Raw genomic sequence first — 115343 nt, forward strand, 5'->3', positions numbered from 1 at the left:
AGCATCCACTGTGGACCCTTTCGCGTCAGGCGTCGGCCGTCAGGGCGAACTCCGCGCGACCGGAGCGCACTCCGTTGATCTGCAGCTCGACGGCGTGCTGACCGGGGTGGTAGCGGCGCGTCGTCAGCACCCGGAACGAGTGCGCCCGGCTGAACTCGTAGGTCTCGCCGGGTGCCACGGTGCGGGTGGTGAGCTTGAAGGTCTTGCCGGTGAGCGTTCCGTTGGCCTTGCGGTGGTGCACCACGTAGTCGATCACCAACCGGGCGGGCTCCTGGCCGAGGTTGCGCACCGAACCGGTGAACGACAACGTCTCCCCGACGGCCACGGTGTCGCCGGAGAGCAGCGGGCCGGTCACGTCGAGGTCCGCGGAGGTGAACCCCAGCAGTTCCAGCGCGCCGGGATGGCCCTGCTTGACGAGCGTGCGCAGGCCGTGGCGCACGACGCCGCCGGTGTTGGCGTCCGGCGCGGCCGTCCAGGCGGCCGCGGTCGCGACGACGAGGTCCGGGTCGCGGCGGCTGATGTCGTTGAGGTGGTTGGCGACCGACCGCCGCACGTACTCGCTCTCGTCCCGGTAGAGCGCGTTCAGGATCGGCAGCGTCGCCTCGGGCTCGGCGAGGATGCCGGGCACGCGGACGGCCCACGGCAGCAGCGGGCGTGTTCCCTCCGAGGCGAGCCGGCGCACGTCCGCCGACTCCGACCGGGTCCAGTGCCCGATCGCGGCCAGCGCCCGCCCGAGGTCTGCGGCGAGCAGGGTGCGCAGCGCGAACTCCGAGGTCAGCCGGGGTGTCAGCTCCGCCAGCAGGGCGAGGGCGTCGTCGAACGCGTCCACCCCGCCCTCCTCGACCGCCTTCACCGCGACGGCGCTGGTGACCGGCCAGATCAGCCACCCGGTGAAGGTCGGCGCCTCGGCCGCCGCGGCACGCACGGTGCGCGCGAACGAGGCGTAGTCGCCCGGCAGGTCGGCGAGCAGCGCGTCCCGGATGAGGTCGCTGCGTTCCCTGAGCGCCAGCGGTGCCAACGAGGTCTCGGCCTGGCGAACCCGGGACAGCCTCGCGCGCGGCGACACCACCCGCAGGGCGGTGACCAGTGCGCGAACCGCGGGAACACCGATCAGCTCATCGGCGAAGGGCATGTCAGCGTCCCTCGTGAGTCGTGCCGCAGTGCAGGGAAGCCAGGTAGGACAGCGCTTCGGCGCTGCGGCTGCCCGGTTCCGCGGTGCCGACGAGCAGTTGCTGACCGGGCGCGTCGTGCACGTCGAAGGTCTGGTAGGTCAGCTCGACCCGTCCCGCTTCGGGGTGGACGAACACCTTGAACGCACGCGTGAGACCGCTGACGGTCTGGTCGTTCCACAGCTCCCGGAACTCCGGCGAGGTGTCCAGCGACTCGTCGACGAGGTCGCTGATCTCCGCGTCGTCCGGAAACCGTCCGGCGTTGAGACGCAGCGCGTACACCGTGGCGCGCACGACGTCGGTCCAGTCGACGAAGACGTTCTTCGCCTCGGGGTGGGTGAACAGCACCCGCACCATGTTCCGCATGTTCCCGAACGGCGCCAGCAGCGCGGACGCGAGGGTGTTCGCCGCCATCACGTCGAACGAGGGACTCAACACGTAGGCCGCCGAGGCGGGGAACTGCTCGAGCAGGTTCAGCAGCGAGGGGTGGACCTGGTCACTCGCCCTGTCCGGCCCGAGCCGGGGGTTGAGCCCGGCGAGCCGGAAGAGGTGCTCCCTGCCGTCCGCGCCGAGCCGCAACGCCTGGCCGATCGCGCTCAGGACCTGAGCCGACGGGTTGCGTTCCCTGCCCTGCTCGAGGCGGGCGTAGTAGTCGACGCTCACGCCGGCGAGCACCGCGACCTCCTCGCGGCGCAGCCCCGAGACCCGCCGGCTGCCGCCCGACCGGGCCAGTCCCGCGTCGGCCGGGTCCACCCTGGACCGGTTCGCGCGGAGGTAGTCGCCGAGAGGGTTGGCCGCAGACATGTCCGGGATGCTACCCGGCACGCGCACGGTGACCCGGCTCCTCGCGCGGGCCTCCGCCGCCCGGGAGTCCGCTGTGGACGAACGGTCGCGGGTGTGACTCGGGATCATTTCCACTCCTCTGACCGCAGGCGCGTCGACGGGCTGACCACATGATCCTTGTGCCGTGGGCGAGCCGTCGGAACGGTGCCGCTTCCTGGGTGCCGCACACCCGGGAAGCGCCTGCCTTCTCCGCGCTACCCGCGGGTGAGCTGGAACCCGATGTTGCGGGCGAGCATCCGGGCGTCCTGCGCGTCGGCCCAGTAGGAGACGCTCCGCAGCAGCCCGGCCGCGCTCAGCGCGAACCCCTCGCGGGCCAGCACGAACACCAGCACGAGGAACGCGGCCCGCGCGTTGCCGTCGTCGAACGGGTGGAAGAAGCAGACGTCCAGGTAGGCCCGCGCCGCACGGGCGGCCACGTCGAGACCGTCCTCGTCGCTCTCGGCCAGACAGGCGTCGAACCGCGCACGGGTCGTGCCGTCGACGCCGTACCGCTCCTGGCCCTGCTTGGCGAAGGCCGGCGACGTCCGGAACTCCTGTGGCGCACCCAGCACGAGGTGTTGCCAGCCCCGCAACAACGCGAAGTCGAGCACCGCACCCCGTGCGACGTCCACACGCACCTGGCGGAGAGCTGCGCGCATGCGTTCGGCACGGTCGGGATCGACGGCGTCGACGTCTTCGACGGAGTCGAGAGCACCGTCGCGCGTCCACTTCCGCGGCGACGCCTCCGGCGGCCACACCACCTCGGCCCGTTCGACGAGCCACGTCGCGAGGTGATCCGGCACCTCGGTGTCGACCGCGTTCGAGATCCGATCGGCCACCTCGCTCACCACCCCTGCCGCCGGGGTGGTCCAGCTCTCGAACCGGCCGCCGATCGCCTGCCGCACCAGCTTCCGCGCGTCCGCCACCGGCACGTCCCACCGCTCCAGGAACCACGTCAGCGCCTGCTCGCAGTGCCCGTACCAACTGCTGCCCCCACCGGTCCGGTCCGCGACCCGCAGGATCACCGCCCGCACGCCCTCTTCCCGCCGGTCGAGCGGATACCGCTCGAACAGCGCGGCCAGCTCCTCGAGCCACGCCCGCCACTCGCGCACGCCGGCGACGACGCGGTCGAGCGTCTCGTCGGCGGTGGTGATGGAGTCCCGTGGACAGCACCAGCTCCCCACCGGGCCGCCGTCGAAGTCGCCTTCGTCGTGCGCCCAGCGCCACCCCAGCACCCACCGCCCGTACCGCTCGGCCAACGCCGAGGACATCGAGTCGGCCCACGACCGGCCTTCGTCACGACTCCACGCGATCACCGACCGGTCGGCCGCCGAACCGGCGGGCTTCACCGGCACGTGCCGGGCGGGTTCCAGCGACCGGATCACCTGCGCGGCCGTGTCGCCGTCGAACGGGTGCCGGGCGGGATCGACCTCGTGCCAGCGCAGCGGGTGAGGAGACAGATCGGTGACCACGCCGTGAGCCTGCCAGGAGACCGGCGGTGGCGCGCGGGCTTTCGTGAACTCGGCCGTTGCCCTTTTGTTCTTCGGCAGGCCGCCCTTTTGTGCTTACCCGTACAGCGTTTTCCAGGCGGCGGCACCGGTGTGAGCCGCCCGGAAGGTGGCCCGACCTACTGTGAGCCACGACACCGCCGATCTTGGTGAACCGTTCTGGGGACGGGCTCGTGTGTCCAATGCAAACAGAGCGAGTCCACCAAATGCTTGAGGGAGAACCACAATGGCTACTTACCACGTCGTCAGCGAGGACATCCAGGAGTCCGCGGGCTGGCTGAAGCAGAACATGCAGACGCTGCTCGACGGCATGACGCAGGCCAAGAGCAAGATCGACGCGCTCATCCAGGGTGGCTACAACACCCCGCAGGCGCAGGCGAAGTTCGGCCCGTACTTCGAGGAGTACAAGTCGAGCGTCGACCAGACGCTGCAGGGCATGGAGGGCATCAGCCAGTACCTGGAGCAGGTCGGCACCGCCTTCGAGGACACCGACCAGCAGACCGCCAACGCTCTTCAGCGTTGATCTGAACGCGCCGAAGCGTTGAGCTAGCAAGGTCGCTCAGGGCCACGTGGTGATCTTTCGCCGCGTGGCCCTTGTCGTTCACAATCGCCTCACCGACCGCCCGAGGAATTCGCCATGCGCTTTGTGCTGACCACAGTGGACACCGCGGCCACCGTCACCGACCACGTGCTCGACACCGAACCGGACAGCACGGTCGGCGAGTTGTCGCAGGTGCTCGCGCGCGGGGGCAGGCGGCCGGTGCTGTACGTCGCCGGCGCGCCGCTCGACCCGCAGCTCACGCTGCGGGATTCGCCGATGCGGCAGGGATCGGTGGTGGGGCTGGACAGGCCCGTCGCCGCCGTCTTCGCCGAACCCCGGGGGCTGGTCGAGATCCGGGCTGTCAGCGGGCCGGGTGCGGGAGCGGTGCACCGGCTCGACGTCGGTGAGCACCTGATCGGACCGGCGAGCAACTGCCGGGTGCGGATCAGCGGTGACCCGGCCGATCCGCCGGTGAGTGCGCGGCTGCGGGTGTTCCCCGACGGTCGTTGCGAGCTGGTTCCTGTTGGGGGTAAACGGATTCTGCTCGAACGTGAGGGGGTCACCGAGCCGACGCCGTGGCTGCCGAACGCGCAGCTCGCGATCGGTGCGGTGCTGCTCTCGCTGTCCCGGCCGGTGCCGCCGGACGCCGCCGTGCAGCCGTCGGAGGACGGCGCCGGGCTCGACTACAACCGGCCGCCGCGCCTGTTGCCGCCGCCGCGGGTGACGCAGTTCCAGTTGCCCGCCAAGCCGAAACCGCCTGAGCGGCGGGCGTTGCCGTTGATCGCCGCGGCCTCGCCGGTGGTCATGTCGGGCGCGATGTTCGCGTTCACCGGCAACCCGTTGACGTTGCTGTTCGCGCTGCTCTCGCCGTTGATCATCATCGGCAACCAGATCAGCAACAAGCGGCAGGGCCAGATCTCCTACCGCGAGCAGGTCGCGGCGTACGACGAGAAGAAGGCGCGGATCGACGCGGACGCGCAGGAAGCCCTTGTGCTGGAACGCACCGCGCGTCGTCACAGCTTTCCCGACCCCGCCGACGTGCTGCTGACCGCGACCGGTCCGCGTCGCCGGCTGTGGGAGCGGCGCCGGTCCGACCCCGACTACCTGGAGCTGCGCGCCGGGACGGCCGACCTGCCGTCCGAGGTGGTGCTGCGCGATCCCGAGCAGGACGAGCACAAGCGCGAGGTCCGCTGGGACGCGCTCGACGTGCCGGTGACGATTCCGTTGCGGGAGCACGGGGTTCTCGGTGTCGCCGGGGGACAGGTCGCCTACTCCGTGGCGCGCTGGCTGGTGGCGCAGTCCGCCGCCCTGCACAGCCCGGAGGACCTGCAGATCTACCTGTTGACCGGGCCGCAGGGGGAGCAGCAGTGGGCGTGGACGCGCTGGCTGCCGCACCTCGCGCCGCGCGTCGGCGAGGACACCATGGCCACCGTCGGCACCAACGCCACGACGGTCGCCCGTCGCATCGCCGAGCTCAGCCAGCTCATCTCACAACGGCAGGGCGCCAAGGGAGTGCCCAGGGACGTGCTCGTGGTGCTCGACGGCGCACGGCGTCTTCGTTCCCTGCCGGGCATTCCGCAGATCCTGCGCGACGGCCCGGCGGTCGGCGTGTACGCGATCTGCGTCGACAGCGAGGAAAGACTGCTGCCCGAGGAGTGCCAGGCCGTTGTCATCGAGCAGCCGGACGGCCGGATCCGGGTGGGCCGCACCAGGTCCGCTCCGGTACCGGACGTGCGACCGGATCTCGTGCCGTACGACTGGTGCCGCACGGTTTCACGCGCGTTGGCGCCGTTGCGGGACGTCGGCGGCAAGGAGGACGCGGGCGCGCTGCCCAACTCGAGCCGCCTGCTGGACGTGCTGAGCCTCGAACCGCCGACGGCGGACGGGGTCGCGGCGCGCTGGACCACCGGCGGCCGCACCACCACGGCGATCATGGGCGAGTCGCTCGACGGCGCGTTCGCGCTCGACCTCAAGCGGGACGGGCCGCACGCGCTCGTCGCCGGCACCACCGGCTCCGGCAAGTCCGAGTTGCTGCAGACGCTGGTCGCCTCGCTCGCCGTCGCGAACCGGCCGGACGCCATGACGTTCGTGCTGGTCGACTACAAGGGCGGCAGCGCGTTCAAGGACTGCGTCTCGCTGCCGCACACCGTCGGCATGGTGACCGACCTCGACACGCACCTGGTGAGCCGCGCGCTCACGTCGTTGTCCGCGGAACTCAAGCGGCGCGAGCACATCCTCGCCGACCACGGTGCCAAGGACATCGACGACTACGTGCTGCTGCTCGACCGCAACCCGGGGATGCCGGACATGCCCCGGCTGCTGATCGTGATCGACGAGTTCGCCTCGATGGTCCGCGACCTGCCCGACTTCGTGACGGGTCTGGTCAACATCGCGCAACGCGGCCGGTCGCTCGGCATCCACCTGGTGCTCGCCACGCAACGCCCCGGCGGGGTGGTCTCGCCCGAGATCCGCGCCAACACCAACCTGCGGATCGCGTTGCGCGTCACGGACTCCAGCGAGAGCCAGGACGTCTTGAACGGCCCGGACGCGGCGTCGATCTCGAAGTCGACGCCCGGTCGCGCGTACGTCCGATTGGGACAGTCGTCGCTGGTGCCGTTCCAGGCGGGCCGCGTCGGCGGGTTCCGGCCGGGTGCCCGCACGACCGGGCGGGTGCTGCCGTGGCTGTCCCCGGTCCGCTGGCCGGACCTCGCGCTGCCCGGCCCGTCCCGGCCGCGGGCCGAGGTCGCGGAGAACACCGAGGCCACCGACCTCTCCGTGCTGGTGGGGGCCGTGCGGCAGGCGGCCGATCAGCTCGGCCTACCGCCGCAGCCCAGTCCGTGGCTGCCCGCGCTGCCGTCGTCGATGACCGTCGACGACCTGCCCGCGGTGGCCGCGACCGGGTACCTGAAGCCGGTGGCGTACGGCATCGTCGATCTGCCCGCCGACCAGCGGCAGGAACCGCTGGTGCTGGACTTCGCCACGCTGGGCCACCTGCACGTCGCCGGGTCCGCCCGAAGTGGACGGTCGCAGGTGCTGCGCACGATGGCCGGAGCCCTGCTGCGCGAGCACTCACCGCAGGACGTGCACCTCTACGGCATCGACTGCGGCAACGGCGCGTTGCTCGCGCTGGTGAACTTCCCGCACGTCGGCGCGATCGTGCAGCGGGCGGAGGCCGAACGGCTGAGCCGGTTGCTGGCCAGGCTGTCCGCCGAGTCGGCACGCAGGCAGCAGCTGCTCGCGTCGACCGGGTCCGCGAACCTCGTGGAGTACCGCGCCGCCCAGACCGACGACCGCCCACCGCACATCGTGGTGATGGTCGACCGCTGGGAGGTCTTCGACAAGACCTACGCCGACTACGACGGCGGCACGCTGATGAACACCGTGCTGGCGTTGCTGCGCGACGGTGCGAGCGTCGGCATCCACCTGATCCTCGCCGGTGACCGCGCGCTGTTCTCCAGCCGCGTGTCCTCGACCACCGAGGACAAGCTGGTGCTGCGCCTCAACGAACGCGCGGACTACAGCGTGATCGGCCTCAACCACCGCAACCTGCCCGACGAGATCGAACCCGGCAGGGCGTTCCGCGCGGGCGACGGGTCCGAGGCGCAGATCGCGTTGCTCACCACCGACCCGGCGGGACAGGCGCAGGCGCGAGCGTTGCTGGCGATCGCCGAGGAGAGCACCCCGCGCTGGGCGGCCGTGCCCGTGGCCGCGCGGCCGTTCCGGGTGGACGTGCTGCCCGAGCAGCTCACCTACGCCCAGGCACGGGGCATCGCGCCGGCCGTCGAACCGTTGCGGCCGTTCGTCGGCGTGGGTGGCGACGAGCTCACCGGTCTCGTGCCGGACCTGACGGTGACACCGACGTTCGTGATCGGCGGACCGGCGCGGTCGGGTCGCAGCACGGTGCTGCTGACGATCGTCGCCGGGTTGCTGCGGGCCGGCACGCCCGTGGTGATCGCGGCACCACGCCGCTCGCCGTTGCGCGACCTCGCCGGGGTCGAAGGCGTGCTGGACATCGCGACCGACGGCGAGTTCAGCATGGGCCAGCTGGTGAGCGCGCTGGACAAGGCCGACGGGCCCGCCGCCGTGGTGATCGACGACGCGGAACTCCTGCTGAAGTGCGACGCGGGCAGCGAACTCGGCGTGATCGCGCGGACAGGTGCCGAGCAGGGCAGGGCGCTGGTCATGGCGGGCACGACCGAGGGTCTCGCCGGCGGGTTCGGCGGCTGGCACGTCGACGCGCGGCGCAACCGGCAGGGCATGCTGATCAGCCCCCAGCAGCTCGGGGACGGCGAACTGTTCGGTGCCAAGCTCTCCCGCGGTCAGCTCGGCGCGGGCAGGCCCGGTCGCGCGCTGGCGCACTTCGGCGACGGCAGGATCCACGTCGTCCAGGTGCCCGAGACCACGACGGAGGACGTGCTTGCCGCCGTCCGGTAGCGGTCACGAAAAAGTCCCGGTCAGTCCGAAGTGGACTGACCGGGACTTTTCCCGTGCTCGCTCACCGGAAGGAGACGGTCCCGGTGATCATGCCGAAGAGCTCGAACAGGTCGTCGGCCTCGGCGATGTTGGGGCTGGTGCCGGTGATCACCAGCACGTCGGTGCGGCCGGGGATGCGGATCAGCGTGTGCATGACGGCGCAGCGGATCGTGACGTCGTCCATCACGACGTCCTGGATGCCGTGCACGCGTGCCGCCGTGCCGACGCCCTCGATGCGGACGGTGCTCACACGCGTCCAGGTGTCCACACCGGACTTGTTCTCGGTCAGCGCGGTCAGCAGGTCGGCGTTGCCGGGCGGGGTGACCATCGCCGCCACAACGGTCGCCGTCAGCGGGCCGTCCTCGTAGATCTCGAACACCCCGGCGGCGTGCAGCACACCGTTGCGGCGGGCGTGCCGGACCGAGCGGCGAACCTCTTCGGTGAACTGCCCTGCTGTCTCTTCTTCGATGCCCGCTTCTACACAGGCGTCCCAGAGGCGGCGCGCGAGGGCGTTCTCCGCGGACTCGTCCGCGACGGACAGGTCGTACCAGTTGTCCGGAATGGTCAGCCGCAGCGAACCGGTCGTGGTGCTCATCACTGTCCTCCAGCGGAGTTGTTCAGGATTCCGGCGATCGTCGCGCCGATGTTGCCGGTGACCTGGCTGACGTCCGGTGGTGCGTCGAGTGCGGCGGTCGTCTGCTCGTCGGTGCTGCGGAACGCGTCCGCGACCGTGCGGCTGGCGTCGCGCAGTGCCACCAGGTCCCTGCCCAGCACGAAACGGCCGTCGCCCCAGGACTTCTCGAAGTCCCTGGCCGCGTCGGCCACCCCCTTGTCGCCCATCGCGTTGACCATGCCGCCCATCGACCTGACCAGGCTGTCGCCCATGAGCTGCTCTGTCCGCGTCAGCAGATCCGCAACTCTCGCCAGCTCGTCGACGGGCACCCGGATCTCGCTCATCGCGCTCCCCACTCGTCGGACTCTCTCTTGTGGACGCACGGATCGGCGGGCGATTCGGTTCAGGGAGAGCCGGACTGAACCGAACGGATCGCGGTCACGTGTCGCCTTCGTCGCAGAAAGTACTTTAGGGAGAACGAGATGACCCGGCCCGCCGATGCCGAATGGTCCGTACTGGACGAGAACCGCGATCCGATCCCCGGCGATCCGGACGCGCTGGTCGCGTTGCGCGACGCCTACCGCGAGCTCGGTTCGGTGACGCAGGAGGCCTTCCAGCTGCTGAACGGCGCCGGTGACATCGACGGCGGCATCGGCAAGGCGATGGACGCCTACCGCAGGCTGTACGGCGAGGTGCCCAAGCGCCTCAACGACATGGCGTTCGCCTACGGCCAGGCCGCCGACGCGTACGCGCGGTACATGCCCTCGCTGGAAGAGGCGCAGGCGATGTCGGTGACCGCGCTGGAGCAGGCGCGTGCGGCCCAGGCCGAGCAGGACGCGGCGGGCACCGAACTCGCCGCCGTGGTCAAGGGCAGCATCGAGGGCATCTTCCAGAAGCCCGACGAGAACGCGCCCCCGCCCACCGAGGAGCAGAAGGCGCAGCAGGCCGAGCAGAAGGCCCAGCAGGACGCCGACCGGCAGGCCGCGCAGAACAGGGCGGCCGACGCCCAGCAGAACCTCGACCGGGCGAAGTCCCTTCTGGGGCAGGCGATCGCGCTGCGCAACCAGGCCGCGTCCACGGCGTCGCAGGTGCTCTACCAGATGGGCGACATGGCGCCCCAGCGGTCGATCTGGGAGAAGATCGCCGACGCCTTCAAGGAGTTCTTCGACTTCCTGGTCGACGTCGTCGCCGAGATCCTCACGATCGTCCTCGACGTGCTGTCGGTCATCGCCGGGTTCATCTTCCCGCCGCTCGGCACGGCGATCGGCCTGCTGTCGTCCGGCATCGAGATCTTCGCCGCCGTCATGAAGAACGACATGGTGGCGCTGGGCATCGCGCTCGGTGGCCTGGCACTGAGCTTCGTGCCCGGCGGCAAGATCCTGAAGAACGTCATCAAGTACGGCGCCAAGATCGGCGGCACGGTCAAGGCCGGGGTCCAGGGCGCCGTCAAGGGATTCGGTGGCGCGACCCGCAACCTCGACATCGCGATCCCGCCGCCCAAGGCCATCAAGCAGGTCGACGGCGCACGCGGGCTGAACACCCCGCCGCGTCCCAACGCGCAGAGCAACCTGGACAAGGTGCTCGCGGCCGACCCGATCGACATCTCCAGCGGCCGCATGCTGTTGCCGCAGGAGGACTACGCCATCGAAGGCGTGCTTCCGCTGCGGTTCACGCGAATGCACCTGTCCACCTACCGGGCGGGCCGCTGGTTCGGCCCGAGCTGGGCGTCCACAGCGGACCAGCGACTCGAGGTCGACGAGCAGGGCATCACGTTCGTCGCCGAGGACGGCACCATGCTCGCCTACCCGCACCCCGGCGACGGCGAGGTGCTGCCGGAGGAAGGTCCGCGCTGGCCGCTCAGCAGGGGAGCAGCAGGCGGGTACGTGGTGCGGCAGAACGACCGGGACCTGCGCTTCCTGCCGGTCACCGACGACCGGGTGCTGCCGATCGAGTCGGTGTTCGACCACCTCGGCAACCGGATCGAGTTCACCTACGACGACGAGGGCGTGCTCACCGGCATCGCGCACACCAGCGGCACCTTCACCGAGGTGGGCACCGAGGACGGCCGGATCACCGCGCTGACCGCGGGCGGCGTCCAGGTCGCCGGATTCCGTTACGAGCAGGGGAACCTGGTCGAGGTCACCAACGCCTCGGGCAGCACGACGAAGTTCCGGTACGGCAGCGGGGACCGGATCGTGCGCTGGGACGACAGCAACGGCATGTGGTACGAGTACTTCTACGACGACCGCAACCGGTGCGTGCGCACGCGCGGCGCCGAGGGCATGGTCAGCTACCGCTTCGAGTACGGCATTCGCCGCACGACGGTCACCGACTCGTTGGGCCGCAGGACGGTCTTCGACCTCAACGAGGCCTTCCAGCTCGTGCGCGAGACCAACACGGCCGGTGCCGCCGTCGAGTCCACTTGGGACCGTTACGACCGGCTGCTGACGCGCACCGACCCGTTCGGCGACGTCACGCGCTACGAGTACGACGAAGAAGGCAACCTCGTGCGCGAGGTGGGACCCGACGGTGCGGAGACCCGGGGCGAGTACCTCGCTCCCGGCCTGCCGACCCGGTACGTGCTGCCGGACGGCGGCGAGTGGAGCTACGAGTACGACGAGGAAGGCCGGGTGATCGGCGAGGTCGACCCGACCGGCGCGCGCACGACGTACTCCTACGACGGCTATGTCACGACGACCGTCGACCCGTTGGGGCGCAGGACGAGTGTCGAGCACGACCTGGCCGGCCTGCCGGTGAGCGAGACCACCGCGCTCGGCGCGCGCACGCAGGTCGAGTACGACGGGTTCGGCCGGCCCAGCGCGGTGACCGAGGCCGCCGGCGAGACCACCCGGATCACCTGGCACGCCGGCGGAAAGCCCGCCGAGGTCGTGCGACCGGACGGCGGGCGGGACGAGTTCTCCTACGACGGTGAGGGGAATCTCGTCCAGGTCGTGTCCGACGGGGCCGTGTCGAAGGTGACCTACGGGCACTTCGACGTGCCGTTGAGCATCGAGACCCCGGGCGACGGGCGGATCGAGTTCCGCTACGACACCGAGTCGCGGCTGACCGGCGTCACCAACGCGCTGGGCCTGACCTGGCGGTACGACTACGACCCCGCCGGCGCGCTGGCCCGCGAGGTCGACTTCGACGGCAGGGAGCAGCGGTTCGTCTCCGACGCGCTGGGTCGCGTCACCGAGGTGCACAACGCGTCCGGGCAGAGCGCCCACGTCGAGTGGGACGCATACGGGCGGCCGGTGTCGCGGTTCACCGACGAGGGCATGACGACGTTCCAGCACGACCTGGCCGGGAGGCTCATCGGTGCGACGTGGCCCGGCGGTGAGCTCACGCGGACCTACGACGCGCTCGGGCGGACGCTCACCGAGACCGTGAACGGCCGCACGATCACCCACACCTACGACGTCGCGGGTCGCCGGACCGGGCGGATCACGCCGTCCGGCGCGGAGAGCACGTGGCAGTACGGCGAGGGAGACGAGCCGGTCGCGGTGGAGATCGCCGGCCGCACCGCCGAACTCGGCCACGACGCGCAGGGTCGCCAGACCCGGCACGCGGTCGGCGCGGTCGAGGTGGAGCAGGAGTGGTTCGCCGGGCGGCTGCGCGCGCAGCACGTCAACAGCGAGGCACGCGTCTTCACCTACCGCCAGGACGGATCGCTGATCAGGATCGCGGATGCCGCACGCGGTGAGCGAGAGTACGAAGTGGACGGTGCCGGGCGGGTCGTCGCCGTCAGCGGCGACATCGAGGAGCGCTACTCCTACGACGCGACCGGGATGCTGACCCGTTCTCCGCTGGGAGAGCACAGTTACGACGGCATGAACGTGCGGCAGGTCGGCGAGATCCGGTACGACCACGACGCGGACGGCCGGGTCGTGCGGCGCGCCGAGGGCAGCCGGGTCTGGCGGTTCCGCTGGGACGTGCTGGACCAGCTGGTCGCGGTGATCACGCCGGAAGGTGAGCACTGGCAGTACCTCTACGACCCGTTCGGGCGGCGGATCGCCAAGCAGCGGGTGTCGCCGGACGGCACCGAGGTGCTCGACCGCGTCGAGTTCACCTGGGACGCGAGCGATCTCGCCGAGCACCGTCGCGGCACCGACGTGACGGTGTGGGACGGCCACCACCAGATCGACCGGTCCGGTGACCAGACCTGGGAGCAGGCGCGATTGCGGGTCGTGGTGACGGACCCCGCGGGCACGCCGTCCCACCTGCTCGACGAGGACGGTTCGGTGTCGTGGCGCGCGGCGGGAAGCCTGTGGGGCCTCGGCGACGCCGGTGACACCCCGTTGCGGTTCCCCGGCCAGTACTACGACTCCGAGACCGGCCTGCACTACAACCGTTACCGCTACTACGACCCGGCGTCCGCCCGCTACGCGAGCAAGGACCCGCTGGGCCTCGGTGCCGCCGCGGACCCGCGTTCGTACGTGCTGAACCCGACCGGCTGGGTCGACCCGCTCGGCCTCGCGCCGTGCCCGGTGAAGGAGTTCAAGAAGATCCACGAGACACCGGCCGGCACCTCGCTGATCCTGCGCGGTCCCGACAGCAAGCGGTTGCGCTTCCTGGGCAACGGCAAGTTCGCCAACGCCGTGCGCGACAGGCTGCCGGCGTCCGGGGGCAAGAACCCCAACGTGATCGACGACGCGGGCAAGTTCGACTCGCTGGGCCAGGGAGCCAGCATCCCGCCCGCGGGCAAGGGCAAGATCACCTTCAACGAGGACCCGACCACCCTGAGCGAGTTCAACAACGGTTCGGACCTGTCGCGCCGGGCCATGGACGTGGCGGGCGCCAAGGGGCTCAACTTCAACAAGGGCTCGGAAGCACTGGAGCAGTTGGGCCGCAACGACCCGAAGACCAAGAAGTTCTTCGACGCGCAGGACGCCCGCGACCGGCACGTCGCGAACCAGTCGGCCGAACGCAACGCGAAGCTCGACACGTCGAAGCTGGACACCGCCAAGATCGACACCGTGCTGGGCTCCAAGACCGGGAACTTCAACCAGGTGGACGGGCTGCTGAAGGAGTTCGACGGGGTCGCGATCGGCGGCAAGCACGGGCCGGACAACCCGGCGTTCGACGTGCTGAAGAACAACATGAAGGGGCTCAAGGACAGCGGCGTCAACAAGGTGTTCATGGAGAGCCTGCGCAACGACGCCCACGGCAAGTTCGTGAAGGAGTTCATGGACACCGGCAAGTTCGACCCCAAGTTCGAGCGCTTTCTCGACATGCACGCCAACAACCGCGAGGTGAAGGCGGTGCTGGAGGCGGCCCGCAAGGAAGGCGTCGACGTGATCGGCATCGGTGGCAACCCGGCCCGCATGGGCCCCGTCGCCAACAACGACGGGCTCTTCCGGCGTCACGCGATGCTCAACTCGCTCGGCTCCGAGTCGGTGGAGTTCCACCAGCGGATGAATCCCGGCAAGTTCGTGATGGAGCTCGGTGCGAAGCACCTGGGCACGTCCAGCCGGACCGGCACCCCGGTCAACGTCGGCGGGGTCGACCTGCCGAACCGGTCGGCGGGCATCGGCGACATGGTCAACGTGCCGAGCGTCGTCACCGACGAGATCAAGGGCGGGCTCCGCCGCGTCGGGATCATGGACAACGTCTTCACCACCGCGCCGTAGTGCGCTGAATCACGCGGATCCGTTCCCCTGAACCACAAGGGGAACGGATCCGTGTCCACTTGGGAACCGCCACCAGGAGAACGAGGCAGTCAATTGTCCACTTCGAACCTGCTCCGCCGGGCACTCATGGTGCTCGCCTTCCTGCTCGCGGTCGCCCCGGCGTCCGCGTTGGCGCAGCCGGAGAAACCGCCGCTGTACTTCGAGGTCCCGAGCAGCGGGTCGACGACGTTGCTGGACGTGGCGCGCACGACGCTCGGCAGTGCCCAGCGCTGGCCCGAGATCGTCGAGCTCAACCCCGACCTGGTGCGGCCGGACGGCAAGCCGCCGGCCGCGAACGACAGGCTGCCCGCCGGGACGTCGATCCTGTTGCCCGGCGACGCGAGGACCGGTGACCCGAACGTCGGGACGAAGCAGAGCCCGAACCAGCCGAACCAGGCCGCCCAGCCGCCCGCACAGCAGAAGATCCTCGGCATGACGCCGGTCGTCGCGTACTCCGTCGGCGGTGGCGTGCTGGTGCTGCTGATCGGCGGTGGTGTGACGTTCTTCCTGCTGCGGCGCAAGGGACGCAAGCCGAAGAAGGCAGTGGTCGCGCCGGTCTCGGTGGACGACCCGAAGCCGCGCATGGTGCTCGACCGCGCGTTGCGGCACCTGGTCGTCAGCGGCAGCCCGATCCCGCAGGTCTACGGCGCCGTGGTGGGCCCGGACCGCATCTCGTTGCGGCTCACCCCGCCGCAGCCGCAGGCCACGCACCCGTGGCGGACGCGCGAGGAGGGCGCGGTCTGGGAGGCGCCGACCTGGCAGCTCGACCCGACCACGCCGAACGTGCCGCCGCCGTTCCCGCTGCTGGTGTCCGTCGGCACGATCGGCGGTGAGTGGACCGCCGTCAACCTGGGCCGCGCGCCCGGCCTCGTCGCGCTGACCGGCGAGCCCGGCGTCACCGGGCAGGCCGCCGCGGCGTTGCTGGAGCAGGTCGCGGCCGACCCCGGCGTCGGGATCACCGTGATCGGCCGCGTGCCCAAGGCCCGCCTCGCGCCCGGCCGCGTCCGGGTGGTGCAGTCCGCCGAGGAGTTGCTCGGAGGCAACCGGCGGAACGACAACCCGGACGTCACCGGCATGCTGGCGGGCAACTGGCAGGCCGCGCCGAGCCGGTTGAGCCGGCACCTCGTGCTGGTCAACGCCCCGTTGCCGCCCGCGGACGTCGACCGGCTCGGCACGCTGGCCGCCATGCCGGACCTGACGAGCGCGGTGCTGGTCGTCGGGGACGTGGCGACGGCCGCGTGGCGGTTCGGGATCGCGGACGACGGCGCGTTCGACATCGGCGTGCTCGGACTGGAGCTCGACTCGGCCAAGACCGACGCGTAACCGCAGGTGCCGGCCCGCGTGTAACGATCGTTTGGGGGCGTGGCGACAACAGGGCATGGTGGTCAGGCTCAACGTCGCCTCCACGTGTGTCGGCACCGCGGCGCTGGGTCCGGGGTTCCGGTCCGTCGTGTGGGTGCAGGGATGTCCGTTCCGGTGCAAGGGATGTGTCGCACCCGAGTGGATTCCCGACGTGCCCGCGCGACTCGTCGGCGTCGAGGAGCTGGCCGCCGAGCTGCTGGCGGACGAGCGGGTGGACGGCCTCACGTTCAGCGGTGGCGAGCCCATGGCCCAGGCCGAGGGGCTCGCCGCGCTCGCGAAGATCGCCCGGCGGGAGCGTGACCTGTCGATCGTCTGCTTCACCGGGTTCACGCTGAACCGGCTGCGGGACAGCGGGGTGCCGGGCACGGTGGAGCTGCTGTCCGAAGTGGACGTTCTGATCGACGGCCGGTACGTGCGCGAGCGCGACGACGGGCGGGGGTTGCGCGGCAGCGCGAACCAGATCGTGCACCACCTGACCGGACGGCTCAAGGACGTCGGGTACGACTTCGCGGGCCGGGAGCGGACCACCGAGATCAGGGTGGGGGAGCGCGAGGTTTCGCTCGTGGGTGTGCCCACCGCCGATTTGTTGACAAGACTCGCTCCGGTGCTGGGAGGACCTGCGCCAATACCAGGCCGCGTGTGATCGGGACATTCCGTGCTCGGGGCAGGAAAGCGAGCTGAGGCCTTGTGAGTGGCGGGCTGTCGTCTCTCGAGATCGGTCATCTCGCCCGCCTGTACCGAACGGTGCAGGCGGCACGGGACGTTCTGCTGGAATGCGGTATGCCACGCGAGTTGGTATTCGAGATCGTGCACCGCGGTGATGTGCAGGTCTTCTGGGAATGCGCGTCGGTGCTGCTGGAGAACGGGGTGCTGGTCGAAGGGCGGAAGCGGTTGTTCGAGACCGTGCGCCTGAGCTATCCGGGCAACCCGCTCTTCGCCGGGCAACCGGAGCAGCCCGCCGAGCCGTCGCGGTCGTACCGCTCCGGCAGGGACATGTACGTCGTCGAACGGGCGGAAGGGCCCATCTACTTCGGCGCGCCACCAGAACCGGAGACCACCCCGCCGGACAGGTCTCCCACCAGTGTTTTCTTCGTCGGCACCAGTCCGTTCGACATCGACCTCGGCGTGCTGCGGGCCGACCGCGAGTTCCGGGCGATCCAGGGCGAGGAACGGCCGGGCGCGCTGCGCGTGGTCAGCCGGACCGACACCGATCTGGCGGAACGCCCGGACGTCCTGCACCTCGCCGGCCCCGTCGTCGGCGGCCCCGAAGCGCTGGCCCGGCGGTTGCGCGCTTATCGCGACCACGGTGATTTCACCCTGTCGGGCCTTGTTCTCTCCGTGAGTCGCAGTGCGGAGTTCGCCGATCTGTTCGACGGACTCGTGAAAACCGTCGTCGCGTGGAATAGCGATATCGATGACGACACCGCGATCGCGTTCTCCGTCGCTATGTACCGGAACCTGGTGCAAAGCTCGGTTCGGTCACTCGACGCGGCCGCGAGAGTCGCCGTGGAATACCGGAACCTCTCCGAACAGGTGCGCGTCCGATCGATGTAACGAATCTCCGCTCTTCGCTGACAAGACGGGTGCTTGTTCCCGTGGTGAGCGTCCAGAGGTGGCTCGGTGAGCGGAAGAAAACGCATTTACGTCGACGAGGGCGAATGGAATCGTCTTCGCCAGGAGGCGGGCAAGCTCGCGGAGCTCAAGCGCGACGTGCCGAAGATGGTCGAGCGGATCCGCGAGCAGACCCAGGCCGACATCGAGGCGTCGATGCGGGAGGTCGACCAGCGGCACGCCCGGTTCGAACAGGCCGTGACGCAGCTGAGCGAGCACACCCGCGAGGTCGAGCGCGAGACGGCGCAGCGCCTGCGGGAGAACAACGACAGACTGCACCGCGAGATCACCGAGCAGGGCGCGCAGCTGCGGTCCGAGACGTCGGAGGCGTTGCGGCAGCAGCAGGAGACGCTGACCAGGGCGATCGACCGCGAACGCCAGGAGCGGGAGCGCAGGCAGGCCGAGATCGGGGCGAAGGTCGACGCGTTGCGCGCCGACCAGGACCGCGCGGAACGGATCGCCCGCGAGTACGCGGCGGACGCGCAGGTGTTGCGCGACCAGGTCGTGCAGTACCCGCACGAGCGCTACCTGCCGAACCGGGTCGCGCCGCTCGAGGCGAGGCTGTCCACGCTGGTGTCCAACGTGCACAGCGGACTCGGCGCGCACAGCCTGAGCGCGGCGCAGGAGCTCGTCCAGTCGTTCAGCGAACTGCGGCTCGACCTCGAACGCCTCGACCAGGAGTGGCGGGCGTGCCGGATGGCCGCCGAACGCGACCTCGTCCGGTTGCGCGAACTCCTGCGCCAGAACGAGAAGATCGACCTGCGCGGCCGGTTGCCGGAGAACTCGCCGAGCGAACTGCCCGACGTCGACCACTGGTCGCGCGGCGCGTTGACCCGCCTGGCCACCGAGGTCGACTCGCTGCTCGCCCAGGTCCGCGACGACGCGCAGCCGATGACCACCGAGGCGTTGCTCGCCGTCGTCGACACCGTGCCCGAGTACGAGCAGCGGCTGGAAACCGTGGTGACGCAGGCGGTCACGGCGATGCGGGCCGCCCAGCTGCGCACCAACCTGGCCGAGCTGATCGCCGACGCGCTCGATCACCACCACCACTACCAGGTCACCACCGCCGGGTTCGCGAGCGAGGACCAGCGCGAGGCGTTCCTCGCGAAGTCCGTGCACCACGTCAGCGGCAGCGAGATCGTGATCGAGGTCGAGCCGGGCGAACGAGTCGACGGCCCGCCCGTGGTGCGGTTGCACAACTTCGACGCCGACGGCGCGTCCGAGGCCGAACGGGCCGCGCGCACGCGGTCGATCCACCGCAACGTGCTGGACCACAGCGGGATCGACCTGCGCGCGACCGAGGAGCACGCGGAGCCCGACGACCGCAAGCGCGACATCGAACCGCTGATCACCAGACGAGCGCCCCTGTCCGCCCGCTTCCCCGTGGAACCGGGCGAGACCCGCGACCGCCGCTGACCGGGGCCCCAGATGACGACAGCTTCCCCTGCCGCCGCACCGGTCCGGCTCACCGGCGGACGAGGCCCGCGTCCCGGTGAGCCGCTGTGGATCCTGCACGGCCCCGGCGTCGACGACCGGTTCGCCGGAGCGGACCTGCACCTCCGCTCCGCCGAGGAGATGCTGTGGGAGCTGCTGCACGCGGCCGGGTACGAGCGGATCGTGTTCAGCGGCTACCGCGACGCCGTCTACTTCCGCGACGAGGACTCGCGGAACCTGACCCGTGCGCCCGGCACCGCAGACCCGGAACCCCGGCGCCGCAACGCCATGCGGCGCTTCAGCGGTCCGCTCGGCGACATGATGCTGCTCTCCGAACCTCCGCCGCAGCCGCGCCGCCCGTCCGCCGCGACCGACACCGAACGGCTGCGCATGCTCGACGGGATCATGGTCGACGCCGCGATCTCCAGCGCCGTCGTCGTGCCGAACGCCGAGACGTGGCTCGAGAACATCCAGCCGGACCTGCGCCGCCCGTTCGCCGAGATGCTCGGCCGCTGGAGCGCGGGCGCGGGTGGCGACAACGTGTGCGTGCTGCTGTTCAGCCAGCCCGACCTCGCCGAGATCGTGGACTTCGTGCGCGGCCAGCGTTATCTGCCGCAGCTCACGGACAAGCTGGCCGCCCTCGCGACCCGCCGGTCCGGCCAGGCGGTGGGGCACCTGGGTTTCCCGGAGGAGACCGAACTCGCCGCGCTCGTGCACGGCACCCGGTTGCGGCACGGCCTGCGGATCGCCGACTGGACCGCGCTGCCGCACCTGCTGCGGGTGATGGCGGCCCAGGAGATCCCGGTCAGGGTGTGGGAACGCCTGCTGCGGCGCCTCGCCGGCCGGGCCGAGCTGTCGGTCGAGGTGTTGCGGGAGCAGGGAATGGCGGAGGTCGCGGTCGCCGACGCCAGGGACGTCTGGCGCAGGCTGGACGAGATGGTCGGCATGACCGCGGTGAAGACGTTCCTGACCCGGCACCGGCACGTGCTGGAGGCCGGGCAGGCGTTGCGGGCGCGCGGTCTGGACGCCGACGCCGAACCCGCCGCGCTGCACCTCACGTTCACCGGCAACCCCGGCACCGGCAAGACCGTGGTGGCGCGCATGGTCGGCGAGCTGTACCGCGACCTGGGGTTGTTGCGGCGCGGGCACGTCGTCGAGGCGAAGGTCGAGGACCTCGTGTCCCCGCACGGTGACACGGCTCGGCTCACCTCCGCACGGGTGCAGGCCGCGCTCGACGGCGTGCTGTTCGTCGACGAGGCGTACCGGCTGAGCGAGGACCCGCTCGGCCTCGGCACGCAGGCGATCGACGTGCTGCTGACCGAGATGGAGAACCACCGCGACCGGCTCGTCGTGATCGTCGCCGGGTACGCCGACCGCATCGACGACTTCCTGGCCGCGAACCAGGGCCTGTCCGGCCGCTTCCCGCGCGGCAACCGCCTGGTGTTCCCCGACTACACGCCCGCCGAGTTGCACGAGATCCTGCTCGGCCAGCTGCGCCGGCAGGGCCTCGACTGCGCCGACGACCTCGTCACGGCGTTGCGCACGGTCACGGAAGCCATGTACCGCACCAGATCCGCCGACTTCGCCAACGCGCGGACCATGCGCGAGCTGGCCGCGGAGATCAGGACCGAGTGGGCGAGCCGCACCAGGCTGACCCGGGACGGCGAGATCACCCCGGCGACCGCGCAGGACGTGCCCGCGCACTACCGCGGCTACCTCGCCGAGCAGAAGCCGATCGACGAGGTGCTGGCCGAACTCGACCGGCTCACCGGGCTGCAGGCGGTCAAGGACACCGTGCGGGAACTCGCCGCCGTGCTGGAACTGCGCAGGCTCCAGGAGTCCGACGCGAGTCAGGTGGCCGCGCCGCACCTGTTGTTCCTCGGTTCGCCCGGCACCGGCAAGACGACGGTGGCGAAGCTGCTGGGCAAGGCCTTCGCCGCGCTCGGACTGCTCTACCGCGGTCACGTCGTCGTGACGACCAGGGCCGACCTCGTGGGCGAGTACGTCGGCCAGACCGCGCCGAAGACCAGGGCGAAGGTGCTGGAGGCACTCGACGGCGTGCTGCTGATCGACGAGGCGTACGAACTCGCGGGCGAGGGCAACGACTTCGGCTCCGAGGCGGTCGCCGAGCTGATCACGTTGATGGAGACCTACCGCGGCCGGCTCGTGGTGATCGCCGCCGGATACCCGGAGCGGATGGACGAGTTCGTCCGCGGCAACGCCGGTGTGCTGTCGCGGGCCGAACGCCTGCACTTCGCCGACTACACGTTGCCGGAACTGCGGTCGATCTTCGTCGGCATGGTCGAGGAGATGGGCTGGACCTGCGACCCGGCCGTGCCCGCGCGAGCCGTGCGCTGGCTCGAGCACAACCGCCAGGAGATGGCGCGCCAGGGCAGGGACTTCGGGAACGCGCGCACCGTGCGCAACCTCGTCGCGACGATGGAACGGCGGCTCGCCGTCCGCGTGCTCAAGCTGCCGCAGGCCGAACGTCGTGCCCAGGCACGTCACCTCGTCGGCCAGGACGTGCCCGAACCGGAGACGTCATGACCGCGGCCCTCACCTGCCCGGTGTGCGCGCACGTCGTGCCGCCCGGCCCGTCCTGCACCCGGTGCGACTGGGTGTTGTCCGGCGGTCCGTGGCTCGACGTCGACGCGCACGCCCGGCGCCTCGAGTTCCACGCCGAGCTGACCACCGCGCGGCGGAGCTTCGACGTGGCTGCGGCGGTGCGCGCTGCCGGGGACGACCAGGCGTTGCTCAAGCGCGTGCTGACCCACGTCCGGGGTGACGCGTCCGCCGAAGTGAAGATCAGGCCCGCCGAGCACCACACCGAACCGTTGGCCGTCGTCGGCGCCTTCGCGATGGATCTGGTGGCACGGCACGGAGAACTGGCGGTGGTCGACGTCCGGCTGGACGGCGTCGCGGTCGCCCGGATCGACGTCAGGGAACGGCACGTGCCCGTGCTGACCGGCCCCGTGCGGTTGCACGCGTGGCGTGACCTGATGCCCGCGCTGCCGCAGGACCACGACGAACTCGCGCTCGTGCTGGCGGGCGGGGTCGGCCGCCAGCAGCGCAGGGCACCGGTGGAACTCGCGGAGTTGGCGCTGGGCACCAGCGTTCTGGTGCTGCACCGCCTGCCGGACCTGCCGATCCCGGACGAGTTCGTCTCGCGGTTCGCCGACGTGCGGCTGGTGGCCCGCAGCGAACCGGTGCTGGACGCCGCCGTCGTCGCCTCCTGGGTGGCGCGGGCACCCCTGCGGCACGACGTGAGCCTCGTGCTGGTCGACGTGGACGCCCAGGGCGTGACCCGGCCGGTGACCAGAACCCTGTTCAGCGCCGGGACTTCCGCCGGTGACGTCCCGGTGGAGAAGCTGATCGTGGACGCTCCGGCCGGGGGCCGCGACCCGCTCGTGCTGGCCGTGGTGAGCGGCCCGGCCGGTACGCCGCCACGGCAGTGCGAGCCGATTTCGGTGCTGCGCTGCGAACTCGGGCCGGGACAACCGCACGAGCTGGAGTTCCGGCTGGACGGCCCCGGCGAGATCACGCTGGTGCGGCCGCGCGGCAAGGCCGACGAGGGCACGGCGCTGCGCTGGCCGGAGCTGCTCGACGACGTGCCGCCGCGCTACCGGAGCGACGTCAACGCGCTCGACTTCGCCATCGCCGTCGAACTGGGCGGCTCCGCGGACACCGTGGGCGCCCGGCGGAAGCTGGCCGTGGACGTGCTGGCGCACCTGGCCGCGCACCACCCGGAACCGGAGGCCGTGCGGGCTGCGGTCATCGGCTACGACGACCACCGGCTCACCCGTGCGGTGCTGAAGTCGACCCGCGGATTCGTCGCGCTGCAGGACGCCGAGGACTTCACGGCCGCGTTGCCGGCCAGCGAGCCGATCGAACCGAAGGGCGCTCCGGTGGAGGACGCGCTGGCCGTCGCCTGCTCTTTGCCGTGGCGGCCGCTGCCCGCCGCGCGCCGCCTGCTGGTGATCGGTGGCAGGCCGCCGCACCCGCCCGCGGACTCCCGCATCAGCCGGTGCCCGCACCGGCTCGACTGGGAGTCCCTGGTGGCGCGGCTCGATCGCGACCAGGTCGAGCACGTCGCGGTGTGGGACCGGCCCGCCTGGACCGAGCGTCCCAACGACGAGGCCAGGCTCGCGACGCGGGCGTGGCACGCGCTGGCCAGTCCACGACGACCGATGCTGCTGAGCGGTGTCGACGCGGCGTCCGTCGTCGAGGAGGCCGGCGCCGTCCGCGCCACCGCACCGCAGCCGCCCCTGCTCTTCCCTCTCGTGCCCAAGAACTGAGGAGACCCATGACCACGCCGCAGAACAACCGACCCGCGCCGCCCACGCAGCTGCGGCTCGGCTTGTGGGGGCCGCCGGGCAGTGGCAAGACCACCTACCTGGCCGCGTTGAAGCTCGCGACGATGCGCCGGGCCGAGGGCGTCGGCAACTGGATCATGAACGGCCTGGACGAGGAGTCGACGAAGTTCCTCGAGCAGTCGACCGACATGCTGACCCACCAACGCACGTTCCCGACCGCGACGACCACGGACAAGAGCATGTTGTTCCGCTTCACCGGCGAACGGGAGGTCGTGCGCCGCAACAGGTTCGGCCGCAAGATCGTCGAGATGGAGCCCATCTCCTTCGAACTGGACGTGCTCGACGTGCCCGGTGGCCGCTACGACAGCGATCGATCGCTCCGCCAGGTGCCGAGCCAGCAGATCCAGTTCGGTGGCGAGGACGACGTCGCGGGGGCACCGGGCAAGTACGCGGAACCGATGTCCTCGGTGGAGCAGGAGAACCAGCTGCTCGACCACCTGCAGATGTGCCACGGCATCGTCTACCTCTTCGACCCGGAACGCGACTCCACCGAGCACGACGCGTTCCGCTACTTCCACCCGGTGCTGGACAAGCTCACCGAGCGGGTGATGGGCCAGGTCCACTTCAACGGGACGCGGCTGCCGCAGCACGTGGCCGTCTGCGTGACGAAGTTCGACCAGCCGAACATCTACCGGCAGGCCCACCTCAAGGGCTACACCCTGATGGACCGCGAACCGCCGTACCTGCCCCGCGTCCCCAACGACAGCGCCGCCGAGTTCTTCGAGCTGTTGTGCGCTGATCCGCTGAGCAACACCGACCTGGTGGAGAAGGGGCTGCGGCAGTACTTCAGCACCCTCAACTACTTCATCACCTCGTCCATCGGGTTCTACGTGTCGGGCAACAGGTTCCGGGCGCAGGACTCGCTGAACGTCGAGCGGGTCAGCGCGGGTCCCGACGGCTTCCGGATCAAGGGCCGGGTCTACCCGATCAACGTGCTGGAGCCGTTGCTGTGGCTCTACCAGAGCATCCTCCCGGCCCGGCCGTGAGCGGCGTCGAGGCGGGATGGGCGCTGGTCGGCAAGCGCCCTGGCAGCTACGAGGAGTACGCCGTGCTCGCCGCGAGCCGCGAGCCGTTCACGCACGGCAGCCTCCGGCAGATCGTGATCGACCGGGAGCCGGCGAGCCAGCCCGCGGTGCAGGAGGCCGGTCCGGGAGCGATGCCGCGGGCCTGGTTCACCTCCATCGCGGTCGAGGGCGGCCGATACGTCTGCCTGACGATCAGCGAGTGGTCCGACGCCCTGGACGCGATCAACCGGCCGATCGTGGTCTCCCGGTTCTACTGCGTGCGCACGGACGACCTGATCGCGGCGCGACTGTCCTATTCGGACTTCTACCGCGCCGCGCTGGACACCCCGCTGACGGAGGAGCTGCCGGACGGCCCGGTGTGGTTGAACCTGCGACCCGCGCGGCCGGAGCTGCGCCTGCCCGACGGGCACGGCATCGCGGCGGCGGCCGGTCTGCTGGAGCAGCGGGTGGGGTTGCTCGGCGGGCCGGTGGCGCTCGGCGAGCGGATCGCGTTGCTGGACGACGTGATGGCGTTCCTGCCGGCCGGGGCGAGGGCCTGGAACTCGGCGGGCGGCTGGACGGACACCGCGACGCGCCACCCGTTGCGGCTCGCGTGCACCGCCCAGGTGCCGGAGAACGCGCTGGCGGTCAACCTCCGCGGCCCCGCTCCGGTGGTGGGCAACGCCTACGCGGAGCAGCTCCGGGAACTGGTCGGGCGGCACGGCGCGGACGAGGTGCGCGCGCACCTCGCCAAGCTGGGGGACGCCCGCACCCGCGACGTGGCGGAGGCGCTCAGCGCGTTGCAGGACATGGATCGCGAACACGTGCTGCTCACCGCCGCGTACAACGGGACCCTCAAGGCGCCCATGGTGCGCGACCTCGGGGCGGCCAGGTTTCGCGGCATGCAGGAAGACCAGCGCCAGACGGTGCTGGCGAGCTACCTGGAGGTCGCGTCTGCGCAGGATCTGGCGCTGGATCGTGAACTGCTGGTCGAGAATTGGCAACGGTCGCTCGACCGGGGACTCGAAGGACTGATCAGGGACCAGATCTCGCGGAACACCTGGTCGGTGGACGATCTGCTCTCCTCCGCCGAGACCACCGCCGCGCTCGGGGCGAGGCACAGCTTCGCGGGCGCGGTGCGGACGTGTGCGGGCGAAGGTGCTTCCTCGTCGTTGCGCGAGGTGGTGATGCGGCTCGCGCAACGTGACGACTGGAGCGAGGCGCTCGCACCGGTCGTCGCGCAGTCCGGCCGGCTCTCGGTCGCGGTCATGCGGGTGGCGCTGCCCAGCGGCGCCGGGGTGAGCCGCAGCCTGCTGGAGAGGCTCGACGAGCACCCGGACAGCAGCTGGGAGCGGCTCGGCAGGCCGTTCCTGAGTGCCGAGCACGCGAGCGAGCAGCAGTTCAACGAGCTCCACTCGGTCGATCCCGACGCCGTCGCCGACGTCGTGTACGACGCGCACAAGAACGCGGAACCGCAGTGGCGGGCGCAGATCGTGGAGTGGTTCTTCAACCTGGTCCGCCGGAGCACCACGCTGCCGGGGTCGTGGATCGATCTGGTGCGGCACGGGCTGGAGCCGATGGAAACCGCACTGCGCGCGCGAGCGGACTTCGAGCTGTGCCGCCGAGGTCTCGCGACCAGCGACTACTTCGGCCGCGCGGGTGTCGCCTACTGGGACGGACTGGTCGGGGCGGCGCGGGACGCCGTCGTGGACGAACGGCAGCGCAGGCAACTCGGCGACGCGCTCGCGTCCTCGCTGGGACCGGACTGGGGCGCGGAGTCCGGCCGCTTCTTCGAGACCATGTCGGGGCTGTGGCGGCTGTCCACCGAGGCAGGCGGCCGCGAGGTGCTGACCGTGGCGTTGCTCAGAACGATCGCCGCGCAGGTGCGCACCGTGCCGGACCGCCTGAACGACGAGCGCCTGGCCGAGTGGCTGCCGTTCTTCAAGGTGGATCCCGAACTGCACGGCCTGGTGCTCCTGGCGCAGTTGCACGGGGTGCGGGAGAAGTCCCCGGCCGCGTCCGTCGCCGCGGTCGTGGCGACGGTCCTGCACCAGAAAGTGCTGGGCGAGAACGCCGTTCTGGAGGTGCTCACGAGCAGGTGGCGCCCGCACCCGTACGGCTGGGTCGAGTTCCTGAGCGTGCTCAACGCCCGTCTTGCCGGGAAGGGCAACTTCAGCGGGCCGCAGATCTGCGCGAAGTTCGTGCACGCGTTGATGCGCGGGGACTTCGGCGAGAAGCAGCAAGAGGACGCGATCGACTACCTGCCGGGATACATGATGCAGCAGGGATATCTCACGGTGGAGGTGTTCCGCGAGGCGTACCAGGCGGCGGCGCTCCCCGGCCGGTCTTCGCGGCCCGCCAAGCGGGTCGACGACCTGACCGCGTTCCTGGAGGAGCTGATGAAGCGGATCAGGTCCCTGCAGCCGAAGAGCGCGCTCGGCAGGATCCTCGGCCGGGGCGAGGGTTCGCGTGAGCGCTGAGATCGGGATCGACCTGGGCTCGGCACGCACCAAGGTGGCGTGCGGGGACCGCGCGTGGCACGGGCCGTCCGGCGCGGACGTGGCCGGGTTGCTGCGCGAGGTGGTCCTGCGCGACTGCGGGGTGGCGCCGGACGGTGCCTCCGCGGTCGTCGCGGTGCCGGACGAGTGGACCGCGCCGGACGTCGACGGCACCTCGCGCGAGCGCACCTCTGAAGGTGTCGCGCTGGAACGCCTTCTGCTGGACCGGGCGGGGTTCGGCTCGGTGCGGCTCGTGCCGGTGACGCAGTGCGTGGTGGCCGTTTGCGGCGAGCTGTCCGGGTCCGTGCTGGTGTGCGACGTCGGGGCTCGCGCGGTGACGGTGGCCGTTCATGCCTGTGAGGCAACGACTTCGCGGCCGCTCGACAGCGAGACCGTGTCGTCGGAGGTGCGGGAGTTGTTGCGGCGAGCGGCCGGGGTCGAGGCTGCGGGGCTCGCGGCGTTCGACGAGCACCGGTGCCAGGCGGCGGGGCGTGCCGGCGTGGTGCTGGAGCGAGCGCGGACGCACGAACGCTACCTGGGCACGCCGGTGTACCTGCCCGGCGTGACGGCGGAGGCGGTGCTGGCGGCGCTCCGTCCACTCGCGACACTCGTGGGCGAGGTCGTGACGCGGGTGCTGGGGCGGGTCGGCGAGCCGGTGACGCAAGTGCTGCTCACCGGAGGGAACGTGCTCGGCCCGGTGGAGGAGGCGGTGCGGGAGGCGGTGGCGGCATCGGTTCACGTGCTCGGCCCGGTCGAGAACGCGGCTGGGGAAGCGGTGCCGGTTCACGTGCTCGCCCCCGACGCCGTGGCCCGCGGTGCCTGGCGGATCGCCGCCGGGCTCGCGACGGCCCGCGACGACCACCCGCACGAGCTGGGCATCGGCGTGCGCCGCATCGTCGGCGGCCTGCTGGAGTCCGTGACGTTGCCGGTCGGCGGGCGCACGCCGGTCACCGTCGAGGTCGAGTCAGACCACAGTGGACAGGTGCCCGTGCGGGTGCGGATCGACCGGCAGGGGCCGTGGCGCGAGGCCGGACAGGCCGAACGCGTGCGGGTGCCGCGCGGGACCTACCACGTCACGGCGCTGGGCCGTCGCGGCGGACTCGGGGCCGTGCTCCTGCGTCCGGCGGGAGCGGGCGCCGACATCGTGTTGCCGTTGGGTGCCGAGGCCGGGCCCGCGCTCGACGGCACGAGTTGAAGAGGGGCTGGCAGTGAACGACGACCCACGAGCCGCGTTGCTCGCGGCGGTGCAAGGGGATGACGGGCCGCACACGGCGTTGGTCGTGCTGCGGCACGCACTCGCGTGGTCGGCGCGGGCCGTGGCGTCCGCCCAGCCGCGCGAGCACACCGATCCCGCCGCCATCGAGCTGGTGATCGTGCTCGACGACGCGCTGTCGCAGGTCGACGCGCTGGTGGAGCACGTGGTGGCGGTGGCGGACGCCGGGGTCGCCGGGATGCCCGTCACGCGGTACCTGGCGCAGCAGGCGTCGGCGTTGACCGAACTCGCCGAGCGGGTCGCGGCCGTGCGGCGCGAGCACGAGGCGTTGTTCGCCGTCGAGGAGGAGTTGCGCGCGTGCGGGGCGGAGCACGAGCGGATCGGTGCGCAGGTCGAGGAGTTGAACCGGTTGCAGCGGCTGTCCGAGGCGTTGCCGCAGATGCGCGAGCAGCACGAGGTGTTGCAGCGCCGGCTGCAGGCGATGACGTCGGAGTCGACGCAGGCGGAGCAGGCGCTCGTCGCGACCGCCGGGCAGGTTCTGGTGTTGCGCGAGGAGGTGCTCGCCGACCTCGACGGCCGCACGAAGGAGCAGCTCGAGGAATTGGGCGGCGTCGAGGAGAAGTGGGCGAAGCTGCACGACGAGTACGGGCGGCGGGCGGCGGCACTCGCCGACAAGCGGCAGGAGTACGAGGAACTGCGGAAGAAGACCAAGCAACACCTGCGCGCGGCCGAGGAGCAACGGGCGTGCGACGAGGAACTGCTCGCCCGGCTCAGCGACGTGCGGGAGGGCACCGCGCTCGACCGGGTGCACGCGTTGCTGTCGGACGTGAAGTCCACTTTGGACCAGGTCGAGACAGTGCTCGGTGACGCGCTCGTGCGGTACGACCGGTTCGTCGAGAAGAACCGCGAGGTGCTGCGGTGGTGAGACTTCTGCTCGTGCTCTCGCTCCTGTTCACCACGGTGGACCCGAGCGCGGAGGACGTCTACCGGGCGTTGGGCGTGCAGGACACGCCGACGGACTACGTGCTGCTCGTGGACACGTCCGGCTCGATGGCCGAGAACCGGCGCTACGACGACGTTCGCGACAACCTGCGCACGTTCCTCGGCAAGCTGGAGGAGCGCGACCAGGTCACGCTGATCACGTTCGACGTCCTGCCGAGCGTGCTGCACACCGGGTCGCCGTCCGGTGCCGTGGCCGCGATCGACAAGATGCCCGCCGTGCCCAAGGGGCTGGGCACGGACATCGGCCGGGCGCTGGACACCGCGCTGGCCGTGCTGGAGGGTGGGAAACCCGGCCAGTCCGGCGCGGTCGTGCTGATCACGGACGGGATCGCGCAGCCACCGGCCGACAGCCGCTACCGCGCGGACAACGGTCCTGAGTGGACGAAGCTCGCCGAACGCGGGCAGGCTCTCGCGGCGCGGGCCAGCGGGTACGTGGTGCCGGTGGTGTCCGGCGAGTCGGGCACCGGGCAGATGATGACGGTGGTGCCGAACACCGTGGTGCTGCCGTTCGCCGGGGGTGTGGGCGGCTTCCTGGACCGGTTGCAGGAGCAGGTCAAGCGCGGCAACGCCCGGCGTGCGCTGGGCGACGACGCGAAGGCCGGGGTGAAGGCGAGCTGGGAGCTGCCCGGCGGCGCGGACCTGTCCGAGACCGTCGAGGTCACGCTCGTGCTGGAGTCGACGGCCAGGAAGATGCCGCTCGACCTGCGCAACCTGCGCGCCGAACTCGATGGTGTGCCAGGAGAGTTGACCGGGCTGCCGGACCGGGTCGAGCTGGCTCCCGGCGAACGGCGTGAGCTGGCGCTGACGCTGAGCTCCACCGAGGCGGGCTGGACACGGCTCGGCCGGGCAGAAGTCCCCGCGCGGGCGAAGCTGACGTTCGAGGCCGACGCCGGCACCCCGTGGCGGACGGTCCTCGAACGCGAACTCGCCGTGCAGCTCGCGATTCCGGCGGTGCGCGCCGAGGGAACGTGGAGCGGCGTGGTGAGCAGCGGCGTGCCCTGGGGTTACATCGCGGCCCTGTTCCTCGCGCTGATCGCCTTGCTGGTGCTGGGCCTCGTCGTCTGGGTCCGGCGTCATCCCGCGATGCGCGGGATGCTCGTCGCGACCGGGGGCGACGAGACGCGGCACCGGATTCTGGTGCACGGCGCCCGCACGCTGAAGTTCCCGCGGCCGGAACACCACGGCGTGCTCGGCGGCGAGTTCCACGTCCGCGGCGCCCTCGGGCCGGTGCGGGGCACCCCCGTGCTCACGTTCCGCAAGCCCGGCGGCCAGAAGGGCGAGTCGCGGCAGTGCCCGCCCGGCGGCGAGGAACTCGACCTGTACGGCGTGGTGTTCCAGCACTACCCGGACGACCGGGGCTGAGGCATCAGAGGCGAGCCAGCTCGGCCTGGCTCGCCCGCGTCGCCGGGTGCGCGGCACCGAGACCGCGGGTCCTGATCCGCACCGCCAGCGCCAGCTCGGTCCGTGCGGCCTCGCGGTCACCGGAGGAGGCCGCGCGCACCCCGAGGTGGTGCCGGGTCTCCGCCACGTCGGGGTGCCACTCACCCCGCCTGCGCACCTGCGCGGCGAGCACGGGCCGGAGGTCGTCGTTCGTCAGCGCGGCCAGTTCCGCCTGGCAGCGCAGGAACTCCGGATGTGCCCGGCCGAGATCACCGATCGCCTGACGCAGGAGTTGCTGTGCGGCAAGGTGATCACCGTTGCGCCGCAACGCCGTGGCGAGCACCCGCCGCAGCACGGCCTGGGCGCGGTCGGGCGACTGCGACAGCCGCATTCGCACGCGCAGCACGGAGTTCAGCTCGTCGACGGCCCTGGCCGCGTCGCCCTGGTCCGACCACAGCGCCGCCCGCTCCTGCGCCACCCTGAGCGCCAGCGAGTGGGTGTCGCCGACCTGGTCCGCGACGGCGCGGTAGGTGCGGTCTAGGTGCGCGGCCGTGTCCTCGTCGTGCTGGCGGGTCAGCGCCAGGTCGACCAGGCACGCCGTCGTGGGCAGCCCCAGCCGGTGTGCCGCGGACACCACACTCGCGAGTTGACCGTGGGCCGCGGCGAGGAAACCCTGGTCCGCCAGCACCAACGCGTACCGCCACCGCAGGGCCGCCCGCACCGGGCCGGACAGGTCGGTGCGCCGCACCAGGGCCGCCACGGTGGAGGACAGACGCAGGTCTTCGGCGTGCGTGATGCGGTGTTCCCTGGCGGTTTCGGCACGTTCGCCGGTGATCTCGGGGTGGTCCGGCGCGGCGGCGAGGAGGCTTTCGGCCTCCGCGATCCGGCCGGTGGAGCGGTAGATCCGCGCCAGCGCGAGCGGGACTCGGTAGTCCGATGTGGACAGTCGGCGCAACGCTCGTTCGGACTCGCCGGTGTGGCCTTGGTCGAGCAACGCCAGCGCGGTGTCGAACGGGTCCACCCGCACGGTCGGCTGTTCGGGGCGCAGAGGTGGGGGAGCGGGCGCGACCGGCGGTTCGGGCTCGGGCATCGGCGCGACCGTCCGAGGTGGTGCGCCGGACCCGCCGAGGAACGCCTGCCAGCGCGCGGACTCGTCCTCCTGTTGCTGGGGAACGGGGTCTGGCGCTACTTCCACCACGGCCGGTGTGTCGAGCTGCTCCACGACCGTGTCGAGCAGGCCGCGCGCCTGCTCCACCTCGTCGGGGTGCTCGCGCGGGTCGGCGTTCGCCAGCAACAGCTGCAGGTGGTGTTCGGCAGGCCCGAGCTTGCCGAGGTCGTGCAGCACCTCGCTCAACGCCAGCCGCACGTACACGATGTCGTCGTCCGGGTCGTCGAGCTCCTCCAACGCGGTGATCACGCCCAGCAGCAGCACTTCCGCCTCGCCGAGCCGGTTCAACTCGCGCAGGATGCCGGCGAGGACGGTGTTCACCATCGCGATGTCGTAGCGGTGGTCCTCCGTCAGCCCGGCCAGCACGGTCAGCAACTCGCGCGTCTCGGCCTCCGCCGTCGAGCGCCGTTCGTCGGCCCAGTGCACGAGGGCGAGCAGCAGGCGCGCACCGAGGGTGTCGTTCGACTCGGGGTCGTCCTTGCGCAACGACTCGATGAGCAGCAACAGATGCCGTTCGGCCTCGTCGAACCGGCGGGCCTCGGCGAGCAGCCGGGCGAGGGCAGCCCGCGTCTCCCTGGTGTCGTTGTGATCGGAGCCGTGCACGCGCTCGCGTGACTCGAGTGTCTGCCGCAGCAGGTCTTCCGCGCCGTCCTGGTCGCCGTTGACCAGCGCGATGTTGGCCAGCGCCGACCGCACCAGCGACGTGTGCGGGTTGTCCGGCCCGAACGCCCGCATCTGCGCGTCCAGCAGGTCGCGCAGTTCCGCTTCCGCCTCGGCGTTGTCGTCCTCGGATGCCACGAGCATCTGCGTGTAGACGAGCCGGGTGGTGAGCGTCGCGAGGTGGAACGGCCCGTGCGTCTCCATCTGCCGGTCGAGCACCGACTCGACCTCTTCCCGTGCGGCGGAAGGGTCGAAGTGGCTGCGCTGCACGGCGGCGCCGAGCCGGGTGGACAGCACGTACGGGTGGTCGTCGCCGAGCGTGCCGGCCATCGTGACGGCGACGTGGAGCAATCGCTGCGCGTCCCGTTCCGGGTCGGCGTCGGCGGTCTGGCTGTGCGCCCGCATGTTGATCAGCGTCGCGATGCCGAGCAACGCGAGCGGGTCCTCGGGGTTGAGCGCGTTGTGGTGGATCCGCAGCATGTGGTTGAGCTGCGCCTCGGCGTTGCCCTGCTCGTCGAGCATCGAGTGGACGCTCATCAGCGTGACGCGGGCGGACAGCGTCAGCGGGTTGTCCGGCCCGTGCACGCGTTCCTGGGCCTGCAGCACGGCCTGCAGTTCGTCGCGCGCCCGCACCAGCTCTCCCTTGCCCGCCAGCACGTCCGCGAGCATCGCCCTGGTGAGCAGGACCTCCGGGTGGTCGGGATCGTCCGGCCAGATCGCACGTTCCTCCTCCAGCACGGCCAGGAACTCCTGCTCGGCGACGTCGAACTCACCCCGCCGCGTCATCATCTGCGCGAAGCCGAACCGCGTCGTGCGGCGCAGGTGCGGGCAGACACCGCGGTCGTGCGCCTGCACCAGCTCCTCGTACAGCTGGTCGGCGAGCACGTAGTCGTTGCTGTTCCACGCGACGTGGGCGAGCTGCTGCCGCAACGTCACCATGAACGGGTCGTCCTGGTCGAACACCTGCTGGGCGTCGCCGTGCAGCGCGACGAGTTCCTCGGAGGCGGTGACGTGCCCTTCGGTGCGACCGATCAGGCCGACGGCGAGCCGGGCCTGCAGCCGCGCGGGGTGCAGGGGTTCGAGCGCACCGGCCCGGTCGAGCGCCAGCCTGCTCATGTCGTGCGACGCCCTGATCGCGCCCGAACGCAGCAGGTAGGAGGCGCACTCGTCGGTGGCGTCGACGGCGTGGGCCAGCACGTCCGGGTCGGACGCCGGGACGTGGGTGACGAGCGACGTGCAGATCGCGGGCATCCTGGCCGAACGCAGGTCGGCCTCGGCGAGCAGCCGCACGGCCGCGGGCCAGATCCCGGACTCCGTCGCCGCGTCCCGGGAAGCCGCGATCACCTCCCACAGCAACGGGTGCAGGCGCAGGCAGACCGCGTCGTCGTCGGGTTCGACGGTCTGGTCCAGCAACGCCGACGACGTGAGCCCGCGGACGACGCGGTCGAGCTGGGTCGTGGTCATGCCGGGCACGGGCAGGTGTGCGGCGGCGAGCAGGTCGACCGGGATGGGATGGGGCGCGCCGAAGCAGGACAGCAGTTGCAGCACCGGGCGGGCGGCGTGCAGGCCGCGTTGTTCCAGCAAAGCCAGGGAGAGTTCCCACGTCAGCCTGATCGACCGGCGCGCGGACTCCTCGTCGAACGGCGCTGGCTCGGTCGGTTCGGCGGTGTCGAGCAGGTCGAGGTCGCGTTCGAGCGCCTGCTGGTAGGCCGCGAAGGTGCGGTTGAACGGCGGGTCGTCGGCGAGGTAGCGGCCCGCGAGCCTGAGCGCGAGAGGCAGGCCGCCCAGCCGATGGGCCAGCGCCTGGGCTTCTTGGTCGGTGCCCGCGTTCGGGGCGAGGCCGGACAGGACCAGGCCGCCGTCGGTGTCGCTCAGGCAGTCGACGCGGCGGAGTTCGGCGTTCTCGCCCCACGGCGCGCGGTCGCTGCGGCGGCTCGTCACGACGACCACGCCGCTGCGGCTCGTCCTGATCCAGCCGGTGCCGTCGAGTCTCGGCCCCGACGTGCCGAAGAGGTCCTCGCGGTGCACGTCGTCGACGTTGTCGAAGACCAGCAGCCACGGCTGTTCCTGCGCGTCCAACGCCTGCCACACCAGGGTTCGCGCGTTCGCGTCGCCGAGGCTGCCCTGGTCGACACCGAGGTCGCGGGCGACCGCGTGCATGGACCGCTCGACGTCGCTGTGGCCGATCCAGTAGACCTTGCGGCCCTGGTCGGCGGCCTGGCGGGCGAGCCACAGCGCGAGCGTGCTCTTGCCGCCGCCGGGAATGCCGTGCAGCACCCAGAGGCGGCCGTCGGGTCGTTGCAACGCGGCGGCGAGCTCCGGTTTCAGCTCGGTGCGGCCGTACAGCCTGCTCGGCAGCAGGCTGAGCCGCGGCGCGATGGTGATGGGCCGCAGTTCCTCGGCGGCCTCACCTTTTCGGGGAGAACCGCCGACGGCGTGGAACGTGCTTTGGAAACGGGGCAGATCGACCGGTTCTTCCTGGTCGCGCTGCCCATTTTCGGTGCTGCTCATCGGCCCTCCGCGCAATTCTCGCTACCGCACCGATCGTGTTCGGGAGTGGGTTCGTTAGCGACGTAACGATCGGCCCGCTCGGTTCGACATGGTGGTTGCGCCACCGGCAACCCGTCGGCGCACCAAGGATTTCCCGCGTTCTCGCGCCCGGAGTGACGATGTCTGCCGTGTTCACCGAATTCCACCTCGACCGGGTGGCGTTGCTCGCCGGTGAATCCGTGACGGCCACCTGGAACACGCTCAATGCGACCCACGTCGTGCTTTCTTTGCCGGATGGAATGGCGTACGAGTTCGATGCTCCCGACACGCGGGAGTTTCGGTTCACGGTCACGTCTTCCGGCATTGTCAGTGCCACCGCGCACGGCGAGGGCCCGCCTTCCTCACTGGTCCGCGAGGTCGCGGTGTTCGAGCCCGCCGGGTTCGCGCCCGTGCCGATGCCCGACTTCACCGGCGCCCCCGTGCCGACGTTCGGACGTCCCTGCCCGGCGCCCGCGATCGTCGCAAGAGGACGGACAGTGCTCGACCTGGCACCACTCCCGCCCGTCCCCGCTCCGCCGCGCCCGGCCTGGGCGAGCCCGCCGACGGGGTTGACGTCGGTGCTGCCCGGCCGCGGCCCCCGGCGCGCGCAGTGGGCGGGACACGTTCGCTGGCTGGGTCCCGTGCCGTGGTGGAAAGGCGTGCGGGACTGGGGAACCAAGCTGTTCCGAGGAGCTCATCAGTGATCTTGCGCAAGTGGCTCGTGACCCTCGCGGGCGGCCGGTACGACGTCCTCGAGCAGACCCCGACCGACCGGCTGAGGTACACGGCCACCGGCGGCGTGCTGCTCACCACCGCCGCGGTCGCCGCCGTCTCGGCCGCGTTCGCCCTGCGGATGGCCGTGCGCCTGCCGTGGTGGGCCGCCGTGATCGCCGGCGTCCTGTGGGGCGTCGTGATCCTGAACCTGGACCGCCTGCTGATCATCGGCATGACCCGTCGCGCGGGCTGGTTGCGCAACATCGTCGGCGCCCTGCCACGTGTGGCGCTGGCGATCCTGCTGGGCACCGTGATCTCGACGCCGCTGGTGCTGCGCATCTTCCAACCGGAGATCGACACCGAGTTGGAGGCCCTGCAGAACGAGCGGGACTCCCGGTACTCCGCCGAACTGGACGCCAACCCCCGCTACCAGGAGATCGCCGCCCTGGAGAAGAAACTGGCCGAAACCCAGGCCGTGGCCGACCGCAGCAGCGACGCCACCGTGGCCGCCGACCCCGGCGTGATCGCGGCCGAAGCCGAGGTGAAACGCGCTCGCGAGACCTACGAGACCGCCCAGCGCCTGGCCACCTGCGAGGTCGACGGCAGCTGCGGCACCGGCATCCCGGGCATCGCCGAAGCGGCCCAGGAACGCCAGCGCACCAGGGACATCGCGCTCGCCGACTACGACTCGGCCAAGTCCAAACTGGACCTGGCCCAGACCAAGGCCCGCGAAGGATCCGCCTCTGCTTCAGCCTCGGCCCGCAGCGAAGCCGAACGCCTCCGCGCCGACGTCGAACAACGCCGGGCCGCCCGCGAAAGCGACAGGACGTCGTTCTCCTCCCGCCTGGCCGAGGACGACGGCCTGCTGTCCCGCATCGAGGCGCTGAACTCGTTGGCGGACAAGCGTCCCCGCCTCGGCCTGGCCCAGTTCGTGCTGTTCCTGCTCTTCCTGTCGCTGGAAGTGCTGCCGGTGCTGGCCAAACTCCTCCAGCTGGGCGGCCCGCCCACCACCTACGACCAGTTGATCGCGCGCATGGAAACCGACGCCGAACGCACCGCGGCCCGCAACGCCGCGCGCGAACGCGGCGTCGCCGACCACTACCTCGAACTCCAGGCCCAGGTCGAGGAAGACCAGGCCCAGCGCCAGTACGAGGCGGGCCTCGCCGCCAACCGGCTGCTGGTCGGCGAGCAGGCGTTGATCGCGGAGCAGGCGATCCGGCGGTGGGCTGCGGAGGCGCGGCGGCAGAGCGACCGCGAACTCACCGAGTTCTTCGGCTCGTCCGGCAGACCTGCGGACCCGCGGACCGTGCAGTTCGAACCGGTCACCCGGCCGTTCCGGCCTCAGGAGGGGTGAGGGGTAGGTATAACGGAGGACCGAACGGGGGAGGAGCACCGAGGTGGCGGAGGAGTGGCCGGACGGGGTCGTCCACCAGTTGTTCTTCGACGGGCCGAGGGCGGATGGTTACGCGCGCCTGCGGAGCTCGTTCACCGAGCGGCAGCCGGAAATCGAGTGGGAAGCGAAACTGCTTCCCCACCTCGAGTTCGGTTCATCGACGAAGTGGCGGGTCAAGGCGAGTGCGTTGTCGTATCTCACTTTCGACGACGGGACAGCAGCGGTCGTGCGGAGGGCCGGTGGCGGCGGTTCGCCCAACGTCGCGCACGTGCTGGTCGGCAGCGTCAAGACGCTCAACTCCTACCTGTCGCTCGAGGTGCCTCGCTGGCCGGGGTGGTGCTCCAACGGCGATGACGTCAACTTCTCGGCACCGCTCACCGGCGATCTACTCGCGCGGGAATCGGGGGTGGTGCCGAGGTTCGCCAGGGTGTGGAACGTCGAACGTGAGCTGGTCGACCTGCTGACGGTGCTGCTCGACAACCCGTACCAAGGGCTGAACGTGGTGGGGTGTCCCTTCGACGAACGTCTCGCGATCCTGTGGGGGCTGCGCGAGTCGGCCGACGGCCACCTGAAGTCGCTCGGAATCTGGCGTCGCTGGTCGTTCTCGACCTACGAGGACCGTAGCCCCGACGAGGTCTCGGACGCGCCGGAGATCGCCTTTCTGAGCGAGCAGCCTCCGGTGCGGCGTGGAACTGTCAAGCGGTTCACAGTCGTTCTCGGTCGCGAACTGGTCGATCTGCCGCGCCGAGCTCTCGCGGAGCGCCTGGTCGCGGAATTGCTTCACCCGACGTCCCAGACCGCCATCGCGGCTGCTCCGCCGGTGCAGGAGGCCGAGACCGCGCCCGTGTCGGGCACGTTCACCCAGCCCGGCCGCACGGCAGGACGACCGGTCCGGCGCGCCCTGTCCATCGGCGTGCGCGACTTCGACCACGACGTCCAGCTGAAGTTCGCGCCGCACCGCGCCCACGACCTCAGCCAGGTCTTCGTCGACCTCGGCTACGACGCCGAGTGGCACGTCGACGAACGCATGTCCGGCGAAGAACTCGGCGGCCACGTCACGAAAGCCCTCGAATCCGGCAAGCCCGAGGACCTCACCGTCGTGCATCTCGTGACGCACGGCGAGGGCTTCGAAGACGCCACCGTGTTCGCGTTGGGCAGTGACGGCAGGAAGTCCGGCGATGCGAGCGTTGCGCACTGGCTGACCATGCAGCAGTCGCAGGAGCGGCCGACGACGTTGTTCCTGCTCGACCTCTGCGGGGCGGGCGCGGCGGCCCGGTTGCCGTGGCAGGTGAAGGTCGAGTCGGTGCGCGGCTGGGTGATCGCCGCGTGCAGCGAGCACGAGTCCGCCTACGACGGCCGGTTCACCGAGGCCGTCGTGGCCGTGCTGAAGGCGTTGCGGGAGGGCGAACTCGACATCGACCCGAGCATGCCGCACGTGCCGCTCACGACCGTCGCCCGCGCGATCCGGCGCGAGGTCAACCGGCTCGCGCTGGCGGTCGACGCCTATCCGCAGCGGGTGACGGCGACGCCGGTCGACATCAGCTCGGACGTCGAGCCGCCGTTCTTCCCCAACCCCGGCCACGATCCCGCGGACCGGTTGCGGCTGCGGGCGGCGGTCGACCCGGTCAAGCTGCCGTTCCTCGACGACCTGGACGAGGGCCTCGACGCGCGGCACTTCCTGGAGCGCGCAACAGGTCTCGGGCGGCTGACCGACGCCAACACCGGCCTCGTCGGCTGTTTCACCGGCAGGGACAAGGAACTCCGCCGGGTGTCGCCGTGGCTCAACGGCCACGGCACCGAACCGCCGTTGTGCGTGGTGACGGGAAGTCCGGGCGCGGGCAAGTCGGCGTTGCTCGGCGTGCTGGTGTGCGCGGCCAGTCCGGACCTGCGCGAGGTGACGAGACCCGTCTGGAACCGGATCGTCCAGGCGCCGCTGCCACTCGACCGCCTCGCCGCCGTGCACGCCCGCCAACGCGGCGTCACGACGGTCGTGAGTTCGGTGGCGCGTCAGCTCGACCTGCCGGAGAACCTGACCACGACGGACCTGATCACCGCCCTGCGCACGCGGTCCATCCCGCCGGTGCTGGTCGTCGACGCCCTCGACGAGGCCGACGACCCGGCCACGTTGATGAACGACTTCCTGTTGCCCCTCACCGATCCAGGCGCCCCCGGCACCCCGGTGCGCCTGCTGGTCGGCGTGCGCCACTACCCCGACTTCGGGCCCCTGTTCGACCGCGGCTGGCTGCTCGACCTCGACGACGTCGACCAGCACGTGCTCGAGGACGACCTGCACCAGTACGTCCTGGGTCTGCTGCGCACCACCGTGGAGTACCGCAGCAAGGGCGCCGTGACCGGCGCGTTCGCGCAGTCGGTCGCCTCGACGCTGGCCACGTCCGACCCCGGCGGCGGACGCAGGTGGGGTCCGTTCCTGGTGGCGGGCCTGTACACGAGGCACTTCCTCGCGGCCAACGCCGAGCAGGTGATCACCGACCCCGTGGTGGCGGCGGACCTGGGCGAGAAGGTCCCTTCCGACCTCGGCGGTGTCCTCGGACTGGACCTCGAACTCGAACGCGACCACGTCCTGCTGCGCCCGGTCCTGACCGCGCTCGCCCACTCCCGGGGCGCGGGCATGCCGGTCTCCGTCCTCACCAGGATCGTGCCGATCTTCGCCGGCACCACCGCCACCACGGCCCAGGTCCGCGCGGCCCTGACCGTCGCCCGCTTCTACCTGCGCCAGCAGATGGACACGGACCGCAGCAACGTCTACCGCCTCTTCCACCAGGGTCTCGCCGACACCCTCGTCGAAGACGACCCCGAGGTGCACAGCAAGATCCTCGACGCCCTCCTGACGTCGCTGGGCCCACCCGACCAGCGCGACTGGAACGCCGCCGAGCCCTACCTCTTCCGCCACATCGCGGCCCACGCGGCCGAAGCCGGCCGCCTGGACGAGATCGAGTCCGACCCCGGCCTCCTCCTGCACCCGGACTCGTCCTTGGCCCTGACCGCCGCCACGGACGACTCGCACGCCGCCGCGGCCGTCGCCGCCAACGCCCGCCTGTTCGCGGGCATCCGCACCCCGGCCGAACTGGCCCTCGCGGCGGTGCGGGAAGGCCGGACCGAGCTCGCCAGGCGCGCCGCGAACATGACGGGCGAGGCGCCGCTGATGTGGCAACCGCGGTGGTCGTTGGGCTCCAAGTCACCCGTGGTCCCCGAAGCGGTGCCCCCGTTCAGGTCCGTCGCGATCTCGCAGGACGGAACCGTCGTCGCGGGCTTGGTCGGCGACGCGTTCGCCGTGTGGCGATGGCCGGTGGGCGAGATACCCCATGCGGCGCCTTTCGCCATCCTGCGTTGTCGCCGCGGAGACGCGGTCGCGCTGTCCGCTGACGGCCGGTTCGCAGCGGTCATCGGGGACGTGGTGACCTGGTTCGAGCTCGACGGGGTCAGGAGGTCGCACAGGTTCGCCGAGACCACGACTGCTGTGCGTGCTGCGGTGGTGACCGAGTCAGGGCTCCTCGGCGTGACCGATGACGGCCGTGTCTTCAGGTTCTCCGTCGACGGGCACGTGGAGAGGTTGATCGCGCTTCCCCGGAGTTATGTGAAGCACTGGTTTCTGGCCGACGGATCGGCCGGTGCCGTGGTGGCCTGGCTGGACGAGAGTGCCTGGGCCCTGCGGGTGGTCGACGTCGAATCGGAAGAACACGAGTCGCACCCGGTTGACGCCCAGGACACCGCGTTCGCACTGAGTCATGACGGCGTGAAACTCGCGATGGGCTTGTCGGACGGGTCCATCAGCGTTCTCGATCGCCGCGCCGGCACCCGCCACGCCGTGAATTCCTTGCAGGGCCGCGTTGTCACAGCGCTCTCCTTCCTGCCGAGCGGTGAACTGGTGGCAGGCACTGGTGACGGCTCGGTGGTCTTCATCTACGCCGACGGAACCACTGAAGAATCCGCCGGCTTGGCCAACTCTCCTGTCACCCGGCTGAGTTCTGCGGCAAGGTCACGAGCTGTCATCATCGACAGCGAGGGAAAGGCCTTCCGCTCCGGAAGCACGACGGGCTGGACGTTGTCGACGTACTTCCGGCACTACGCGGACCGCGAAGGGCCGGACTACTCGACGGTCCACGTCAGCGAGTTCAACGTGGTGAACGACGATCTGGTGGTCTCACTGGCCGAAGGGCCGTTGGTGCGGGTCACGACGGTTCACGGCGAGGTCGTCGAGAAGGACAGTCGCAAATGGTTCACGTACGAATCACGCGGCCTCGTCCAGCTTCGTGTCGGCGGTGAGGACCACGTGCTGGTTGCCTATGATCGTGGATACAGCCTGTTCTCCATGGATCTCATCAAGCACGTCACTCTCGCTGAGAGCGACAGCTGGTCGGCACGGCAGTTCGTGAGGAACGACGGCTCCGCCCGCGTGGTGCTCGCTGACGTGTTGATCGAGGTCAAGTGCGGCGACGACGAGCTGTCGACGTCGAGTTCGAATTCCTCGTTCTCCCAGCAAGAACGGCTTGGGTCGCACCCGTCGTGCCAGGTGGTGCACTGCGCTCGTGTCGGCGGCAAGCCGTTCGCCTTCTCCGGTGGCAAAGACGGTCGTGTGCTCGTGTGGGACCTCGTGGCCAGGACCTTGGTCGACACCCTGGTCATCGGCCGGCCGGTCAGCAGGATCGAGACGGTGCAAGGCAAGTACCTGATCGTCGGTGCGGAGGGCGAGTTGCTGGCGTTCAAGAAGGAAGGCATCGAGTGATCCTCGGCGTGCACGGCATCGGCAACTACAAGTACTTCCGCGACAACGGTTCGGAGGAGGCTGCGGCCGTCGCCTTGGCCGGCAGGTGGGCGGAGGCGTTGGGGCGCAACGACATCGCGGTCGCGTATTACGCGCACCTGCTCCATCGCGGCACGGCGATGGGCGCGGAGGACGACCCCCTTCGGCTGGAGGAGGGCGCGCAGGACCTGCTGATCGAGTGGGCCGAGTTGTTGCAGCCCGAGGTGCGGATCGCGCAGGGGCCGCGCACCAGGCGGGTGCGGCAGGCGGCGGAGTGGATCACGGTGCGGTTCGGGGCGGCGGCGCGGTTGTTCGCGATCAGGTTCTGCCGGGAGGTGCACACCTATCTGTCCACACCGGACTCACCGCGACGGCTGGGTGCGCGGCGGGCGGTGGCGGACGCGATCGAGCGGCATCGGCCCGAGGTGATCGTCGCGCACTCGCTGGGCAGCGTCGTCACCTACGAAACCCTGTGGGCGCACCAGGAACACGACGTCGAGCTGTTGGTGACGATCGGCAGTCCGCTGGCGATGCCCGGGGTCGTGGCGCCCCGGCTGGTGCCGCAGGGCGCAGGGATGCCGCCTCGGGTCAAGCGGTGGGTGAACGTCGCGGACGTCGGCGACGTCGTCGCGATTCCGCGCGGTGGGTTGCGCGACCACTTCGACGGGGTGGAGCGGGACGTCGAGGTCGTGGTGGGGCAGTGGGACTTCCACACGGCGACCGGCTACCTGCGCACGGCGGAGGTAGCCGGTCTGCTCGCGTTGTGAGAGTTCAGGCCGGGGTGAGGCCCCGGCGGAACCACTCGGGCATCTGCTCGTCCGCGCGCGGGAACCACTTCTGTTCCGTCGCGTAGTTCTCCGGGGACGGGGCCGCGTCGAACTTCGGGGCCTCGTCGCGGTTGTAGCGGATCGAGAACTTGCCCGGAGGGTCCAAAACGTACTCGAACTCGATCCAGGAGCCGAGACCCTCGGAGTACATGCCCTTGCGCAGCTGCTGGAACTTGCGCCACACCTCCGGCGGGAACGACCAGCCGCGCACGGTGCCGTCCGGCATCTTCACGCCCGTGTCGGCCTCGCTGTGCGGGCCGATCATCTTGGCGCGCAGCACCAGGCGCGACCACCCCTGCGGCAGGGTCGGCAGGATCTCCTGCGTGATCTCCGCGAGCTTCTCCTGCTGCTCAACGGGGCTGAGCGCCGGCCAGTTCGCCATGGTTGTCGCTTCCTCCTAGATCGCGGTCGTGCCCGGCCAGCCTACTGATCGGCCAGGCTCGCCTCGTGTGCGCGCTGGAGTTCGAGCGCGCGCTCGACGAGTTCGCGCAGCCAGTCCGGCACGTGTTCGTCGGTGCGCGGGAAGGCCTCCAGGTCGCGCACGAACATCATCGGGTGCAGCTCCGGCGACCAGTTCGGGTTCTCGTCGTAGTTGAACGTCACCTCGGGCTCGGCCTCGCGGTGCAGCGTGAACCGGGCGGAGAGCCACGTGCCGCGGCCCTCCTCGTACATCTCCTCGCGCAGCTCCTGCAGCTGGTCGGTGATCTCCGCCAGCCGCACCTCGCCCGCGAACCGCCCCTCGCCGTCCTTCGCGGACGACGCGAGCTCGTACGCCATGACGTTCGCCCAGACGTCCAGGGTGACGCGGTTCCAGCCGACCGGGGCGCCCGCCTCCAGCCGCGTGCAGAGCTCAGCGACCCTTGTAGCGGTTCTGGGGTCCATAGTTCACCTCCGGCCGGTTCGGGAAGACGCGTTCCTTGGTGACCACGTTCTCCACCACCGGCTTGTTGTCCGGGCCGAGCTGAACGCTACCGTCCGCGTTCCGCGCGTACGTGACCTCCTGCCAGCGCATGGTCACCTCGGACGGCACGCCGTCCGCCTCGCGCGTGGCCCGCACCTGGTAGTTCTGGACGTCCTGGTGCGGCTGCCCGGCGAAGTCGACGAGCTCCTTCTCCTTCGAGCGCCACGACGGGTCGTGGAACCAGCCGTCGCGCGCGTTGCCGGAGTTGGACGCGGCCATCTGCCCGTGCATGTTGAGATACTCGCCGAAGCCGCCGAGCTCGTTGGCCAGCAGGTGACCACCGGCCCACTTGACCCGCGAGTCCTCGATCTCCTGCGGCGTGAGCTCGCGGTCCGGCGGGTTGCTCGGGTACGCGGCCTCACCTTCCTGGTAGGCGCGCTGCTGGGCACCCTTGCCGGCGTCGTCGTCGCGGTAGTTCTTGTTCTGGCCGCCCGCCTCGACGTCACCCGTCATCGAGTCGGTCTGCCCGTGCTGGTCCGTGTGGAAGGACAGCATCTTCTCGTTGTTGTGGTAGTTCGGCACCTGGTACTTGGCGTCGGGCAGCAACGGGTGGCTGAGGTCGGGGTTGAAGCCGGACCACTTGCCCTTGCCGTCGATGTTCATGTCCTGCCGGCCAGGCGTCGCCTCGACCCACTTGACGTTGCCGTCGCCGTCGGTGATGAACGTCGTGCGCGTGCCGTTCTCGTTGCGGACCGGGTACTCCGTCCACGGCTCGAGCGGCTGGTGGTCGCGCAACGGCACCGGCACCGGGTCGGGGTTCTCGACCGGCCGGAGCCTGTCCGGCTCGGTGTTGCCGTCCGGCACGGTGTCGCGGTCGCGGTGCGGCGCCTCGATCTCCTCGTGCCGGTTGAGCGGCCGCGGCGGAGCGTCGGGGTTGTTGGGGTCGATCGGCTGGTGCGTGGGCCGGTCGAAGTCGACGAACCGCTCGTTGAACGCCGGATCGTCCGGCGAGATGACCCGGTCCTGCGGCGGCGGCGTGTACTCGGGGTCGTCGGTCGGGTCGTGCTGCTGGTTCTCGGGGTCGTTGTTGGTGGTGTCGCCGTCGTTGGTGCTGTCCGGGTCGTCGCCGCGGTCCCTGGCGTCCGCACCGTCGGTGTCGCGGTCGCTGCCGGGCGCGTACCCGTCCTCGCTGGCCCTGGTCCGGCTGCCGTCCGGGTGGTGCGTCTCCCACTCGCCGTTCGGCGGGATCTTGGGGCTGCGCGTGCCGTCGGGCCCGATCTCGGGGTCGCTCGTGAACACCCGGCCACTGCTGTCGGTCCAGGCGGGCTTGTTCGGCGCCACGACGGGGGCGTCGAGGTGGTGGGACAGCTGCTGCGCGAAGTCGTTGCTGCCCGCGTCGCACCCGATGAGCCGCACGGGCCTGCTGCCGTCGTACCCGCTGCGCCGCAACATGTCCGCGTACTCGGCGGGCGTGTAGTCGTGCCCACCGATGCGGGCCCGGCCGTCCGGCGTGACGTGCACGTCGGCGGTGAAGAACCGCGGGTCCTCGGGCACGCGATGAGGCAGGTCGCCCATGTCCGGGTCGCCACCGTGGTGCGAGACGCCGGCGGGGGTCTGCTCGGCGTGCCTCTCGTGGGCCTGCTCGGGGGAGGGCCGCTCTTCGGCGTGGGTGTTCGGGGTGTCGTTCGGGGTGCTGTCGGGGCTGTCGGAGTCGTGGTGGCCGGGACCGTCGCCGTCGCGGTGGCCAGGGCCGTCGGGGCCATGACCGGGGCCTTGGCCGTTGGGCTGGTTGTGCGGCTGGCCGGGGCCGTCCGGGCGGGAGCCGGGCGCGTCAGGCCGCGAGCCAGGAGCGTCGGTGCGCGGGCCAGGCGTGTCAGGCCGTGAGCCGGGCATGTCGGTGCGCGGGCCGGGCACGTCAGGCCGCGAGTTGGGTGCGTCGGTGCGCGGGCCGGGCACGTCCGGGCGAGAGTTGGGGTGTGGCTGGCCTGGTGCGTCGGTCCGGGAGCCGGGGTGCGTCATGGGGCCGTCGGCGCCGCGCGGACGTGCACCGTCTGGACGGTGCTGCGGCGCATCAGGCCTGCTGGGGCCGCCGGGGTGTCCGCCGGGGGCGTCGGTGCGGGGACGCGAGGCGTCCGGCCGCGAACCAGGACCGTCGGGTCGCGAGCCGGGTCCGTCGGGACGGGCACCAGGACCGTCGGGCCGCGCACCGGGACCGCTGGGCGTGTGTGAGCCGGGGCCGCCGTGCGGTGCGCCGCCGGGGCCGTTCGGCGTGAAGCCGGGCTGCTGCGGGACCTGGGGAGCGTTGGGGGAGGTGGGCGTGTTCGGGCCGGCGTGCGGTGCCGCCGGGGCGTCCGCGTGGGTCGGCGAGGTGGTCGACTGCGGACGCGTCGGCGCGTCCGGCCGGCCCGCCGGCGAGGTGGTGCCATGAGGTCCGTCGGGGGAGTGAGGGGAGCCCGGACCGCCGTGCGGTGCGTTCGGTGTGGACGGTGCGTTGGGCGTGCTCGGACCGCCGTGCGGCGCGGAAGGTGCGCTCGGGGCGTTGGGCGCGGAAGGCGAGCTGGGGGCGCTCGGGCCGCCGTGCGGTGTGTTGGGGGTGGAAGGCGCGTTGGGCGCGCTGGGGCCGCCATGCGGGGCGTTGGGGGCGGAAGGCGCGCTTGGGGCGCTTGGTCCGCCGTGTGGTGTGGAAGGTGCGCTCGGGGCGTTCGGCGTGCTGGACGGGCCGAAATTCGGCGTGCTGGACGGGCGGGCCGACGACGGGGTGGTGTCCGGAGTGCGTTGCGAGGGCATGCCGGAGCCCATGTCGCCGCGCGAACCCGGCGTGCCCGTCCAGCCGCTGCCCGCGCCTGGGCGTGTGCCGCCCGCTGACGGGGCGTTGCTGGAGGGGGTGCCTGCCGGGCCGCCTGCGGGGCCGCCCATCGGAGTCTGTTGCGGGGTGGTGGCGCCGGACGGGGTTGTGTCGCGTGGGGTGGACGGTGCGTGTTGCGTCGGGGCTTCGGGGGCCGTTACGCCTGCCTGGTTGGTTTGGCCGGTGTTGCGCGGGGGAGTCGCGGGGGCGTCTGGGGTGGACGACGGGCCGTGCGCGCTTGGCGATGTCGGGCTGCCCGTGGGGGCGCCGCTCGACGGCGAGTTCGGCGAGTTCGGGGTGTTCGGGGCGTCTGGAGACGACGACGGTGAAGGACCGTTCGACGAAGGTCCGTTTGGCGAAGACGAAGACGGGCTGGGAGCGTCCGGAGAGGACGGCGAACTCGGTGAACCCGGCGACGCGGGTGAGTTCGGCGTTCCCGCGCCCGGCGACGAGGGTGACGCCGGAGACGAAGGCGACCCAGGTGACCCCGGCGAAGAAGGCGAAGAAGGCGAAGCGTCCGGTGAACCAGGCGACGACGGCGACCCAGGCGACGAAGGTGGAGACGGCGACGAAGGTGAGGCGTCCGGCGAAGAGGTCGGCGCGCCGCCGCTCGTGTGCGTGCCGCCCGCGTTCGGCAGGTCGGGCGCGTTGGTCGAGTGGAACAGGCCGCCCGGCTTGATGGACTTGGTCGAGATGACGTCCAGGCCGGTCACCTTGCCGACCAGCTTGCCCACGACCTTCATGATCTTCGTGAAGACCTCGACGATCTTCCCCAGCATCGGGGAGACCTTCTTGATGGTCTTGATGAGCTTCTCGATCAGCTCACCGATGCGCGTCGCCCACTTCGAGATCGCGGTCACGGCCTGCGCCACGATCACCGGCGTGCCGAAGCCGAGCGTGAACACGGCCTCCAGCACCCACGTGATCAGCTTGCCGACGAGGTCCGCGATCAGGTCGCGCACCATCTCGCGCACGAACGCGACGACCATGCCCATGATGCCGACGACCGTGCCGACCGAACCGGCGGTCGAAGCGGCACCGGCGAGCGCGTCACCCTGCGCGGCAGCGGCAGCGCGGTAGGCGTCGGCGGCCGGACCGGTCCACTGGGACGTTCCCTGCTGGACGGCCGACTGGTAGTCCTGCGCGATCTTCCCCATCTCCCCGGACACCTTGTTCCAGGTGGCGGAGTACGACTCGATCACCGGCGGGTTGCCGGCCAGCCAGTCCAGCGCTTCCTTCAACGGCTGCATGTGTTCCATCAGGAACGACGCGGCGGACGACAGCAGCGTGCCGAACGGGTCGATCGCCATCGACGCGGCGTCCGCCACCAGGCCGACCATGCCGAGGCCGCCCTCGATCCAGTTGCCGTCCTTGATGCCGTTGTACGTGTCCATCGCGGACTCGGCGATCGAGATGCCGGTCATCCAGCCGTTGTCGCCGGTGCCCGCGTTCATGAACCCCGTCGGCGCCGCGTCGGGCTGGACGACCAGGGGATTCGGGTTCGTCATCGCACGCCTCCGAGCGTCTTGGCGTTGTCCGACTCGCGTTCAGGCACGGTGGCGACCTTCCCCCGGGACCTACAGGTTCCAAAGGATGACGCAGCGTTCCGCGCGCCGGTTCCACTAGACGCGCAAATGGGCCGTACGGACCAACGTCTCCCCAGGACTAAACGGTCAGATCCACCACCGCGGCACCGTCCGCCAGCACCGTCGCGACACCGGACGACACCTTCACCGACACCCCGGTGAAGTCCGGCACGGTCAGCAGCACCCCGGTCAACTCCTCGGTCCCGACGCCGACGCACCACGTCCCGGCGTCCACCGCGGACCGCACGCCGCTCACCGAGTCCTCGAACACCACGACGTCGGCAGGCCGCACCCCGAGCCGCGCACACGCCGTCAGGTACGGCTCCGGATGCGGCTTGCCCTGCGCGACCTCGTCCCGATGAACGACCACCGGCAACGCCGGCCGCACCCCGATGCTCTCCAGCGCGTGCTCGATCTTCACCGGCCAGCTGCTCGTCACCAGCGCCAGCGTCACCCCGGCGTCGGCCAGCGCCAGCACGAACTCGGCCGCCCCCGGAATCGCCTCGTACGGCGCGGTTTCCTCGATCCGGTCGACGTGCGCCCAGATCTCCCGCTGCCGCGCCGCGTCGAAATCGGGGAACAGCGTCGCCACGGTGTGACTGCCGTTGCGGCCGTGGATGTGATCGCGCACATCGTCTTCCGTGAGGTCGCGGCCGAGGTACTCGCGCGCCGCGTCACGCCACGCGAACTCGATCACCGACCGCGAGTCGATCAGCACGCCGTCCATGTCGAACACCACCGCGCCGGCCGCGACCCGCCGCACCGGAGAACTCATCGCACAACCTTTCCCCACAAGGGTTTCTCGAAGAAAGTCAGACGGCCGGGGCGCGGAAGAACGCCTCGAAAGCCAGGTCGGCGGCCCCGGCGAGGGCCGGTTCCGGCAGTTCCCCGGCGGTCAGCCGGGTGTTGTCGACCCGCGCCACGAGCGAGTCCGCGAGCCTGCTCTCCAGCTGCTCCCGCGCCACCACGGCCAACGCTTTGAGCGGCCCGATGAGCACCACGAGGTCGGGGTCGAGAACGTTCACCAGGCTCGCCGCGCCGACGCCGAGCCGTTCGGCGACACGTCGTGCGGCCCGCAACGGACCGGCCTCGCCCAACGCCGCGCGGTCCAGCACATCGGACACCAGCGAGGCATCCCCGGTGTTCGCGACGCCTGCCTCACGCAGCAACGCTCGCCCGTCCGCGAACAACTCCAGGCACCCGCGCTGACCGCACGGACACTGAGGACCGCGATCGTCCACTACGAGATGACCGGCTTCGAGCGCCTGCCCGTCCTCACGCGACCCCTCACGCAGCAGCGCGCCGCCGATGCCGATGTGTTCGCACGTCAGCAACAACACCGAACCAGCGCCACGCCCGGCGCCGTACCGCCGTTCCGCCCGCGCGGCCAGCGTGCACTCGTGCGAGACCGACACCGCCACCCCCGGCGGCAGGTGCCGGGCCAGAAGTTGTTGTGCCGGAACAGGTTCCGCCGCCGCCCAGCCGAGGTGCAGCGCGGACCGCACCACGCCGTCGCGCACCATCCCGCCGGTGCCGACGGCCAGGCCGACCCACCGTCCATCGGCCTGCGCGGCGAGTGCCCCGGCCCGTTCGGCAAGACCCGCCAACGTCTCCTCGGCGGAATGGCCCGGGTCGATCGGCACCGTCACGGCTGCGCCGACCGGCTCCCGGCCGAGCCGCACGACCTGCAACCGCGCCGAGCCGACGCGGATGTGCGCGGCCACCACGACGGGTCCGTTCGGTGCCGGAGCGAGCACGGGGGAGGGGCGGCCACGCCCGGCGGCTTCGGCCGGTTCCGGCTTGGTGACCACGACCAGGCCCAGCTCCACCAGGTCGTTCACCGCGTCCCCGACCACGGACCGCGCCAGACCGAGCGAGGTCGTCGCCTCCGCGCGGGTCACCGGCCCGTGCAGGTGCAGCAGCTCCAGCAGGCGTCCCAGCGCGGCCGGACGCCGAACGGATCTTTCCATCAGGCGGGCGCTCCCAGTACGCTCGACTCAAGCATTTTGTAACCCCGCCGAATAAAACACGATCCGCCGATCACCCGCAAGGAGGGAGCGAGATGGTGCGCACGTCCACCGACGCGATCCGCAACACCCGCATCGCGACTTTCACCACCGGAACGCTGCTCCTCGACCTCGACGGCACGCTCGTCGACACCGACCGGGTGATCGAGCGGAGCTGGTTGCGCTGGGCCGCGCTGGAGCAGTTCGACCCGGCCGTGATCCTGCCCGCGGTGCACGGCCGGCCAGGCAGTCAGGTGATGGTGGACCTGGGCATTCCCATGCCGCTGGCGGCCGCCGACTACGCCGAACTGCGCCGCCAGCAGTCCGACGAGACGAGGTTCGTCCGCGCGCTGGCCGGTGCCGAGGAACTGCTGGCGTGCCTGCCCACGCACCGCTGGGCGGTCGTCGCGAGCTGCGACCGCGACCTCGCGCTGGCCCGGCTGCGCAGTGCCGGGCTACCGGTGCCGCGGGTGCTGATCACCAGCGACGACGTGCCGCTGGGCAAGCCCGCCCCCGACTGCTACCTGGCCGCCGCGGCCGCGCTGGACGTGGACCCGGCGAGCTGCGTCGTGGTCGAGGACGCGCCGACCGGGGTGGCGGCGGCACGGAACGCGGGCATGTTCGTCATCGGGGTGGGGCGCCGGACCGCCGCCGGTGAGCCGCGGGCGGACTGGCACGTCGACAGCCTCACGCAGCTGCGCGTCGTGCCCGGCCCGGACGGCCTGCGCGGCGCCGTGCACGAGGTCAGCCACCGGTAGCCGCTCTGGCCATGCCGGTCACGGTGGTCACGGCGGTCATGACGGGCTGGTGCTCGCCGAAGATGCGGCCGCAGTCCAGTTCGATCTTCGGCACCGCGCGTGGTTCGGGGATGAAGTCGTGAGTGGAGACGATCGACCCGTTGAGGAACTGCCAGACCTCGTCGCCGACCCGCTGCGGAGTCGCGGAGGCCTTCCTCGGCTGCGAGATGCCGGTGGGAATCGTTGCCACGAAACGGATTCCGCGAAACCCCTCGGCGTCGGTGGCCTTGAGCGTGCCCTGATGCCTGTTGGCGATGCGCCGGGCGATCGCGAGCCCGAGTCCCGCACCACCCGCCGCGCGCGTCCGTGCCTCGTCGAGCCGCGTGAACCTGTCGAACACCCGCTCCCGGTCCGCCTCCGGGATGCCGGGCCCGTCGTCGATGACCTCCAGCGTCGCCGAGGTCCCGCCCTTGAGCCGCACGACGACCTGAGTGCCGGCGTGCCGTTCGGCGTTGTCCAGCAGGTTGCCCAGCAACCGCGATAGCTGTGCCTTGCGGCCGGGCACGATCACGTGCTCGTCGGCGTCGAGCGTCACCATCGCCCGGCGCGACACCTCTCGCCGGGCGATCGCGGTCAGGTCGACGGTGTCCACCTTGTCGAGCGCGTCGGCGTCCAACCTGGCCAGCAGCAACAGATCCGTCGTCAGCTCCTGCAGCCGTTCGGCGTCCTCCAGCGCCGCCTTGACCACCGTCGGCCAGTCCGCGAGCTCGGGGTGCGACAAGGCGATCTCCAGCTCGGCCCGCAACGCCGCCAGCGGACTGCGCAACTCGTGCGAGGCGTCCCCGACGAACCGCCGGGTGTCCTCGACCGTCCGGTGCATCCGGTCGAGCGTCCCGTTGATCGCGGCCCCCAGCCGGGCGATCTCGTTGTCCGACGAGGGCACCGGCACGCGCCGGGTGAGGTTGTTCTCGTTGACCTCGGCCACTTCCGCCCGCATGGCCTCGATGGGCCGCAACACCCTGCTGACCGCCGTCAGCACCGTCACGGCGACCAGCACCGTGACCGACATCAGCACCCCGAGCGCGATCAACGAGATGTTGTTCAACTCGCGTTGCGCGGTGGACGCGATCGACCGCGCCGTCACCTCGTCGAGCGGAGGACCGTCACCGATCACCTCGTACGGTGCCTCGATGCTGAAGGGCCACAACGACAACCGCGGCCGGATCTCCGTGCTCGCGTACCGCACGTTCGCCGACGGCATGGCCACCGTCGTCTGCTGGTACAGCTGAACGCACTTCTGCCCCGCGCACGCGAAGTGCGCCCGCGACCGGTCCGCCGTCTGCGTCACGATCTGCTCGCGTTGCGACTCGACCATCAGCACCCCGGCCACGCCGAGCAGCAGCGCCGTGACCACCGTGGCCAGCACGGTCACCCTGACCTGCAAGGACTTCACCGGTCCACCAACCTGTACCCGACGCCCCGCACCGTCGTGATCGTCCGCCGGTCGAACGGAGCGTCGATCTTCCGCCGCAACGCGCTGATGTAGACCTCGACGAGGTTCGGATCGGGATCCTGCGCCGAGTCCCACACCCCGTCGATGATCTCCGCCTTGGTCACCACCTCGTTGGTGTGCCGCAACAGGAAGTTCAACACGGAGAACTCCTTGGCCTTGAGCTCGATCCGCGCAGTCCCCCGATGACACTCCCTGGACACCGGATCCAGCACCAGGTCCCCGGCGCGCAGCAGCACGGGCTGGGCCGTCTTGCTCCGGCGCGCCAACGCCCGCAGCCGCGCGACCAGCACCACGTACGAGAACGGCTTGGTCAGGTAGTCGTCGGCCCCGGTGTCGAGCCCCTCGGCCTCGTCGAACTCGCCGTCCTTGGCCGTGAGCATGAGGATCGGCGTCCACACCCCGGCGTCCCTGAGCTCCTTGCACACCCGGTAGCCGTTCAGCCCGGGCAACATGATGTCGAGGACGATGACGTCGTAGGGGTGCTCGCGGGCGCGCCACAACCCGTCGGTCCCGTTCCGCTCGACGTCGACCGCGAACCCCTCGGCCGTCAGCCCGCGGGTGAGCAGGTCGGCGAGACGGGGGTCATCCTCCACCACGAGCACGCGCATGAGGGCAGCCTGCCGCATCGATCATGATCGCGTCCTGAAATCCGGTTCAGGTTCGTTCAGCGTGGCTTCAGGTTCACCCTGGCAGGCTCTGCCGCGTGGATGAGGGGATCCACGGCAGGGGGAGAAGGTGGCGGCGCCGCTCGGGGGACGGAGCTGCCACCTTCTGAAACCAGAACGGCTCGTGCAGGACGTTCAGGCTCTCGTCCACAGCGTGACGTCGCTGCTGGTGGCCACCACCAGCGTCCTGCCGGACGGCGAGAACCCGGCCGCCCGCAACTCCGAGTGCCGCGAGTGGAAGACGTGCCACCACCCTTCACCGTGCTCGCCGCGATATGGGCTCGAGTTGGACAGCAGCACCCGGTCGTTCGGCCAGTCGGGACTCACCACGTCCACCGACCACCCCTCGGCCCCGGTGTGCAGCCCGCCGCCGGCCAGCCCGGCGACCGGCACCCGCACCCCGGCGAGCACCCCGATCCCGGGACACGTCAGGTCGTCGTCCGGCCACCCCTGCTCGTGCTCCCGGTCCCGCGCGAGCCGCTTCCCGCTGACGGAGTCCAGCAACCCGAGCCCCTGGGAGGACGCCACCAGCAGCAGATCCCGCCCGCTGCCGGGATCCACGCCGAACCCGACCCCGAGCAGCCCGCCGACAGCGACCTCGTGGTGCTCCGCCGGCCGCCAAGGCGCGGGCGCCGCCACCACGGGAGCCGTCAGAAACCGGGCGCGCAGACCGAGCTGGTAGCCGGACAGCGCGAGATCCTCCGCCATTCTGCGAGTATGCCCGCGAGCACCAGCCGACTCCGGGGGAACCGTCGTGAGAAGAGCGAAGACCGCGCCCTGGGCGCTTTCCGTGCTGCTGCAGTGGGCGATCCTGGAGATCAGGACGACGGCCTCGACGCGCCGCGTGCCGGCCGGCGTCGAGTGCGACGACTACGTCGACCGGATCCGGATGCTCGCGGAGATCACCCACCAGCTGTCCCCTGCGCTCGGCCTGCCGACCGACCGGCTTCGCCGCAGGACCGCGGTGCGCGCCCTCGAATGGCAGTGGACCGTCGCCCCGCCGGAAGCGCGTGCGTGGATCGCCGCGACGCTGGCGGCGGAAGGGGCTTCGATCACCGACTTCATCGACGTCGAGGCGGCTGAGGCGCGCGCGAGAGCGGTGTGAAGTGACGTGAATTCGGTGGACGAGCGCCTTGCGTCATTCTTCGTCGTTCTTCGCCGATTCGATGACCAGCGGTGCCGCCGCGCCGGAAGCGGCTTCGAGCTGGTTGAAATGGGTCACCGTGCGGTCGAGCTGCTGGGCCAGTTTCGGGATCGTGCTGGGCGGGAAGTAAACGTCCGCGCCGGCGTCCAGGAGACGGCGGACCGGGCCTTCGTAGACGATCCCGAGTTCGCGGTCCTCCACCTCCGCGATGACCACTCGCGCCTTCGGGAACGTTTGGCGCAGCCCTGCGATCAGCTGCGGGCTCAGCGGCGGGATCAGCAGCACTTCGGCGGTCCGCGGAGCGGAGTGCAGGTCGAGCACGATGTAGTCGGGGCCGAGTTGGCTCGACAGCATGTTGCGCGCCGACGACGACAGCTTCATCGCGGTCGCCACGACCGTGACGGCGTCATACGCCTCTGAGGAACCCGCCGAGTCGTCGGCCGTGCGCTCCCAGGAGGGCTTGGCGGCCCCGGCGATCTTCGCGATCGGCACGCCGTCGCGGACGACGAAGAGGTCCTCGCCGGGGCGCAGGGCCTCGATCGTCGCGATGACGTCGTCCGGCAACCGGCTGCTGTCGATCCACTTCGGAGTGTGCTCGCCCCTCATGGCTCCCGAGTCTTCCAGGAGTGGTGGACCGGCCGTCGCCGGGTCGTCCGGAAACAGTTGAACAAAGGCGCGAGGCAGTTGCACGCGTCCAACTGTTTCCGGGATGCTCACCTGCGTTCCTCCTGGACCGACAAGCCGAAAAATCTTCGCGGTGGCTGGTCTTTTCGGGTTCGGTTGACACGCCTGAACGGGCGTGGTTATCGTCGAATGCAGGGCCGCGCCTTTCTGGTTGCCGCCGTGTGGATGTACGGGGGGTATATCCGAAGAACCGATTTCTGCTGCGCTTCGACACCTGGAATATTCGTTTCCGGCACATCTTGGGGGAGTGCCTGTGGTTTGCGCTGTGATCGTTCAACTTCCTTTTCCTTCTACGCGTGATCCGGACGAGAAGCTGTCCGCGTACTACGCCGACTACGACCGGCTGTTCCGCGCCGCCTTCCCGGAGTACTTCATTCCCCAGGACGGCCTCTGGGAGATGCCGCTCTGGGTGGCGCATCTGACGTCACTGGTGCGCACCGCCGGCCTGGAGTCCCAGTTCTGCGACCTGTCCAAGGTGCCGGCCGAGGCCAGGACGTGCTTCGAGCGGATCCACGACGCGACGGTGCCCGGCGACCTCGTCCTGATGTCCCCGCTGGCCCAGAACTTCCGGCTCACGCTGGAGGTCGCCCGGTCGCTCGAGAAGGCGGGCCGCCGCGTCGTGCTGGGCGGCAACATGGCACCGCTCGCCGAGGCGGGCGACGCGCACCTGGTGCACCGCGGCCAGCTCGACGCCGTGCTCGTGCGCAAGCTGGTCCAGCTGGCCGAGACCGGCGGCGAGCTCGAGAAGAAGGTGCGCCGCGGCAAGTCCGACGAGCTGATCACGTGGGCGCCCGACTACCGCCACCTCGACGGCTACCGGGGCCAGATCCCGTTGCTGCGCCTGAACGCCAGCCACGGCTGCCTGTACCAGTGCTCGTTCTGCGGTGACGCGTGGAGCCAGCAGCTGGTGATGGTCGAGAAGAACGCGCTCGCCACCGAGGTGGACGAGCTGGCGCGGCGGTTCCCGGACACGAAGCTGTTCTACATCGGCGACAAGACCTTCGGGCAGTCGAAGGAGGCGGTGCGGAACCTGGTCGAGATCTTCCGCGACCGGCCCGGCTACCGCTTCATCGTGCAGACCCACGTGATGCAGGTGCGCCCGTGGGTGATCGACGCGATGCACGAGCTGGGCGTCGTCACCGTCGAGCTGGGCTTCGAGTCGGGCGACTCGCAGATGCTCAAGCGCCTCAACAAGCTCTCGCGCGGGCTCGACGACTACACCGAGAAGGTGAGGATGCTCGCCGACTCGGGCCTGAACGTCGTCCTGAACGTCATGGGCGGGCTGGACGAGGAGACCGAGGAGTCGCACCGCGAGACCGTGAACTGGTTGTACGACAACCGGTCCATGCTGTGGCTGTTCAACCTCTACAGCTTCGTGCCCTACCCGCTGGTGCCGGACTTCGAGAAGCTGAAGGACCGCATCCACAACTGGGACTTCGCGGACTGGCGCGAGGACGCCCTGCCGGTGTTCCAGCCGAAGAACATGTCGCCGGAGCGCAGCTTCGAGCTCTTCATGGAGAAGGTCGACGCCGCGCACCAGATCGTGCGGGCGAAGGTCGACCGGCTCGCCCTGGCCCCGCACGCCGAATCGAAGGGGTGAGCAGGATGAACCACATTCCGGACTTCGCGCAGCTGCAGAACCAGGCGGCGCCGGCGGACTTCCACGACGACCCGCTGCCGGGGTGGGCGGGGCCGGGCACGCTGTTCGGCACCTCCGCCGTCGCGCTGGAGGACCTGACGGAGTTCGGCGGCTGGGCCGTGGCGGGGGTGCCGTTCGACGGCACCGCGAGCTCACGGCCGGGCGCCGCCGAAGGCCCCAGGGCGATCCGCAACGCGAGCGTGGTCTTCGCGAACTCGTTGCGCAGCCTCGGCGAGACCGAGATGCTCGACACCCGCACCGGCACCGTCTTCTCGTACCAGGCGCCCGCGGTGATCGACGCGGGCGACCTGCACGTGTACCCGACGAACACCGTGCGCACGTTCCAGAGCGTGGCGACCGAGGCCGAGGTGCTGACGAGCCGCAGCGAGTCCGTCGTGTTCCTCAACGGCGACCACTCCTGCACGTTCCCGACGTTCGCGGGCTTCCGCGCCGCGCAACTCGCGAAGGACCCCGGCAGGCGGGTCGGGTTCATCAACATCGACCACCACTTCGACTTCGGCAACTGGAGCACGCTGCACGGCGCGCTGTACCACGGCTCGAACTCACGGCGGATCAGCGAACTGCCGGGCATGCGCCCGGAGGACATGGCGTTCGTCGGCGTCGGTGACGTGACCCGCCACGAGCAGTTCCAGTTCCTGCAGGAGCAGGGTTTCCACGTCGTGCCGGGCATGCAGCTCCGTCGCGACGGGGCCGCGACCGCGCTGGCCGGCGTGGTCGAGGCGCTGGGCAGCCGGTGCGACGTCGTCTACGTCTCGCTCGACATCGACGTGCTCGACACCAGTGCCGCCTCCGGCACCGGGCACGTGACGATGGGCGGCATCCAGGTCGGCGACCTGCTCGACGTCTACGACGTGCTGCGGGAACTTCCCGTGCGGGGACTGGACATCACCGAGTGCGCGCCCCGGTACGACGTCAGCGGCAGCACTGCCCAGATCGCGGCCCGGTTGCTGTTCGAGTTCCTCTTCCGCACCAAGCAACGCCCGTCCGGCTTCGCGCCGTGGCACACCGACCCCGAGACGCGATGAGGTGAAGCAGATGCGTTTTGCCGACATGGAGCTGCACCTCGACTGCGCCGCGCTGGTCGGCGGAGGCGACGCGGCGTGCACGAGCCTCGCCCGGCGGGCAGCGGATCTCCTGCACAGCAACGGATTCGTCATCTTCCGGCTGGGCAGGCTGAGGCTGGGCGCGGAGGACAGCAGGGCGCTCGCCCGCACGCTGACGTTCGCGCTGCGCGAGGAACTGGTGCGCAGGGGTGCGCCGGACGACCTCCGCGTCGAGCAGGACAAGGCGCAGGAGACCTTCGTGCCGCCGGGTTTCGGCACGCGCACGCTGCTGCCGCACCACGACGGGCAGCACTGCTCGTACCTCACCCCGAGCAGGCGCGACGACGAGGCGTGGAGCCCGCAGTGGCGGGAGTTCGGGTCGAGCGGCTACACCACCACCCCGGCGCACAAGATGTACCAGGGCGTGTTCATGGCCGATCCCGGTGAGGGCCTGAGCATCACGACCTACTACGACTGGCTCGACGTGCTCGCGACCGTGCACACCGAACGCCACGGTGGCACCGCCGACCCGGCCGTGGTGGCCAGGTGGCTCGGCGGCAACCAACGCGCGGCGCTGGACCTGCAACCCAAGCACGGGTGCGCTTACCCGTCGTTCAGCGGCATGCTCGGCCTGAGCGAGCCGATGTGGCACGGTCTCTCGTTCCACCACGCCGAGGCTCCGCTGTCCGATGAGGACAGGAAGCGCTACCCGGTCGCGGTGCCGCTGACGGCGTCCTGCCCGTGCGGTGGGTGCGTGGGCGAGAGCGCACGGCTGTTCTGCCACCAGATGCTCCAGGCGACCGGCCGGAACTGGGCGGACTACCGGCGGAAGTGGGAGGTGCTGGCGCCCAGCGAGCGCTTCGACCTGCTCTTCGGCCACAACCTGACCATGCTGCACGGCGGTCTCGCCGGTGGCCGCGGCCGGGTGATCGAACCCTTCTGCCTGGTGGTCGACGAGCCCGCCGGTGAGCAGTACGAGGACTGGCTCGCGGCCTCCTGGCGGCGGACGTTGCCGAGGCCCGCGTGACGGGCTCGACCGGCCGCGAGCGCTGCGAGGTGGACCTGCACCTGCACACCGCTGCCTCCGACGGCGACGAGTCGCCGGAGGACCTGGCCCGCCGCTGCGTCGCGGCGGGCCTGCGGGTCGTGGCGGTGACCGACCACGACTCGCTCAGCGCGGTCGAGGCGCTCACCCGCGCCGCCGGGGCTGCCCTCACCGTGATCCCCGCGTGTGAGGTCAGCACCCGGTGGCGCGGCGAGGAGGCGCACTGCCTCGGGTACTGGACCTCCCCGCAGGACAGGACGTTCGCGGGCAGGGTCGGCCGGACCCACGACGGTGAGCTGACGTGGTGGCGCGAGTGGTTCGGCGCGCTCGCGGACCTCGGCGTGCCGGCGGCCTGGACCGACGTGGCCGAGCGGATCGGCGGCGACCGGGTCGCGAGCCCCGGTGACTACCTCGGGCTCGTCCTCGAGCTGGCCGGGGACGACGAGCGCTTCCGCGGTTATTCGGCGGCGGACACCAGGCCGTTCGTCGCGGACTGGTGCGCGCCGGGCCGGCCGCTGCACCGGCCCGCGCCGTGGGCTCCTGACCTCGTCGAGGCCATCGGGTGGATCGCCGACGCGGGCGGCGCGGCGGTGCTCGCCCACCCGGCCAGGCTGCTCGGCGACGCGGACTGGGAGCATGAGCTCAGGACGTTGCGGCGCGAGGGGCTGTGCGGCGTGGAGGTGTGGACCACCTGGCACACCGCGCAGGAGAGCGCACGACTGGCGGAGCTGTGCGCCGCACTGGATCTGGTGCCGACCGTTGGTTCTGATTACCACGGCGTGCGGGTCAAGCCGTGGGCGACGGAACCGGGGCTGGTGCCCGTCGCTCCGGAGCACCCCGAGGCGATCGTCGCCGCGCTGCACGAACGCAGGTTCGCGAGGAACGGGGTGCGATGACGACGAAGGCGGCAGCGGGGTTCGGGTCCGCGTACTGGCGGTTGCTCAGCTCCAGCACGGTGTCGGCGATGGGCGACGGCATCCGCTTCACGGCGTTGCCGCTGCTGTCCGTCGCGCTGCTCGCGGACCCGTTCCAGGTCGCCCTGGTCACCGCGGCGACCACGGTGCCGTGGCTGGTGCTCGGCCTGCCCGTGGGGGCGTACGCGGACCGCGCCGACCGGGTGCGGATGATGATCGGGGCCGACCTGTTCCGGGCCGCGGGCCTGCTGGTGGCGGTGGTGCTGCTGGTCACCGGCCATCTCACGTTCGTGCCGCTGCTGCTGCTCGCGCTGGTCTTGGGGATCGGCGAGGTCGTGTTCGACTGCGCGTCGTTCGCGGTGCTGCCCTCGGTGGTGCCCGCGGAACGGCTGGAAGCCGCCAACGGCAGGCTGTTCACCTCCCAGACCGTCAGCCGCGACATGCTCGGCCACCTCGCGGGCGGTCTGCTGTTCACGCTCGGCAGGGCCGTCCCGCTCGTGGTCGACGCCGTCTCGTTCGTGGTGTCCGCGCTGCTGCTGAGGAAACTGCCCCGGCAGGCCCCGCGCCCCGCCGAGGAACGAGACCTCTGGCGCGAGATCCTCGACGGCGCGCGGTACATCGTGCGGGACAGGCTGCTGGCGACGCTGACCGCGGCGGCCGGTGTGATCAACGCCGTGTACCTCGGCCAGGTGGCCGTGTTCGTGCTGTTCGTGACCGACGTGCTGGGCCTCGGCCCGACTGGGTACTCCCTGCTGCTGGCCGGGGGTGCGCTCGGCGGTGTCGTCGGTGGCCTGGCCGCGGAACACCTGGTGCGGAGGTTCGGCCGCCGGACCGCGCTCGTCGGCGGGCTCGTGCTGGTCGGGGGTGCGGGGGCCGGTGTGGTGGCCGGAACCGTGGTCACCACCGCGCTCGGGTACTTCGCGATGGGCTTCGGGTTGATGGTGTGGAACGTCGTCGCCGTGTCGTTGCGGCAGGTCATCGTGCCCGAGCGGCTGCTCGGCCGGACCATCGGCGCGTACCGGGTGGTGGCGTGGGGAACGATGCCGCTGGGTGCCGCCGCGTTCGGCGCGCTCGCGCAGGTGTGGGGCTCGCGCTGGGCGTTCGGCGTCGGCGCGGTGGCGATCCTGGTGCTGGCCGTGCCGGTCGCGCTGGTGCTGGCCGGGGACGTCCGGTTGACCGTGCAGGGGAAGGATCACCGCGGTGACGAATGACCACGACGCGCCGGCCGCGTTCGCCGCCGCCCGCGACCTCACCGATCTCCAACTCGTGGGCAACGGCCTCGAGTTCGTCGTCTTCCGCGCGACGCACCCGGCCGAAGGCGACGTGGTGCTGCGGGTGCCGGTGGGCGGGCGGTTCCAGTCCAACGCCAACGACCCGGACGTCGACACCCGGCGGTTGCTGCGGTGGGAGCACGAGGTCTGCGGACACCTGACGGGGCACGGGATCGCGGTCGCGGAACCGCTCGAGCTCGTGCTCGGCGAACCGGACGTGCTGATGAGCCGCTACGTCCCCGACGACGGCGCGCAGTTCGACGCGGTCGAGCTCGGCGGGCTGCTGGCGCGGCTGCACCGGGTGCCGCCGCCCGCGGCCCCGCCCGTGGCGTCGGAGGGGTGCGCGACCGAGGACCTGGTGCCGCGCCGGATCGTGCGGCGCTGGAACGAGATCGCCGCGCTCGTGCCGGGGCTCCCGGACTGCCTGCCGCGGGAACTGTTGAGGGACCAGCTGATCCGCTCGCCGCGCAGCCTGCTGCACCTCGACGTGCGCGCGGCCAACCTGCGTTGCGTGGACGGATCGGTGCGCGCGCTGCTCGACTGGTCGAACGCGCTGGTGGGGGATCCGGCGCTGGAACTGGCGCGGCTGGCGGAGTTCGCCCGCATGCCGGACAACGGCATCGACTTCAAGGGTGTGCTGCACGGGTACGGGGAGACGCCGGATCTCGACGACACCGCGTTCGCCGTCTACCGGCTCGACGCCGCGGTGATGCTCGCCGTGGTGTTCCTGTGCGAGGCCCCGGACGAGGCGCTCGGCGCCGAGTGGGCGGGACGGGCGCGCGAACTGCACGAGGAGGTCGCGCGCCGGTCGAGGTGAGGAGAAGGCTGGGGGGAAGGGGGTGTTGTCGTGATCGGGTACTTCCGTGCGCTGGTGAGCAGGATGGGCCGCTCCCGCGTGGGCGGTGTCTACCTCTACGTGGACTGTCACTGATCGCGGGAACGGGTGGGGTGGCCGTCGTGCCGCCCCACCTGCCTGGGGGTTGCTGGGGGGAAGGGCTTGTGGCACTGAAGGTTCCCGGTCCGCGGGGCCGGTGGTTCGTGGGGGAGTTGCCCGAGTACGAGGCCGACCGGGTGGGCTGGCTCGTGCGCACGCGCGCCGAGTACGGCGACGTCGTGCGGCTCGCGCCGAACGCGGTGGTGGTGCACGACATCGAGTTCGCCCGGCTCGTGCTCGGCGGGACCAACGACGACTACCTGCTCGACAGCGCGCCGCTCGCCGGTCGCCGTCGTCAGGACGCGCTGCGCGGGCGGGTGCCGGAGTGGATGCGGCTGCGCGGGCTCGTCTCGCGCGCCTGTCGTGCTTTTCTGACTCCGCTCGGGGTCGAGCACCTCGTGCGGGTGCACGACGCGGAACTGCGTGCGCACCGGGGTGGTGATCTCGTGGTGGCAGGCAGGGAGATCTGCGGCCGGGGGATCGTGCGGCTGGCGTTGACCGACGATGATCCGGGAGCCGTCGAGGAGATCACCCGGGCCGCGCGGCGGGCGTTCGAGGAGTCGCTGACCTCGTTGGAACGCAACGAACCGCGCCTGCGCTGGCTCCCGAGGCCCGCGTCGCGGCGTGCGGCGGAATCGGTGCGGGAGCTTCAGGAGCTTCTGGCCGTGCAGGTGCAGCGACGTCGTCCGGCGGCGGGCGAGGTGCGGTGCCTGCTCGACGCGGTGTTGGTGGAGGGCGTGGACGACCAGACCGCCGCGGCCGCCGTGCGGATGCTCGTGTTCTCCGCGCAGGGCGTGCCGGGGGCCGCGTTGTCGTGGGTGTTCGCGCGGCTGGCGGAGCACCCGGGCGCGGCGCGGGTGGTGGCGGACGAGACGCGCGGGGTGTCGCTCGGGGCTGCGCTGGCGGACGGCGCCCTGCCGGAGACCGACGCTTTCGTGCGCGAGGTGCTGCGGTTGCACCCTCCACAGTGGATGATCGCCCGCACGACGACGGAGCCCGTCGTGGTGGGGGAGCACCTGGTGCCGCGCGGGTGTCAGGTGCTGATCTCGCCGTACCTGTTGCACCGCGACGCCCGGTGGTGGGACGAGCCGGAGCGGTTCCGGCCGCGGCGGTGGGTCAGCGGAGACGTGACCAGGAAAGCCTTTCTGCCGTTCGGCGGTGGCCCGCGCACCTGTCCCGGGCTGCGGCTCGCGCTGATCCAGTTGCAGGCGCTCACCGCCCTGCTCGCCGGTGGTCACGCCGTCGAGCTCATGTCCGGTGGTTCCGGGGCGGTGCGCGCCGGAGGGTTGCTGCTCCCCGAGGGACTGACCGGGTGCTGGCACGAGCCGGTGCTGCCGAGAAACGGAGATGGTTGTGCGTGACCAGGGCGGATGGCGCTTGGCCTCCGTGTTCATGTTGCGGCAGGCGGGTTTCCCGATGGACCTGCTGGATCCGCTGCGGTCGCCGGCGGCCGTCGACGTCGTGCGGCGGCTGAGGACGGCGGAGACCGAGCTGGGCGTGCTCGCCGGTGAGGTTCGCGCGTTGCTCGCGGGGAATCCGGTGGCGGGCAAGGTGATGCCGCTGGTGGGGCAGCTGCTGCCGTTGCCCGGCGCGCTGCTCGCCGGTGCCGCCGGCCAGGTGGACGACCGCACGGCGGCGGCGTTGCGCGAGTACTCCGACCACGCCGCACAGCTCCGTGCGGACTGGGACTCGTTCGCCGCCGACTACGAGAAGACCTCGTACGCGCACAGGGACTACGTCGCGGCGCTGTTCCGCGAGGACGTCGCGCTGCGCGAGGTGTTGCTGCTGTCGAACGACGCGCAGTTCGACCAGTTCAGCCGGTGGCTGGACGGCTCGCGGGACGGCAGGCACGACCGCAGGGCCCGGCGCGTCACGGACATGCTGACGATGTACCTGCAGCGCCTCACCACGAAGAACGAGACGCACGCCCACTTCGGGCCGATCTCGGTGGGCCGGTTCGACCCGGCGGCCACCGGGTTGTCGTGGAGCGCGGCGGAGCTGTCCCGGTACCCGTACTTCAGCCACTGGGCCGCCGAGGAGATCGGCAGGGTGCTGAGCGAACGGCCGGAGCTGAGGGACGCGATCCGGCCCCGGCGCCGTCCGCTGGCGTTGGCGGACAACGACGTGGTGCACCTGTTCGCGTCGACCACGACCACGGGGTTCACCGCGGACTGGAGCTTCGGCGAGCAGTGCCGTCGTGAGCTCAGCGGTGACGAGCGCTGGGTGTTCGACCGCGCCGACGGCAGCAGGACGCTCGCCGAGTTGGCCGCCCAGTGGCCGGGGGACCGTGCCGGGCTCGACCGCGTGGTGACGGAACTCTGCGCCGCCGACCTGCTCGTCACCCGGTTCGAGCCGGTCCTCGGCGAGCCGGATCCGTTGCGGGGACTGCGTTCCCAGCTGCCCTCCGCCCACGAGGAGCTCGACCGCTTCAGCGACCTCGTGAGCGAGTTCGGCGGTGCCGCGCACGAACGGCGGGTCGAGGTGCTCGCCGAGGTGAAGACCGCGTTCGAGGAGCTGACCGGCACCGCCGCCACCCGGCACGCCGGACGGCACTACGCCGACCGGGGTGTCCTCTTCGAGGAGTGCCACGCGCCGGTCACCGGGCTGGTCGCCGGTGGGGAGCTGACCCGGTTCGTCGAGGAGGAACTGGCTCCCCTCTACGACATGGTGCTGGTGGGGCCGCGGCTGCGGATGCGCCGAGAGCACGCGTTGCTCGCGGACTGGGTGTCGTCGACGTTCGGCGAGGACCGCGCGGTGCCGTTGGTGGACTTCTACCGCGGTTTCACGTCCGATCGCGCGCAGATCACCGCGCGGTGCGCCGAGGTCGACGCGGAGCTCGCGCGCGTGGACGACGACATGATCGCGATGATGCTCGGCGGAGCCCCGGCCGGGGACCACGAGCTGATGGTGCCGCGCGAGAACATCGACGCGTTGCTCGCCCGGCACCCCCGCACCCCGCCTGCCGTCTGCAACCCCGACGTGATGCTGGCGGCGTCCAGTGCCGAGGCGCTCGACGCGGGTGACTTCCTGGCCGTGGTCGGGGACTGCCACGCGATGCGCGAGTTGCTGACGCACGGCAGTCTCGCGCCGACCGTCGGGGAGCGCGCGCCGGACGTGGTCGACGAGATGGTGCGGCTGTACCAGGGCCTGCTCGAACCCGGCGAGGTGCTGTGCGACGTCGTCCGGGCGCACCTGGACAAGACCGACGCCCAGCTGGCGTACCCGATCACCGACGTCGAGTTCTTCGGACGGTCGGGCAAGGACCGGCGGTCGGTGCTCTCACCGGCCGAGTTGCACGTGAGGGCGAGCGCCGGGCGCGTCGGGCTGTGGCATCTGCCTTCCGGGCAGCGGATCCGGTTGCTCGCGCCTCCGGCGTCGGGCCCGAGCATCGCCCGCGACCCGCTCGCGGCGTTCTCGTTCCCGCGGCACTTCGGCGGGATGGCGATCCGCGGTGACGGCCGCGACCACCTGCCGCGCTTCCGGTCCGGTCGCGTGGTGTTCCAGCGGGAGCGGTGGTTCGTGGACGCGGCCGAGCTGACGGGCGCCGGTCCGGGCGGTGCGACGTTGCGGGAGGGCGCCGCCGAGATGTTCGCCGCGGCGGCGTTGCGGGAGAGGCGCGGGCTGCCGCGGTGCGTGTTCGCGAAGCTGCCGGGCGAACCGAAGCCGATCTACGTCGACTTCAGCTCGCCGTTGCTGGTGCGGCAGCTGTTCCGGCTGGCCCGCACCAGCACCGGGACCGTGGTCTTCAGCGAGATGCTGCCGGGACCCGACGACCTGTGGCTCACCGGTGGTGGCCGCCGATACACGAGCGAGGTGCGTTGTGCCGTCTTCTCTTCGTCCTGACTGGGATCTCGTCCCGACGGTGCTGCTGCGCCACGCCGGTTACCCGGTCGAGGACCTCGACGGGGTGCGCTTCCCCGGCCTGCTCGACCGGTACGACGAGCTGGTCGTCGCGTGGCGTGACGCCGCGGCGAAAGCCGGTGCTCTCAAGGATTTCCTCCGCGCGCGGGGAGTCCGCGCGCCGGGGGTGTCGCCCGGGATCGGCATGCTCAAGCCTCTCGACGAGGCAGCGTTGCCCGGGCTCGGGTCCGCGGTCGTGCCGGCGGAGTACCGGAGCGCGGTCGGCCGTCTCGACGACCTGCTGAGGGCGTGCGAGGAGGCGCACGCGGAGGCGATGTCGGCCTCGCGCGCACACCTGGTGCGGCTCTTCGGAGACCCGTGGCGGCAGCAGACGTTGTTGCTGTCCAACACCTCTGTGTTCACGGACTTCCGGAACTGGCTGCCGTCGGCCGACCGGCCGCACGACGCGCACGCGCGCAAGATGACCGACCTGCTCGCGATGTACCTCCAGCGCATCACCACCAAGAACGAGACGAACTCCCACTTCGGGCCGTTCGGGGTCGGTCGCGCCCTGCCCGGTGAGTCGGGCCTGCGCTGGTCGCTCGGCGAGGACGTGGAGCGCGCGGCGTTCCTGTCGCACTGGGCCTCCTCCGCGCTGGCGCGCGGGTTCGAGCAGGATCGCCTCCGGCCGCGTCCGGTCCCACTGGCGTTCCGCGACGGGAACCGGGTGTCCCGGTACGCCTTCGAGGACCGGCCGGGCCTGCCGTACCCCTGGCACCTCGTGCTGGTGCGGGCCCACGACCTCGACGAGGAGCACCGGTCGCTGCTGGACCTCGCCGACGGGGCGCGCACCGTGGCCGAGCTCCGTTCCGAGTGGACGGTCAGGTGGCCGGTCGCGCGGTTCCGTTCCGCGCTGGACGGCTTGGCGGACATGGGTTTGCTGCACCTCGGCCCCGAACTGCCGGTGGGCGAGACGTTCCCCGAGGGGCTGCGGAGGCTGTACCTGGAGCACGGCGCCGACCTCGCTCCGGTCGACCGGCTCGACGACCTGCTGACCAAGTTCGCCGGTGCCGCCCCCGATCTCCGCGCGGACGTCCTCGCCGAGATCAACGACTTCTTCCAGCAGACCACCGGCGAGGCCACGGCCCGCAGCGGCGGCCGCCACTACGCCGACCGCGCGGTGCTGTACGAGGACGCGGTGAGCCAGGTGCGGGACGTGGTGGTGGGCCAGGAGATCCACGACTTCGTGACCAGTGACCTGGCCGGTGTCTACGACGCGCTGCTGCTCGGTTCCCGCGTGCGGATGGCCCGCGAACGGGTGCTGCTGCGCGAATGGCTGCGCTCGTCGTTCGGCACGGGCGTCGAGGTGCCGCTGGGCCAGGTGTACGAGCGGTTCCTCGCCGACCGGGACGCCGTCGGGGAACTCTGCGACGAGGTCGACGCCGAGGTGGCCGCGGCCGAGGACCACCTGGTCGGCGAACTGCTGTCCCACTGGGACGGTGAGTCGCCCGAGGTCGACGTGGCACCGGGGGTCCTGCACGGCGTCCTGGCCCGCTACCCGGCCGGCCCCGCCGCCGTCTGCAACCCGGACGTGATGCTCGGCGCCACCGACCCGTCCTGCTTCGCCACCGGTGACTTCTTCGGCGTGATCGGCGACGCGCACGCCGTCCGCGATCTCCTCACCCACGGCCCGTTCACGCCGTTCCTCACCGACCGCGCGCCAGGGCTGACCGACGAGATCCTGGCGGGCTACCGGCGCATCGTCGACGAGGACGAGGTGCTCGTCGACATCGTGCGCAGCCACACGTCGAAGATCTCCGTGCAGGCCCGCCTGCCGTTGCCGGACCTGGAGATCGTGGGCAGGTCGATGAAGGACCGCGCCGACGTCCTGCGCCCCGAGGACCTCTCCCTGGTGGCCCACGAGGACCGGGTGGAGCTGCGCAGCGGTGCCGTTCCCGGCCGGATCCGCCTGCTGGCCTCCCTGTCCGGTGCGGGCACGATCCGGCACGACCCGGTGGCCGTCTTCAGCTTCCCGCGCAGCCTCGGCGGCGGCGTGCTGGCCGACCTGGACCGCGAGCACCTGCCGCGCTTCCGCTCGGGCCGGGTGGTGTTCACCCGCCGCCGCTGGCGCGTCCGCTGCGACTCCGTGGACGCCGCCCTGCCGCGCAAGTGGCAGACGGGCGACGCGAGGTCGTTCCTCGCGGCGAGGCTGCTGACGGAGCGGCACGACCTGCCGCGGCACGTGTTCGTCAAGTTCGCCCACGAGCCCAAGCCGATCTACGTCGACTGGTCGTCGCCGATCCTGGTGCGCCAGTTCTTCCGGCAGCTGCGCGGCGCGGCGCCCGGTGACTCGTTCGACGTCTCCGAGATGCTGCCGTCGCCCGAACACCTGTGGCTGCGCATCGGCGAGAACCACCACACCGCGGAGATCCGTTGCGCGGTGTTCTCCCGTCCCTAGCGAGCTCGTCCCGACATCACCGGCGCGCGGCTCCCGTGCGCCGGTGACGCGCGTCTCTCGCACCCGGTGAACCACCTGCGCCCGGCAGCCGTGTGAACGGCGTTGGCCACGGTTTGCCGCGAGGACCGTCAGGAAGGACGACCGCCCATGTACATCGTCGGTGACAAAGCCGGTGACGAGAAGGTCGTTCCGCTCGGCGAGACCGTCACCTCGGGTCAGGTGCAGATCGACCCGGAGGCGGGCGAGGAACTCCGCAAGCAGCTGCAGGGCCAGATCGACCAGGTCGACTCCTGGATCGAGCGCGCGACGTCCAGCATCGCCCGTCCGGCGCCGCTGGGCTCGAACCCGGTGGGCGACAAGATGCGCGACAAGTTCACGCAACGCGCCGAGGGTGAGCAGTACTCGTTCGTCAGCGTGATGACCGCGTACCGCACGGTTCTCGAGCAGACGAAGAACTCGATCGTCGAGGCGATCGGGAACTTCGAGGCGCTCGACCAGGAGCAGCAGGCCGAACTGAAGAAGCACATGGGCACCAGCTGATCTCGAGGCCAGCTGAACCAACGACGTGAGAGGCGAGCAGGTCATGGCCATCGAGACCGATCCGAGCGAGGTCGAGAACGTCCCGGTCCTCACGGACCCGCAGAACTGGGCGTCCCGATCGCACCAAGAGCTCTATGCCGCGGTGCACAACAACAACGACCCCGGGCAAGCCGGCCAGATCAGCTCCGACTGGGGCAAGTACGGCAGCGAGCTCACCGAGGCCTCCCGAGTCATCAACTCGGTCATCACCTCCTCCGAGTCCAGTTGGACCGGTGGCGCCGCCGACGCCGCTCGCGCCGCGATGAAGAAGCTCGGCGACTGGGTGGACGAGACCGCCCGCACCGCGGTCGAGGTCGGCAACAAGGTCGCCGACCAGGGCCGCGTGATGGAGAACGCCCGCGCGCAGATGCCGGCTCCGGTGGAGTTCGACTGGAACAGGGCCGCCGCCGCACTCGCCCAGCCGGGCACCCCCGCGTTCGTGCTGGCCTCCGTGGACATCGCCCTCGCGAACGCCGTGTCGCGCGTGGCACACGACCAGGCGGTCACCGTGATGACCGACATGGAGAACAACTCCCGCCAGATCGACGCGTCGACACCGTCCTTCAAGCCCCCGTTCAACCCGAACACCGGCCAGGTCGAGGAACCGGTGATCGCCCTGCCGCGCTCCGGCGCCGCCGCCCTCGACAGCGGCGTCCAGGGGTTTACCAGCGCTCAGTCCACTGTGGACGCACCGGCTGCGACCGGCGTGCAGACGGGCTCCGGCGGCAGCTACACCCCGCAGACGGCCGGACACTCCGGCAGCACCAACGCTGCTGCGGCCTACACGCCGACCGCGCCCGCCTCCAACCCGGCCGCGAACTCGGGCAGCACCTTCACCTCCGGCAGCTACACGCCGCAGATGGGCGCGGGCACGACCACCACGAGCGGGGCCGTCCTCCCGAAGGTCCCGGCCGTCGGCCGCGACGTGCCCAACCCGAACTACACCCCGCAGAACCCCGGCTACCCGCCCCAGCCCGTCAAGGGCGGCCCCGCTCCCTACTCGCCGACGGCTCCGGGCTACAACGGACCTCGCGGCACTGCCGGTGTCGGCGCCGGTGGCGCATTCGGTGGTGCTGCTGGTGGTGCAGGCGGAGCTGGTGGCGGTTCCGGCGCTGGCGCCGGCATGAAGGGCGGCCCCATGCCGTACACCCCGCAGATGGGCGCGGGAGGCGGTGGCGGCGCGGGCGGTGGTGCAGGCGGTGCCGGTGGGGGCGGCGGTGCCGGCGGCAACTCGATGCAGTCCGGCGGCGCCGCAGGCGTCCAAGCCCAAAGCCGCGGCGGCCTGCCGATGGGCATGGGCCCCGGCGCGGCCTCCGCAGCCGCCGGCATGGGCGCAGGCGCCCCGATGGGCGGTGCCCCCGCGGCAGGCGGCCGCGGCGAGGAGGACAAGGAACACCGCTCCGCCAGCTACATCATCGCCGGCGACCTGTTCGACCTCCCCGGCGAGAACCTGCCGCCGTCGGTGATCGGCGCCGCCAAGGGCAAGACGCGAACGCCCGCGGGCTGAGCAGGAGGAGCCGCGCGCATCAGCCACTCGGCCGGCCCTCGTCGGCCACCTCGACCAGGTGGTGCCAGTACGGCATTCGGGTGATCCGGCCGCGCCAGGACAACTTCGGCACCAGGGTCGGCGTGTTGTCTCGGGGGGCTCCGCGGTGGGCGGGGCGAATCGACTGCTCGGGGGACTTCGTTGGCGACCTTCAGGAAGATGCTGTTCCGGCTCGTGGGATCGGTCGCGGCCGCAGCGCTGGTGCTCACCGCGGCTCCGGTGGCCGCCATCGCCGCACCGCAGGCCGAGGCGCTGTACTGGATCAGGTTCGCGGGGGAGTTCCAGCACTGCCTGGACGCCAACTTCGAGGGCGCCGTGTACACCCACGCCTGCCAGGACCGGAACGACCACCAGAAGTGGGACAACTACACACCCGGCAAGTTCAGGAACAAGAAGACCAAGCAGTGCCTGGCCGGCGGGAGGACGTCGGTGTTCACCACCTCCTGTGACGTCGCCGAGTCCGACTGGAGGACGTCCTCCGGGACGAAGAAGCGCTTCACCCACGTGTCGACCGGTCTCTGCCTGCACAACCAGGGCGGGCACGGACAGGCGGCCGGACTGCGGGCCTGCGTTTCGGGAACCGCTTACTGGACCACGACGTTGCTCAGGAGCTGACCGGACGGCACCTGACAGAGGCGGCGCCCGACAGGGGTCTCGCCCACGTGAAGTAGTTTTCACGGCGTGACTGAGGAAGGGGCCGTGGCAGGTCCGCTCGACCGGATTCGTGCCGAGATCATCGGTCACGAGTCCAACGCCTGGGCGCGCGAGGTCGGCTACCAGCCGATCTACGCCGCGGCACCCGGCGCCAGGATCGCCCTCGTCGGGCAGGCGCCGGGCCGCAAGGCCCAGGAGAGCGGCGTGCCGTGGAACGACGTCAGCGGGGCGAAGCTGCGGGGCTGGCTGGGCGTCACCGACGAGCAGTTCTACGACCCCGGGCTGTTCGCGCTGCTGCCGATGGACTTCTACTACCCGGGCAAGGCCAAGTCCGGAGATCTCCCGCCGCGCAAGGGTTTCGCGGACCTGTGGCACGAGCGGATCCTCGCCGAGCTGCCGCACCTCGAGCTGGTGATCCTGGTGGGCGGCTACGCGCAGAAGCACTACCTGGGAAGTCGTGCCAAGCCGAGTCTCACCGAGACCGTGCGCGCCTACGCCGAGTACCTGCCGTCGATGATCCCGCTCGTGCACCCGTCACCGTTGAACTTCCGCTGGCAGACCAAGAATCCCTGGTTCGAGGACGAGGTCGTCCCCGTGCTGCGCTCGGCGGTGGCCCGCGCGCTCAGCTCTGGCTGACATCGCGGCGTCACCCGAGAGCGCGCACCAGGGCTTCCAGCGCACCCGACCAACCACTGGGGGAGGGAGCGGCGAAACCCACGACCACCCCGTCACGGTCCGAAGTGGACCCGGGGTTGCGGAAGCGGTCCAGCGGTTCGACCGCGAGCGATTCCCGGGCGGCACGCCGCGCGAGTTCGGCACCGGTCCGGCCGGGCTGTTCGAGCAGCACGTGCAACCCGGCGGACATCCCGACCACGCGCGTCGCGGGGCTGTGCCGCCGCACCGCCTCGATCAACTGGTCGCGCCGCCGCCGGTACCGCACCCGCATCGCGCGGATGTGCCGGTCGTACGCCCCGGACTCGATGAAGTCGGTCATCGCCAACTGGTTGACGAACCCGACGGACTCCTCCGCCCACCCCTTCTCCGCGACGATCGGCCTGACCAGCCGGTCCGGCACGACGAGCCAGCCCACGCGCAACCCCGGCGCCAGCGACTTGCTCGCGGTCCCCAGGTACACGACCCGATCGTGGTCCAGTCCCTGCAACGCACCCACCGGAGAGCGGTCGTAGCGGAACTCCCCGTCGTAGTCGTCCTCGACGACCAGCGCACCCCGGCGGCGTGCCCAGTCCACGACCGCGGCCCGCCGGTCGGACCGCAACGCCACGCCCAGCGGGAACTGGTGCGACGGTGTGAGCACCACGGCACCCAGATCCGGATGATCGTCCAAAACAGACAGATCGGCGCCGTCGCCGTCGACCGGCAGCAGCACCGGTTCGACCCCGGCCTTCACCAGCGCGGGACGTTGGGTGTGCAGGCAGAACTCCTCGATCGCCACCTTCCGGACGCCCGCGTTCACCAGCACCGAGGCGACGAGCCGCAACCCCTCCGCGGCCCCGCTGCAGACGAGGACGTTGTCCGGCCGGGCGTGCAATCCCCTGGCACGAGCGAGATAGTGCGCGACGGCCGCGCGCAACTCGCCGCGGCCGTGCGGATCGGTGTACCCGAACGCCTCGAACGGCGCGGTGGTGACCGTGCGCTTCACCGCGCGAACCCACTCGTCCCGCGGAAACGAGGACAGGTCAGGAAATCCGGGCCGGAGATCGTGCGCGAACCTCGTCCGCGCCGCCGGCGTCCGAGGCTGTGCGAGGTCGCCCACGAGTTCCGCCGACCGTTGCGACACCGCTGTGCCGGAACCGTGCAGCGCGGTGAGCCAGCCCTCGTTGATCAGTTCGGAGTAGACGCGGACGACGGTGTTGCGCCCGAGCCCGAGGTCGGTCGCGAGCACCCGGCTCGGGGGCAACCGCGTCCCCGGTGCCAGCCGGCCCGGTGCGAATCGCCTCGCGGAACGCGTTCATGAGGCTGGTGCGCACGGTCCGGCCGACACCGTCGACATGGCCCAGGTGCAGATCGAGACCTGACGTCCGGGCGCTGCGGCCCGGTGACTCGCTCACACCGGACCACGATACGGGCAGGCCTCAGGGACGACCGGCCACCACGTCGGCCGGCTGCTGGGCGAGGCGCCCGAGTTCCGAGGTGCGGAGCCGGAAGGTCTCCCGCCCCGTCGCGATCGCGGCGGCACTCAACGCGCACACCGCGGCCGTGAAGATCGCGACACCGATCCAGTCCTCCCGGCCGGAGCCGATCGCCGCGACGACGCTGGGCGCGAAACCCGCGATGGCGAACCCGATCTGGGTGCCGATCGCCATCCCGGAGAGCCTCACCTCGGTGCTGAACATCTCGCCGTACAGCGAGGGCCAGATGCCGTTGATCGCCGAGTACGCGACGCCGAACAGCAGGATGCCGAGCGCGAACACGAGCCCGTACGCGCCGATGGAGATCGACCACAGGTAGGGGAAGATCAGGAGCGCGCACGCACCGCAGCCGGCGAGGAACACGGGTTTGCGCCCGATCCGGTCGGAAAGCGCTGCCAGCAAAGGGATCGCGGCGAGCGCCACGACGTTGGCGAGCACGCCGACCCACAGCATCGGGGTGCGGGCGAGGCCGATCGTGTTCACCGCGTAGCTCAGGGCGTAGACGGTGAAGATCGTGCTGACCGAGGCGATGGTCGCGGCGAGGACGACGCGCAGCACATCGGCCCAGTGCGTGCGGAACAGCGTCGCGACCGGGAGCTTGGCCTTCTCGGAACGTTCGAACGCGGCGGTCTCGTCGATCTTGCGGCGGATGACGAGGCCGGCGACCACGACGAGCGCGCTGCACCAGAACGGAATGCGCCAGCCCCACGTGAGCAGGTCCTCCTGGGGCAGCGCCGCCACCGGCAGGAAGATCGCGGTGGCGAGGATCTGACCCGCCTGCGTGCCGCTGAGCGTGAAGCTGGTGAAGTACGCCCGGCGGTTCTCCGGCGCGTGCTCCAGCGACATCGAGTTGGCGCCCGCCTGCTCGCCCGAGGCCGAAAGTCCTTGGAGCAGCCGGAGGAACACGAGCATGATCGGCGCCAGCACCCCTGCGGTCTCGTAGGTGGGCAGGCAGCCGACGGCGAAGGTCGCGACACCCATCAGCAGCAACGTGAAGATGAGCACCTTCTTGCGGCCGAAGCGATCGCCGACGTGCCCGAGGACGAGCGCGCCGAGCGGCCGGGCGAGGTAACCGACGCCGAACGTGCCGAGCGCGAGCAGGGTGCCCGTCGCCGGATCGGCGGCGGGGAAGAAGACCTTGTTGAAGACGAGTGCCGCGGCGGTGCCGTAGATGAAGAAGTCGTAGTACTCGAGGGCGCTGCCGATCCAGGCTGCCAGCGCAGTCTTGCGGGCCATCGATGTGGTCACGGCGTACTCCTATGTACGGCCTAGTTAGTTAATACAAGTTCGGTCATGTCACCCCTTCGTGTCAAGAGTGGGATTTCAGCTGGTCAGGTAGTCGATCAGCATGTCACCGAGCATGCGTCGGTGGTGCTCGCGGCGTTCGGGATCGAGCATGTCGCGGCCGAAGATGGCGGCGAACGTGTGCCGGTTGGCCAGCCGGAAGACGCAGAACGAGCTGATCACCATGTGCACGTCGAGCGGGTCGACGTCGACGCGGAACCGGCCGTCCGCGCGCCCGCGTTCGAGGAGCTGCGTCAGCCCGTCGAGCGCCGGGTTCGCGAGCCCGGCCAGGACCTCCGAACGGGCGATGTGCTCGGCGCGGTGGATGTTCTCGATGCTGACGAGCCGGATGAAGTCGGGGTGCGCCTCGTGGTGGTCGAACGTCAGCTCGGCGAGCCGGCGGATGCCGTCCTCGGGGGAGAGGTGCTCGACGTCGAGCTCGGCCTCGAGCGCCCGGATCTCCAGGTAGGCCCGTTCCAGCACGGCGATGTAGAGCTGTTCCTTGCCGCCGAAGTAGTAGTAGATCATTCGCTTGGTGGTGCTGGTGCGTTCGGCGATCTCGTCGACGCGCGCACCGGTGTAGCCCTTGTCGGCGAACTCCCGGGTGGCCACCTCCAGGATGTCGGCGCGCGTGCGGTCCTTGTCCCGCTGGCGCTCGGCATCGGGCGACGGTGCGGCCACCTGGCCCCCTTCGATCTGCGGACGATCCAGCCAACTCTAGTCCAGCACTTCCGGGCGGCGACCCGGCGCGCTACGGTGAACTCACTAGTTCGTACATTAATCCGGGAGGTCGGGTGTCCAGCTACCTGATCGGGCTCGTCGGCTCCGGCATCGGTCCGTCGCTGAGCCCGGCGCTGCACGAGCGCGAGGCCGCCGAACTGGGCCTGCGCTACACCTATCGCCTGCTGGACCTCGACGTCCTCGGCCGGCCCGTGGGCGAGGTGCTGGCCACCGCCCGCGCCGAGGGGTTCGACGGCCTCAACATCACCCACCCGGCCAAGCAGGCGATCCTGCCGCACCTGGACGAGATCGCCCCGGAAGCCGCCGCACTCGGTGCCGTCAACACCGTCGTCTTCCAGAACGGCAAAGCGGTGGGCCACAACACCGACGCCACCGGCTTCGCCCTCAGCCTCGGCCGCGGCCTGCCGGACGTGCCGAAGGACGACGTCGTCCTCCTGGGGGCAGGCGGAGCCGGCGCCGCGGTGGGACACGCACTTCTGTCGCTGGGCGTCACGCGCCTGGGCGTCCACGACGTGGACCAGTCCCGCGCCGAACAACTGACCACGGCGTTGCAACACAGATTCGGCGCCTCTCGTGCCTGCGTCTGCACCCCCGACGCGGTCCGCACAGCCGACGGCCTGGTGCACGCGACCCCCACCGGCATGGCCGCACATCCCGGCCTGCCGATCGACCGATCACTGCTGCACCAACGCCTTTGGGTCGCGGACATCGTCTACCGCCCGCTGGAAACGGCCCTCCTGGCCGCCGCACGAGCACAGGGCTGCCGCGTCCTGCACGGCGGCGGCATGGTCGTGCTCCAAGCCGCGGAGTCGTTGCGCCTCTTCACCGGCGTCGAACCGAACGCAGGCCGAATGCTCGCGCACTTCGAGGAGTTGGAGGGAGAACCCGCTCATGCGTCCTGACTCGCGCACCGCCATCGCCACCGTCTGCCTCTCCGGCACCCTGGACGACAAGCTGGCCGCGGCCGCCGAAGCGGGCTTCGACGGCATCGAACTCTTCGAGAACGACCTCCTGGCGTCCAGCCACAGCCCGGCCGAGATCCGCCGCCGCTGCACCGACCTGGGCCTGACCATCGACCTGTACCAACCGTTCCGCGACTTCGAGTCCGTGCCTCCGGACGTCCTGGCCGCGAACCTGCGCCGCGCCGAGCAGAAGTTCGGCGTCATGGCGGACCTGGGCGCGGACACCGTGCTGGTGTGCTCGTCGGTGTCACAGGACGCCATCGACGACGACGATCTGGCCGCCGAACAACTGCACCTGCTGGCCACGCGCGCGGCCGAGCACGGTCTGCGCATCGCCTACGAGGCACTGGCCTGGGGCAGACACGTCAACGGCTACGAGCACGCGTGGCGCATCGTCCGCCGCGCCGCGCACCCGGCGCTGGGGGTCTGCCTGGACAGCTTCCACATCCTGTCCAAAGGGGACGATCCGCGGCCGATCCGGGCGATCCCCGGCGAGAAGATCTTCTTCCTCCAGCTCGCCGACGCGCCGACGTTGCCGATGGACGTCCTGCAGTGGAGCCGCCACCACCGCCTCTTCCCCGGGCAGGGCGACTTCGACCTGAAGTCGTTCACCGCCAACGTGCTCGACGCCGGCTACCGCGGCCCGCTGTCGCTGGAGGTGTTCAACGACGTGTTCCGCCAGTCCGACCCGCACCGCGCCGCGATCGACGCGATGCGGTCGCTGGTGGCGTTGAAGGACTCGTTGGGGCTGCTGGACATCCCCGCCGCCCCCGTTCCGACCCGGTACGCCTTCGCCGAGGTGATGGGCGAGTCGGACCTGACCTCGCTGGGCTTCACCCGCGCGGGCGTCCACCGCTCGAAGCCGGTCGAACTCTGGACCCAGGGTGAGGCCCGAGTGCTCGTCAACGCCCAGGGCGAGCCCGGCGCGGTCGGCGCCCTGGGTCTCTCGGTGCCCGACCCGGAAGCCGCGAAGCAACGAGCGAAAGCCCTGCTCGCTCCGCCGCTCTCCCGAACGCCGGGCCAGGACGAGGTGCCGCTGACCGCGATCGCGGCGCCGGACGGAACACAGATCTTCTTGTGCGCCAACGACGACTGGCTGGCCGACTTCATCCCGACCGGTGACGTCGCCACGCACGCCGGCATCACCGGCATCGACCACGTCGCGCTGACCCAGCCGTTCGACAACTTCGACGAGGCCACCCTGTTCTACCGCGCGGTACTGGGTCTGGAACCCGGTGCCACCGCGGAGTTCGCGGCCCCGTTCGGCCTGGTGCGGGGCCGGGGCGTGAGCGGGGGCGACGTCCGGCTGACCCTGGATTCCGCACTGGTGCGCCGAGGCGGCTGGGCGCCGGCCGTGCGGGAGCCCCAGCACATCGCCTTCACGTGTGCCGATGCCACGGCGAGCGCCCGCGCGTTGAAGCAGTTGGGCGCGAAGCTCCTGAGCATCCCCGGCAACTACTACGACGACCTGGCGGCACGCACGACGCTGCCGCCCGATCGCGTCGCCGCGTTGCGTGAGCACTCGATCCTCCACGACCGGGACGAGCACGGCGAATACCTGCACTTCTACACCGAACTGGCCGGCGCCAGGGTCTTCTTCGAGGTGGTCGAGCGCATCGGCGGCTACCGGGGCTTCGGCGTGGTCAACGCGCCCGTTCGGATGGCGGCGCACCACGAAGCGAGGCGGTGCGCAGGAGTCCGATGACCATCTGGTCGCAGGGTTCTGCGGGCAGGGAGAACGGCTGCGTTCCGAGCACCTCCTCTCTGTCCTGCACTGCCGCGAAACGCCAGGTCAGGGTATTGATCGCGGTGAAGATCGGCGGCCGTGCTGACAAAGGTCAGGATGGTTGACAGGCCCGAGTCCCTGGTCTAGCTTCGATCAGGAGTCAGTAACCTGGGGGGTGCTGCTAGATGGTGCGTGTGATTTTTTGCGGGCGTTTTTGCGGATACGTCGACGGTATCGGCAGAATTGTGAATGTCCCCTTGTGCGTGGTTCCCGTGAGATCGGCTTAATTGCTGCCGCCCGTTCACCGAGGGCGCGTGTCAAGGGGCTGCTCCTGTTTGGTTGCAAACCCTGAACCGGGACGAATCACTATTTCTCGCGATGGAGGTTCTTCCTCCACGCTGTTCGGTCGCGCCGCGACGTGGCTGCCTGGTGTTCGCCGCGCTCGGGGAATCGGTTCTCCGGCGTGCGTGCGAACGACATCGTTCGACCGGTAGGTCGAAATATCAACCATGCTCTGGGGGGCATTTTCGTGCGTGCAATGAGTGCTGTGCCGATACGGCCGGCGGAGCCGTCGGTGGTCAGCGGCTGTGCTTCGGACGTCGCCGTCGTCGTGACCTGGTCGAATCCCGACTCGGATCAGCAGGATCCGCACCACCGCGACCAGGCTCGCCTGTGTCCTGGTGAGCAGTTCAGCTTCGGGATCTCCAGTCGGTCAGGTGCCTTCGAACCGTTGGCCGAGCGGACCATCGGCACCTTCGAGGCAATGGCCGAGAACTTGTTCATCTCGAACTTCACGTCCTCGACGACTTTCGCGATCGAGAACTTGGAGGGCGGTGCGGAACTCGTCAAGGTTCCTCCACGCCGCAAGCGTCTGGTGATCCCGTTCGAGATGTCACGCGTCCTCATCCCGTCGTGGAAGGGCCTGATCCAGGTCGTGGTTTTCGGCAGGCCGCCGGAGTTGGTCGAAGGGTCCGGTAGCGACGCGGTCGAGTCGTCACCGTTTCGGCTGGACGAGAACAGCAAGTACTTCCTCGTCCTGGTCGCCCTGTGCGAACCGCGGCTGCGCGGGTCGTCGATGGCGGCGCTGCCGTCGGTCCAGGAGATAGTCGACCGGCTCAAGCAAAGTGATCGTTTTCGGGACGCGAACCGCAGCAGCGTGAATTACCACATCGACTACCTCTGCGAGCGAAAACTGCAAGTCGAGCAATGGGCGATGTATTCAGCCAACGGCCGGATGCACTCGAAGCGCGAGGCGCTCGCCTCCTTCGCCCTGCGCTACGAACTCGTGACGGAAGAGCACCTGGCCCTGCTCGCGTCGCCGGTCAGGTCGCACGTGCTCACCGGGATCGACGTGCCGGCTCCTCGGTGTGAGACGGCCGAGCCGATGACGAGCCCAGGACCGAGCACCACCTTCTGACGCCAGGGGACCGCTGTGGAGTTCAAGATCCTCGGGCCGCTGGAGGTGTGGGCGCCCACCGGCCGAATCGTCGTTCCCGGCGTCAAGCGGCAGGTGGTCCTCGCCGCGCTGCTGCTCGCCGCCGGACGGCCGGCAGCGCTCGATCGGCTGGTCGACGCCGTGTGGGGTGCCCAGCCGCCGCCGTCCGCCAGCAAGCAGATCCGCAACGCGGTGTCCGATCTGCGGACGCTGCTCGGCGGCACGGCCCTGTGCCTCACGCCGGCAGGCTCTCACTACCGGCTCGAGTTCGACGCGACGCGGCTGGACTCGGCGCAGTTCACCCGGCACGTCGCCGAAGCCCGGCGGCTGCGCGCCGCGGGCTGCGTCTCCGAGGCTGCCGCGGAGTTCCGCGTGGCACTGCGGCTGTGGCGTGCTGATGCCCTGGCCGACCTGGCCAGCCCGGTGCTGCAGGCGCAGGTCGTAGGGCTGAACCAGCAGCGGCTCAGCGCTTTCGAGGAGTGCGTTGATCTGGAGCTGGCGCTGGGCCGGCACCGGGAGCTGGTCGGCGAGCTCTCCGCGTTGGTGGCGGAACACCCGCAACGCGAACCGTTGGTGGCTCGCCTGATGACCGCGCACGTCCGTTCGGGAGCGGTGGCGGCGGCACTGCACGTCTACGAGGCGACGCGCCGTCGCCTCAAGGACGACCTGGGCGCGAATCCGAGTGTTCAACTGCGGCAGCTCCACCTGAGGATCCTCAGCGGAGAGGCCGAGGTTCCCGCGGAGCAGGCGGTCCCGGACTTCCGGGGCGCGGCTTTCGCGCCCTGCAACACCTTGCCGCCGGCAGCGCCGGTGTTCGCGGGCAGGACGGCGGAGATCGGGCGCGTCGTCGAGACGGCGCGCGATCACGACCCCGCCCTCGCGGGGGGCCCGGCGGTGGTGCTCGTCGACGGAATGGCCGGGATCGGCAAGACCGCGCTGGCCGTGCACGCCGCACACCTGTTGGCGTCCGCCTATCCGGAGGCGCAGCTCTTCGTGGACCTGAGCGCGCACGCGCTCACCGGGAGGCCCGCGGATCCTCTGGACGTGCTCGGCACGCTGCTGAGAGCGGTAGGGGTACCCGCGAGCCGTATCCCCGCCTCGCTGGCCGACCGCTGCGGGCTGTGGAGGCTGACGACCTCCGGCCGCAAGATGGTGCTGCTGCTGGATGACGCCCGCAACGCCGAACAGGTGGCACCGCTGGTCCCGGGCGCGCCGGGCAGCCTCGTCGTGGTGACGTCGCGCAGCCCTCTGGCCGGGCTGGACGGCACGTGCCACATCGCGCTCGGCGAGCTGACGCCCGGTGAAGGGCGTGATCTGTTCGCTCGTGTCCTGTCCGACGCCCGGCCGCACGCCGAACCCGAGGCCGTCGACGAACTGCTCAAGCTGTGCGGCCGGCACCCGCAGGCGGTGCGACTGGCTGCCGCCAAGCTGCGACACCGTCCTGATTGGACTGTCGGTGACCTGGTGCGGCGCCTTGCCGAGCGCACCAGGATGCTGGCCGAGCTGCGGGCGGTCGAGGCCGGTCTGGCCGGCGCTCTCGATCGCTCGCTCCAGCGTCTGTCGAAGGGCCAGCAGCACGTCTTCCGCCTGCTGTGGAGCGTGCCGGGCCCGCACGTCGAAGTGCGCGAGATGGCGGAGCTCGTCCGCTGTTCCGAAGAACAAGCCGAGCGGTTGCTGGAGGGACTGGCCGAGGCCGCGCTGCTCGCTCCCGCGGCGCCGGGTTCCTACCGGATCCACGCGGTCGTCCACGCCTTCGCGGCGCAGCTGGGCACTCGCGAGACGACGATCCGGTCCGTCCACCCCGTCGGCGCACCAGCCTGACAAGGAGTGATCATGCACCGAGGAATCGCAACGGCGGAGCCGGTGACCGAGTCGCAGGCGGCCCTGTTCTACGCCGACCAGAAGGGGCTCTTCCAAAGCGCGTACAACGTGACAGCCGTCGTCACGGTCACCGGCGTCCTCACTCGCGACGAACTGGTGAACGCCTGTCGCCGTCTCGTGGCCGCGACCCCGGCGATGCGGATGCGCATGGGGTTCGTCGGTCTGGACGGAGAAGTCGGGTACTGGTTCTCCGCGGACCTGCCCGACGTGGACGTGTTCGACCTGCCCCACGCCGACACCGATGCCGCCCGGCAGCTCATCGACCGCGTCGCCACACGGCAGTTCGAGCCCGACGGTGGTCCGCTGGTGCGGTTCGTCATCGTGCACGCCGCACCGGGCCGCGCCTATCTCGGCATGATCTTCCACCACCTCGTGGTGGACGGGCCGAGCTTCCCGCGCATCGCGAAGCGGATCGGCGACGCGATCGAGGGAACGATCTCGGTGGAACCGGAGCACGAGTACGTCGACCTCGTCCGTCAGATCAGGCAGCTGGAGCAGCGGTCGAGGGAGAGTGACCTCGAGTACTGGCACGCACGTCTTCCTGCGAGAGCCGGCGAGACCTGGTGGCCCTACGACCTGTCAGCGCAGGGTCGCGGCACCACCGGAGGTCACTCGCTGACCCCTCTGCCCGCCGACATGGCCCAACGGCTGGAACGCGCGGCGGCCGCGGACGGCGTGCGCGTGTTCCACCTCCTCGCCGCGGCCGTGCACTGCGCTCTGCCCGCGAAAACCGCACAGCGGACGGTGATCTCGACCGCTGCCTCGATCCGGCCGCGGAGCGAGTCCGACGGACTGCTGACGGGCTACTTCATCAACCAGGTACCTCTGCCGGCCGCCAAGCGGGACGGCGAAACGCCCCGCCGGCTGGCTGTCCGCGAGGCGCCGAGGTGGCGCGACGACCTGCGCCGCCGGTACGTCTCCTTCGCCGAGCTCGCGGCGCGCGCCACCCGCGGGGAGGGGAACCAGTCGATGCTGGACCGGGTGGTGCTGAGCTACCAGACCCAGCCGCGGAGCTTCGCCTGGCGGGGACGAACGGCGGGCTACGCGGCCGATCTCCGGCCGAAGACCCAGCAGGAGAAGTCCGATCTGGTCATTCGCGTCTTCAACAAGTCCGGCTTCATGGAGTGCGAAGTCCACTGGAGTTCCGCGTTGCCACCGGGCGCCGGAGAACAGTTCACCGAACACCTGCTCGAAGGCCTGACCGGCGTCTGAACACCGCGCGATCGGGATCAAACCCACGCCCGGCCCGGTCCCGCACACCGCGGGACCGGCCTCGTGTTCGGCGCTCCGAACCCCGTGCGGCTACTTGACCGGTTCGACGGCGGAGTCCTCGGAGTCCTTGGCCGAGAAGAGTTCGTGCGCCTCGACGTCCCGCATCTTCCGCAACGGCGAGAAGTAGATCCAGAGTCCGGACAGCCAGGTCCCGACGACGCCGATCCAGATCGTCTCGCGCACGCCGAGCTGCGTGCCGAGCACGCCGCCGAGCGCCGCGCCGATCGGCAGCGTTCCCCACACGATGAAGCGGATGCTCGCGGTCATCCGGCCGAGCAACTCGGGCGGGGTGATCGCCTGCCGGTAGGACCGCTGGGCGACGTTGAAGACGACGGCGTACAGGCTGAACGAGAAGTAGCTGGCCACGTACAGGAGCACTCCCCAGCCCGGCTGCGCCAGCGGCTGGAGGAGCATCGGGAGCCCCAGCACCAGCGGGGCCATCCACATGACCCTGGCGACGCCGAAGCGCTTGGACAACGGCCCCGCCACCATTCCGCCGACGACACCGCCCACCGCGGTCACCGACCAGATGATGCCGATGTAGCCGGGCTCCACGTGCAGCACCCGCACCAGGAAGATCATCGACATCGCCATGAAGATCGCGGAGGAGAAGTTCGTCATGGCGGTGGACGCGATCACCTTGCGCAGCACCGGGTGCTTGAGGACGAACCTCAGCCCCTCGGCGATCTCGTGGCGCATCTTCGTGTCCGCGGCCCGCGGCTCCGGCCTGGGTTCCTGCTTGCGGATGAGGAACAACGACAGAGCCGAGACACCGTAGGAGAGCGCGTCCACGGCGAGGGCGCGCGCCGCGCCGAGCAGTCCGATCAGGACACCGCCCAGCGCGGGGCCGGCGAACTGCGCGACCGAGTCCGTCGTGCCGATCTTGCTGTTCCCCTCGATCAACTGGTCCTTGTCGAGCAGCACCGGAACGTAGCTGGTGTAGGCCACTTCGAAGAAGACCGTCAAGATGCCGCTGAGCAGCGACACGACCAGCACGTGCGCGAAGGTCAGGTGCAGGCCGAGACCGGGGATCATGACGAACGGGATCGACCCGACCAGCACCAGGCGGCCGATGTCGCACCACATCATCAGCTTGTGCTTCGCCGTCCGGTCGACGATCGCGCCGGCCTGGAGCGAGACGAGCAGGTACGGCAGCGTCGCCATCGCGCTCAGGATGCCCACCTGCAGCGTCGTCGCGTTCAGCAGCACCACGGCGGCCAGCGGAATGGCCAGCTGCGTGATCGACGACCCCAGTTCGCTGATCGTCTGACCGCTCCACAGGAGCATGAAGTCCCGGTGGCGCCAAAGAGACGAGCCCTTCGGATTCGAAGCGGACTCGGCTTCGAGGGATTTGTGAGGCATAGTTCCGGACTTTGCCGTAGGTGCGGTACCCGTGTCTACTGGGGTTGCCGAATTAAACGTCCCCCGGTGGTGTGGTAATGACTTGCAATTGCCGCTCAGCGCCACTTCGGATGCTGTTCTGCCTGGCCGATGACGGAAAGAGGACGCGGTGAGGACAGCGGGCGGCACAATCGAAGCATCCCGTCCTCGCTGCCCTCGAAACAAGTTGACCTGGAGGAGAACATGGCCGATCTGGTCGCTTCCGATCAATTGATCGAAGGGCTGGTCGAGATTTTCGCGTCGGTCCTCCCCGGCGTGGAGATCGATGCCGATTCCGACCTCTTCGACCTCGGCGGGCATTCGATTGTCGCCGGCCAGGTCGTCGCGAGGGCCCGGGAGATCCTGGACATTCCTGTCTCGTTGCGCGACGTGTTCACGGCCCGCACTCCCCGAGGCATCGTCGAGGCGGTCGACCGCCGGGCTCCGTTGCCCCGTCGATAGCGGCCACAGCGGGTCCGGCGACCTCGTGCGACTCGGCCTGGGGGCCTTCATGCTGTTCAGCGACCACGAGCTGGAGCGGGGTAAGCGCACGCGTTTCCCCCGGGACGCCACTCTGCACGGCCAGGTGCTCCGCTGGGCGGAACGCACGCCGCACGCTCCGGCGGTCGACGCGGGCGGCGAGGTGCTCACGTACGCCGAACTGATGGGGAGGGCGGACGGTCTCGCGCAGGAGCTCTCGGCTCTGGGCGTGCGCGCCGGCGACCTGGTCGCGGTGCTCGACGCCCCCTCCGCGCGGAGGATCGTCGCCTACCTCGGCGTCCTGCTCGCCGGAGCCGCCTACCTGCCGCTGGACGACCTGAACCCACCCGAGCGGAACCTGGCCATGGTGGCCGACAGCGGAGCGGTCGTGGTGCTCGCCGCCGACGGCGGTGCGAGTGGCCTGCCGAACGCGGTGAGCCTCGACGTGCTGGAGCGGCGCGCGGCACGGCGGGTCGCCCGCGGGGCGGAACGGTCGCCGGGGTCGGCCCTGGACGTCGCGTACGTCATGTACACGTCGGGCTCGACCGGCAGGCCGAAGGGCATCGCGATCCCGCACCGCGCGATCACCCGGCTGGTGGTGAACACCGACTACGTCCGCCTGGGCAGGCACGACGTCGTGGCACACGGTGCGAACGCGTCCTTCGACGCGGCGACGTTCGAGATCTGGGGAGCGTTGCTGAACGGCGGCAAGATCGTCGTGCTGCCCAAGGACGACATGCTGGTGCATCAGCAGCTCACCCGGTTCGTCCGCGACAACTCGGTCTCGGTCCTGTTCCTCACACCGGCCGTGTTCCACGCCCACGCGACCGTGGGGCCCGGCGCGTTCGAGGGTCTGGGCACCCTGCTGATCGGGGGTGACGTCCTCGATCCCGGTGCTGTTCGCGACGTGGTGGAGGCAGGAGCCCCGGGCAGGCTGCTGAACATGTACGGGCCGACCGAGGCGACCACCTTCAGCACGGGGCTGGCGGTCGGTGCCGGGAACCCGCGCACCGGCTCGTTGCCGATCGGCCGGCCCATCGCCAACACCGATGTGTGCGTGCTCCGGTCCGGCGCCAGGGTGCCGATCGGCGAGGAAGGCGAACTGCACATCGGCGGTGACGGTCTGGCGCTCGGCTACGTCGGCGACGAAACGCTGACCGGTGAACGGTTCGTCGACGATCCGCAACGGCCTGGCCACCGCCTCTACCGCACGGGCGATTCGGCGTACTGGAACGACGACGGGAACCTGATGTTCGCGGGTCGCACCGACGATCAGGTGAAACTCCGGGGTTATCGAGTCGAACTCGGCGAGGTGACGGCTGTGCTGCGCACGCATCACGCCGTGTCGGACGCCGCCGTCTTCGTGCACGGGCCCCGAGGAGCCGAACAACTCGTCGGCTACGTCGCCACGCACCGGCCGGAGGACCTCGCGGACTGCCTGCCGTTCCTCCGCCGCCGGCTGCCGTCGTACATGGTGCCCTCGCAGGTGGTGAAACGGCACGAACTTCCGTTGACGGCCAACGGAAAGGTCGACCGCGCGAGGTTGCTGGAAGAACACCTCGACCAGGGGTAGCCCACCCGCGTTCCTGGAGTGACGGAGAACAATTTCGTGAACATGACCGCTGGCAACGAGAACGCGTCGGACGGGCGTGCCGGGACGGCGGCGCGGCCGCGGCTCTCCTACGCGCAGGCGAGGATCTGGTTGCTCAACCAGATGACCGGGCCCGACCCGCAGTACAACGTCCCCCTCGTCCTGCGGTGCCGGCACGAGGTGGACGCCGACGCGCTTCGGGCGGCTTTCCTCGACGTCCTGCTGCGCCACGAGATTCTCCGGACCTCGTACCGGCTCGTCGAAGGGCGGGCCGTCCAGGACGTGCTGCCCGCGGCGATGCTCGGCGGTGTGCTGTCGGTCGAGCGGCAGACCGAGTCCTCGCTCGCGGCCAGGATCGCCGAGCTCTCCGCGCACGGGTTCGCTCTCGACGCGGAGGCGCCGCTGCGGGCATGGCTGATCTCCACCGACTCCACCGACTCCACCGACTCCGCCGGTGACGTGCTGGTGATCGTGATCCACCACATCGCCGTCGACGGGGCGTCGCTGCGGCCGCTGCTGCGTGATCTGGGGACCGCCTACGCCGCTCGGCTGAGCCGGACCGAACCCGCGTGGCAGCCGCTGCCTCTGCACTACACCGACTACGCCTCGTGGCAACAGGAACTCCTCGGTGAGAAGGACGATCCGGAGAGCCTCAGCGCACGGCAACTGGCCCACTGGTGCGAGAAACTGGCGCGGCTGCCGGTGGAGACACCTCTGCCGGTGGACCGGCAGAGGTCGTCGGCTGCCGTGAACTTCGACGCCAAGAGCGTTCCGGTCCTGTTCTCCGCCGAGTCGCACCGGCTGGTCGAGAACCTCGCGCGGGCCGAACGCGTGGTGCCGTCGACGGTGTTCAAGGCGGCGGTCGCGGCGTTCCTCAGCCGGGTGGGCGCCGGCGACGACATCCCGCTCGCCGGGTTCGTCAGCGGACGGGCCGACGCCGCGCTCGACGACCTGGTCGGCTTCTTCGTCAACACGGTGGTGTACCGGGTCGACACCTCGGGCGACCCGACGTTCCGCGACCTGGTGCGCCGGGTCAGGGTCGTGGAGTTCGACGCCTACGCGAACCAGGACGTGCCGTTCGACGAGGTCGTCCGCGCGCTGAAGCCACCTCGCTCGTCCAAGCGGCATCCCCTGGCGCAGGTGGCGGTCTCCTACGAGTATCCCGTCGCGTACGAGATCCCGGCGCTGGACGTCGACGTGGAGCCGGGTGACAACCTGCGGGCGAAGTTCGACCTGTCCCTGCGGATCGAACCCAGAAGCGACTCGAGCGGCGCGCCGGCCGGGATCTTCATGAACTGGCGCTACGCGGCCGCACTGTTCGAAACGCGCACCGTCGAAGTGCTGGTCGCGCAGTTCGCCGGCTTCTTCGAGGCAGCGCTGCGGGATGCCGACCAGCGCGTCCGGAAGGTCGCCGAGGACGTCTTCGACCGCTGACGAACGGCCTGGGGACGCCGGACTCCGGCGACCCCGGGCCGGTCAGGCGGTGGTCTCGCCGCGGTACTCGGCCGTGGCCGCTTCGAGTTCGGCGGGAGACGAGAACTCGAAGACGAGACTCATCGGTGCCCGCCATCCCGTGAGCAACTCGTAGTGCCACACCAGACTGGGCAGCAGCAGCGAGTACCCGCCCACCTGGAAGAAGTCGCTGTCGTCGTCGATGTCCTCGCGCTCCAGAACGTTGCGAAACGCCTGGACCCACAACGAGTCGACGGGCTCGTTCGCAGTCGGCGGTGTCATCGAGTTCTCCTTCATCACGTGGACTGGGCGTTCTCGCGCCGGTCGGCAACCGCCGGGTCGACCGCGACCAGGCGGAGTTCACAGGTGTAGCGGCGGTCCTGGCCGTCACGCAGCCACGTCTGCCGGAAGTCGGGCAGCGGCTCGCTGAACACGATCGCCCTGGTGTGGCCGTCTGCCCGGCGAACCGCCCTGGCCAGCAGGTCCACGAGAACCACGCTGGCGAAATCGACGTAGAGAGGCTTGTCCTCGACGGCCACGCGGTAGAAGCACCGCCGGGGCAGGCCCTGGTCGCGGTGCCACCGCCAGGCCTGGCGGAACCGCTCGGTGCCGTCCAGGAGATGGGGCCACGACAGGTCCGTGCTGTCGAAGGCCCAGGTTTCGCGGCTCACCACCAAGGTGTCGATGGTGACGCGGGGTCGGTGCCGACCGGGCGGCACGAGTTCGAAGCTGTTCATGACGGTGCCGGACAGGATCTCCCCGAAGACCTCCAGCAGGTCGAATACGCGACCTGACACGACGTCGCGAACGACCAGCGCGTTCCCCTGGCGGAGCACCCGCAACGCCCCGGCCGGCAGCGTGCCCGGTGGCGTGATCGCGGCATCGGGGTGCATCGCCCAGTAGGTGTGCTCGGGCGACACCAGCGCCGCGGGGTACGTGCGGGAGTTGACCTGGCTGGACGCCTTGGCGGGGACGACGACGACGCGACGGCCGCCGTGGTCGTGCTCGTCGGCTCGGAGCAGCCAGCCGGGATCGGGTGACTGCTCGACGAACAACCGGGACGCCAGCGTGTTGGTGGCGACGTGGAGCTCGCCCAGCACCGCGACGAAGTCACCGCGGTTGATCGCCTCCTGGCTGTCGGCCGCGATCATGACGTCCGGGCTGTGGTGGACAGCGGCTGACCACTGCGGACCGGAACACGCGAAGAGCTCGGTGACGGCGTCCGCGATCTCGGCGGAGGCGACCCGATGACTGTCCACTTCGGACGGCAGCTCGAGGATCTTCCGCCACCTCCGCTGGAACTCGGCGAGGACCTCGGCGACCGGCGCCGGCGGCTCGCGGAACGAGAACACGAGATCGGGTGTCGCCGCCCCGTAGAACAGGGCCAGCGGCACCTCGTCGGCCCCGGTTCGCGCGCGCAACCTGTCGAAAACGGCGTCGAACCTGGTCCGGTACGCCTCCGCGGTGGCGTTGGCCAGCCAGCGGGCGCTGTGCAGCAGCAACGCCAGTGGTTCCGCGAGAGCGTCGTGCAGGGCGCCGCCCAGTTCGATGTCGACGTCGCGGACCGCGTCCTCGTACACCGGGGTGCGTCCGGCGTAGTTCTGGCCGGGCCGGCGGGTCGGCGCCCGGCCGGCGATCCGTTCGAAGGCCGAGTCGAGCGCGGACAGCGCGTGGGCGAGCCGTCCCGTGTCGCCGGCCGCGGCGGCGACCTCGTCCCGCGCGTCGGTCAACGCGGTGAGCCGGGCGAGCGCGTTCGCCCTGGCCGGTGACTCGGCCAGGCCGCCGAGCAGCGTGCGGAGGTGCTCCTCCGGCCAGGTGGAGACCGGCACGTCGAGGCCGAGGGAGATCACCCCGCGGTCGGCCAGCGCGACGAACGCCGCCACCACCGCGTCGTTCGTCAGGGCCGGCGACACCACCTCGGCGGAGATCTCCCGGACCGAACGGCGGCCGTCGCACCGCGCCACCAGGGCGGTTTCGAGTTCGTCGAGCGGAACCGGCCGGCCCGTCGGTTCGAGCAGGAGGTCGTCGGCGGCACGGGCGTGGTGCGGGGCCAAGGCCGGCCGCAGCCACGGCAGCAGGTCCGGGTCGCGGCTCAGGACCTGGGCGACGGCGTCGACGGCCCACGCCTCGAAGTACACCGTGCGGCGTGCCAGCAGGTCCCGGCCGACGCTCGTGCTGACGGCCTCCGGCCGGGCGGTCCACCTCGCCCAGCCCACCGGCCCGAAGAAGCCGATCGAGTCGTTCTTCGCCACGTACCGCTGGAGGTACGCGGCCGTGGTGAGCAGGCGCTGGCGTTGCTTGGAGCCGGGCAGCCGGTCGGGCGTGCCCGGGGCGATCTTGTCGACGCAGGTGCCCAGCAGGTGCGGGCTCTGCCACAGCAGTGCTTCCCGGAAACGCGGGTCCTGGCCGAGCCGCGCCAGGTGGTCGGTCGTGTTCGCGAACGAGTCGAGGTACCTCCGCCGGTACTCGGCCGACGGGGGACCGGTGCCGGTTTCCTGCTCGGTGACGTCGGCCAGCTCGTCATCGGTGATCGCGGCCAGGCACTCCACCGGGAAGCCGGAGCTGCGCACCGCCGACAGCCGCCACAGAGACCAGGGACTTCCACCGAGCCTGATCAGATGCCGCTGCGGTTCGGTCATGTCGTCCCTCCGGGAAATCCGGCCGAAACGCGGCCATGAGGTGGCCACACCGGTGTGTGAAGGTCCTGCCTTTTGTCGGCCACCAGTGCCGCAGGCGATTTCGAACCTAACAGGTGGCATCTGCGGAATGGTGATTCCGGCCCCTGGCACCTGTTAGGACTCGATTGGGCGGATTGCGGGCAGCCTGGTCTCCTGCCGAATGGGCTGCCACCCTGCCGTGACCATTTCGCCCGCCACTTCTTCGATCAGCAGGTGAAGGCCGGCGTCCATTCGGTGTCGGCGGTCGTCTGCGGGCCGCTGGAGTTCGACATTTCGGCGGCGAGGGAGCACACATGGACGACCGGTTGCCACTGACGAACGCGCAACTCGCCTTCGTACTACAATCCCAGCGCACGGGCCTGCGGGACACCATCACCTTGCGTTTTCACGCGCCGGCCTCCCGGTTGCCGGCTGCCGACGTGCGGCAGGTCCTCGAATCGATCGTGCGGGTGAACCCCGCGCTGTCCCAGCGGATCAGGTTCTCCCGCGGCGAGGTGTTCCAGCAACGGATGCCCGTCGACTGCGATTTCGCCGAATTGCGCGAGGAGACCGAGCACGCCGTCTCGGTGCGTGCGGCCGAGGCGATCGCGGATTTCGAAACGGATCTCGACGGCCCCGCGATGTCGGCTCGTCTCATCCGCTCGCCGAACGGCGACCACCTGGTTCTGGTCTTCGATCACGCCCTGGTCGACGAACAGTCGCTCGTCCTGGTCAAGCGGCAGCTCTCCGCCCCCGCACCGGCGGACTGCGGGGAGTGGGAACGGTATGCGGCGGCGGTCACCGACCGGGTGGCGTTCGAGACCGCCGCGGGAAGCGGGCCCGGAGCCGGTTTCTGGGCGGACCGCCTCGCCGCGGCCGGCGACGACTTCCCCGAGGTGAGGGACAAGGCTTCGCGGTCCGGGTTCGTCATCCTGCCGAGCGTCGCGATTCCCGGTGACCTCCGCGGATCGCTCTTCCCCCTCGTGCTCTTCTCGCTCCACCGGGCCGTTCGCGACGTGGCCGGCTCCAAGACGACGAGCATCGGCTATCCGTGGGGAGAGCGGAACGGCGCGTTCGCCGACGTCATGGGCTGCTTCATGAACACCGTCGTCTCGCTCGACACCACGACGCAGGCCCAGGGCGCAGGCGTGGCCGAGTTCCTCCAGGACTGGTACCGGGAGATCGACCACGCCGACGTGCCGTTCACCGTGCTGACCGGTCTGGGATCCGCCTTCACCGGGGCGGTGACGGCGATGCTCAGCTTCACCCACGCCAAGACGACCAGCGTCACCATCGCGGGGACGGAGGCCGTGCAGGTGTTGCCGAGCCACGACGCCGTGCCCAGCACGGCGGAGTTCCTGGCGGCCGCCGGCGTCCACGGCGACGAGCTCCGGCTTCGGCTTCTGCTGGACGAGACGAGCGACGACCGCGGCGCTCAGGACCTCGGCGCCCGCTGGCGCCACCGGCTCAGCGAGACGTTCGCCCGCTCTTCCAGGCCGCGGCGCTGAAGGTCCGCGGACCGCGTTCGACGTGACGGAAAAGGACGGTGCCCCCGGCGATTCGCGTCGGGGGCACCGTCCACAACAGACTCTGCGCGGTGCTCAGCCGAGATCTCGGGAGAACTCGGCCAGGAGTTGCTCAGGGGCGGAGAGGAACTCGAAGTGCCCGCCCTCCAGCACCGTGAAACGGCAGTCGTCGCTGGTCTCCTTCCAGCCTCCCATGAGGTCGATCGGGATCTCCTCGTCGGTTGTCCAGCCGATCGCGGTCACGCCGACGGGCAGCCGGAACGGTGAGGAGACGACATAGCGCTTGTTCGCCTCGATGTCCTTCACCAGCAGCCTGTGCCCGAGCCTGACGAGGTCCGGGTCGGGATCGCCCTGCCCGCCCATGGAGCGGATCAACCTGAGCAGTTCCTCACCCAGTTCGTCCTCGCTCATGGTGAGCAGCCGCCCGTACGGACCGTCCTGCGGAGCGACCTGGGAGGACACGAACACCCGGCGTGGCAGCGGAAGCCCGGCGGCGGCCAGTTGCCTGGTCAGCTCGACGCCGGGCAAGGCGCCACCGCAATGCCCGAAGAACCCGAAAGGCTTGTCCAGGTAAGGAACCAGGAACTCCACGAGGTCGGCCGCGAGAGCCTCGTAGGTCTCGTAGTGGGGCTCGCGGATGCGCCGTTGCCTCGCCGGCGGCTGGACGAAGCACAGCTCGACGTTCCCCACCCGGCGCGGCCATCGTCCGTACATCGACGCGCTGGCACCGGAATAGGGGAAGCAGAACAACCGCGCGCCGACATCGGGATCAGGCTTGCGCGACAGCCAGAGCAACCTGCCGGACTGCTGACTGGGCGACGGTGGGTCGGTGTTCACAGGAGCCCTCTTCGATGGATTCTGGCCTTGTACCGAGAAGTTGCCGGGACGTCCGCTCACGCGATCGTGTGCATCCAGCCGTGGACGTCCGGTTCGACGCCTTCCTGGATCGCGACGAGCCGGCGGCGCAGTTCCATGGTCAACGACCCCGGCCTGCCCCCGTTGACGACGATCTCGCCGTCGGCGGACTTGACCGTGCCGACCGGCGTCACCACGGCGGCGGTGCCGCACGCGAACACCTCCGTCAGAGCCCCGGACGCCGCCGTGTCCCGCCACTCGTCGGCCGACACCCGGCGTTCTTCGACATCGAGGCCGAGCTCGGCCGCGATCCGGATGATCGCGTCGCGGGTCACCCCAGGCAGCAGCGATCCGCTCAGTTCCGGGGTGACGACGCGGGCGCCGGGACCCGAGCCGAACACGAAGAAGAGGTTCATGCTCGTCATCTCCTCGACCCAGTGGCGGTCCACCGCGTCGAGCCACACCACCTGGCTGCACCCGTTCTCGGCCGCCTGGGCCTGGGCGAGCAGGGTGCCCGCGTAGTTGGCCGCGCACTTGGCCGAGCCGGTGCCGTCCGGTGAGGCCCTGACGTACTCCCGGGACAGCCACGCGGTGATCGGCTTGACGCCGCCGGTGAAGTACGAGCCGGTCGGCAGCGCGACCAGGACGTACTCGTACCGGGTTCCCGCCGTCACCACCAGGTCGGCCGACGTGGCGATCATCAGCGGCCGCAGGTACAGCGACTTCCCGGTGCCCTCCGGCACCCACCGCTCGTCGAGCGCGACCAGTTCGGTCAGCGAGGACAGGAACAGCTCTGCCGGGAGTTCGGGCATGGCGAGCCGGGCGGCGGACGCCGCGAACCGCCGCGCGTTGGCGTCCGGCCGGAAGCAGGCGACCGAACCGTCGGGCTGCCGGAACGCCTTCAGCCCCTCGAAGATGGCCTGCCCGTAGTGCAGCACCGATGCGCAGGGGGACAGCGCCAGCGGTGCGAACGGTCGAACCTGGGCGTCGTGCCACCCGTTCTCGGGGTCGAAGCTGATCGTCACCATGTGGTCGGTGGTGTGCTTGCCGAATCCCGGGTTCGCGAGCACCTCGGCGACCTGCGCGGGCGTTGCGACCCGCGGGTTCAGGTACCGGCGGAACGACAGGGTGGAGGTCACCGGTGACCTCCCGCCACCACCGAGGATCCGCGCTCTCGACGGCTTGCCACGACGGGCAGGTGTTTCATGCCGGCGATGAAGTTGGAGTGCAGGTGTTCCGGCTCGTCCACCACCTCGAAGCCCGCGAACTGGGTGAACAGCTCGTCGAAGAACTCCTCGAGCGTGATGCGGGCGACCGCGTGGCCGACGCAGAAGTGCGGTCCCACCCCGAAGGCGAGGTGCCGGCGAGCATCCCGTCGCGGGTCGAAGGTGTAGGGGTCGGGGAACACGTCCGCGTCGCGGTTGGCCGATCCGATCCAGGCCGCGACCGCCTCGCCCTCGCGGACCGTCACGTCGCCGAGCTTGACGTCGCGCTTGGCCCGGCGGGTGAAGTGGCTCGCCGGTGAGCTCCAGCGCAGGGCCTCGTCGATGCCGCTCGCGAGCAGTTCGGGGTGGTCGGCCCAGTCCGCGTACCTGCCGTTCCGCGCCAGTTCGACCAGCGCCGCGTTCGGGGCGTGCGGCGTGGTGACGTTCGCACCGAGCAGCAGGCTGTAGCAGTTCGACACGATCTCGCTGGGCTGGAGCTTCCTGCCGTCGTCGAGTTCCATGGAGCGCAACAGGTCGATCAGGTCGCCGTCGCCGTCGCCCGTGCGGTGCCGCATCGCCTCTTCGAAGCTGGCGAACAGCTGGCGGTGGGCGAGCTGGAGAGTGGCTCGTCCGCCTTCCGGCCTGACGAACTCCGGGTCGTCCGGCGCGATCGCCTGACTGGTCAGGTAGGTCAGCCGGGGCCAGTCCTCGCGGGGCAGGCCCATCAACGTCCCGGTGACCGCCATGGGCAGCCGCGCGGTCATCGCGGCGAAGTCGAACTGCTCACCGTCGACGATCTCCGCGAACAACAGGCGGATCTCGTCCCGGATCAGCCGCCGGTGGCGCTCCAGGATGCGGCCGTTGAGGGCACGCTGGATCGGTGAGCGCATCCTCGTGTGCCGAGGCGGGTCCGTCGCCGGGAGCTGGCGACCGCTGGCCGGGTCGTGCGTGCCCAACAGGTTGAGCAGCGTGCCGTGTTCCGACGTGAAGATCGTGTGGTCGCGCAGCACGGTGGCGACGTCGGCGTACTTCGTCGCGGACCAGAAGCCGAGCTCCGGGGTCACCTGCTGCCAGTGGACCGGTTCGCGCTCCCGCATCGCGTGCCAGATCGCGTGCGGATCACCCTCGCCGTGCAGGGCCGGGTCGACGAGGTCCACCTTGGTCAGGTCGACGGATTCCAGCCCGGTCGGCCGAGTCAGCTTCACTGCTTGCCTCCTAGTCGGATCGGCTGTGCGACCGCGTCGTCTTCCGCCGCTTCGGCCTGTCGTGCCGCGGTGCTGACCTCCACCATCTCGGCGAGGCCTGCCACGGTGGGGTTCTCGAAGAACAGCTGCGCCGCGGGGATGTCCACGGACAACGAGGAACGGATGCGCGCGAGCAGGTCCGCGGCGATCAGCGAGTTGCCGCCGATGTCGAAGAAGTCGTCGTGGACACCGATCTCCTTCACCGCCAGCGCGTCGGACACGAGGTCCGCCAGCAGCGCCTCGATCGGGGTTCGTGGCGCCTCGTACACCGTGTCGACCTCACGAGGCGACAGCTGTGGCGCCGGAAGTGCCGCGCGGTCCACCTTTCCGTTGCGGGTCAACGGGAAGCTGTCGAGGACCACGATCGCGCCGGGGATCATGTGGCGCGGAAGTCGTTGGTACAGCGAGAGACGCAGCTCCGTCGCGAGGCTGTCGTGCTGCCTGTACTCGGGCACGACGTACGCGACCAGGACCTTGTCCCTCGGGGGCAGGTCGTGGCGGACGACCACCACCGCCTCCTTGACGCCGGTCAGACCGGCGAGCGCGGCGACGATCTCGCCGAGCTCGACCCGGTAGCCGCCGACCTTGACCTGGTCGTCGTTGCGGCCGCGGAACTCGATCACGCCGTCCGCGCCGCGGCGGACCACGTCGCCCACGCTGTACATCCGCTCGCCGGAGACGAAGGGGTCGGCGATGAACCGGTCGGCCGTCAACCCCGGCCGCCCGACGTAGCCCCGGGCGAGGCCGGCTCCGGCGGTGTACAGCAGACCCCACTCGCCGTCCGGGACGGGAGACAGGTTCTCGTCCAGGACGTACGTGCGGGTGCCGGTGATCGGCAGGCCGATCGGAACCGATCCGCCCACCGGACGGGTCACCGTGTGGCACGTCGTGAAACAGGTGTTCTCGGTCGGCCCGTAGCCGTTGATCATGCGGACGTGCGGATGCGTGCGCCGCACCTGGTTGATGTGCTTGGGAGACAACACGTCTCCGCCGGCCAGCAGCTGACGCAGTCCGCCGAGGCCGTCGAGGTGGCCGTCGACCATCCGGTGGAACAGGCCGGTGGTGAGCCACAAGGTGCTGATCTTCTCGGCCTCGACGCAGTCCGCGAGTTCGGACAGCGACAACGGCCCCGGCCGGTAGACGACGAGGCGGCCGCCGTTGAGCAGCGCTCCCCAGATCTCGAACGCGGCGGGGTCGAAGGTCAACGCGCACAACTGGAGGAAGGTCTCGTCGGGGCCGAGGTCGGCGTAGTCGCCACTGCGCACGAGTCGCGTGACACCGCGGTGCGGAACCAGGACGCCCTTCGGCTCACCGGTCGAACCCGACGTGTAACACACGTACGCCGCGCTGTCCGCCGCGTTGTCGGGCAGCGGCCCGCGGTCCGGGGAGATCTCGGCGAGCGACGTGCCGTCCGTGCTGACGACGGTCTGCTCGAGCTCCGGCAGCCGGCTCACGACGTGCTCGTGGGTGAGGAGCACCCGCGCGCCGGTCTGGTCGAGCATGAACCGCAGCCGCGGCGCCGGATCGTCCGGGTGCAGCGGCAGGTACGCACCGCCCGCCTTCACGATGGCGACGAGCGCCACGATCATCTCGAAGGAACGTTCGAAACAAACGCCGACGACGGATTCAGGGCCCACCCCGAGCGTCCGCAACCGCCGAGCGAGGTCCTCGGCGCGGCGATCGAGTTCGGAATAGGACATGTCCACGCCGCAAAAGCGCAGAGCGGTTGCGTCAGGACGTGCTCTTACCTGCTCGGCGAACACCGCGGTAATCGTCGCGTTCTGCCAGTCCCACGTCGTGTTCATCGATCTCCTTCTCCAGATTCCGTCATCGTCCCCCGGCAGACTTGGCCGGGGAGACCGACGGGTGTCAGGACGTTTTCAGCCGGTCATCGACGCCGGTCGCATGTCGAGCCAGTTCGCGTTGACGTAGTCGATGCACTCGGCGTGTGCGACCGGACCGAAAACCGGTTTCCACCCGGCCGGGACCGCCGCTGACTCCGGCCACAGCGAATGCTGGTTCTCAGCGTTGACCAGCACTCGGAACAATGTCACTTCGCTTTCGAGCGCGGCACTCATCGTCGTCCTTCTGAATTGATGCGTCTGGCGGATGAACAGCCGCCAGTGAATCCACTTCGAAGTCGGCCGGAGTACTGACAGGTATCAGGGACGAGGTGCTGCCGGAAGTGTGAATCGTCCGGCCGCACGTGTGGCCGTCCTGATGTCGGCCAGGACGTGGCAGTACGAATGGTCGGAACCCGTGTCCAGAACCGTCGCGGCGCGCGTCGTCACGCCAGGGGAGTGAAGGATGTAGTCCCGCTGCGCCCCGCCGGGCGTCGTGGTGCCGGTGAACGAGTTGGTGTACCTCCCCGGTCCCAGCACCTCGCCGAGCACCTCTTCCACCGGCTCGTGGTTGAGGTCGAAGGCGGCGACCGCCGGTCCCGCGTCGCACAACGCCAGGAGTTCCGCCGAGAGCATCTCCCACATCGCGGCGAACCGCGGTTCGGTGGGGCTGTGCCCGAATCGGTGCAACGGGAAGCAGTGTGCGTTGAGGAAACCGAGCGGGTGACTGCCGAGATCGATGGTGCCGGCCACGTAGCCCTTGTCGTGGAGCTTCCAGGGGGTCCCGTGCGGACCGGCGGCCTCGAGCCGGAACGAGGGGAACCTCCGGTAAGCGGCGGTGGAGATGGGGAATCTCGACAACACACCGAGCGCGAGGCTGCTGTTCTTCTCCAGGTGCGATTCGCTGACGGGGAAGGACGCGAAGTGCGGATATCCCGCGTTTCTCGCGAGATGTTCCACCTGGCCTTCCCGCGGGGCTGGACGTTCGTGAGCCTCCTGCAGGAAGACGACATCGGGTCCGTGCTCCTCCAGCACCGAGACGTGGTGGTCGAGCATCGGCGTTCCATCCCGTTGGTGGGACTCGCCGAGGATTCCGCCCCCGATGTTCCAAGTGGCGATTTTGAGCGTCTTCGGGTTCGCCATCGCATCCTTCGATCTCGACTCGCGGAAGAACGGTCGAGATCGTGAAGTTAGCGGCCGCGGGGCCTTGTCCACCCTGACAGCGACGAGGATGTCGCGCGCTGCCGGGTGGGATCGGCGTGAACGGACAGGCGAGTGCCTCCTGACGGATGACAGTGCGGTTCGGCAGGTGGGCCGGGCTTTACTTGCCCGACTACGGGACCGCGAATCGTCCGACGAAGAGTTGTGTCGCTGCCGAGGTATAGGGGTTGACGAAGCTATGTCAGGCACGCTGACCGAGCGATTCCTGCGTGGACTGGAAGTGTCTCCTGACCGCCCCGCGGTGCGCATCGGCGAGGACGTCGTCAGCTACCGGCAGGCACACGAAACGGCGCTGCTCTGGGCGGGCGCGCTCGTGGCGGGCGGAGCCGGCGGTCCGGTGGTGGTGCTGGCGGGCCGGGACGTGGTGTCCTACGTCGGCCAGCTCGCGGTGCTGTACGCGGGACGCACCGTTGTCCCTCTGTTGCCGGACTTCCCCGTCGCGGTGCTCCGGAAGATGATCGAACTGGCGGGCGCCCGCACGGTGGTCGCCGACGCGCAGGGCATGGACGTCCTCCCCGCGATCATGGGCGAGGACGTGTCTCTGCGCGTCCTCGACACGGGAGGTGCCGCCGGTCGGTTCCCGGCAGTGATCCCCGTGCACCCGGACTCCGGCCTTTCGGCTCCGGCTCGCGTGGCACCTTCCGACGAGTCCCACATCATGTTCACCTCGGGCTCGACCGGTGTGCCGAAAGGGGTTCGCCTCTCGCACGGCGGTTTCACGCGCTACTTCGAGGTGATCGACCAGCGGTGCGACTTCGGACCGGCGGACGTGTTCGCCCAGACCTTCAACCTGAACTTCGACAGCGGTGTCAACAACGCGTTCTTCGCCTGGGGTGCCGGTGCGACCGTGCAGGTGGTCCCGCCGACGGCTTATCGGGATCTTCCGGGATTCGTCGCCGAGCACGAGGTGACCGTCTGGTACTCCACTCCGAGTGCGATCGGCCTGGCGCGCGAGATGGACGGGCTGGGCCCCGGTGCGCTCGGCGGCCTGCGGTGGTCTTTCTTCGCCGGAGAGTCGTTGCGGTGTCCGGACGCGGCGGACTGGCAGGCGGCGGCCCCTGTGTCCGAAGTGGACAACCTCTACGGGTCGACCGAGCTGAACGACGTCTTCTGGTACCGCTGGGAGGGTGCGGAGACGGAGAACCGCGCCGTCAACGGGGTCGTGCCGATCGGGCGGCTGCACGCCGGGCACGACCTGCGGCTCACGGACGAGCACGGCGAGCCGGCCGGCGACGAGGGCGAGTTGTGGGTCGCCGGTCCGCAGATGGCCGTCGGATACCTCGATCCGGCTGACGAAGAGGGCCGGTTCGTCGACTTCGACGGCCGGCGGTGGTACCGCACGGGTGACCGCGTCCGCGTCGGCTCCGACGGCGTGCTGTCCTTCCTGGGGCGGGTGGACTCGCAGGTGAAGGTGCACGGGTGGCGTGTCGAGCTCGCCGAAGTGGACCACGCGGTGCGGGAGTGCGAGGGCGTGCGCGACGCGGCGGCCGTCGTCAGTTCTTCGGCGTACGGAACGGAACTGGTGGTGTTCTACACCGGTGCCGAGATGCCGGAGTCCGCACTGGCGGAAGGCGCGCGCGGACTGCTGCCGGACAGCATCCTGCCGCGCAGATACGTGCACGTGCCCAGCTTTCCGCTGAACTCGAATCGCAAGGTCGACCGGAAGCTGTTGCGCAAGTGGGCAGAGCAGTTGCCCGGGCCGAGCGCCGCGTCGGCTGACCGGGCGACCTGACGGCGAAGTGGCCGAGGGCAGCCGCAGGGTGGCTTCTGGTTCTTGTTCCGTTCCTGGCGCTGTAGGAGTCGTCATGCAAAGACCTCTTGTCCGATCGTTTCGTCAGCTGGAAACGGAGCTCGACCCGGCTTCGCCGATCGTGACGCTGTTCAGCGGCGGCCTCGACAGCTCCTACCTCCTCCTGCGGCTGCGGCAGATGGGCATGACCGAGGTCCACGCCGTCAGCTTCGATCTCGGCGGAAGCGAACCCGGCGACCACCGGCGGGAGATCGCCGATGCGCTGGGCGTGCGGCTGCACGTCCTGGACCGGCGGGAGAAGTTCGCGTCGTCGTACGTCGCGCCTGCCATCGCCGCGCACGCGACGTACCTGGGCGTGTTCCCGGTCAGCTCGACGCTGAGCCGCCCGCTCATCGCGCAGGAGTCGGCGGAGCTCGCCGACTCCCTGGGAGCGCAGGCGGTCATCCACACCGCCAACCGTTCGCAGAACTCGATGCGCAGGCTCAACGGGGCCCTCGGCCTGATGGGGTACCGGGGGGCGTACGGAAGTCCGTACGACCTCGACCCGGTGGACCGCGACGAGAAGCACCGCGCGCTGCGCGAGGCAGGACTGGACCTGCTGTCCGGGCGCTCGGTCAGCGGGGACTCGAACCTGTGGTGCCGGGAGTTCGAGTCCGGGATCATCGACGACCCCGAGGAGCACTCCGTTCCGGAGGAACTGTACCGGTGGAGCGTTCTCGGCGTGCCGACCGATCCCCGCACGCTCTCGGTCTCCTTCGAGTCCGGAGTGCCGGTCGCGTTGAACGACCAGCGCATGCCGCTGGTCGATCTGATCGGCGTCCTCAACGACCTCGTCGGTCAGCACGGTCTCGGCCGGTACTCGGGGCTGGAGCACCTGGACAGCGGCGAAAAGGTCCTGGAGTTCCGCGAGATGCCCGCGGCGTGGCTGCTGCTGCAGTCCTACCGGCACGTGGAGGCGGCCTGCTGCCCCGCGGAACTGATCCGGGAGAAGCAGCACCTCGAACAGGTCTGGGTGCGAGAAGCCCTCGAGGGGCGGTGGTTCGGCCCGCTCCACCACGCGGCACAGCGGTTCATCGAGAGCTGCGCCCAGCACGTCACCGGCCGGGTGAGCTGGCTGCTGCGGACCGGCGGTGCCGAAACCCGTTCGATCACGACACCCCGGCCGCTGTACCTCAGGGACCGCGAAGCGTGGGAGGCCCGGTCCATCGCCGCGGAGACCGGAAGGCAGACACCCGCACGCCCCGTTCCGTCCGACATGCCCAGGAAGGATCTCGCTCATGTTCAGTAGCGCCGAGGTCGTCAGCTCCTCCGCCGTACCCGCACTCGCGGGCGCGGGCGCGCACCTACTACCGTCGGAGGAGCTGAGCCGGCTCATCGGCGTGACCGGGGACGACTGGTCCCGCTTCGGCCGCAACTGGGACGAACTGCTGCTCGACACCTTCATGGCGGACGGTGGAACGTACCGCTACCGCCGGTACGGTCAGTACGACCTCGATCCCGCGTCGGGTGAACTCACCATGCTCCCGCACGGGCCGTACCGCCAGGAGAGCACCGTCAACCCGCTCAACGGCGGCACGGACCGGTACTACGAGCCCTTGACCGACTCGTTCACCGCTGACCCTCTGCTGCGGAACCTGCTGATCTGCCTCGGGTTGATCTTCAGCGAGGTCGGCGGCATCCAGCGCTGGAACGTGAAGCTCCACCCGTACCGCATCACGGCGGGCGACCGGCCCGGCCAGCCCACCCCGGAGGGGCGCCATCGCGACGGGGTCACCTTCATCACCTCACTGCTGATCAACCGGAGCAACGTCACCGGCGGTGAGAGCTCCGTCCACACCGACGCCGGTGAGCACCTCCTGACCTGCACCCTTGCCACGCCTGGAGATCTGCTCCTGGGAGACGACCGCCGCACCCTGCACTCGGTCACCCCGGTGCTGCCGGTCTCGCCCGGCCTGCCGGCGCACCGCGACGTCCTGGTGATCGCCTACACCGCCGCGTGAGCACGGTGCGCGGCCCAGCATCGTTGCGGTTGAAGGAAGAAGTGCTCGTCCGCGCGGCGAAGACAGCTCAGGCGTTCGCCGCGCGGCGGGTTGCCACGCCGGACCCTCGTGGTCCGGCTTCCGGCTGTCAGCCCCTCGTGAGGGCCGCGTCCAACCGGTGCAGCAGCCGTTCGCCGAACTCCTGGGCGCCGTGACCGGCAGCCTCCTCGTCGACGCAGATCCGGAGTTCGAGCTCGTGCTCGCGGACCGCCGCGGCGACCTGGAAGCCGCACGTCGGGGGAGTGCGGACGTGGCTCGACGGAATCTGGACGGCGGGGACGCCCGTGATCGTGAGCGGGCGTTCACCGACGTGCTGGTAGCCGAGGTAGCCGGTCACCGAACCGGTGAACCTGGGGCTGGCGGCGGCCACCGCGGTGAACGGCACGTCCGCGTGTTCGATCTCGCGGTACCACCCCGCGACGAACTCGTCCGCGGAGCCCGGCGCGCGGTCCGGTCCGGTCGTGTCCAGCGAGATCACGGTGTTCAGGAAGCATCCGACCACAGTGGACCGAGTGGTGGTCCTGGCGGCCCACGGGTAGCCGACCGCCGTCGGCCCGCCGTCCCCGAGGTCCCTCGCGGCTCGATGGATCGAGAAGAGGACGAACGGGAACACGGACCCGCGAAGTGACCGTGGGATGGCCACGACCGGGAGTGCCGTGACCGGTGCGAAGCCGGTGCTGTCCTTGCGCGCCTTGGGGAAGTCGGCCGTGGCGGCGTTCAGACGGTGCTGCCAGAACGTGATGCCGGGGCCTGCCGCGGCCGCGTCCTCCAGCTCCTTCGTCGTGTGAACGGCTTGCCGGTAGCGCATCAGTTCGTCGCCGTCCGGATCGGCAGGGCGGTCCAGCTGGCTCGTGATGATCCGGGTCGACTGCTCGTCGACGAGGGCGTGGTCCATCATCAGCAGCAGGACGTCGCTCTCGGGCGAACGGACGAGACGTGCGGACACCGGGGAAGCCTCGACCGCGGTCTCCTCCTCGTCGATCTCCTTTCGCACGCGCTCGCCCGCAGCGTCCTCACTCGTCTCGTGCAGCTCGAGGAAGTCGAGATCACCGGGGCACCACTCCTGGTGGAAGGACCCCCGTGAGAAGCGGATCCGGTGGGAGAGCGCCGGGTTTCGCCGCACGACCGACCTCAGCACCTCGTGCACGTCAGCTGTGACCAGGCGACCGGGCGGCGTGCGGAACCTCAGCGACACCGTGGGCCTTCTGGAGGTGCGCTGGGTGTCCAGCGCGAAGGCGAGTTGCGCGCTCAACAAGGGAAGTCTGTCTGACATGGGATCCTTTCCTCTGCCCGCGCGTGCTCGGCCAAGCTTGCCCGGACGCCGGTGCCCCGAAGTCCTGGCAGGTAACAGGGATCGCGCCGCAGAGGCCCTACGCGTCCACCACCGCGAAGGCCCGGACCGGGAAGGTGCCCATGCCTTCGACCAGCGGTGGCGTCGCGGTGAACCGGAATCCGCCGACCGGCAGCCGGTCCAGGTCGCGGAGGTGCTCGACGACCGGGATGCCCGCGCCGAGCAGGGCGGTGTGGACCGGCCGCGCGGGGTCGGCGTCGTCGTCGATGTTCAGCGAGTCGATGCCGACGAGGACCGCCCCCTGCGCCACCAGCCACTCAGCGGCGGCGGCGGTCAGGTAGGGGTGACCCGTTCCGTAGGCGGAGGTCCCGAAGAGGCGCGACCAGCCCGTCTCGACGAGGACCGCCTTCCCCCTGATGTCGAGGCCGTGCAACAGTTCCACGTCGATCGCCCGCGTCGGCAGCCCGGTGGCCCTGAGCACGACCCCCGGCAGGTCCGCCAGCCGGTCCAGCCCGACGCCGGCCAGGTCATCGCCGTCGCGGTAGCGGTGCGCCGGGGTGTCGAGATAGGTGCCGGTGCCGGAGACCATGTCGATGCGGCCGATCTGGAACTCGGTCCCTGGCCCGTACGCGGTGCGGGACGCTTCCCAGCTCAGGTGGTCGCAAATGGACGGTGCGGGCAGCCCGGGGTAGGTGATCATCCCGTCGCGGATGGGCTGGCTGAGCTCGACCAGTCGGCGCCGGTCGTTCGCCGGGCGGGCCGGCTTCTCTTGCCGCGCCTGGACCACGCGCAGGTTCGAGACCTCTGCGGTCTCGACCGCGGTGAGTCCCAGCTGCCGGGCGAAGAGCCGGGCCACGGCGTCCCGGTCGATCCGGTCCGTCGTGATGCCGATGCGGAAGCCCTCCGCGCGCAGCCGGCCGCGGGGCGGGAACGTGATCTCGATGTCGAAGACGGCGTACCAGGGGGTGCCGGAGACCTCGCTCGTCCCGGGGTGCTCCGCCGTGGCCGGCTGCCCAGTTGCCTGCATGCTCAGATTCTCGCTCTCGTCGTTCTGCCGAGCGTGGAAGACCTCGTGCCGTACCAAGCCTTTCCGGCTATCGCGGCGAGTCCTGGTCCTTAGGCGCCTCGATGGTGAGCGCTGCCGAGGCGCCGGCGGCGGCGATCTGGTTCAGCTGGGTCACGGCCTGGTCCAGCCGCCGCGCGAGATGAGGAATCGTGGAAGGCGGCAGGTAGGTGTCGGCGCCCGCGCTGAGCAGGCGGTGGACCGGACCCCGGTAGACGACGCCGAGCTCCTTGTCCTCGATCTCCGAGATGATGACCTTGGCGTCCGGGAACATCGCCGAGAGGCTGCCGATCAGCTGAGGGCTCAGCGGCGGGATCAGCAGCACGTCGGCACTTCTGGGGGCCCTGTGCATGTCGAGCACGATGTAGCCGGGGCCGAGCTGTTCGGACAGTGACGACCTGGCGGACTTCGACAGCTTCATCGCGGTGACGACGACCTTCACGTCCTCGACGGCCGGTGGCTGACGGTCGCGGAAGCCGGCATCGCCGGTGCCGGGCCGGGAAGTGCCGCGTGCTTTGGTGATCGAGGCGATCGGCAGGCCGTCCCGGACGACGGCCAGTTGCTCGCCGGGGCCCAGGGAGTCGATGAGCGCCACGAGTTCGTCAGGAAGGTCGCCGGCGTCGAGCCACCGCATCTCCACCTGCCGCCGTCACGCTCGGGTCGACCGCGCGAAGGCGGCACGGACACAACGGATCCTCGTCATGGCACCGTGTTCTGCCACGGCGGACGGAACCGTTCCCGGACCGGCGGACCCCGGCGACTTCGTGTGCCGGGGACTTCCGGCGGCAGCCGGTGTCCCGCAGGGACGAACGCGGTACATGCGATACCTCTTCAAGATCACAGATTCGACGGTCCCGCCCAGGGGCGTGGATCCCCATTCTTCCTCCGTTTTCCCGGGCCGCCGCCCTGACCGATGTCAGGACAACTCGAAACGCGGATCGGTAATCTGCCGGTTCGGACGTGCGGTTTCGCACAACGCGGGTCAGTCCGACTGGAAGGCGGCCATGGTCAACTCGTCCGGAACTGCAACCTGGGGCACGTACCAAGTCGAAGTGCCCGCCGAAATCCACTGCGCGATTTCCGGGACGGGCCGCCTGTCGGCCGCGCTGGCCGCGGTGCAGGTGAAGGTGGTCTCCGTCCTGACCGGGGAGCGGACCGTCTCCCTCGGCCACCGCACCACGGCCGGCGACGAACCGCGCCCGGCGCTCATCGCGGTGCGGGACGGTTCCTGGCTCGACCTGATCGAGCAATGCGACCAGGCCGCGCGGAACACGGGTTTCGATTCCGGCGCCGCCGAGTGCGAATCGGTGCTCGACCTCGCCGGCTGGAGCGGAGAGGTGAGCCGGCGGACCGGTCAGGACGGGCCGGCGCTGATGCGCATTCTCACCGGGGGCGGGCATTCGGCTTCGTTCCGGCTGAAATACCGCGAGGACGAATTCGACGAAGAGCTCGTCGGACGTATCGCGGGTTATTGCACGCGTGCTCTCGATCTGCTGGTCGCTGATTCCGCGGCGAGCCACAACGCGCGGAGTCTTGTGTCGCCGGACGAACTGGCCGCGCAGTTGCGCGATCTCTCCGGCGTCGAGGGGGAGCTGCCGGCGAAGCGGTTCCACGAGCTCTTCGCCGAGCAGGCGGCGGTGAACCCGGACGCGTCGGCCGTCCGGTGCGGAGATCAGCGGTGGACCTATCGCGAACTCGACGAGTCGGCGAACCGCGTCGCCCGCGGCCTGCTCGCACACGGCCTGACGGCCGAGGGAGTCGTCGCGGTGAACCTGACGCGGTCGGCCGAGTGGGTAGCGGTGATCATCGGCGTGTTCCGGGCCGGAGGCGTCTACCTCCCGGTCGATCCGGACTGGCCGCTCGACCGCTTGCGGGGCATCGTCCGGCAGGCACGCGCGCAGGTCGTTCTGGTGGACCAGGTGACCGAGGGGGTCGAGGACGCGGTCGGTGAGCCGGCCACCGGCGGTGCGCGCGTGGTGCCCCTCGACGCCGTGCTGGCCGACAGCGAGAACACCGATCCCGGCGTCGCCGTGCGGGCGGACCAGCTGGCCTACATCTACTTCACGTCGGGTTCCACCGGTGCGCCCAAGGGTGCGATGTGCGAGCACGCCGGGATGATGAACCACCTCCTGGCGAAGCTGGAGGACCTCGGCATCACGTCCGGCGACGTGGTCCTGCAGAACGCTCCCGCCACCTTCGACATCTCGCTGTGGCAAGCGATTGCGCCGTTGCTCGTCGGGGCGTCCACGACGGTGGTCCCCGCGGACGTGGTGCGCGACGTCGACGCCTTCCTCGCGGAGGCGGACGACGCCGGGGCCACGGTGATGCAGGTCGTGCCGTCGTACCTGGACGTGCTCACGGCGCGGCTGGCCGAGATCGAGCCGGGACGCAGGCTGCCGACCGTGCGGCACGTGGTGGTCACGGGGGAGGCCCTCAAGAAGGGCTTGGTGCAGCGCTGGTTCGACCTGTGCGACATCCCGCTGACGAACGCGTACGGCGCGACCGAGGCGTCGGACGACACCACGCACCACACGCTGCACCGGCCGCCGGACTCGGCGTCCGTGCCGGTCGGAGGACCTGTCCGCAACGTGCAGATCTTCGTGGTCGACGAACACCTGCAGGTGCTGCCGGCAGGTGCTCCTGGCGAGATCGTGTTCGCCGGCGTGTGCGTCGGCAGGGGGTACGTCAACGACGCCGAGCGCACGGCGGCCGCCTTCGTGCAGAGCCGCACGGAGCCCCCGATGCGGTTGTACCGCACCGGTGACTACGGGCGCTGGGGCGCGGACGGGGTGCTGGAGTTCCACGGCCGCCGTGACGAGCAGATCAAGGTCCGGGGCTTCCGCGTCGAGCTGGGCGAGATCGAGAACGCGATGCTCCGGGTCGCCGGCGTGCGCGACGCGGCCGTGGTCGTCAGGCGGGACATCGATCCTGACGCCGGACTGGTCGGGTACTACACGTCGGCACCGGACGTCGAGGCCGGCACCGTGCGCGCGGCGCTGGCGGAGGTCCTGCCCGAGTACATGGTCCCGGTCCACCTGTTCCCGCTCTCCGCCATGCCGCTCACCACCAACTCCAAGATCGACAAGAAGGCTTTGGCGGACCTCCCGGTTCACCAGGAGGTGGACCGAACGGACCGCACGGCCGGGTGGACGGACACCGAGGAGATGCTGGCGGGCGTCTGGGCGGAGCTGCTCGGCCTGTCGGCTTCGGCCATCGATCGGCACGACCACTTCTTCGCCAGGGGCGGTAGTTCGCTGTCGGCCATCCGCCTCGTCGTGAAGCTCGGCAACCAGGTGTCGCTGCGGGACGTCGCGAGCAGTCCGGTCCTGTCCGAGCTCGCCGAGATCGTCGACCAGCGCAACGCGGGGTAGCCGTGCGAACGGTTCCCAGGAAGGAGTGCGGACATGTCCGGCGATGACCACCAGGTGAGGTTGTTGCGTGCGATCGAGTTCCGTCAGGAGTTCGACGACCGGCTCGCTCGGATCGACGGCGAAACCCCGTTCGACTCCGTGCACGACGTCGACACCGGCAAGTCCGTCGAGCTGTGGGAGCTTCCCGAACAGGAGCAGTTGCAGATCGGCAGGAACGCCCGGTACTCGCCGACGCCGGTGCGCACCGTGCGCAACGCGCTGGCCAGGTGCCGCGTCCGGCACGAGGAGGTGACCTTCGTCGACATCGGGTGCGGCAAGGGTCGCGTCCTGTTGCTCGCCGCCGAGCTTCCGTTCCGCCGGATCGTCGGCGTCGAGGCCTCGGAGACGCTCTGCGCGGTCGCCAGGAGCAACGTGGCGGCGTTCACCGGGCCCGGCGGTGAGCCCGGCAGGATCGAGGTGGTGCACGCCGACGCCACGAAGTTCGACGTGCCGGACGACGCCGGACTCTTCTACTTCTACGAACCCTTCTCCACCGAGGTGTCCGCCACGGTGCTGGAGAGGATCGAGGACTCCGTCAACCGGCACCCCCGCGCGGTGGTTCTCTGCTTCGTCGGCAAGGGACAACCGGACGGCCAGGCGAGCGAGTCCGAGGTGACCCCGGTGGCGGCGGCCGCCGCACTGCGGCGGGAGCGGTGGAACCTGGTCGAGGTGGTGTCCTCTCCGGACGCGGAGTTCTACGAGTCGTTGGTGTTCGAGCACGTGGACCGCGATACGCCTGGCACCACCTGAGAAACCTGGGAGCGTGAAGCCGTTGTTCTTGTTGCACAACGGCTTCACGCCGGAGATCGGTCAGGTGCTCGCCGGAACCGCGATGTCGTGGTTCTCCGGGAGGAACGCGTTCATCGTGCCGAACTCGAGGGCACCGGCCACGCGGTCGAAGGTGCCGTGCGTCAGGGCGTCGCGGGCGGTGTGCAGCGCGGTGGCCATCGCGGTCTGGGCCAGCCAGCTGCCGAGACTGATCCTGCGCACACCGGCGGCGGCGAACTCGGCGACGGTCGGACCCTCGGGCATGGCCCCGACGTTGATCGGCAGCGAGGTGGCGGACGTCAGGGTCCGCAGTGCGTCGAGGTCGATCAGCCCGGGGACGAAGATGCCGTCAGCGCCCGCGTCGGCGTAGGCGCGCGCCCTGCGCACGACTTCGTCCGAACGCCCGGCGGGGTCGCCGATGCCGAACAGGTGCACGTCGATCCGGGCGTTGACGAACAGCCCGGGGCATCCCTCCGCCGAGGCGGTTCTCCTCGCCGCCTCGATCCGTGCGCACTGCGTCCTGACGCCGAAGAGCGGGCCACCCGGTGCCCGCGAGTCCTCCAGGTTGATCCCGACGGCACCGGCCTCCAGGATCGCGGTCACCGTCGCCGCGACGTCGGCGGGATCCGGTCCGTACCCGGCTTCGACGTCCGCGGTCACCGGCAGGTCCACCGCCTGTGCGATCCGCCGCACCGCCGCGGCCATGACGGCACGGGGAATCCGTTCACCGTCGCGATAGCCCTGACTCCACGAGACGCCGGCGCTGCTGGTGGCGACGGCCTTCACACCTGCGGCGGCGACCACGGCAGCACTGGCCACGTCCCACGCGTTCGGCAACACCAGCGGCGGACCGGCGTGCGCGGCGTGGAACGAATTCGCCTTGGCAGACCACGAAACTTCAACCACCGGAACGGCACCTCCTCGGCATCCGGGCCCGGCCTCGGCCGGGTGTGGACCACATGCCTACCTCGCCGGGTATTCGCCTTGAGCCTGATCGATGTCAGTACTGGTCCGCTGTTCCGGTCGATAGCGTGCCGAGTCGTACCAGGGGGAGTGATCGGTCCGAGGAACCGCGCCGGCACGGCATCCCGTGGAAGAACGTCTCGCAGCCGAGGAGGCACCAGCGTGAAACCCGATCGCGTCGCGCTCACCGCGATCTGGCGGCAGGTTCTTCGCAACGACGACCTCGACGAGAACTCCGACCTGTTCGAGCACGGTGGAACGTCGCTGCACGTGCTCCAGATCGTCGGTGCGATCTACGACGGCCTGGGCCTGGACGTCCGGCCTCGTCACGTCTTCCTGCACGCCTCGCCGCAGGGGCTCGCGACCTACCTCGAGCAGGAGTCCTGTGAGGACGCGAACAACCGAGAGCCGGCCCGGCCGTGATCCGGTCGCAGGTGTGAGAGAGGGGTGGATGGCGATGGGCCAGGCCGAGGTTTCCGCGGGCCCGACCTCGTTGCAGGAACAGGCGAGGCTCTCCGGCGAGTTCGCGGACTGGAGCAATCTGGTGCTGGGAACCGCTTGGCTCACCGGCGAGCTGGACGTCGGTGCGGTGCGTGATGCCTGGCGGCACGTGTGCCTGAGCCACGACGCCCTGCGCCGGACCTACGTCGCGGAGGACGAGGCCCGCACCCACGCGGACTCGTTGAGCGAGGTCGAGTTCCACACCGCCGGCACCGACGCGCAGGCGGTCGAGCTGCTGCGCGGGATCCTGGGGGTTCCGTTCGACCTGGCGGGGCAAGGGTTCTCGCGCATCGTGGTCGTGCGCACCGGTGAACGCCGGCACCTCATCGGGATCGCGCTCGACCACATCATCACGGACGAGGTCTCGTGGTTGCGGATGACGACCGACTTCGCCGACTTCTACGGGCGCAGCCTGCGGGGCGCCGGCATCGACGTCGCCGGTGCGGGCACGTACCAGGGATTCGCGTCGCGGCAACGACGTGAGTTCGACGACGCGTGGGGACACACGCGCAAAGCGTTCTGGCAGTCCTACGTCGCCGAGTTCGAGACGGTCCTGCCGGGCTTCTCGGTGCGCCGGACGCCCAGCGCCACGCCTGCGCGGAAGGTGCTGACCCACGACCTCCCGCCGGACGTGTCGGCGAAGGTCGGCGACTTCGCGAGGCGAGCCCGGGTGACCCCGTACGCGGTGGCCGCCGCGAGCGTCCTCGCCTCGATGCGGGAGGTCGTCGACGATCCGACGGTGGGCCTGCTCACCGAAGGACACGGCCGGGTGCTGCCCGGCACTGCGCAGACCCTCGGGTTGTTCGTCCAGGGTGTCCCGCTGCACCTCACCCGGAAGACGACCGATCCGCTGGAAACGGTGCAGGAGGTGTTCGGCCGGAGTCTCGACGTCTTCGAGTTCGGCCTTCCTCCCCTCGTGGCCGGGAGGTACTGGCAGGAGACGCTGGTGGCACCGGGATCCACGCCCGGCGTGCACCTGTACGTCTACGACGGTGGTGGCCTCACCAGGATGCAGCCGTTGGCGGGCACGTCGGTTGAGGCGTTCCACCTGGAGGTGCCGGGCGAGCCGCGGAGCTGGGTGGACTCCGTCATCGTCAACTGCCGGCTGGACGGCGCGAACCCGCGATTCGACGCGATCTACAACGAGGACGTCCACCCGTCCGACGCCGTCGCGCAGCTGCTGCGCACCGCGGCGGCGTCGCTGGTGCCTTGACGTTCGACGGTTGTTTCCGGTGCAGCAGAAGGCATACACGACGGGAGGCTTCAGAGATGACGCGTACTTCCTCATGGGAGTCGTTGCAGGAGATCGACCACCAGCTGGAAGCGGCGGGTGAGCACGGTGAGGACGCCCGGTTCCGGCAGGGCGAGGAGGTGGTCCGCCGGCTCGCCGACCCGGCCGAGCTCAAGGCCCTGCTCACCGGGGTGCTCGCGGACGAGGACCGGCTCGCGCGGATCGCCGTGCGCTCCTACTACCACGCCAACAGCTTCCTGAAGGTCGTCCTGACCGGAGGTGAAGGGGACACGTGGAAGCTCCGCCTCCACGTGTGGCACCCGCAGCCGGCGGGGACGGTGCTGACGATGGAGGACGTCCACTCGCACCGGTGGAACTTCACGACCGCGATCGTGCTCGGCACGTACAACGCTCGCGAGTTCAGCGTCGCCTCCGGCGAGGAGTACCACCACTACAACTACCTCCCGGTGGGGGAGGGCAAGTCGTTCTCGCTGGTGTCACGCGGTCGCGAACAGCTCCGCCGCGTGTTCGACGCCGACCTTCCCGCCGGAACCGTGTACCACCTCGAAAACACGGTGCTGCACAGCATCACGCAGGCCAGCACCGATCCGGTCGCCTCGATCGTCATGCAGGGACTGCCGGTCAAGGATTCGACGGACGTCTACCGCACCACGCCCGCCGGTTCGGAGCCCAGGAGCGAGAACCCCGTGCAGCGGCCGTCGGCGGAGGTGCTGGGCACCGAGCTCGCCCGGTTCCTGTCCTGGTTCTGAGGTCCTATGTGGACCGGTGAGAACGGGGCCAGGTACCGGTATCCGGCTCAGGACGCCGTGCGTTTCCACAAGCACGGCGTCGAGCTGACCCTCTACGGTCAGGACTCCGGCTCGGCCACGGTCGTGCGCGTGAGTGTCGAGAGTGGACACTTTCAGGAGTTCTACGACCTCAAGAGCACGTACACCTATTACGTCGTCAGCGGTCGCGGCACGTTCTACCTGAACGACGAACCGGTCGTGGCGGAGGCGTCCGACGTCGTCGTCGCGCCGCCGGGAACGCGCATCCACTACTTCGGCACGATGGAGATCGTCCTCACCGTGTCGCCCGAGTTCGACGAAGCGAACGAGCGGCACGTCAGGTTCATCGCGCGAGACGAGAGCCCGTACGCGTAGTGGTCCGCACGCATGATCGCGTGCGGACCACTGCGCGGCAACCACGTCCGCGGTGCCGCGGACGTCAGGCCTGGATCCGCCGGCCCTCGATCTCTCCGCCGAGGGACACGAGGAACTCGTGGGAACCTTCGAACGACGACCGGCCCTGTGCCGTGATGACGTTGTCGGTGATCAGCAGATCTCCGCGGCGCCAGGTGACCTCCGTCGTGGTGGACTCGTAGGCGCGGTAGATCGCGGTCCAGTCCTCCTCCGGCAACGTCGATCCGTCGCCGAAGAACGTGTCCATGGGCAGGTCCTCCCCGAAGGCGTTCGCCATGACCAGGCGTTCGCCCGGGTCCAGGCTCTTCGAGTTGAGGAAGACGAGCTGGTTGAACCAGCACTCCTCACCGGTCACCGGGTGCCTCACCACGCCGGGCCGCCGGCGCGTGGTGCGCAGCGAGCCTCCGGGGAGCCAGTCGTAGTCGATGTCCAGCGCTCCCAAGGACTTCTCGAGCCCCGCGCGGTCCGCGGCGAAGAACGCGTCCTGCGCCGAGAGGCCGAACCCGTCGTGGAAGACCCTGGACATGGCCCACCCCTTGGCGCGGACGTGGTCGACGAGCCGGGCCGGCAGGTGGTCCGGGATCCGGCGGGTGTCGCTGAGATGGGCCTGCCCGCTTTCGGGCGGGGTGATGCACGCGGTGAGCACCACCGAGGGGAACGTCGTGCTGTAGGAGCACTCCTGGAAGCAGCAGATGGACCGCTCGGCGGGCCAGCTGATCGGTGCCTGGACACCGTTGCCGAAGTCGGTCCTGTGGTTGAACGCCTCGGTGGGCCGGTGCACGGCGACGCCCAGGGCCTCCCTGGCCCGCGCGAGATCGTCCGGCAGGGCGATCGGGAGGTCGTGAACGAGAACCGCGCCGTGGACCGGCAGGTGCCCGGCGATGTCGGCCGCCACCTCGCTCAGCCACTCCCACGGCGAGTCCGCCGGAGCGTCGAGGACGGGGAAGCGCGCGGTCTCGCTCACGTGATCTCCTCCTGGTGAGTCGGTTCAGCGGTGTGCCTGGTCGGTGGCGGCGCTGATCTTCTGGACGATCTCCGCCACGTCGGCGGCGGTGGTGGTCAGCGGCGGTGCGATGCGGATGATGCCGCGCTCGTGCCGGGTCATGACCCCCGCGCGCGCGGCAGCGGCGGCGATCGTCTCGCCGGCGTCCGGGCTGACGGTCTCGACGGCGACCACCAGGCCGAGCCCCCGGACGTCGGTGATCAGCGGGTTCGACCGGAGCAGACCCAGGCCTGCCAGCAGTTCGTCGCCCCTGGCCGCGGCGTTCTCGACGAGCTTCTCGTCCGCCATGACGTCGAGCACGGCGTTCGCGACGGCGGCCGCGACGGCGTGGCCGCCCGTGGTGTGCCCGTACCGCAGTCCCTGGATGATCGGCTCCCGCGCGAAGGAGTCCTTGATCGTCGAGGTGACCGTCACCGCGGCCAGCGGGAGGTACCCGCTGCTGATGCCCTTGCTCATGGTCACGACGTCCGGCGTGATGCCGTCGTGGTCGAACCCGAACATGCGGCCGGTGCGACCGAACCCGGTGAACACCTCGTCGAGGATCAGCAGCGAACCGTGCCGGTCGCACAGTTTCCTGAGCCTGGTGAGGAAGCCCGGCGGAAGCACGACGCAGCCACCCAGGCCCAGCAACGGCTCGACCACCACGGCCGCCACGGGCGTGCCGTTCTCGAACGCTGCGGTGAACGCCGCGATCAGCTCGTCGCACGCTTCCTCGGTCCGCACGTCGCGGGCCGGGCGGGGCATGGCGACGTGGTCCACCGGGAACGGCCGCGCCCACTCGCTGACGGTGAACGGCAGACCGGAGAGCTGCTGGGCCAGGTAGGTGGAACCGTGATAGCCCGCCTCGAAGGTGATGACGCGGTCGCGGTCCTCGCCGATGTTGCGCCAGTGCTGCAGGGCGATCCTGAGTGCGGCCTCCATCGCTTCCGAGCCGCTGTTGAGCAGACAGGTCGCGGTCAGTTCGCCGGGCAGGAGTTCGGCGAGCCGAGCCGTCAGGGTCTCGGCGGGTTCGTGGCTCGACACCATGGGGTCGTAGTGGACGAGCCGGCTCATCTGCTGGGTCGCCGCCTCGATCAGCCGCGGGTGCGCGTGTCCGCAGGACGCGTTCAGCACACCCGAGATGCCGTCGAGGTACCAGTTTCCGTCCACGTCGCGGACGCGGTTGCCCCGCGCTTCGACGATCTGCAACGGCGCGGCCTGCTTGCTGATGGGCGTCCAAGGGCGCCACAACGAACTGGCCGTGGTGGAGTTCTGCATCGGTGCGCTCTCAATCCGCTGGTCGCCGGGTCTTCTGCTCGTTGCCCGGAAAGGCTCGGGATCACCGTGTCGTGTGGTGCGGCAGGATCGGGACGACCGCGGTGCCGCGGAGGCCGGTTCCTCGTGCGGCCCCGATTCCACTCGTCGCACCGATCCTGCCGGACGCCGCATGCGCCGGATTCCTGATAACCGACAGGATTTGACCGTCCGATGGGCAGAACCCGAACGGGCGGATCGGCGTGACCACCGTGCTAGGCTCCGCCGCGCCGCGGGCGCAATGCCGTGCCGCGACTGGGGATTGTCATTTCACGGCGAATGCCGCGATGCCGCTGAACGGTGGCAACATCATCCGCTTCCTGATTGAAGGGGGGTCGGGGGAACCGGGTTCGCCAGGACGGGATGCCCCCGAGTGCCGATGACGAGAGAGCTGAAGGACCGATCGGCCGGCGAGGCGAAGCCGGAGAGCCCGCGGTTGTGGCGGCACCGGGACTTCCTGTTGTTGTGGAGTGGGCAGACCGTCAGTGAAATGGGGTCGGCGGTCACCCAGATCGCCTTGCCACTGGTCGCGATCATCCTGCTCCAGGCGAGCACGTTCGAGGTCGGTCTGCTGGCGGCGGCGGGCACAGCGGCGTTCGCGTTGATCGCGTTGCCCGCCGGTGCGCTGGTGGACGGACTCGACAAGCGGATGATCATGATCGTCTGCAACGTCGTCCGGCTGCTGGTCGTCGGCTCGGTGCCGGTGGCCGCCGCGTTCGACGTGCTGACCATGGCCCAGCTCTACGCGGTCGCGTTGGTGGCCGGTGTGTGCACGGTGTTCTTCGACATCTCCTACCAGAGCTTCGTGCCGTCGCTGGTGCGTGGTGACCAGCTGATGGACGCGAACGGCAAGCTCGGTACCACCGACGCGTTCGCGCAGTTCGCGGGACCGAGTGCGGGTGGAGGTCTGGTCGGGGCTTTCGGCGCCGCCGGGGCGATGGTGGTCGACGCGCTGTCCTACCTGGTCTCGGTGCTGACGATCCTCGGGATCAGGACGCGGGAGGTGCCGCCCCCGCCGCGGCGGGCGGAGGAGACCTTGCGGAGCCGGATCACCGAGGGGCTGAAGTTCGTCGCCGGGCACCGCATCCTGCGCAGGATCGTGGCGTGCACCGGGGTGGCGAACCTGTTCTCCGGTATGAGCGGCGCGTTGGCGATGATCTTCCTCGTCCGGGACCT

Annotated in this window: 85 protein-coding genes (1 of these 85 only partly in view); 52 read left to right on the forward strand and 33 right to left on the reverse strand. The window is 70.4% G+C overall.

The window, feature by feature from the left end:
* Positions 1 to 25 precede the first annotated feature (25 nt).
* From JNUCC0626_RS46685 to JNUCC0626_RS46695, 3 genes are all read right to left on the reverse strand, one after another.
* The gene (locus JNUCC0626_RS46685; RefSeq protein ID WP_394617023.1) at positions 26 to 1132 is read right to left on the reverse strand and encodes a DNA alkylation repair protein; all 1107 of its coding nucleotides are present in this window, start codon (positions 1130 to 1132) and stop codon (positions 26 to 28) included.
* A gap of 1 nt (position 1133) precedes the next feature.
* Positions 1134 to 2081, reverse strand: a complete 948-nt coding sequence (locus tag JNUCC0626_RS46690) for a helix-turn-helix transcriptional regulator (protein WP_394617024.1) — start codon at positions 2079 to 2081, stop codon at positions 1134 to 1136.
* A gap of 125 nt (positions 2082 to 2206) precedes the next feature.
* Positions 2207 to 3463, reverse strand: a complete 1257-nt coding sequence (locus JNUCC0626_RS46695; RefSeq protein WP_394617025.1) for a Fic family protein — start codon at positions 3461 to 3463, stop codon at positions 2207 to 2209.
* Positions 3464 to 3725: 262 nt separating this feature from the next.
* On the opposite strand from JNUCC0626_RS46695, the gene JNUCC0626_RS46700 reads away from it, so the two are divergent.
* Together JNUCC0626_RS46700 and JNUCC0626_RS46705 are read left to right on the forward strand one after the other, a co-directional pair.
* Positions 3726 to 4022, forward strand: a complete 297-nt coding sequence (locus JNUCC0626_RS46700; RefSeq protein ID WP_394617026.1) for a WXG100 family type VII secretion target — start codon at positions 3726 to 3728, stop codon at positions 4020 to 4022.
* A gap of 114 nt (positions 4023 to 4136) precedes the next feature.
* Complete coding sequence (locus JNUCC0626_RS46705; RefSeq protein ID WP_394617027.1) at positions 4137 to 8474, forward strand: FtsK/SpoIIIE domain-containing protein; 4338 nt, start codon at positions 4137 to 4139, stop codon at positions 8472 to 8474.
* A 61-nt stretch (positions 8475 to 8535) separates the two neighbouring features.
* Here JNUCC0626_RS46705 and JNUCC0626_RS46710 read toward each other — a convergent pair whose 3' ends face one another.
* Positions 8536 to 9108 (reverse strand): hypothetical protein, encoded by a 573-nt coding sequence (locus tag JNUCC0626_RS46710; protein WP_394617028.1) that lies wholly within the window; start codon positions 9106 to 9108, stop codon positions 8536 to 8538.
* Positions 9108 to 9470: a hypothetical protein gene (locus tag JNUCC0626_RS46715; RefSeq protein ID WP_394617029.1), complete on the reverse strand. Its 363-nt coding sequence runs from the start codon at positions 9468 to 9470 to the stop codon at positions 9108 to 9110. The genes JNUCC0626_RS46710 and JNUCC0626_RS46715 overlap by 1 nt, the downstream gene beginning before the upstream one ends.
* 138 nt (positions 9471 to 9608) lie before the next feature.
* Here JNUCC0626_RS46715 and JNUCC0626_RS46720 point away from each other — a divergent pair, with 138 nt between their 5' ends.
* The 12 genes from JNUCC0626_RS46720 (at position 9609) to JNUCC0626_RS46775 (ending at position 30654) form a co-directional block, all read left to right on the forward strand.
* The gene (locus JNUCC0626_RS46720) at positions 9609 to 14756 is read left to right on the forward strand and encodes a DUF6531 domain-containing protein (protein WP_394617030.1); all 5148 of its coding nucleotides are present in this window, start codon (positions 9609 to 9611) and stop codon (positions 14754 to 14756) included.
* Positions 14757 to 14849: 93 nt separating this feature from the next.
* On the forward strand, positions 14850 to 16118 hold the full coding sequence (locus tag JNUCC0626_RS46725) for an EGFR-like transmembrane domain-containing protein (protein WP_394617031.1): 1269 nt from the start codon (positions 14850 to 14852) through the stop codon (positions 16116 to 16118).
* Positions 16119 to 16173: 55 nt separating this feature from the next.
* Complete coding sequence (locus JNUCC0626_RS46730) at positions 16174 to 16800, forward strand: 4Fe-4S single cluster domain-containing protein (RefSeq protein WP_394617032.1); 627 nt, start codon at positions 16174 to 16176, stop codon at positions 16798 to 16800.
* Between the two features lie 44 nt (positions 16801 to 16844).
* Positions 16845 to 17711, forward strand: coding sequence for an effector-associated domain EAD1-containing protein (locus JNUCC0626_RS46735; RefSeq protein ID WP_394617033.1), 867 nt, complete (start codon positions 16845 to 16847; stop codon positions 17709 to 17711).
* Between the two features lie 66 nt (positions 17712 to 17777).
* Complete coding sequence (locus JNUCC0626_RS46740; RefSeq protein ID WP_394617034.1) at positions 17778 to 19184, forward strand: hypothetical protein; 1407 nt, start codon at positions 17778 to 17780, stop codon at positions 19182 to 19184.
* Between the two features lie 12 nt (positions 19185 to 19196).
* Positions 19197 to 21749 (forward strand): AAA family ATPase, encoded by a 2553-nt coding sequence (locus JNUCC0626_RS46745; RefSeq protein WP_394617035.1) that lies wholly within the window; start codon positions 19197 to 19199, stop codon positions 21747 to 21749.
* Positions 21746 to 23497, forward strand: coding sequence for a hypothetical protein (locus JNUCC0626_RS46750; protein ID WP_394617036.1), 1752 nt, complete (start codon positions 21746 to 21748; stop codon positions 23495 to 23497). The genes JNUCC0626_RS46745 and JNUCC0626_RS46750 overlap by 4 nt, the downstream gene beginning before the upstream one ends.
* An 8-nt stretch (positions 23498 to 23505) precedes the next feature.
* Complete coding sequence (locus JNUCC0626_RS46755; RefSeq protein ID WP_394617037.1) at positions 23506 to 24561, forward strand: hypothetical protein; 1056 nt, start codon at positions 23506 to 23508, stop codon at positions 24559 to 24561.
* Positions 24525 to 27059 (forward strand): hypothetical protein, encoded by a 2535-nt coding sequence (locus tag JNUCC0626_RS46760; protein WP_394617038.1) that lies wholly within the window; start codon positions 24525 to 24527, stop codon positions 27057 to 27059. Before JNUCC0626_RS46755 ends, JNUCC0626_RS46760 begins: the two co-directional genes overlap by 37 nt.
* A complete protein-coding gene (locus tag JNUCC0626_RS46765) occupies positions 27049 to 28272 on the forward strand; it encodes a hypothetical protein (RefSeq protein ID WP_394617039.1) in 1224 nt (407 codons plus the stop codon). Before JNUCC0626_RS46760 ends, JNUCC0626_RS46765 begins: the two co-directional genes overlap by 11 nt.
* Before the next feature lie 13 nt (positions 28273 to 28285).
* Complete coding sequence (locus JNUCC0626_RS46770) at positions 28286 to 29215, forward strand: hypothetical protein (protein WP_394617040.1); 930 nt, start codon at positions 28286 to 28288, stop codon at positions 29213 to 29215.
* Positions 29212 to 30654 carry a vWA domain-containing protein gene (locus tag JNUCC0626_RS46775; protein ID WP_394617041.1) on the forward strand — a complete coding sequence of 481 codons (1443 nt, stop codon included), beginning with the start codon at positions 29212 to 29214 and terminating at the stop codon, positions 30652 to 30654. Before JNUCC0626_RS46770 ends, JNUCC0626_RS46775 begins: the two co-directional genes overlap by 4 nt.
* 4 nt (positions 30655 to 30658) lie before the next feature.
* Here JNUCC0626_RS46775 and JNUCC0626_RS46780 read toward each other — a convergent pair whose 3' ends face one another.
* A complete protein-coding gene (locus tag JNUCC0626_RS46780; RefSeq protein ID WP_394617042.1) occupies positions 30659 to 35011 on the reverse strand; it encodes a tetratricopeptide repeat protein in 4353 nt (1450 codons plus the stop codon).
* A gap of 167 nt (positions 35012 to 35178) precedes the next feature.
* Here JNUCC0626_RS46780 and JNUCC0626_RS46785 point away from each other — a divergent pair, with 167 nt between their 5' ends.
* The 4 genes from JNUCC0626_RS46785 to JNUCC0626_RS46800 are packed head-to-tail and all read left to right on the forward strand — an operon-like array spanning position 35179 to position 42665.
* Entirely contained in the window at positions 35179 to 35733 is a 555-nt protein-coding gene (locus JNUCC0626_RS46785; RefSeq protein ID WP_394617043.1) for a hypothetical protein, read from the forward strand.
* Positions 35730 to 37097 carry a DUF4407 domain-containing protein gene (locus JNUCC0626_RS46790; RefSeq protein WP_394617044.1) on the forward strand — a complete coding sequence of 456 codons (1368 nt, stop codon included), beginning with the start codon at positions 35730 to 35732 and terminating at the stop codon, positions 37095 to 37097. Before JNUCC0626_RS46785 ends, JNUCC0626_RS46790 begins: the two co-directional genes overlap by 4 nt.
* 43 nt (positions 37098 to 37140) lie before the next feature.
* A complete protein-coding gene (locus JNUCC0626_RS46795) occupies positions 37141 to 41880 on the forward strand; it encodes a hypothetical protein (protein ID WP_394617045.1) in 4740 nt (1579 codons plus the stop codon).
* Positions 41877 to 42665, forward strand: coding sequence for a hypothetical protein (locus tag JNUCC0626_RS46800; protein WP_394617046.1), 789 nt, complete (start codon positions 41877 to 41879; stop codon positions 42663 to 42665). The genes JNUCC0626_RS46795 and JNUCC0626_RS46800 overlap by 4 nt, the downstream gene beginning before the upstream one ends.
* A gap of 4 nt (positions 42666 to 42669) precedes the next feature.
* On the opposite strand, the gene JNUCC0626_RS46805 is transcribed toward JNUCC0626_RS46800, so the two are convergent.
* From JNUCC0626_RS46805 to JNUCC0626_RS46825, 5 genes are all read right to left on the reverse strand, one after another.
* Positions 42670 to 43107: a hypothetical protein gene (locus JNUCC0626_RS46805; RefSeq protein ID WP_394617047.1), complete on the reverse strand. Its 438-nt coding sequence runs from the start codon at positions 43105 to 43107 to the stop codon at positions 42670 to 42672.
* A 41-nt stretch (positions 43108 to 43148) separates the two neighbouring features.
* A complete protein-coding gene (locus tag JNUCC0626_RS46810) occupies positions 43149 to 43607 on the reverse strand; it encodes a hypothetical protein (RefSeq protein WP_394617048.1) in 459 nt (152 codons plus the stop codon).
* A complete protein-coding gene (locus tag JNUCC0626_RS46815) occupies positions 43576 to 47979 on the reverse strand; it encodes a hypothetical protein (RefSeq protein ID WP_394617049.1) in 4404 nt (1467 codons plus the stop codon). The genes JNUCC0626_RS46810 and JNUCC0626_RS46815 overlap by 32 nt, the downstream gene beginning before the upstream one ends.
* A 157-nt stretch (positions 47980 to 48136) precedes the next feature.
* Entirely contained in the window at positions 48137 to 48832 is a 696-nt protein-coding gene (locus JNUCC0626_RS46820; RefSeq protein WP_394617050.1) for an HAD family hydrolase, read from the reverse strand.
* A gap of 37 nt (positions 48833 to 48869) precedes the next feature.
* Entirely contained in the window at positions 48870 to 50027 is a 1158-nt protein-coding gene (locus JNUCC0626_RS46825; RefSeq protein WP_394617051.1) for an ROK family protein, read from the reverse strand.
* A 92-nt stretch (positions 50028 to 50119) separates the two neighbouring features.
* On the opposite strand from JNUCC0626_RS46825, the gene JNUCC0626_RS46830 reads away from it, so the two are divergent.
* On the forward strand, positions 50120 to 50821 hold the full coding sequence (locus JNUCC0626_RS46830) for an HAD-IA family hydrolase (RefSeq protein WP_394617052.1): 702 nt from the start codon (positions 50120 to 50122) through the stop codon (positions 50819 to 50821).
* Here the strand turns inward: JNUCC0626_RS46830 and JNUCC0626_RS46835 are convergent.
* From JNUCC0626_RS46835 to JNUCC0626_RS46845, 3 genes are all read right to left on the reverse strand, one after another.
* Positions 50808 to 52253: a sensor histidine kinase gene (locus JNUCC0626_RS46835; RefSeq protein WP_394617053.1), complete on the reverse strand. Its 1446-nt coding sequence runs from the start codon at positions 52251 to 52253 to the stop codon at positions 50808 to 50810. The two genes, JNUCC0626_RS46830 and JNUCC0626_RS46835, sit on opposite strands and share 14 nt — an antisense overlap.
* Positions 52250 to 52921, reverse strand: coding sequence for a response regulator transcription factor (locus tag JNUCC0626_RS46840; protein ID WP_394617054.1), 672 nt, complete (start codon positions 52919 to 52921; stop codon positions 52250 to 52252). Before JNUCC0626_RS46840 ends, JNUCC0626_RS46835 begins: the two co-directional genes overlap by 4 nt.
* Before the next feature lie 192 nt (positions 52922 to 53113).
* Positions 53114 to 53686, reverse strand: a complete 573-nt coding sequence (locus JNUCC0626_RS46845; RefSeq protein ID WP_394617055.1) for a hypothetical protein — start codon at positions 53684 to 53686, stop codon at positions 53114 to 53116.
* A gap of 46 nt (positions 53687 to 53732) precedes the next feature.
* Here JNUCC0626_RS46845 and JNUCC0626_RS46850 point away from each other — a divergent pair, with 46 nt between their 5' ends.
* The gene (locus tag JNUCC0626_RS46850) at positions 53733 to 54083 is read left to right on the forward strand and encodes a hypothetical protein (protein WP_394617056.1); all 351 of its coding nucleotides are present in this window, start codon (positions 53733 to 53735) and stop codon (positions 54081 to 54083) included.
* Between the two features lie 33 nt (positions 54084 to 54116).
* Here the strand turns inward: JNUCC0626_RS46850 and JNUCC0626_RS46855 are convergent, their stop codons facing one another.
* Positions 54117 to 54728 carry a hypothetical protein gene (locus JNUCC0626_RS46855; RefSeq protein ID WP_394617057.1) on the reverse strand — a complete coding sequence of 204 codons (612 nt, stop codon included), beginning with the start codon at positions 54726 to 54728 and terminating at the stop codon, positions 54117 to 54119.
* A 343-nt stretch (positions 54729 to 55071) separates the two neighbouring features.
* On the opposite strand from JNUCC0626_RS46855, the gene JNUCC0626_RS46860 reads away from it, so the two are divergent.
* From JNUCC0626_RS46860 to JNUCC0626_RS46920, 13 genes are all read left to right on the forward strand, one after another.
* Positions 55072 to 56406 (forward strand): B12-binding domain-containing radical SAM protein, encoded by a 1335-nt coding sequence (locus tag JNUCC0626_RS46860; RefSeq protein ID WP_394617058.1) that lies wholly within the window; start codon positions 55072 to 55074, stop codon positions 56404 to 56406.
* 5 nt (positions 56407 to 56411) lie between these two features.
* Positions 56412 to 57491 (forward strand): arginase family protein, encoded by a 1080-nt coding sequence (locus JNUCC0626_RS46865; protein ID WP_394617059.1) that lies wholly within the window; start codon positions 56412 to 56414, stop codon positions 57489 to 57491.
* Between the two features lie 10 nt (positions 57492 to 57501).
* A complete protein-coding gene (locus JNUCC0626_RS46870; RefSeq protein WP_394617060.1) occupies positions 57502 to 58536 on the forward strand; it encodes a hypothetical protein in 1035 nt (344 codons plus the stop codon).
* On the forward strand, positions 58533 to 59450 hold the full coding sequence (locus JNUCC0626_RS46875) for a PHP domain-containing protein (protein ID WP_394617061.1): 918 nt from the start codon (positions 58533 to 58535) through the stop codon (positions 59448 to 59450). The genes JNUCC0626_RS46870 and JNUCC0626_RS46875 overlap by 4 nt, the downstream gene beginning before the upstream one ends.
* Entirely contained in the window at positions 59447 to 60679 is a 1233-nt protein-coding gene (locus tag JNUCC0626_RS46880) for an MFS transporter (protein WP_394617062.1), read from the forward strand. Before JNUCC0626_RS46875 ends, JNUCC0626_RS46880 begins: the two co-directional genes overlap by 4 nt.
* Positions 60669 to 61556 carry a phosphotransferase family protein gene (locus tag JNUCC0626_RS46885; protein ID WP_394617063.1) on the forward strand — a complete coding sequence of 296 codons (888 nt, stop codon included), beginning with the start codon at positions 60669 to 60671 and terminating at the stop codon, positions 61554 to 61556. Before JNUCC0626_RS46880 ends, JNUCC0626_RS46885 begins: the two co-directional genes overlap by 11 nt.
* A gap of 182 nt (positions 61557 to 61738) precedes the next feature.
* Positions 61739 to 63034 (forward strand): cytochrome P450, encoded by a 1296-nt coding sequence (locus tag JNUCC0626_RS46890; protein ID WP_394617064.1) that lies wholly within the window; start codon positions 61739 to 61741, stop codon positions 63032 to 63034.
* 25 nt (positions 63035 to 63059) lie between these two features.
* Positions 63060 to 65516 (forward strand): lantibiotic dehydratase, encoded by a 2457-nt coding sequence (locus JNUCC0626_RS46895; RefSeq protein WP_394622254.1) that lies wholly within the window; start codon positions 63060 to 63062, stop codon positions 65514 to 65516.
* Positions 65494 to 67971, forward strand: coding sequence for a lantibiotic dehydratase (locus tag JNUCC0626_RS46900; RefSeq protein WP_394617065.1), 2478 nt, complete (start codon positions 65494 to 65496; stop codon positions 67969 to 67971). Before JNUCC0626_RS46895 ends, JNUCC0626_RS46900 begins: the two co-directional genes overlap by 23 nt.
* A gap of 147 nt (positions 67972 to 68118) precedes the next feature.
* Entirely contained in the window at positions 68119 to 68511 is a 393-nt protein-coding gene (locus JNUCC0626_RS46905; protein ID WP_394617066.1) for a hypothetical protein, read from the forward strand.
* Positions 68512 to 68554: 43 nt separating this feature from the next.
* A complete protein-coding gene (locus JNUCC0626_RS46910; protein ID WP_394617067.1) occupies positions 68555 to 70057 on the forward strand; it encodes a PPE domain-containing protein in 1503 nt (500 codons plus the stop codon).
* 198 nt (positions 70058 to 70255) lie between these two features.
* Complete coding sequence (locus JNUCC0626_RS46915) at positions 70256 to 70711, forward strand: RICIN domain-containing protein (RefSeq protein ID WP_394617068.1); 456 nt, start codon at positions 70256 to 70258, stop codon at positions 70709 to 70711.
* Between the two features lie 66 nt (positions 70712 to 70777).
* The gene (locus tag JNUCC0626_RS46920; RefSeq protein WP_394617069.1) at positions 70778 to 71386 is read left to right on the forward strand and encodes a uracil-DNA glycosylase family protein; all 609 of its coding nucleotides are present in this window, start codon (positions 70778 to 70780) and stop codon (positions 71384 to 71386) included.
* Positions 71387 to 71396: 10 nt separating this feature from the next.
* Here JNUCC0626_RS46920 and JNUCC0626_RS46925 read toward each other — a convergent pair whose 3' ends face one another.
* From JNUCC0626_RS46925 to JNUCC0626_RS46935, 3 genes are all read right to left on the reverse strand, one after another.
* Complete coding sequence (locus JNUCC0626_RS46925) at positions 71397 to 72668, reverse strand: PLP-dependent aminotransferase family protein (RefSeq protein ID WP_394617070.1); 1272 nt, start codon at positions 72666 to 72668, stop codon at positions 71397 to 71399.
* A gap of 175 nt (positions 72669 to 72843) precedes the next feature.
* A complete protein-coding gene (locus tag JNUCC0626_RS46930) occupies positions 72844 to 74148 on the reverse strand; it encodes an MFS transporter (RefSeq protein WP_394617071.1) in 1305 nt (434 codons plus the stop codon).
* A gap of 75 nt (positions 74149 to 74223) precedes the next feature.
* Positions 74224 to 74865: a TetR/AcrR family transcriptional regulator gene (locus JNUCC0626_RS46935; protein WP_394617072.1), complete on the reverse strand. Its 642-nt coding sequence runs from the start codon at positions 74863 to 74865 to the stop codon at positions 74224 to 74226.
* Between the two features lie 113 nt (positions 74866 to 74978).
* Here JNUCC0626_RS46935 and JNUCC0626_RS46940 point away from each other — a divergent pair, with 113 nt between their 5' ends.
* From JNUCC0626_RS46940 to JNUCC0626_RS46960, 5 genes are all read left to right on the forward strand, one after another.
* Positions 74979 to 75827 carry a shikimate dehydrogenase gene (locus JNUCC0626_RS46940; protein ID WP_394617073.1) on the forward strand — a complete coding sequence of 283 codons (849 nt, stop codon included), beginning with the start codon at positions 74979 to 74981 and terminating at the stop codon, positions 75825 to 75827.
* Positions 75817 to 77592 (forward strand): bifunctional sugar phosphate isomerase/epimerase/4-hydroxyphenylpyruvate dioxygenase family protein, encoded by a 1776-nt coding sequence (locus JNUCC0626_RS46945; protein ID WP_394617074.1) that lies wholly within the window; start codon positions 75817 to 75819, stop codon positions 77590 to 77592. Before JNUCC0626_RS46940 ends, JNUCC0626_RS46945 begins: the two co-directional genes overlap by 11 nt.
* Before the next feature lie 484 nt (positions 77593 to 78076).
* Entirely contained in the window at positions 78077 to 79030 is a 954-nt protein-coding gene (locus JNUCC0626_RS46950; RefSeq protein ID WP_394617075.1) for a hypothetical protein, read from the forward strand.
* A 15-nt stretch (positions 79031 to 79045) separates the two neighbouring features.
* Positions 79046 to 80869 (forward strand): AfsR/SARP family transcriptional regulator, encoded by a 1824-nt coding sequence (locus tag JNUCC0626_RS46955; RefSeq protein ID WP_394617076.1) that lies wholly within the window; start codon positions 79046 to 79048, stop codon positions 80867 to 80869.
* Positions 80870 to 80881: 12 nt separating this feature from the next.
* A complete protein-coding gene (locus tag JNUCC0626_RS46960; RefSeq protein ID WP_394617077.1) occupies positions 80882 to 82141 on the forward strand; it encodes a condensation domain-containing protein in 1260 nt (419 codons plus the stop codon).
* A gap of 90 nt (positions 82142 to 82231) precedes the next feature.
* On the opposite strand, the gene JNUCC0626_RS46965 is transcribed toward JNUCC0626_RS46960, so the two are convergent.
* Positions 82232 to 83902, reverse strand: coding sequence for an MFS transporter (locus JNUCC0626_RS46965; RefSeq protein ID WP_394617078.1), 1671 nt, complete (start codon positions 83900 to 83902; stop codon positions 82232 to 82234).
* Between JNUCC0626_RS46965 and JNUCC0626_RS46970 the strand changes: the two genes are divergently transcribed.
* From JNUCC0626_RS46970 to JNUCC0626_RS46980, 3 genes are read left to right on the forward strand one after another with little or no spacing between them, the layout of a single operon-like run.
* A complete protein-coding gene (locus tag JNUCC0626_RS46970; RefSeq protein ID WP_394617079.1) occupies positions 83786 to 84043 on the forward strand; it encodes a phosphopantetheine-binding protein in 258 nt (85 codons plus the stop codon). The two genes, JNUCC0626_RS46965 and JNUCC0626_RS46970, sit on opposite strands and share 117 nt — an antisense overlap.
* Before the next feature lie 49 nt (positions 84044 to 84092).
* Complete coding sequence (locus tag JNUCC0626_RS46975; RefSeq protein WP_394617080.1) at positions 84093 to 85634, forward strand: amino acid adenylation domain-containing protein; 1542 nt, start codon at positions 84093 to 84095, stop codon at positions 85632 to 85634.
* Positions 85635 to 85676: 42 nt separating this feature from the next.
* Positions 85677 to 87086, forward strand: a complete 1410-nt coding sequence (locus JNUCC0626_RS46980) for a condensation domain-containing protein (protein ID WP_394617081.1) — start codon at positions 85677 to 85679, stop codon at positions 87084 to 87086.
* Positions 87087 to 87128: 42 nt separating this feature from the next.
* Here JNUCC0626_RS46980 and JNUCC0626_RS46985 read toward each other — a convergent pair whose 3' ends face one another.
* Complete coding sequence (locus tag JNUCC0626_RS46985; RefSeq protein ID WP_394617082.1) at positions 87129 to 87386, reverse strand: acyl carrier protein; 258 nt, start codon at positions 87384 to 87386, stop codon at positions 87129 to 87131.
* 14 nt (positions 87387 to 87400) lie between these two features.
* On the reverse strand, positions 87401 to 89743 hold the full coding sequence (locus JNUCC0626_RS46990) for a lantibiotic dehydratase (RefSeq protein ID WP_394617083.1): 2343 nt from the start codon (positions 89741 to 89743) through the stop codon (positions 87401 to 87403).
* 332 nt (positions 89744 to 90075) lie between these two features.
* Between JNUCC0626_RS46990 and JNUCC0626_RS46995 the strand changes: the two genes are divergently transcribed.
* Positions 90076 to 91269 (forward strand): hypothetical protein, encoded by a 1194-nt coding sequence (locus tag JNUCC0626_RS46995; RefSeq protein WP_394617084.1) that lies wholly within the window; start codon positions 90076 to 90078, stop codon positions 91267 to 91269.
* A gap of 93 nt (positions 91270 to 91362) precedes the next feature.
* On the opposite strand, the gene JNUCC0626_RS47000 is transcribed toward JNUCC0626_RS46995, so the two are convergent.
* From JNUCC0626_RS47000 to JNUCC0626_RS47025, 6 genes are all read right to left on the reverse strand, one after another.
* Positions 91363 to 92124, reverse strand: a complete 762-nt coding sequence (locus JNUCC0626_RS47000; protein ID WP_394617085.1) for a thioesterase II family protein — start codon at positions 92122 to 92124, stop codon at positions 91363 to 91365.
* Positions 92125 to 92180: 56 nt separating this feature from the next.
* A complete protein-coding gene (locus JNUCC0626_RS47005; protein WP_394617086.1) occupies positions 92181 to 93281 on the reverse strand; it encodes a branched-chain amino acid aminotransferase in 1101 nt (366 codons plus the stop codon).
* On the reverse strand, positions 93278 to 94552 hold the full coding sequence (locus JNUCC0626_RS47010) for a cytochrome P450 (protein WP_394617087.1): 1275 nt from the start codon (positions 94550 to 94552) through the stop codon (positions 93278 to 93280). The genes JNUCC0626_RS47005 and JNUCC0626_RS47010 overlap by 4 nt, the downstream gene beginning before the upstream one ends.
* A complete protein-coding gene (locus JNUCC0626_RS47015) occupies positions 94549 to 96396 on the reverse strand; it encodes an amino acid adenylation domain-containing protein (protein WP_394617088.1) in 1848 nt (615 codons plus the stop codon). The genes JNUCC0626_RS47010 and JNUCC0626_RS47015 overlap by 4 nt, the downstream gene beginning before the upstream one ends.
* A 75-nt stretch (positions 96397 to 96471) precedes the next feature.
* Positions 96472 to 96669, reverse strand: a complete 198-nt coding sequence (locus tag JNUCC0626_RS47020) for an MbtH family protein (protein WP_394617089.1) — start codon at positions 96667 to 96669, stop codon at positions 96472 to 96474.
* An 84-nt stretch (positions 96670 to 96753) separates the two neighbouring features.
* A complete protein-coding gene (locus JNUCC0626_RS47025; RefSeq protein ID WP_394617090.1) occupies positions 96754 to 97575 on the reverse strand; it encodes an endonuclease/exonuclease/phosphatase family protein in 822 nt (273 codons plus the stop codon).
* A 298-nt stretch (positions 97576 to 97873) separates the two neighbouring features.
* Here JNUCC0626_RS47025 and JNUCC0626_RS47030 point away from each other — a divergent pair, with 298 nt between their 5' ends.
* From JNUCC0626_RS47030 to JNUCC0626_RS47040, 3 genes are all read left to right on the forward strand, one after another.
* Entirely contained in the window at positions 97874 to 99385 is a 1512-nt protein-coding gene (locus JNUCC0626_RS47030; protein WP_394617091.1) for an AMP-binding protein, read from the forward strand.
* 73 nt (positions 99386 to 99458) lie between these two features.
* The gene (locus JNUCC0626_RS47035) at positions 99459 to 100691 is read left to right on the forward strand and encodes an argininosuccinate synthase-related protein (RefSeq protein WP_394617092.1); all 1233 of its coding nucleotides are present in this window, start codon (positions 99459 to 99461) and stop codon (positions 100689 to 100691) included.
* Positions 100681 to 101403, forward strand: a complete 723-nt coding sequence (locus tag JNUCC0626_RS47040) for a 2OG-Fe dioxygenase family protein (protein WP_394617093.1) — start codon at positions 100681 to 100683, stop codon at positions 101401 to 101403. Before JNUCC0626_RS47035 ends, JNUCC0626_RS47040 begins: the two co-directional genes overlap by 11 nt.
* Positions 101404 to 101530: 127 nt before the next feature.
* On the opposite strand, the gene JNUCC0626_RS47045 is transcribed toward JNUCC0626_RS47040, so the two are convergent.
* From JNUCC0626_RS47045 to JNUCC0626_RS47055, 3 genes are all read right to left on the reverse strand, one after another.
* The gene (locus JNUCC0626_RS47045; protein WP_394617094.1) at positions 101531 to 102715 is read right to left on the reverse strand and encodes a hypothetical protein; all 1185 of its coding nucleotides are present in this window, start codon (positions 102713 to 102715) and stop codon (positions 101531 to 101533) included.
* 97 nt (positions 102716 to 102812) lie between these two features.
* Positions 102813 to 103760 carry a cyclase family protein gene (locus JNUCC0626_RS47050; RefSeq protein ID WP_394617095.1) on the reverse strand — a complete coding sequence of 316 codons (948 nt, stop codon included), beginning with the start codon at positions 103758 to 103760 and terminating at the stop codon, positions 102813 to 102815.
* 67 nt (positions 103761 to 103827) lie between these two features.
* Entirely contained in the window at positions 103828 to 104430 is a 603-nt protein-coding gene (locus tag JNUCC0626_RS47055) for a hypothetical protein (RefSeq protein ID WP_394617096.1), read from the reverse strand.
* Positions 104431 to 104848: 418 nt separating this feature from the next.
* Here JNUCC0626_RS47055 and JNUCC0626_RS47060 point away from each other — a divergent pair, with 418 nt between their 5' ends.
* Together JNUCC0626_RS47060 and JNUCC0626_RS47065 are read left to right on the forward strand one after the other, a co-directional pair.
* Positions 104849 to 107167 (forward strand): non-ribosomal peptide synthetase, encoded by a 2319-nt coding sequence (locus tag JNUCC0626_RS47060; RefSeq protein WP_394617097.1) that lies wholly within the window; start codon positions 104849 to 104851, stop codon positions 107165 to 107167.
* A gap of 33 nt (positions 107168 to 107200) precedes the next feature.
* The gene (locus JNUCC0626_RS47065; protein WP_394617098.1) at positions 107201 to 107956 is read left to right on the forward strand and encodes a class I SAM-dependent methyltransferase; all 756 of its coding nucleotides are present in this window, start codon (positions 107201 to 107203) and stop codon (positions 107954 to 107956) included.
* A gap of 60 nt (positions 107957 to 108016) precedes the next feature.
* On the opposite strand, the gene JNUCC0626_RS47070 is transcribed toward JNUCC0626_RS47065, so the two are convergent.
* Positions 108017 to 108880 carry an isocitrate lyase/PEP mutase family protein gene (locus JNUCC0626_RS47070; protein WP_394617099.1) on the reverse strand — a complete coding sequence of 288 codons (864 nt, stop codon included), beginning with the start codon at positions 108878 to 108880 and terminating at the stop codon, positions 108017 to 108019.
* A gap of 219 nt (positions 108881 to 109099) precedes the next feature.
* On the opposite strand from JNUCC0626_RS47070, the gene JNUCC0626_RS47075 reads away from it, so the two are divergent.
* The 4 genes from JNUCC0626_RS47075 to JNUCC0626_RS47090 are packed head-to-tail and all read left to right on the forward strand — an operon-like array spanning position 109100 to position 111832.
* The gene (locus JNUCC0626_RS47075; protein WP_394617100.1) at positions 109100 to 109360 is read left to right on the forward strand and encodes an acyl carrier protein; all 261 of its coding nucleotides are present in this window, start codon (positions 109100 to 109102) and stop codon (positions 109358 to 109360) included.
* A 13-nt stretch (positions 109361 to 109373) separates the two neighbouring features.
* The gene (locus tag JNUCC0626_RS47080; RefSeq protein ID WP_394617101.1) at positions 109374 to 110651 is read left to right on the forward strand and encodes a condensation domain-containing protein; all 1278 of its coding nucleotides are present in this window, start codon (positions 109374 to 109376) and stop codon (positions 110649 to 110651) included.
* A gap of 56 nt (positions 110652 to 110707) precedes the next feature.
* Complete coding sequence (locus JNUCC0626_RS47085) at positions 110708 to 111439, forward strand: hypothetical protein (protein WP_394617102.1); 732 nt, start codon at positions 110708 to 110710, stop codon at positions 111437 to 111439.
* Between the two features lie 6 nt (positions 111440 to 111445).
* Positions 111446 to 111832: a cupin domain-containing protein gene (locus JNUCC0626_RS47090; RefSeq protein WP_394617103.1), complete on the forward strand. Its 387-nt coding sequence runs from the start codon at positions 111446 to 111448 to the stop codon at positions 111830 to 111832.
* A 64-nt stretch (positions 111833 to 111896) separates the two neighbouring features.
* Here JNUCC0626_RS47090 and JNUCC0626_RS47095 read toward each other — a convergent pair whose 3' ends face one another.
* Positions 111897 to 112835, reverse strand: coding sequence for a TauD/TfdA family dioxygenase (locus JNUCC0626_RS47095; RefSeq protein ID WP_394617104.1), 939 nt, complete (start codon positions 112833 to 112835; stop codon positions 111897 to 111899).
* A 24-nt stretch (positions 112836 to 112859) separates the two neighbouring features.
* On the reverse strand, positions 112860 to 114131 hold the full coding sequence (locus JNUCC0626_RS47100; protein ID WP_394617105.1) for an aspartate aminotransferase family protein: 1272 nt from the start codon (positions 114129 to 114131) through the stop codon (positions 112860 to 112862).
* A gap of 415 nt (positions 114132 to 114546) precedes the next feature.
* On the opposite strand from JNUCC0626_RS47100, the gene JNUCC0626_RS47105 reads away from it, so the two are divergent.
* Positions 114547 to 115343, forward strand: the 5' portion of a protein-coding gene (locus JNUCC0626_RS47105; protein ID WP_394617106.1) for an MFS transporter. It continues 493 nt past the right edge of the window; 797 of the gene's 1290 nt are visible here — the first part of the coding sequence; the start codon lies at positions 114547 to 114549; its stop codon lies off the right edge, out of view.

It is taken from the genome of Lentzea sp. JNUCC 0626 (genome assembly GCF_043632865.1).
Classification (GTDB): domain Bacteria; phylum Actinomycetota; class Actinomycetes; order Mycobacteriales; family Pseudonocardiaceae; genus Lentzea.

Excerpts from the sequence above, each read along its gene's own strand:
- JNUCC0626_RS46685 (WP_394617023.1), bottom strand. The coding sequence starts at position 1,132 with ATGCCCTTCGCCGATGAGCTGATCGGTGTTCCCGCGGTTCGCGCACTG.
- JNUCC0626_RS46690 (WP_394617024.1), bottom strand. The coding sequence starts at position 2,081 with ATGATCCCGAGTCACACCCGCGACCGTTCGTCCACAGCGGACTCCCGG.
- JNUCC0626_RS46700 (WP_394617026.1), top strand. The coding sequence starts at position 3,726 with ATGGCTACTTACCACGTCGTCAGCGAGGACATCCAGGAGTCCGCGGGC.
- JNUCC0626_RS46705 (WP_394617027.1), top strand. The coding sequence starts at position 4,137 with ATGCGCTTTGTGCTGACCACAGTGGACACCGCGGCCACCGTCACCGAC.
- JNUCC0626_RS46710 (WP_394617028.1), bottom strand. The coding sequence starts at position 9,108 with ATGAGCACCACGACCGGTTCGCTGCGGCTGACCATTCCGGACAACTGG.
- JNUCC0626_RS46715 (WP_394617029.1), bottom strand. The coding sequence starts at position 9,470 with ATGAGCGAGATCCGGGTGCCCGTCGACGAGCTGGCGAGAGTTGCGGAT.
- JNUCC0626_RS46720 (WP_394617030.1), top strand. The coding sequence starts at position 9,609 with ATGACCCGGCCCGCCGATGCCGAATGGTCCGTACTGGACGAGAACCGC.
- JNUCC0626_RS46730 (WP_394617032.1), top strand. The coding sequence starts at position 16,174 with ATGGTGGTCAGGCTCAACGTCGCCTCCACGTGTGTCGGCACCGCGGCG.
- JNUCC0626_RS46745 (WP_394617035.1), top strand. The coding sequence starts at position 19,197 with ATGACGACAGCTTCCCCTGCCGCCGCACCGGTCCGGCTCACCGGCGGA.
- JNUCC0626_RS46750 (WP_394617036.1), top strand. The coding sequence starts at position 21,746 with ATGACCGCGGCCCTCACCTGCCCGGTGTGCGCGCACGTCGTGCCGCCC.
- JNUCC0626_RS46755 (WP_394617037.1), top strand. The coding sequence starts at position 23,506 with ATGACCACGCCGCAGAACAACCGACCCGCGCCGCCCACGCAGCTGCGG.
- JNUCC0626_RS46780 (WP_394617042.1), bottom strand. The coding sequence starts at position 35,011 with ATGAGCAGCACCGAAAATGGGCAGCGCGACCAGGAAGAACCGGTCGAT.
- JNUCC0626_RS46805 (WP_394617047.1), bottom strand. The coding sequence starts at position 43,107 with ATGGCGAACTGGCCGGCGCTCAGCCCCGTTGAGCAGCAGGAGAAGCTC.
- JNUCC0626_RS46810 (WP_394617048.1), bottom strand. The coding sequence starts at position 43,607 with ATGGACCCCAGAACCGCTACAAGGGTCGCTGAGCTCTGCACGCGGCTG.
- JNUCC0626_RS46815 (WP_394617049.1), bottom strand. The coding sequence starts at position 47,979 with ATGACGAACCCGAATCCCCTGGTCGTCCAGCCCGACGCGGCGCCGACG.
- JNUCC0626_RS46820 (WP_394617050.1), bottom strand. The coding sequence starts at position 48,832 with ATGAGTTCTCCGGTGCGGCGGGTCGCGGCCGGCGCGGTGGTGTTCGAC.
- JNUCC0626_RS46825 (WP_394617051.1), bottom strand. The coding sequence starts at position 50,027 with ATGGAAAGATCCGTTCGGCGTCCGGCCGCGCTGGGACGCCTGCTGGAG.
- JNUCC0626_RS46830 (WP_394617052.1), top strand. The coding sequence starts at position 50,120 with ATGGTGCGCACGTCCACCGACGCGATCCGCAACACCCGCATCGCGACT.
- JNUCC0626_RS46840 (WP_394617054.1), bottom strand. The coding sequence starts at position 52,921 with ATGCGCGTGCTCGTGGTGGAGGATGACCCCCGTCTCGCCGACCTGCTC.
- JNUCC0626_RS46845 (WP_394617055.1), bottom strand. The coding sequence starts at position 53,686 with ATGGCGGAGGATCTCGCGCTGTCCGGCTACCAGCTCGGTCTGCGCGCC.
- JNUCC0626_RS46855 (WP_394617057.1), bottom strand. The coding sequence starts at position 54,728 with ATGAGGGGCGAGCACACTCCGAAGTGGATCGACAGCAGCCGGTTGCCG.
- JNUCC0626_RS46865 (WP_394617059.1), top strand. The coding sequence starts at position 56,412 with ATGAACCACATTCCGGACTTCGCGCAGCTGCAGAACCAGGCGGCGCCG.
- JNUCC0626_RS46870 (WP_394617060.1), top strand. The coding sequence starts at position 57,502 with ATGCGTTTTGCCGACATGGAGCTGCACCTCGACTGCGCCGCGCTGGTC.
- JNUCC0626_RS46880 (WP_394617062.1), top strand. The coding sequence starts at position 59,447 with ATGACGACGAAGGCGGCAGCGGGGTTCGGGTCCGCGTACTGGCGGTTG.
- JNUCC0626_RS46905 (WP_394617066.1), top strand. The coding sequence starts at position 68,119 with ATGTACATCGTCGGTGACAAAGCCGGTGACGAGAAGGTCGTTCCGCTC.
- JNUCC0626_RS46910 (WP_394617067.1), top strand. The coding sequence starts at position 68,555 with ATGGCCATCGAGACCGATCCGAGCGAGGTCGAGAACGTCCCGGTCCTC.
- JNUCC0626_RS46915 (WP_394617068.1), top strand. The coding sequence starts at position 70,256 with ATGCTGTTCCGGCTCGTGGGATCGGTCGCGGCCGCAGCGCTGGTGCTC.
- JNUCC0626_RS46945 (WP_394617074.1), top strand. The coding sequence starts at position 75,817 with ATGCGTCCTGACTCGCGCACCGCCATCGCCACCGTCTGCCTCTCCGGC.
- JNUCC0626_RS46960 (WP_394617077.1), top strand. The coding sequence starts at position 80,882 with ATGCACCGAGGAATCGCAACGGCGGAGCCGGTGACCGAGTCGCAGGCG.
- JNUCC0626_RS46970 (WP_394617079.1), top strand. The coding sequence starts at position 83,786 with ATGGCCGATCTGGTCGCTTCCGATCAATTGATCGAAGGGCTGGTCGAG.
- JNUCC0626_RS46965 (WP_394617078.1), bottom strand. The coding sequence starts at position 83,902 with ATGCCCGCCGAGGTCGAAGAGGTCGGAATCGGCATCGATCTCCACGCC.
- JNUCC0626_RS46975 (WP_394617080.1), top strand. The coding sequence starts at position 84,093 with ATGCTGTTCAGCGACCACGAGCTGGAGCGGGGTAAGCGCACGCGTTTC.
- JNUCC0626_RS46980 (WP_394617081.1), top strand. The coding sequence starts at position 85,677 with ATGACCGCTGGCAACGAGAACGCGTCGGACGGGCGTGCCGGGACGGCG.
- JNUCC0626_RS46985 (WP_394617082.1), bottom strand. The coding sequence starts at position 87,386 with ATGACACCGCCGACTGCGAACGAGCCCGTCGACTCGTTGTGGGTCCAG.
- JNUCC0626_RS46990 (WP_394617083.1), bottom strand. The coding sequence starts at position 89,743 with ATGACCGAACCGCAGCGGCATCTGATCAGGCTCGGTGGAAGTCCCTGG.
- JNUCC0626_RS46995 (WP_394617084.1), top strand. The coding sequence starts at position 90,076 with ATGGACGACCGGTTGCCACTGACGAACGCGCAACTCGCCTTCGTACTA.
- JNUCC0626_RS47015 (WP_394617088.1), bottom strand. The coding sequence starts at position 96,396 with ATGAACACGACGTGGGACTGGCAGAACGCGACGATTACCGCGGTGTTC.
- JNUCC0626_RS47020 (WP_394617089.1), bottom strand. The coding sequence starts at position 96,669 with ATGAGTGCCGCGCTCGAAAGCGAAGTGACATTGTTCCGAGTGCTGGTC.
- JNUCC0626_RS47025 (WP_394617090.1), bottom strand. The coding sequence starts at position 97,575 with ATGGCGAACCCGAAGACGCTCAAAATCGCCACTTGGAACATCGGGGGC.
- JNUCC0626_RS47035 (WP_394617092.1), top strand. The coding sequence starts at position 99,459 with ATGCAAAGACCTCTTGTCCGATCGTTTCGTCAGCTGGAAACGGAGCTC.
- JNUCC0626_RS47040 (WP_394617093.1), top strand. The coding sequence starts at position 100,681 with ATGTTCAGTAGCGCCGAGGTCGTCAGCTCCTCCGCCGTACCCGCACTC.
- JNUCC0626_RS47045 (WP_394617094.1), bottom strand. The coding sequence starts at position 102,715 with ATGTCAGACAGACTTCCCTTGTTGAGCGCGCAACTCGCCTTCGCGCTG.
- JNUCC0626_RS47050 (WP_394617095.1), bottom strand. The coding sequence starts at position 103,760 with ATGCAGGCAACTGGGCAGCCGGCCACGGCGGAGCACCCCGGGACGAGC.
- JNUCC0626_RS47055 (WP_394617096.1), bottom strand. The coding sequence starts at position 104,430 with ATGCGGTGGCTCGACGCCGGCGACCTTCCTGACGAACTCGTGGCGCTC.
- JNUCC0626_RS47065 (WP_394617098.1), top strand. The coding sequence starts at position 107,201 with ATGTCCGGCGATGACCACCAGGTGAGGTTGTTGCGTGCGATCGAGTTC.
- JNUCC0626_RS47085 (WP_394617102.1), top strand. The coding sequence starts at position 110,708 with ATGACGCGTACTTCCTCATGGGAGTCGTTGCAGGAGATCGACCACCAG.
- JNUCC0626_RS47090 (WP_394617103.1), top strand. The coding sequence starts at position 111,446 with ATGTGGACCGGTGAGAACGGGGCCAGGTACCGGTATCCGGCTCAGGAC.
- JNUCC0626_RS47100 (WP_394617105.1), bottom strand. The coding sequence starts at position 114,131 with ATGCAGAACTCCACCACGGCCAGTTCGTTGTGGCGCCCTTGGACGCCC.